Annotated in this window: 107 protein-coding genes, 2 pseudogenes, 1 riboswitch and 1 other annotated feature (2 of these 111 running past the window's edge); of the genes and pseudogenes, 26 read left to right on the top strand and 83 right to left on the bottom strand. The window is 41.5% G+C overall.

The genetic code is table 11. The features are described from left to right. From IGK14_RS05440 to IGK14_RS05355, 18 genes are all read right to left on the bottom strand, one after another. Positions 1-200: the 5' end (the start) of a capsular polysaccharide biosynthesis protein CapF gene (locus tag IGK14_RS05440; protein WP_218212939.1), read on the bottom strand. 910 nt of this gene lie to the left of the window's left edge; only the first 200 of its 1,110 coding nucleotides appear in the window; it begins with the start codon at positions 198-200; its stop codon lies beyond the left edge, outside the window. Further along, the gene (locus IGK14_RS05435; RefSeq protein WP_218212757.1) at positions 197-1,228 is read right to left on the bottom strand and encodes a polysaccharide biosynthesis protein; all 1,032 of its coding nucleotides are present in this window, start codon (positions 1,226-1,228) and stop codon (positions 197-199) included. Before IGK14_RS05435 ends, IGK14_RS05440 begins: the two co-directional genes overlap by 4 nt. Beyond that, complete coding sequence (locus tag IGK14_RS05430; protein ID WP_438711795.1) at positions 1,221-2,525, bottom strand: hypothetical protein; 1,305 nt, start codon at positions 2,523-2,525, stop codon at positions 1,221-1,223. Before IGK14_RS05430 ends, IGK14_RS05435 begins: the two co-directional genes overlap by 8 nt. Positions 2,526-2,559: 34 nt before the next feature. Continuing rightward, complete coding sequence (locus tag IGK14_RS05425; RefSeq protein WP_218212759.1) at positions 2,560-3,396, bottom strand: glycosyltransferase; 837 nt, start codon at positions 3,394-3,396, stop codon at positions 2,560-2,562. Between the two features lie 283 nt (positions 3,397-3,679). Beyond that, a complete protein-coding gene (locus IGK14_RS05420) occupies positions 3,680-4,939 on the bottom strand; it encodes an oligosaccharide repeat unit polymerase (protein ID WP_218212760.1) in 1,260 nt (419 codons plus the stop codon). Further along, positions 4,932-5,984, bottom strand: coding sequence for a glycosyltransferase family 4 protein (locus IGK14_RS05415; protein ID WP_438711793.1), 1,053 nt, complete (start codon positions 5,982-5,984; stop codon positions 4,932-4,934). The genes IGK14_RS05420 and IGK14_RS05415 overlap by 8 nt, the downstream gene beginning before the upstream one ends. 98 nt (positions 5,985-6,082) lie before the next feature. Continuing rightward, positions 6,083-7,273: a glycosyltransferase gene (locus tag IGK14_RS05410; protein ID WP_301969471.1), complete on the bottom strand. Its 1,191-nt coding sequence runs from the start codon at positions 7,271-7,273 to the stop codon at positions 6,083-6,085. Beyond that, on the bottom strand, positions 7,273-8,253 hold the full coding sequence (locus tag IGK14_RS05405; protein WP_301969472.1) for an SDR family oxidoreductase: 981 nt from the start codon (positions 8,251-8,253) through the stop codon (positions 7,273-7,275). Before IGK14_RS05405 ends, IGK14_RS05410 begins: the two co-directional genes overlap by 1 nt. Before the next feature lie 2 nt (positions 8,254-8,255). Further along, complete coding sequence (locus IGK14_RS05400) at positions 8,256-9,566, bottom strand: nucleotide sugar dehydrogenase (RefSeq protein ID WP_218212764.1); 1,311 nt, start codon at positions 9,564-9,566, stop codon at positions 8,256-8,258. Then, positions 9,559-10,653 (bottom strand): glycosyltransferase family 4 protein, encoded by a 1,095-nt coding sequence (locus IGK14_RS05395; RefSeq protein ID WP_301969473.1) that lies wholly within the window; start codon positions 10,651-10,653, stop codon positions 9,559-9,561. Before IGK14_RS05395 ends, IGK14_RS05400 begins: the two co-directional genes overlap by 8 nt. Continuing rightward, positions 10,646-11,530 carry an NAD-dependent epimerase/dehydratase family protein gene (locus IGK14_RS05390; RefSeq protein WP_218212766.1) on the bottom strand — a complete coding sequence of 295 codons (885 nt, stop codon included), beginning with the start codon at positions 11,528-11,530 and terminating at the stop codon, positions 10,646-10,648. Before IGK14_RS05390 ends, IGK14_RS05395 begins: the two co-directional genes overlap by 8 nt. Further along, complete coding sequence (locus IGK14_RS05385) at positions 11,527-12,141, bottom strand: sugar transferase (RefSeq protein WP_218212767.1); 615 nt, start codon at positions 12,139-12,141, stop codon at positions 11,527-11,529. The genes IGK14_RS05390 and IGK14_RS05385 overlap by 4 nt, the downstream gene beginning before the upstream one ends. A gap of 12 nt (positions 12,142-12,153) precedes the next feature. After that, complete coding sequence (locus IGK14_RS05380) at positions 12,154-13,971, bottom strand: polysaccharide biosynthesis protein (RefSeq protein WP_317720046.1); 1,818 nt, start codon at positions 13,969-13,971, stop codon at positions 12,154-12,156. Between the two features lie 12 nt (positions 13,972-13,983). Further along, on the bottom strand, positions 13,984-14,748 hold the full coding sequence (locus IGK14_RS05375) for a tyrosine-protein phosphatase (protein ID WP_317720048.1): 765 nt from the start codon (positions 14,746-14,748) through the stop codon (positions 13,984-13,986). 23 nt (positions 14,749-14,771) lie between these two features. Further along, positions 14,772-15,479 (bottom strand): CpsD/CapB family tyrosine-protein kinase, encoded by a 708-nt coding sequence (locus tag IGK14_RS05370; RefSeq protein ID WP_404850236.1) that lies wholly within the window; start codon positions 15,477-15,479, stop codon positions 14,772-14,774. Positions 15,480-15,488: 9 nt separating this feature from the next. After that, positions 15,489-16,268: a YveK family protein gene (locus IGK14_RS05365; RefSeq protein WP_438711788.1), complete on the bottom strand. Its 780-nt coding sequence runs from the start codon at positions 16,266-16,268 to the stop codon at positions 15,489-15,491. Between the two features lie 15 nt (positions 16,269-16,283). After that, positions 16,284-17,216, bottom strand: a complete 933-nt coding sequence (locus tag IGK14_RS05360) for an LCP family glycopolymer transferase (RefSeq protein WP_404850237.1) — start codon at positions 17,214-17,216, stop codon at positions 16,284-16,286. Between the two features lie 45 nt (positions 17,217-17,261). Then, the gene (locus IGK14_RS05355) at positions 17,262-18,131 is read right to left on the bottom strand and encodes a hypothetical protein (protein WP_438711786.1); all 870 of its coding nucleotides are present in this window, start codon (positions 18,129-18,131) and stop codon (positions 17,262-17,264) included. 855 nt (positions 18,132-18,986) lie between these two features. Here IGK14_RS05355 and IGK14_RS05350 point away from each other — a divergent pair. Then, the gene (locus IGK14_RS05350) at positions 18,987-20,456 is read left to right on the top strand and encodes a helix-turn-helix domain-containing protein (RefSeq protein ID WP_438711785.1); all 1,470 of its coding nucleotides are present in this window, start codon (positions 18,987-18,989) and stop codon (positions 20,454-20,456) included. 222 nt (positions 20,457-20,678) lie between these two features. Here IGK14_RS05350 and IGK14_RS05345 read toward each other — a convergent pair whose 3' ends face one another. The 3 genes from IGK14_RS05345 to IGK14_RS05335 form a co-directional block, all read right to left on the bottom strand. Continuing rightward, positions 20,679-21,878 (bottom strand): 3D domain-containing protein, encoded by a 1,200-nt coding sequence (locus IGK14_RS05345; protein WP_438711783.1) that lies wholly within the window; start codon positions 21,876-21,878, stop codon positions 20,679-20,681. Positions 21,879-22,083: 205 nt separating this feature from the next. Beyond that, positions 22,084-22,851, bottom strand: a complete 768-nt coding sequence (locus IGK14_RS05340) for a putative ABC transporter permease (protein WP_016608128.1) — start codon at positions 22,849-22,851, stop codon at positions 22,084-22,086. 137 nt (positions 22,852-22,988) lie between these two features. Beyond that, positions 22,989-23,366, bottom strand: coding sequence for a DUF7006 family protein (locus IGK14_RS05335; RefSeq protein WP_005234961.1), 378 nt, complete (start codon positions 23,364-23,366; stop codon positions 22,989-22,991). 489 nt (positions 23,367-23,855) lie between these two features. Here IGK14_RS05335 and IGK14_RS05330 point away from each other — a divergent pair, with 489 nt between their 5' ends. Beyond that, positions 23,856-24,479, top strand: a complete 624-nt coding sequence (locus tag IGK14_RS05330) for a hypothetical protein (protein ID WP_128431873.1) — start codon at positions 23,856-23,858, stop codon at positions 24,477-24,479. A 62-nt stretch (positions 24,480-24,541) separates the two neighbouring features. Here IGK14_RS05330 and IGK14_RS05325 read toward each other — a convergent pair whose 3' ends face one another. From IGK14_RS05325 to IGK14_RS05315, 3 genes are all read right to left on the bottom strand, one after another. After that, a complete protein-coding gene (locus IGK14_RS05325; protein ID WP_438711781.1) occupies positions 24,542-26,419 on the bottom strand; it encodes a glucosaminidase domain-containing protein in 1,878 nt (625 codons plus the stop codon). 33 nt (positions 26,420-26,452) lie between these two features. Next, positions 26,453-27,943, bottom strand: coding sequence for a PcsB-like coiled-coil domain-containing protein (locus IGK14_RS05320; RefSeq protein ID WP_223079899.1), 1,491 nt, complete (start codon positions 27,941-27,943; stop codon positions 26,453-26,455). A 366-nt stretch (positions 27,944-28,309) separates the two neighbouring features. After that, entirely contained in the window at positions 28,310-28,930 is a 621-nt protein-coding gene (locus IGK14_RS05315; RefSeq protein ID WP_438711779.1) for a TetR/AcrR family transcriptional regulator, read from the bottom strand. A gap of 109 nt (positions 28,931-29,039) precedes the next feature. Between IGK14_RS05315 and IGK14_RS05310 the strand changes: the two genes are divergently transcribed. Further along, positions 29,040-29,642, top strand: coding sequence for an ECF transporter S component (locus IGK14_RS05310; protein WP_005225613.1), 603 nt, complete (start codon positions 29,040-29,042; stop codon positions 29,640-29,642). Positions 29,643-29,774: 132 nt separating this feature from the next. Here IGK14_RS05310 and IGK14_RS05305 read toward each other — a convergent pair whose 3' ends face one another. The 8 genes from IGK14_RS05305 to IGK14_RS05270 form a co-directional block, all read right to left on the bottom strand. After that, positions 29,775-30,134 carry a DUF1304 domain-containing protein gene (locus IGK14_RS05305; RefSeq protein WP_015509373.1) on the bottom strand — a complete coding sequence of 120 codons (360 nt, stop codon included), beginning with the start codon at positions 30,132-30,134 and terminating at the stop codon, positions 29,775-29,777. 2 nt (positions 30,135-30,136) lie between these two features. After that, the gene (locus IGK14_RS05300; protein WP_010747856.1) at positions 30,137-30,424 is read right to left on the bottom strand and encodes a putative quinol monooxygenase; all 288 of its coding nucleotides are present in this window, start codon (positions 30,422-30,424) and stop codon (positions 30,137-30,139) included. Between the two features lie 14 nt (positions 30,425-30,438). Further along, on the bottom strand, positions 30,439-31,074 hold the full coding sequence (locus tag IGK14_RS05295) for a nitroreductase family protein (protein WP_008378805.1): 636 nt from the start codon (positions 31,072-31,074) through the stop codon (positions 30,439-30,441). A 14-nt stretch (positions 31,075-31,088) separates the two neighbouring features. Beyond that, positions 31,089-31,496 (bottom strand): MarR family winged helix-turn-helix transcriptional regulator, encoded by a 408-nt coding sequence (locus IGK14_RS05290; RefSeq protein WP_223079901.1) that lies wholly within the window; start codon positions 31,494-31,496, stop codon positions 31,089-31,091. A 209-nt stretch (positions 31,497-31,705) separates the two neighbouring features. After that, complete coding sequence (locus IGK14_RS05285; RefSeq protein ID WP_438711776.1) at positions 31,706-34,372, bottom strand: cation-translocating P-type ATPase; 2,667 nt, start codon at positions 34,370-34,372, stop codon at positions 31,706-31,708. 767 nt (positions 34,373-35,139) lie between these two features. After that, positions 35,140-36,054 (bottom strand): cation diffusion facilitator family transporter, encoded by a 915-nt coding sequence (locus IGK14_RS05280; RefSeq protein WP_438711774.1) that lies wholly within the window; start codon positions 36,052-36,054, stop codon positions 35,140-35,142. Between the two features lie 175 nt (positions 36,055-36,229). Beyond that, positions 36,230-37,384, bottom strand: a complete 1,155-nt coding sequence (locus tag IGK14_RS05275) for an LCP family protein (RefSeq protein WP_034868433.1) — start codon at positions 37,382-37,384, stop codon at positions 36,230-36,232. Between the two features lie 193 nt (positions 37,385-37,577). Further along, entirely contained in the window at positions 37,578-38,042 is a 465-nt protein-coding gene (locus tag IGK14_RS05270) for a VOC family protein (RefSeq protein WP_438711772.1), read from the bottom strand. Positions 38,043-38,119: 77 nt separating this feature from the next. Between IGK14_RS05270 and IGK14_RS05265 the strand changes: the two genes are divergently transcribed. The 5 genes from IGK14_RS05265 (at position 38,120) to IGK14_RS05245 (ending at position 43,669) form a co-directional block, all read left to right on the top strand. Further along, positions 38,120-39,052: a helix-turn-helix transcriptional regulator gene (locus IGK14_RS05265; protein ID WP_438711770.1), complete on the top strand. Its 933-nt coding sequence runs from the start codon at positions 38,120-38,122 to the stop codon at positions 39,050-39,052. 70 nt (positions 39,053-39,122) lie between these two features. After that, positions 39,123-39,482, top strand: a complete 360-nt coding sequence (locus IGK14_RS05260) for a hypothetical protein (RefSeq protein ID WP_438711768.1) — start codon at positions 39,123-39,125, stop codon at positions 39,480-39,482. A gap of 150 nt (positions 39,483-39,632) precedes the next feature. Then, positions 39,633-40,172: a GNAT family N-acetyltransferase gene (locus IGK14_RS05255; RefSeq protein ID WP_438711766.1), complete on the top strand. Its 540-nt coding sequence runs from the start codon at positions 39,633-39,635 to the stop codon at positions 40,170-40,172. A 15-nt stretch (positions 40,173-40,187) separates the two neighbouring features. Next, a complete protein-coding gene (locus IGK14_RS05250; protein ID WP_438711764.1) occupies positions 40,188-41,918 on the top strand; it encodes an ABC transporter ATP-binding protein in 1,731 nt (576 codons plus the stop codon). Further along, the gene (locus IGK14_RS05245; protein ID WP_438711762.1) at positions 41,915-43,669 is read left to right on the top strand and encodes an ABC transporter ATP-binding protein; all 1,755 of its coding nucleotides are present in this window, start codon (positions 41,915-41,917) and stop codon (positions 43,667-43,669) included. The genes IGK14_RS05250 and IGK14_RS05245 overlap by 4 nt, the downstream gene beginning before the upstream one ends. 67 nt (positions 43,670-43,736) lie before the next feature. Here IGK14_RS05245 and IGK14_RS05240 read toward each other — a convergent pair whose 3' ends face one another. The 6 genes and pseudogenes from IGK14_RS05240 to IGK14_RS05215 all read right to left on the bottom strand — a co-directional run bounded on the left by IGK14_RS05240 (position 43,737) and on the right by IGK14_RS05215 (position 49,746). Then, the gene (locus tag IGK14_RS05240; RefSeq protein ID WP_010747845.1) at positions 43,737-44,009 is read right to left on the bottom strand and encodes a GNAT family N-acetyltransferase; all 273 of its coding nucleotides are present in this window, start codon (positions 44,007-44,009) and stop codon (positions 43,737-43,739) included. Beyond that, complete coding sequence (locus IGK14_RS05235; protein ID WP_015509363.1) at positions 43,997-44,275, bottom strand: (4Fe-4S)-binding protein; 279 nt, start codon at positions 44,273-44,275, stop codon at positions 43,997-43,999. Before IGK14_RS05235 ends, IGK14_RS05240 begins: the two co-directional genes overlap by 13 nt. Before the next feature lie 193 nt (positions 44,276-44,468). After that, entirely contained in the window at positions 44,469-46,661 is a 2,193-nt protein-coding gene (locus IGK14_RS05230) for an alpha-galactosidase (RefSeq protein ID WP_438711759.1), read from the bottom strand. Positions 46,662-46,701: 40 nt separating this feature from the next. Next, positions 46,702-47,517 (bottom strand): annotated as a pseudogene (locus IGK14_RS05225) (carbohydrate ABC transporter permease); the annotation flags it as partial. A gap of 2 nt (positions 47,518-47,519) precedes the next feature. Next, positions 47,520-48,395: a carbohydrate ABC transporter permease gene (locus IGK14_RS05220; RefSeq protein ID WP_010747841.1), complete on the bottom strand. Its 876-nt coding sequence runs from the start codon at positions 48,393-48,395 to the stop codon at positions 47,520-47,522. A 61-nt stretch (positions 48,396-48,456) separates the two neighbouring features. Beyond that, positions 48,457-49,746, bottom strand: a complete 1,290-nt coding sequence (locus tag IGK14_RS05215; protein WP_438711757.1) for an ABC transporter substrate-binding protein — start codon at positions 49,744-49,746, stop codon at positions 48,457-48,459. A gap of 168 nt (positions 49,747-49,914) precedes the next feature. Here IGK14_RS05215 and IGK14_RS05210 point away from each other — a divergent pair, with 168 nt between their 5' ends. Both IGK14_RS05210 and IGK14_RS05205 read left to right on the top strand, forming a co-directional pair. Beyond that, on the top strand, positions 49,915-51,438 hold the full coding sequence (locus tag IGK14_RS05210; protein ID WP_438711755.1) for a response regulator transcription factor: 1,524 nt from the start codon (positions 49,915-49,917) through the stop codon (positions 51,436-51,438). Beyond that, positions 51,435-53,138, top strand: a complete 1,704-nt coding sequence (locus IGK14_RS05205; RefSeq protein WP_438711753.1) for a sensor histidine kinase — start codon at positions 51,435-51,437, stop codon at positions 53,136-53,138. Before IGK14_RS05210 ends, IGK14_RS05205 begins: the two co-directional genes overlap by 4 nt. A 106-nt stretch (positions 53,139-53,244) precedes the next feature. On the opposite strand, the gene IGK14_RS05200 is transcribed toward IGK14_RS05205, so the two are convergent. The 9 genes from IGK14_RS05200 to IGK14_RS05160 all read right to left on the bottom strand — a co-directional run bounded on the left by IGK14_RS05200 (position 53,245) and on the right by IGK14_RS05160 (position 63,918). Beyond that, positions 53,245-54,672 carry a 6-phospho-beta-glucosidase gene (locus IGK14_RS05200; protein WP_311949818.1) on the bottom strand — a complete coding sequence of 476 codons (1,428 nt, stop codon included), beginning with the start codon at positions 54,670-54,672 and terminating at the stop codon, positions 53,245-53,247. A 16-nt stretch (positions 54,673-54,688) separates the two neighbouring features. Then, on the bottom strand, positions 54,689-56,560 hold the full coding sequence (locus IGK14_RS05195; RefSeq protein WP_438711751.1) for a beta-glucoside-specific PTS transporter subunit IIABC: 1,872 nt from the start codon (positions 56,558-56,560) through the stop codon (positions 54,689-54,691). Positions 56,561-56,676: 116 nt separating this feature from the next. Then, a complete protein-coding gene (gene licT, locus IGK14_RS05190) occupies positions 56,677-57,513 on the bottom strand; it encodes a BglG family transcription antiterminator LicT (RefSeq protein WP_010747835.1) in 837 nt (278 codons plus the stop codon). A 227-nt stretch (positions 57,514-57,740) separates the two neighbouring features. Beyond that, positions 57,741-58,787: a hypothetical protein gene (locus IGK14_RS05185; RefSeq protein WP_438711749.1), complete on the bottom strand. Its 1,047-nt coding sequence runs from the start codon at positions 58,785-58,787 to the stop codon at positions 57,741-57,743. A gap of 241 nt (positions 58,788-59,028) precedes the next feature. Continuing rightward, positions 59,029-59,844, bottom strand: a complete 816-nt coding sequence (locus tag IGK14_RS05180) for a carbohydrate ABC transporter permease (protein ID WP_015509354.1) — start codon at positions 59,842-59,844, stop codon at positions 59,029-59,031. 21 nt (positions 59,845-59,865) lie between these two features. Beyond that, positions 59,866-60,750 carry a carbohydrate ABC transporter permease gene (locus IGK14_RS05175; protein ID WP_438711748.1) on the bottom strand — a complete coding sequence of 295 codons (885 nt, stop codon included), beginning with the start codon at positions 60,748-60,750 and terminating at the stop codon, positions 59,866-59,868. A 30-nt stretch (positions 60,751-60,780) separates the two neighbouring features. Then, positions 60,781-62,091, bottom strand: a complete 1,311-nt coding sequence (locus tag IGK14_RS05170; protein ID WP_438711746.1) for an ABC transporter substrate-binding protein — start codon at positions 62,089-62,091, stop codon at positions 60,781-60,783. 170 nt (positions 62,092-62,261) lie between these two features. Then, positions 62,262-63,374, bottom strand: coding sequence for an NADH-dependent flavin oxidoreductase (locus tag IGK14_RS05165; protein WP_438711745.1), 1,113 nt, complete (start codon positions 63,372-63,374; stop codon positions 62,262-62,264). A 172-nt stretch (positions 63,375-63,546) separates the two neighbouring features. Beyond that, complete coding sequence (locus IGK14_RS05160; RefSeq protein WP_010747832.1) at positions 63,547-63,918, bottom strand: MarR family winged helix-turn-helix transcriptional regulator; 372 nt, start codon at positions 63,916-63,918, stop codon at positions 63,547-63,549. A gap of 308 nt (positions 63,919-64,226) precedes the next feature. Here IGK14_RS05160 and IGK14_RS05155 point away from each other — a divergent pair, with 308 nt between their 5' ends. Next, the gene (locus IGK14_RS05155) at positions 64,227-64,883 is read left to right on the top strand and encodes a hypothetical protein (RefSeq protein ID WP_034868420.1); all 657 of its coding nucleotides are present in this window, start codon (positions 64,227-64,229) and stop codon (positions 64,881-64,883) included. Positions 64,884-64,926: 43 nt separating this feature from the next. On the opposite strand, the gene IGK14_RS05150 is transcribed toward IGK14_RS05155, so the two are convergent. From IGK14_RS05150 to IGK14_RS05105, 10 genes are all read right to left on the bottom strand, one after another. After that, positions 64,927-66,303, bottom strand: a complete 1,377-nt coding sequence (locus tag IGK14_RS05150) for a TrkH family potassium uptake protein (RefSeq protein ID WP_438711742.1) — start codon at positions 66,301-66,303, stop codon at positions 64,927-64,929. Positions 66,304-66,381: 78 nt separating this feature from the next. Further along, positions 66,382-67,011: a V-type ATP synthase subunit D gene (locus tag IGK14_RS05145; protein ID WP_010747829.1), complete on the bottom strand. Its 630-nt coding sequence runs from the start codon at positions 67,009-67,011 to the stop codon at positions 66,382-66,384. Next, positions 66,992-68,389: a V-type ATP synthase subunit B gene (locus IGK14_RS05140; protein WP_010747828.1), complete on the bottom strand. Its 1,398-nt coding sequence runs from the start codon at positions 68,387-68,389 to the stop codon at positions 66,992-66,994. Before IGK14_RS05140 ends, IGK14_RS05145 begins: the two co-directional genes overlap by 20 nt. Continuing rightward, complete coding sequence (locus tag IGK14_RS05135; protein ID WP_016608179.1) at positions 68,373-70,160, bottom strand: V-type ATP synthase subunit A; 1,788 nt, start codon at positions 70,158-70,160, stop codon at positions 68,373-68,375. Before IGK14_RS05135 ends, IGK14_RS05140 begins: the two co-directional genes overlap by 17 nt. 15 nt (positions 70,161-70,175) lie before the next feature. Then, a complete protein-coding gene (locus IGK14_RS05130; protein ID WP_005225570.1) occupies positions 70,176-70,484 on the bottom strand; it encodes a V-type ATP synthase subunit F in 309 nt (102 codons plus the stop codon). Continuing rightward, positions 70,474-71,460 (bottom strand): V-type ATPase subunit, encoded by a 987-nt coding sequence (locus tag IGK14_RS05125; RefSeq protein ID WP_438711739.1) that lies wholly within the window; start codon positions 71,458-71,460, stop codon positions 70,474-70,476. Before IGK14_RS05125 ends, IGK14_RS05130 begins: the two co-directional genes overlap by 11 nt. Before the next feature lie 3 nt (positions 71,461-71,463). Continuing rightward, positions 71,464-72,048, bottom strand: coding sequence for a hypothetical protein (locus tag IGK14_RS05120; protein WP_005225568.1), 585 nt, complete (start codon positions 72,046-72,048; stop codon positions 71,464-71,466). A gap of 13 nt (positions 72,049-72,061) precedes the next feature. Next, positions 72,062-72,532 carry a V-type ATP synthase subunit K gene (locus IGK14_RS05115; RefSeq protein ID WP_005225567.1) on the bottom strand — a complete coding sequence of 157 codons (471 nt, stop codon included), beginning with the start codon at positions 72,530-72,532 and terminating at the stop codon, positions 72,062-72,064. After that, a complete protein-coding gene (locus IGK14_RS05110) occupies positions 72,529-74,490 on the bottom strand; it encodes a V-type ATP synthase subunit I (RefSeq protein ID WP_005225566.1) in 1,962 nt (653 codons plus the stop codon). Before IGK14_RS05110 ends, IGK14_RS05115 begins: the two co-directional genes overlap by 4 nt. Further along, positions 74,468-74,800: a V-type ATPase, subunit F family protein gene (locus tag IGK14_RS05105; protein ID WP_438711736.1), complete on the bottom strand. Its 333-nt coding sequence runs from the start codon at positions 74,798-74,800 to the stop codon at positions 74,468-74,470. Before IGK14_RS05105 ends, IGK14_RS05110 begins: the two co-directional genes overlap by 23 nt. A 110-nt stretch (positions 74,801-74,910) precedes the next feature. Next, positions 74,911-74,964 (bottom strand) — a sequence feature (sodium ion sensor (DUF1646 type); this cis-regulatory element may regulate processes involved in with the transportation of sodium ions). 661 nt (positions 74,965-75,625) lie between these two features. Between IGK14_RS05105 and IGK14_RS05100 the strand changes: the two genes are divergently transcribed. Genes IGK14_RS05100 through IGK14_RS05090 form a run of 3 tightly spaced genes read left to right on the top strand, consistent with a single transcriptional unit; the run spans position 75,626 to position 76,934 of the window. Next, on the top strand, positions 75,626-75,838 hold the full coding sequence (locus IGK14_RS05100) for a hypothetical protein (RefSeq protein ID WP_438711734.1): 213 nt from the start codon (positions 75,626-75,628) through the stop codon (positions 75,836-75,838). A 52-nt stretch (positions 75,839-75,890) separates the two neighbouring features. Then, positions 75,891-76,391, top strand: a complete 501-nt coding sequence (locus tag IGK14_RS05095) for a GNAT family N-acetyltransferase (RefSeq protein WP_438711732.1) — start codon at positions 75,891-75,893, stop codon at positions 76,389-76,391. 57 nt (positions 76,392-76,448) lie between these two features. Continuing rightward, positions 76,449-76,934, top strand: a complete 486-nt coding sequence (locus tag IGK14_RS05090) for a tetratricopeptide repeat protein (RefSeq protein WP_438711730.1) — start codon at positions 76,449-76,451, stop codon at positions 76,932-76,934. 107 nt (positions 76,935-77,041) lie between these two features. Here IGK14_RS05090 and IGK14_RS05085 read toward each other — a convergent pair whose 3' ends face one another. Continuing rightward, positions 77,042-78,343, bottom strand: coding sequence for an ISL3 family transposase (locus tag IGK14_RS05085; protein WP_016249826.1), 1,302 nt, complete (start codon positions 78,341-78,343; stop codon positions 77,042-77,044). A 359-nt stretch (positions 78,344-78,702) separates the two neighbouring features. Here IGK14_RS05085 and IGK14_RS05080 point away from each other — a divergent pair, with 359 nt between their 5' ends. From IGK14_RS05080 to IGK14_RS05060, 5 genes are all read left to right on the top strand, one after another. Next, complete coding sequence (locus IGK14_RS05080; protein ID WP_438711728.1) at positions 78,703-79,074, top strand: hypothetical protein; 372 nt, start codon at positions 78,703-78,705, stop codon at positions 79,072-79,074. Positions 79,075-79,192: 118 nt separating this feature from the next. Continuing rightward, positions 79,193-79,777, top strand: coding sequence for a hypothetical protein (locus tag IGK14_RS05075; RefSeq protein ID WP_438711726.1), 585 nt, complete (start codon positions 79,193-79,195; stop codon positions 79,775-79,777). 103 nt (positions 79,778-79,880) lie between these two features. Next, positions 79,881-80,303: a VOC family protein gene (locus IGK14_RS05070; protein WP_438711725.1), complete on the top strand. Its 423-nt coding sequence runs from the start codon at positions 79,881-79,883 to the stop codon at positions 80,301-80,303. A 223-nt stretch (positions 80,304-80,526) separates the two neighbouring features. Further along, complete coding sequence (locus tag IGK14_RS05065) at positions 80,527-80,715, top strand: hypothetical protein (protein ID WP_200126315.1); 189 nt, start codon at positions 80,527-80,529, stop codon at positions 80,713-80,715. Positions 80,716-81,119: 404 nt separating this feature from the next. Further along, on the top strand, positions 81,120-81,971 hold the full coding sequence (locus IGK14_RS05060; protein ID WP_438711723.1) for an Rgg/GadR/MutR family transcriptional regulator: 852 nt from the start codon (positions 81,120-81,122) through the stop codon (positions 81,969-81,971). 72 nt (positions 81,972-82,043) lie between these two features. Here the strand turns inward: IGK14_RS05060 and IGK14_RS05055 are convergent, their stop codons facing one another. The 4 genes from IGK14_RS05055 to IGK14_RS05040 form a co-directional block, all read right to left on the bottom strand. Further along, entirely contained in the window at positions 82,044-83,270 is a 1,227-nt protein-coding gene (locus tag IGK14_RS05055) for a glycoside hydrolase family 3 protein (RefSeq protein WP_438711722.1), read from the bottom strand. Positions 83,271-83,400: 130 nt separating this feature from the next. Further along, a complete protein-coding gene (locus IGK14_RS05050) occupies positions 83,401-83,931 on the bottom strand; it encodes a folate family ECF transporter S component (RefSeq protein ID WP_438711720.1) in 531 nt (176 codons plus the stop codon). Between the two features lie 26 nt (positions 83,932-83,957). Then, positions 83,958-84,059: riboswitch (THF riboswitch) on the bottom strand. Positions 84,060-84,291: 232 nt separating this feature from the next. Then, a complete protein-coding gene (locus IGK14_RS05045; protein ID WP_005225550.1) occupies positions 84,292-84,474 on the bottom strand; it encodes a hypothetical protein in 183 nt (60 codons plus the stop codon). A gap of 31 nt (positions 84,475-84,505) precedes the next feature. Continuing rightward, positions 84,506-85,771, bottom strand: coding sequence for an MFS transporter (locus tag IGK14_RS05040; protein ID WP_086294894.1), 1,266 nt, complete (start codon positions 85,769-85,771; stop codon positions 84,506-84,508). A gap of 221 nt (positions 85,772-85,992) precedes the next feature. Between IGK14_RS05040 and IGK14_RS05035 the strand changes: the two genes are divergently transcribed. Next, positions 85,993-86,649 (top strand): Crp/Fnr family transcriptional regulator, encoded by a 657-nt coding sequence (locus IGK14_RS05035; RefSeq protein ID WP_008378905.1) that lies wholly within the window; start codon positions 85,993-85,995, stop codon positions 86,647-86,649. Positions 86,650-86,704: 55 nt separating this feature from the next. On the opposite strand, the gene IGK14_RS05030 is transcribed toward IGK14_RS05035, so the two are convergent. The 15 genes and pseudogenes from IGK14_RS05030 to IGK14_RS04960 form a co-directional block, all read right to left on the bottom strand. Further along, positions 86,705-87,097, bottom strand: a complete 393-nt coding sequence (locus IGK14_RS05030; RefSeq protein WP_010747810.1) for an OsmC family protein — start codon at positions 87,095-87,097, stop codon at positions 86,705-86,707. Beyond that, positions 87,094-87,984: an ATP-binding cassette domain-containing protein gene (locus IGK14_RS05025; protein WP_002316738.1), complete on the bottom strand. Its 891-nt coding sequence runs from the start codon at positions 87,982-87,984 to the stop codon at positions 87,094-87,096. The genes IGK14_RS05030 and IGK14_RS05025 overlap by 4 nt, the downstream gene beginning before the upstream one ends. Further along, complete coding sequence (locus IGK14_RS05020; RefSeq protein ID WP_060791841.1) at positions 87,984-88,862, bottom strand: ABC transporter ATP-binding protein; 879 nt, start codon at positions 88,860-88,862, stop codon at positions 87,984-87,986. The genes IGK14_RS05025 and IGK14_RS05020 overlap by 1 nt, the downstream gene beginning before the upstream one ends. A gap of 3 nt (positions 88,863-88,865) precedes the next feature. Beyond that, positions 88,866-89,696, bottom strand: a complete 831-nt coding sequence (locus IGK14_RS05015; protein ID WP_010747808.1) for an ABC transporter permease — start codon at positions 89,694-89,696, stop codon at positions 88,866-88,868. Then, positions 89,696-90,655 (bottom strand): ABC transporter permease, encoded by a 960-nt coding sequence (locus tag IGK14_RS05010; RefSeq protein ID WP_002307597.1) that lies wholly within the window; start codon positions 90,653-90,655, stop codon positions 89,696-89,698. The genes IGK14_RS05015 and IGK14_RS05010 overlap by 1 nt, the downstream gene beginning before the upstream one ends. 72 nt (positions 90,656-90,727) lie before the next feature. Further along, the gene (locus tag IGK14_RS05005; protein WP_416135977.1) at positions 90,728-92,308 is read right to left on the bottom strand and encodes an ABC transporter substrate-binding protein; all 1,581 of its coding nucleotides are present in this window, start codon (positions 92,306-92,308) and stop codon (positions 90,728-90,730) included. A 51-nt stretch (positions 92,309-92,359) separates the two neighbouring features. Continuing rightward, positions 92,360-93,190, bottom strand: coding sequence for a MetQ/NlpA family ABC transporter substrate-binding protein (locus tag IGK14_RS05000; protein ID WP_010747806.1), 831 nt, complete (start codon positions 93,188-93,190; stop codon positions 92,360-92,362). A 255-nt stretch (positions 93,191-93,445) separates the two neighbouring features. Further along, complete coding sequence (locus IGK14_RS04995) at positions 93,446-94,540, bottom strand: aminotransferase class I/II-fold pyridoxal phosphate-dependent enzyme (protein ID WP_016608218.1); 1,095 nt, start codon at positions 94,538-94,540, stop codon at positions 93,446-93,448. Then, positions 94,530-95,729 carry a MalY/PatB family protein gene (locus IGK14_RS04990; protein WP_118214825.1) on the bottom strand — a complete coding sequence of 400 codons (1,200 nt, stop codon included), beginning with the start codon at positions 95,727-95,729 and terminating at the stop codon, positions 94,530-94,532. The genes IGK14_RS04995 and IGK14_RS04990 overlap by 11 nt, the downstream gene beginning before the upstream one ends. Beyond that, a complete protein-coding gene (locus IGK14_RS04985; RefSeq protein ID WP_010747802.1) occupies positions 95,719-96,687 on the bottom strand; it encodes a homoserine O-succinyltransferase in 969 nt (322 codons plus the stop codon). Before IGK14_RS04985 ends, IGK14_RS04990 begins: the two co-directional genes overlap by 11 nt. A gap of 399 nt (positions 96,688-97,086) precedes the next feature. Further along, positions 97,087-97,857: pseudogene (locus IGK14_RS04980) on the bottom strand (C39 family peptidase). A gap of 138 nt (positions 97,858-97,995) precedes the next feature. Continuing rightward, positions 97,996-98,607, bottom strand: coding sequence for a hypothetical protein (locus tag IGK14_RS04975; protein WP_005225537.1), 612 nt, complete (start codon positions 98,605-98,607; stop codon positions 97,996-97,998). A gap of 119 nt (positions 98,608-98,726) precedes the next feature. Beyond that, the gene (gene rsmA, locus IGK14_RS04970) at positions 98,727-99,614 is read right to left on the bottom strand and encodes a 16S rRNA (adenine(1518)-N(6)/adenine(1519)-N(6))-dimethyltransferase RsmA (protein WP_005225536.1); all 888 of its coding nucleotides are present in this window, start codon (positions 99,612-99,614) and stop codon (positions 98,727-98,729) included. Next, positions 99,611-100,183, bottom strand: coding sequence for a ribonuclease M5 (gene rnmV, locus IGK14_RS04965; RefSeq protein WP_034695433.1), 573 nt, complete (start codon positions 100,181-100,183; stop codon positions 99,611-99,613). Before rnmV ends, rsmA begins: the two co-directional genes overlap by 4 nt. Continuing rightward, positions 100,176-100,946 (bottom strand): TatD family hydrolase, encoded by a 771-nt coding sequence (locus IGK14_RS04960; protein WP_010747799.1) that lies wholly within the window; start codon positions 100,944-100,946, stop codon positions 100,176-100,178. Before IGK14_RS04960 ends, rnmV begins: the two co-directional genes overlap by 8 nt. A 185-nt stretch (positions 100,947-101,131) precedes the next feature. Here IGK14_RS04960 and IGK14_RS04955 point away from each other — a divergent pair, with 185 nt between their 5' ends. From IGK14_RS04955 to IGK14_RS04945, 3 genes are all read left to right on the top strand, one after another. Beyond that, a complete protein-coding gene (locus IGK14_RS04955; protein WP_231472417.1) occupies positions 101,132-101,848 on the top strand; it encodes a hypothetical protein in 717 nt (238 codons plus the stop codon). 173 nt (positions 101,849-102,021) lie between these two features. Then, positions 102,022-102,882, top strand: a complete 861-nt coding sequence (locus tag IGK14_RS04950; protein WP_010747797.1) for a metallophosphoesterase — start codon at positions 102,022-102,024, stop codon at positions 102,880-102,882. 134 nt (positions 102,883-103,016) lie between these two features. Continuing rightward, on the top strand, positions 103,017-103,190 hold the full coding sequence (locus IGK14_RS04945) for a hypothetical protein (protein ID WP_010747796.1): 174 nt from the start codon (positions 103,017-103,019) through the stop codon (positions 103,188-103,190). Between the two features lie 28 nt (positions 103,191-103,218). On the opposite strand, the gene IGK14_RS04940 is transcribed toward IGK14_RS04945, so the two are convergent. Continuing rightward, the gene (locus IGK14_RS04940; RefSeq protein ID WP_005225531.1) at positions 103,219-104,976 is read right to left on the bottom strand and encodes a metal ABC transporter permease subunit; all 1,758 of its coding nucleotides are present in this window, start codon (positions 104,974-104,976) and stop codon (positions 103,219-103,221) included. A gap of 321 nt (positions 104,977-105,297) precedes the next feature. On the opposite strand from IGK14_RS04940, the gene IGK14_RS04935 reads away from it, so the two are divergent. Beyond that, entirely contained in the window at positions 105,298-106,485 is a 1,188-nt protein-coding gene (locus tag IGK14_RS04935) for an IS110 family transposase (protein ID WP_069001973.1), read from the top strand. A gap of 118 nt (positions 106,486-106,603) precedes the next feature. On the opposite strand, the gene IGK14_RS04930 is transcribed toward IGK14_RS04935, so the two are convergent. Beyond that, positions 106,604-107,320, bottom strand: coding sequence for a metal ABC transporter ATP-binding protein (locus tag IGK14_RS04930; protein WP_369907753.1), 717 nt, complete (start codon positions 107,318-107,320; stop codon positions 106,604-106,606). Between the two features lie 573 nt (positions 107,321-107,893). Here IGK14_RS04930 and IGK14_RS04925 point away from each other — a divergent pair. Further along, the gene (locus IGK14_RS04925; RefSeq protein ID WP_010747793.1) at positions 107,894-109,408 is read left to right on the top strand and encodes a flavocytochrome c; all 1,515 of its coding nucleotides are present in this window, start codon (positions 107,894-107,896) and stop codon (positions 109,406-109,408) included. Between the two features lie 84 nt (positions 109,409-109,492). On the opposite strand, the gene IGK14_RS04920 is transcribed toward IGK14_RS04925, so the two are convergent. The 4 genes from IGK14_RS04920 to IGK14_RS04905 form a co-directional block, all read right to left on the bottom strand. Next, positions 109,493-111,559, bottom strand: coding sequence for a beta-galactosidase (locus tag IGK14_RS04920; RefSeq protein WP_249850504.1), 2,067 nt, complete (start codon positions 111,557-111,559; stop codon positions 109,493-109,495). 9 nt (positions 111,560-111,568) lie between these two features. Then, complete coding sequence (locus tag IGK14_RS04915; protein ID WP_010747791.1) at positions 111,569-112,423, bottom strand: sugar ABC transporter permease; 855 nt, start codon at positions 112,421-112,423, stop codon at positions 111,569-111,571. A 3-nt stretch (positions 112,424-112,426) separates the two neighbouring features. Further along, positions 112,427-113,662, bottom strand: coding sequence for a carbohydrate ABC transporter permease (locus IGK14_RS04910; RefSeq protein WP_016608233.1), 1,236 nt, complete (start codon positions 113,660-113,662; stop codon positions 112,427-112,429). 138 nt (positions 113,663-113,800) lie between these two features. After that, on the bottom strand, positions 113,801-115,072 hold the full coding sequence (locus IGK14_RS04905) for an extracellular solute-binding protein (protein ID WP_194185461.1): 1,272 nt from the start codon (positions 115,070-115,072) through the stop codon (positions 113,801-113,803). A gap of 254 nt (positions 115,073-115,326) precedes the next feature. Here IGK14_RS04905 and IGK14_RS04900 point away from each other — a divergent pair, with 254 nt between their 5' ends. Beyond that, positions 115,327-115,343, top strand: the beginning of a protein-coding gene (locus tag IGK14_RS04900) for a LacI family DNA-binding transcriptional regulator (RefSeq protein WP_081116594.1). The gene runs 982 nt beyond the window's last position; the window shows 17 of its 999 coding nt (coding positions 1-17); the start codon lies at positions 115,327-115,329; its stop codon lies off the right edge, out of view.

Raw genomic sequence — 115,343 nt, 5'->3', positions numbered from 1 at the left:
TCCATAAACTCTTCTTCTTCCTTGGGACGATTCACGCCCGCTAAATGGAAAACAAAATCTGCTTTTAAGCAATATTCATCTAATAAATGTGGAGGAGTATCTATATCATATTCAAAAATATTTCCATAACCTTCATTTCGAAGCTCTGCAATTAAATTTTTACCTACAAATCCATTGGCTCCTGTAACTAAAATATTCATCGACTTTTCCACTCTTTCAACTCTTCTTGAACATAATCTAATGCTAATAATTTTTCCTTGATTTGTTCTACAGATAGTCGTTCTGTGTTATCAGAATTGTATTCACCTTCGTGTGTCAACTCAGTACTGCCTTCACTAAAATATTTCTCGTAGTTAAGATCTCTAGTATCAGCTGGAACACGATAGAAGCCGCCCATATCTTTCGCAACGAGATATTCTTCTTTTGTAAGAAGCGTTTCATATCTTTTCTCACCATGACGTGTACCTATAATTTGAATCTCATTTTCGACTTTAAAAAGTTCTTTCACTGCTTGTGCTAGATCACCAACCGTTGACGCAGGCGATTTTTGAACCATGATGTCTCCTGCTTTTGCATATTGAAATGCAAAAACAACTAATTCAACTGCTTCTTCTAAACTCATCAAGAATCTAGTCATGCCCGGGTCCGTTACAGTTAACGGTTTTCCTGCTTTTATTTGCTCAATAAATAATGGAATCACAGAACCTCTGGATGCCATGACATTACCATACCGCGTTCCGCAAATCATTGTATTTTCATCTGTCACAGTTTTTGCTTTTGCTACAAAAACCTTCTCCATCATTGCCTTTGAAATCCCCATTGCGTTGATTGGATAAGCTGCTTTATCTGTTGAAAGACAAATAACTTTTTTTACCCCCATCTCAACAGCAGCTGTCACAACATTATCCGTACCCATGACATTTGTTTTAACAGCTTCCATCGGAAAGAATTCGCATGAAGGAACTTGTTTTAATGCAGCAGCATGAAATATGTAATCTACTCCGTACATTGCATTTTTAACACTATTTTTATCGCGTACATCCCCAATATAAAATTTCAATTTTTCATTGTTGTATTTCTTTCTCATATCATCTTGCTTTTTTTCGTCGCGGGAGAAGATACGGATTTCTTTTATATCTGAATCTAAAAATCTTTTCATTACTGCATTACCAAAAGACCCAGTTCCTCCTGTTATTAAAAGTACTCTTCCAGAAAAGTGATTATTCATTTTTTATTCTCCTTTTCATTTTCTTCATTAATATTATTGGCTGAAATATGCTATACGGGATTAAACATAAAATTAAACTTATCGGTATCGAAATCCACCCAATATCTTGGTCTTTTAATAAGTATAAAAATATTATACGCAATAAACAAGCTATACTAAAAAGAATTAATTGACTCCTTATTTCTGACAATCCATTTGCAAAACTTGAAAATACGCTATTAAGAATTAAAATACCTCCATAAATAGCAAAAATAAATGAATATACTCTATTGATATCCACAGTTTGAGAACGCAACCAAACATCCACTATAGATTGCAAAAAGAAAGAAATTATGAGTTGTATTACTATACCTATTATTGATAAAGAAACTATCCGTTTAAATAAAACACTCATCCATTCGTATCTATTTTCAGCAATTGCTTTAGTAACTGCAGACCAAACAGGTGTAAGAATTAAAATAAATATGGTACTTCCCAATGTGAAAATTTTATTATAAATTTGAAATTCTACTACAAAAGATGGGTTGAACAAATATGAGATAAAAAATTCATTAGTATTAATTAGAAGCATATATAGAATTTGCACAAAAAAGAATTTCAATCCCAATTTCATAGTTGACATTGCTAAGTTTTTTTCCCAATATTTAAACCTAGGAAAGAAATTCTTTAGAGGTCCCAAAAATAAATAAAAAGTAGCTAATAAATATGGAAGGTTCATGTTAAGAACAAATACAATTGAAAGAATATACAAACCTTCTACATAATTTGACGATGAATAAAAATAGATAAACAATAAATTAAACAAATTAGTTACAAAAGACATCGCGTTTACAATTGCTGATTTTTGTAAAGCGTAGAGTATTGAACTTGATAATTTTAAAAAGAATTGCAATACTAGGCCTAATAAGATAGTCAATACAATTTTTCTCAATGAGTCGCCGGAAATCAAGTCATAGGAAACATTAAAAAATTTATTCCAGTGAAATGTATAACCAACGATAATTGATGTAATCCCAAGAATACAAGATATTAAGGATGATAGAATATAGCTTGAAGAAATTGTCTGCTGTATCTTATCAGGATCATCTTCTACAAGGTAATATACTAATTTGTTTCTTAATCCATTTCCTATACCTAGATCAAAATTCAATATCCATGACAATACTGATACTAAAGTAAACCATAACCCCATGATCACTTCATTACCAAAAAATTTCATGTACAAAGGAATTGTGAATAACGATATAAGAAGTGAAAAACCTTTAACTATAAAAGCTCCGCCTATATTTAAAACCAAATTTTTACTGTCTTTATCTAATAATTTATTAATATCACTTCACCAACTCATTTATTTGTTGTAATTTTTTTTCGTCTAACTTTTTTAAAAAAGAACTATTTTTTTTCTTTTGCTCCACTACACTAATCGACCTTAATACATCATAAAAATTATTATCCTGATAAAAATGTATCAAAGGCGAAACTTCTGAATTTCTTATCGACTCTTCATCTACAGACAAAACTGCAAGACCATTTCTTAAGTAAGACAATATTTTTGAAGGAAACGATGTAGAAGAATATGAGGCGTGTATATCTTGACATATTAACCCTATATCACAATTTTCACTTAAATATACATCAAATTCTTCTCCTTTTAGCAACCCCAAATACTTTACTTCACATAACGAATATTCATTGATTTTATTAATTAGTGACTTTACCTCAGTCACTTCCTGATTATTTCCGTAACCAAGAATGTGCAGACAGTATTCCGACGGTAATTTTTCTGCTAAATGAATTGCTTCTATTACCCCTTTTGATTTTTCAAATGTACCAGAGTATACCAAATTTATTGTGCTAGATTGTTTTTTTTTCTCATTGAAATTATTATTAAAATAATTTCCGTTTATCACAACTAAATTACTCTTATTTTCTATATATTTTGACAATGATACATTAGATAATATGAATTTTTCATACTTATTGATGTATTTAATTTCAATTTTCTTCATCTTTCTTTCTGATTCCACTAAATCTGAATATAGTTCTTCTAATTCTAGAATAACATCACATTTTAACAACTTAAGAAAAAAAATTACCCACCGCAAACTCATTGAATGATAAATTATTACTGTTCTAAATTTTACACAGCTTCTGATAAGCTCAATCATAAAGAATATCCTGGTAAAAATTCTTGAGAAATAATTAATTATACGTAACTCAGAATGATATGAAGGAAAAAGGAATAAAGTATTATTTTCAAATCTACGTATTTGACGTGATTGAAATCCTTTATATTTTGATTCTGCTGGTGAAAGTATATTAACGATATATCCATTTCTATTCAATAAGCTTATAATGTAGTCGATTTTGTTAGCTGCAGAAACAGCAACATTTCTATTGGAATTGACCATTAAATCATAATAAGCAACGAACAAGATATTATTTTCTTTATTAATTATAGGCACCTTCTTTTGAAGAATATATATACATCGGTAAAATAAAACCTGTAATAACTCCCACACTGGGAGATAAATTATTCAGTATTATAAATAGCAAAAGTACAGCAGCGATTATAAAAATTTTTCCCCTTAAAATTTTTGTAATCGTCAGTTTTGATATTTTCAGTAAGGGATTGAAGAGTAAACTATGAAAAAACAATGTATAGAAAAAACCCATTAGAGCTAGAGTATCTAAAATAAAAGAATGTTGTCCAACTAATAAATCTGAAATTCCAGATCCCTCATTTTTTCCTACTATTCCAAAAAATGGATTATGAGAAAAAGTACTTAAGCTCGTCTGCATCCTTACCCATCTGGTAGTCTCTAAAGAAAGTGAATTGTTTGAAGCTAATGAATTATTTAACTCAAGCAAAGCTTCATTTACTCTACCATCTTCGAAAATTCGTAATAAAAATTCAAAACTTATTTGAATAATACTATCTTTAAAAAGAATAACTAGTAAACCAATAAAAAATAAAAATAGAATTTGAATCCATTTCTTTTTTTCTATCAAAACCACAAAATAGTAAAGTAGTAACCCAACACAAATTAAAATTAGCGCAGTTAGATAATTAGATAACAAAATAGTTATAAAAATAGTTAGCCCTGTGATTAAAATTAATGGATTTTTGAGAGACACATTTTTCTTATTATGACTTGAAAACAAACCGATTACTAAAAGCAAAAATACGGAAAAGTAAATGAAATCATATCCTCCAATCCCTTGAGCTAGTAAACTTGAACTATATATCCCCTCTGATTTAATACTTCTAGAAATATAGGGATTCATTATCAAGTTATAAGAAGTAATTATAGTTGTTAAAATAATAAAGGGTAATATCAAAAAAAAAGCAAATTTATTGATATAATTTTTTCCGATATAATAATTATACTCCGCAATTAGACTAAATGTTAGTATTAATGAAAAACTGAAATATCTATTACCGATAGTTGGATTTGATAAGAAATATGGTATTAAAATTGTGTATAACATAAAGTACATTAGTACCCAGAAATATTTGGATTCAATAAAATATTTTGGACAATAAACAAATGAAAATATAATCCAAATCAAAAATATGATTGAAGATAATATTAAGTTAAGTTCAAAATTGGATCTAAATGGCGGAAAAATAAATAACAATAAATATATAGTTATTACTAAAATATTTATAAAATCCCTTATAGTTATTCCTTTTTTTATATTAGTCATTCATCATAGCCTCGCATATTACTTGATCGATCTTGTTTAAAATATCATCTCTGTTAAATTTAACATTAGCTTTCATCCTACCATTTTTCCCCATGTTAATTCTTAATGACTCATTATCCATTAACTCACAAATTGCATTAGCAAATTCGTCTAAGTTGTTTACGTCAACAAGTTTTCCATTATGGTTGTTAACTACAATTTCTGGTATTCCCCCAACATTAAAAGCAACAATCGGTAATCCAAATTCAGTCGCCTCTAAAATAGACATCCCAAATGTCTCATGCTCGCTTAGAGAAAAATAGATATCCGAATTATTATAGAATCTTTCTATATTTTTTTGGTATCCTAACAATTCTATCTTATCTTCAAGCCCATTAAGGTTTATATCTTTTTGTAAAATTTCTCTATAAACTCCATTACCTAATATTTTAATTTTAACTTTTTTATTCGTGTTCATGCTAACCTTGTTGTATAATTCAACAATCTTATCCATACCTTTTTCTTTTGTTAATCGTCCAGAAGTAATCAAACTCACTTCATCATTTTCATTAAGAAAATTCTTTTTTAAATATCCTTTATTTCCTAAATTATAAATTACACCTAATTTTTTTTTTTCAAAAAATCTTAATACAGACCAATTGTTAACATAGTCGCTTACTGCACAAATATTTGTAGCAAAGGATAAAGTAATAAGCTCTATCATTTGCATTATTACTTTTTTAGGTCTTTTTATTGTAGTAGATTCAGTACTACTCCCATGAATTATTAACAGTGATCGAGTTTTTGTTATTCTACTAGCTAAAGTATAGTAAAATCCTTCTAATTGTAATCCGGTACAGTATATAAGATCTGGTTTATGTTCTTTTATACTTTTTATAATATAGATTAATAATTTTAAATTGAATATACCAATCGACCCATTTGTAATATATATAGGAATAAACTCATATTTATCTTTCAATCTGCTTTCAATTAACCTTTTATGACTATTATAAGGACCCCCATTTTCAGCCCCCTTTCTAAAAGTCACCATAATTTTTTTCATAAATTTGTTGATCCCCCTTAGATTTATACAAAATTATGCTTATATTTAGTATTTCATAAAACGAAATATTAAACATCTTTGAGAAATTAAATTTGAAATCAATTGCTTAAATTTTCTAAAAAGCTTTTTAATTTTGACTCGTAGTTTTTATAATAAAAAATATTGTAATCATTTTTTTCTACATTGGTCATGCTTTTTATACTTCTTAAAAAGTCATTAACATAGTCAACGTGAGTATTTATATTTTCTTTATTTGATAAGATTAAACCGATGTTATTATTTTTTAAGTATCTATCAATATCTCCCACATCGGTGGTAATTACTGGAGTTCCAAGAGAAATACTTTCGACTAATTTAGTTGAAAAACCTGCTCTAGAAACAAGATTATCATCTCTCAATAATATTGAAGCGTCCGATTTAATTATTTCTTTTAAAATAAAATCATTTTCTAATTCCCCGTGAAATTTTATCCATGATAAATTCTTTTCAATTATACTTCTTTGTCTTGGAACACTAAATATATAATCTTCATAAGTTATTCCATAAATATCAAAGAGTAAGTTAGGATTAGATTTTTTTACTAAAAGCAAAATATCTATTGCTTTATCAAGTCTATCTTTCATAGCAAGATGGGAAATGTTTTTTATACCTTTTCTAAATGGAAATCCTGCATAAATAACTTTTATATTTTCAGAAGTTTTGCTTTTGCCTGAGTAAAATAATGAGTCTACCAATGGAGGAATTATTACTGTAGGAATTCCTTTTTCACTATAGAATGTCATCAAGTAATTACTAATTGTGATTATGCCATCAGCTTTTTTATTAACATATTTGATTAAAAAATTTGTATTTAAATTCTTAACGGTTCTAAATATAATGTTACCATCATTTTCAGACCACCACTCGACACAATCAATTAAAACTTTAATATTATTTTTATGACACCAATTTATTAATTTTAAATTCAAGAAACTATTATTTAATTCACCGTACAATATTACAAATTTAACGTTATTTATTCCTATCTCAGATATAATATCTTTAATTTTTTTTAAAATCTTTCTATTTGATAACAAATGCGCCTTTATATTTTGTTTATTATTATAAATTTCGAAACTCCATGGAAAAGATTCTCCCATATTATTGGCGTCTTTATTTTTTCCTCTACCAATATAGTATACCTCGTATCCCTGGGATGATAATAACTTACCATTTGAAGATACTCTTTTACCCGCAGCATTACCATCTGGATATATAAAATTCCCTATATAAACAATTTTATTTGCCATTACTTCAACACTTCTTTATACCATTCGATTGTTTTAGCGATTCCATCACTGAAGCTATAATCTGGATTATAATGCAATTTTTCTTTAATTTTTTCAATTGATGCGTTAGAATGCATAATATCTCCTTTTCTTGATGGTCCATATTTTAGATTTATATCAGACAGATTCAATGATGATTTAAGAAACTCCACAACTTCATTCAAGCTAATTTGATCCCCACAAGCAACATTAAATGAAACCCCAGATACATTACTTGAGCTTGAAGCAGCTTTCAAATTAGCCTCTATAACATTTTCAATATATGTGAAGTCTCTAGATTGATTACCATCTCCATTAATTACTATCTCTTTATTATTCATCAGTAAAGAAATAAATTTAGGTAATACTGCCGCATAGGCACCTTTAGGGTTTTGTCTACGGCCGAAAACATTAAAGTATCTTAAACCAATAGTTTCTAAACCATAAATAGTAGAATAAATTTTTCCATACTCCTCAGCAACTTTTTTTGTTAAAGCATATGGGGAAAGTAGGTTACCTTCATTTCCTTCAATTTTAGGTAGATTAGGACTATCACCATAAACTGAGGAACTTGAAGCATAAACAAATTTTTTTACATTATTTCGGTGCGCTGCATCCATCATATTTACAGTACCCTTGATATTTACCTCTTCATAAAAAACAGGCATCTCAATACTTCTAGGTACACTTCCCCATGCAGCCTGGTGCAAAACATAGTCAACATCTTTACATGCATGATTACATACATCATAATCGGTGATAGTGCCATTAATAAATTCAAAATTCATATTATTGATAAATGGTTTTATATTCTCGTAAAAACCATTTGATAAGTTATCTAAACATCTTACTTTATATCCCATGTTTAATAATACTTCACATAAATTACTTCCGATAAAACCGGCACCGCCCGTAACTAAAAATTGACTATTTTTCGGGAAAACAACTTCGCTATAACTCAATTTTATAACCTCCAATAAGCGACATCTAATGCTTCTACTTCGTCTTTATCCAACATACCTTTTAAATCCATAATAACTTTTTTACTTTTAATTCGGTCTAACCAATAATTTATATTTTGATTAACAAAGCTATCATGATTGACAGCAATAATCATTAAATCTAATTCATTCATCTCTTCTTCTTTTACAAATTTCAATCCATATATTTGATCAGCTTCTTCAGCATCTGCCTCTGAATCAAAAACTAGAGGTTCAATATTAAATTCTTTTAATTCATTTATGATATCGATAACTTTTGTATTTCTAGTATCTGGACAGTTCTCTTTAAATGTAAAACCGAAGATCCCGACTTTGGCATGGGCAACATCTTTTTTATTTTTGATCATTAGTTTTATAGCACTTTCAGCAACGACTCTTCCCATATCATCATTAATTTGTCTTCCTGCTAAGATAATCTGTGAATGATATCCTAATTGCTCTGCTTTATGAGTCAGGTAATATGGATCTACTCCGATGCAATGGCCACCAACAAGTCCAGGATAAAATTTAAGAAAATTCCATTTTGTACCGGCAGCTTCTAAAACTTCTTTTGTATCGATTCCCATCTTATGAAAGATTAGAGAAAGTTCGTTCATAAAAGCGATATTTATGTCTCTTTGCGAGTTTTCAATAACTTTTGCTGCTTCAGCAACTTTAATAGTCGAAGCCTTATATACCCCGGCTTCAACAACAAGTTCATATGTTTTTGCAATAATATCCAAGGAATCCTGGTCTATTCCAGAAACAACTTTTACAATTGTCTCAAGACGATGAACCTTATCTCCTGGATTAATTCTTTCTGGAGAATAACCTACTTTAAAGTCTTTTCCACAAATTAATCTCGACTCTTTTTCTAAAATTGGTATGCATATTTCTTCTGTAACTCCAGGATAAACAGTAGATTCAAAAACAACAATTGAGCCTTTCGTTAAATTCTGTCCAACTATTTTACTTGCTGATTCTACTGGTGTTAAGTCTGGTGTATGATCTTCATTGACAGGAGTAGGAACTGCTACAATATGAAACTTTGCTTTTTTCAAATCCCGTGCTTCAGATGTGAATTCAACCTTTGTATTTTTAATTATATCATCTCCAACTTCTTTTGTTGGATCAATTCCATTTTTATACAGTTCTATTTTTTCTTTATTTAAATCGAAACCAATTACGTGGACTTTATGTGCAAAAGCAACAGCGATAGGCATTCCAACATATCCTAAACCTATCACAGAAATTTTTTCTTTTTTTCTTACTATTGCATCATATAAATTATCCATTACAAATCTCCTCAATTCTTTCAACATATTTATTGACAACAATTTGACGATCAAAATATTGTGAAACTTTTTCTCTTGATGCGAGACCCATTTTTTTACGAATTTCATAATTTAATGTTAAATACTTTTCAACTGCTTTAAATAAACTATCTTCATCTTTTGGTTTACAAAGAAAACCGGTAACGCCATCTTCAATTATTTCTTTACAGCCCGGAATATTGGAAGCAATTGAAACTCTCCCAGACGCGCTAGCTTCTAAAAGTACGTTTGACATCCCTTCATGATAACTAGGTAAAATTACGCAATCTATCTCTTTTAACAATTCTTGAATATTATCAACCATACCATGATAAGTTATAATGCCCTGTGATTCTTTTTCACTAATTATCTTTTGGTAATCACCATCAATAAAACCAGCAACATGGAATTCTACATTTTTGTAGCTTTGCAAAATTTTTTCTGCTACAAGAATAAACTCATTAATACCTTTTTCTTTCATCACTCTCGAAATAAAAACAAACTTGGTTGTATTGTCATGTTTGTATTCCAGATACTTATAATGCTCAAGATTGATTCCTGATCCTGGTAACAAAATACTGTTATTTATTTTTATCTTATTAAGATAGAAAAATTTTTTATTTTCTTCATTTTGAAATACAACTGTATTGATTTTTTTGAAAGTTATACGATACATTCTTATTAGAATTTTTTTTAGTAACCCATCATTTTGAAACGGGGAACCTAACCCCGTAACATTTGCAATGCTTGGGATATTCCTTTTACTTGCTTCAAGACCAGCATAAACATTAGGTTTTATTGTATACAACAAAACAATATCAGGCGTAAAGGAATCCATTACTTTACCGAATTCTTTTTTTAATTTAAGTTCAGTGAGAATATTTTTTCCATGTCTATCTAATTTACTGTTAAAAAATACACATCCTAAACTAATAAAATAATCTACTTCTTTTCCGTAGGGACAACAGATTCCCACAGAAAAATCTTTTTTAATTAGTTCTTCTATCAATTCTCTTCTAAGGTTATATACATATTTTGGATGATTTGCAATAAGCAACACTTTAGTCATAATAATTCTCCTGATTTTCTGTAAGTTTTATGCTAGTATCAAAATTTATATAGGAATAATCCATTTTGATTCCATCAACATACGAACCTGGCGAACCTAAAAGCGAATGATCATAAAATAAATCACCGAAAACTTTAGAGAATAATGTAATATTTTTCGTAAATAATTTTATAAGCGGCGAAAATCCTTTAATAAAAAAAATATTAGACTTATTTATTGCAGCTATTAATGATACCATTTCTGTTGTATTAACATATTTTGAATTTTGAGGATGTAGTATTCCTACTAGCTTATAATCTATAATGGTTTTTAAAAAAAGATTCATATTATTTATAAACAGCATACTTCTTTTATTGTTCACTTTAGGAAATACATTAATTTTTTTCACCACATTTGATAATCTTTGGTAATTTCCAACACATTGCGGACCGTAAATCATAGGAGGTCTGATTATCGCTACTTTGAAAGAATCAGTTGCTAACCTTTCGATCTGTATCTCAGCTTCTCTCTTAGATTTACCATACGGTGTTTTAGGATTTATTTTAGTCTTTGCAGAAATAGCTCCGCTCTCTACTCCGAAAACAGACATCGTGCTAAAAAAAATAAAATGCTTTACGTGTTCTTTCTTTGCTTTTTCTGCTACTTTAATAGCTAAATCACGATTTACTTTGTAATACAATTCTTCATTTGATTCTTTGACGTGAACAATAGCTGCAAGATGAATCAAAACATCATATACAGAAAAATCAACATCTTTCCAAGTACTCTCCCTAACACTAATCGTTTCAATTTGATAATAATCTTTATATTGCTCTATCCATGTTTTAAATGATGTACCAACATAGCTATTTTCTCCTGTGATGAGGATACGCTTCATTGCCCATCCTCCTTCTTAATACTACTTGTTCCGCCTTCTATAACACCCTCACTTTTAAAAACAGAAACAATCGTTCCAAGAAAACACTTCAGATCCATAGATGGCGAAATGCTTTCAGTATAATTCCCATCTAAAAGAGCTTTTTGTTTAATTTCCAACTCATCTCTACCACTTATCTGAGCCAACCCAGTCAATCCTGGTCGAATATTATTTGCCCCATACTTATCACGTTCTTCAATCAAATCATATTGGTTCCATAGCGCTGGACGAGGCCCAATGACAGCCATATCACCTTTGATAATGTTGAACAATTGAGGTAATTCATCTAAACTTGTTTTTCTTAAAAATTTTCCGACCTTGGTGATATAAAAATCAGGGTCTGCTAATAGATGTGTCGGCATTTCTTTTGGTGTATCAATCTTCATTGTTCTGAATTTATAAATATTAAAATAGGTTTTATTCTTTCCAACCCGTTTTTGCTTGAAAATAATTGGTCCCTTAGAATCTAGTTTTATTGCTAAGCATAAAAGTAATAAAACTGGTGATAACACAACGATCCCCGTTAACGATAAAATAAAATCAATGATTCGTTTCAATCCATCCTTATACAACAAAACCCACTCCTATTTGTTTGAAGCATTTGCAAATTTCACAATTTCATTAGCCAAAGTAGCACTTTCTTTAGGAAGTGCTTCTACAAAATAAAGTACCTCTTCCAAGGAATAACCTTTGATATTGCCAACAAAGATTTTCTCGAAGACTGCTTCATCATTCCGTTCTTTATCCAATAATAGTTCTTCGTATAATTTTTCACCAGGTCGAATCCCAGTCTCAATAATCTCAATATCTTCTTCGCTATAACCACTTAGACGAATCATATTCTTCGCAAGATCAACGATTTTCACCGGTTCGCCCATATCTAAAATAAAGATTTCGCCACCTTTAGCAAGTGCGCCTGACTGAATAACTAAGCGGCTAGCTTCTGGAATCGTCATGAAATAACGGGTCATGCGAAAATCAGTCACCGTAATTGGTCCGCCTTTTGCTATTTGCTCACGGAATACTGGAATCACACTGCCTCTTGAACCTAAGACATTACCAAAACGTACAGCAGAAAATTTCGTGCAACCTTTTTCATTTAAGCCAGTAACAATCATCTCGGAGATGCGCTTTGTTGCCCCCATGACGTTTGGCGGATTATTGGCCTTATCTGTAGAGACCATTACAAAGTTTTTCACCTTCGCAGCTTTAGCAGCTTCAGCAGTATTTTTAGTTCCGTAAATATTGTTTTTGACTGCCTCTCTAGGATTGTATTCCATCAACGGCACGTGTTTATGGGCTGCCGCATGATAGACGATATCCGGTTTGACTTCGTTCATGATTTCAAACATCTTTTCACGATCTTGTATATCGGCTATAACGGGAACGATTTTGGTAATATTGTCTTTAAAATTGATGTTCAACTCGCGGTCAATTAAGTAAATCGAGTTTTCTCCGTGTCCTAACAAAACTAGTTTTTTAGGATTGAATTGAATCACTTGGCGACAGATTTCGGAACCAATCGATCCACCAGCGCCAGTCACTAATATCGTCTTTCCAGTAATTTGATCTTTGATGGAGTCGATATCCAATTTGACTTCATCTCTGCCTAGCAAATCAACGACATCGATTTTCTTCAAACGTGAGGTGCTGATTTTCCCAGAGGCGATTTCTTCCATTGAGGGCATCGTATTGACTTTGACATGCAAAGGTTCAATTAAGCTAAAAATATTTCGCAGTTTTTTCCGTGACAAGGATGGAATGGCGATCGTGACCATATTGATCTCATACTTTTGAATCAAATCAGGTAAATCAGTGATACAACCCAAGACTTTTTTTCCAGAAAGATACGTGTTTCGTTTATTCGGATCATCATCGACAAAGCCAATGATATTAATGTCACTTGCCGTTTTCGAACCTACAAAGCTATTGTAAAGAATACGACCGCCTTCACCTGCGCCGACGATCAGGGTATTTTTGACAACCTCATTGGACGTCCCCCTCATGTTTTTTCTTTCAATATAGATCCGCCAAATCAATCGACTAGCAATGATCAAAAAGAGCGAAAGAAAGTACGTAAAGATCACTAACCGCACGCTATAGGTTTCATCACCGAAAAATAAGATCACATTGCAAGTAAAAGCGCTACATGACACCGCTAAGAAGATAGCAATCATTTCTTTCAGATTCGTATAGCGATTGATTCGAGAAAAAACACGGAACACAGAACCATAAAAAAGGTAGAAACCGACAGACAGGCTCACCGACATCAATGTAAATTCTTTTGGAATCACCACAAAGGGTTTCATAAAATAAACTGCTGCTATATTTGCTACTATATTCAATAAACTATCTACAACTATCAAAGTTACAATTTTTCTTCTCCTCGTTAATTCAAACAACCCAGTTGCCCCCTAAAATAACCCGAATTTCTTTTTTTTTACTTCAATATAACTTGGAAAACTGATTTGATCCCCGTTTATTAAATCTTTTGCTACTTGTTTCATCAATGTTACTTTCTGTAAGCCCAAATCTTTTTCAATTTGCTCATAAGCTTCTTTTAAATTAAAGGTGCGTTTTGTGACGCCATGGGCATCCGAAGCGACCATCTGAACAAGATTATGTTCAACCATTGTTTTTGCTGTTTTTTGGATCTCTTTTCCAAATACGCCGACATAACTTGGCGCAGTTAACTGAGCTAAACAGCCCATATCTAAAAATGGGATTAGATTGTTAGGGTCTTTCCTAAAATGAGCATTCCGCTCGGGATGGACAATGACTGGAATTTTTCCCAGCTGTAGTAAATCGAAGAAAATTTGTTCTGTATACGTAGGTACTTCAATCGTAGGAAATTCTATCAAGATATACGTATCATCAAGATCTGTAAAAAGGATGTCATTTTTCTGTATATCCTCAATTAAATCTCCTGTTATTCTCACCTCTTGTCCCTCAAGTACTGTCAAGGACAAGCTCCGTGCGTCCAATTCTTCTTGTAAAGAAGTAACGAGAGAAATGACCTCTGACTTTGGATTGCGGTATTTTCCATTGTTATGATGTGGGGTACAAAGGATATGCGTAATTCCTTGGCTAATCGCTTTTTCAGCCATAGCAATGCTCGCATTGATGTCTTCTGCACCATCATCAATTCCTGGTAAAATGTGGCAATGTAAATCAATCATTTCTCTCGTCTCCTTCAAATTAATTAATTTCCATAATAATAGTAGTAACCTGAATCTTTCGAGTGTTCGGCACCGTTATAGACCACACCAATGATTCTTGCTTGAACCATATTTAAAAGATCTCTCGCTTTTGTTAAGGATTCTTTACGTGCAACATTTTCTCGAACTACTAAGATCGTCCCATCTGCTTTCGATGCCATAATTTGCGCATCAGTGACTGCTACAACAGGTGGCATATCAAAAATAACCACATCGTAAAGATTTTTCGCTTCTTCAATCACTTGGTTCATTCGTGCCGATCCAAGAAGCTCAGATGGATTTGGTGGTTTCGGTCCACTTGTTAAGACAGATAAATTATCGATCACCGTTTTTTGGGCTGCTTCAAGGACGCTCGTTGAGGTACTTAATACGGTACTCAATCCACTCGCATTATTTAAGCTAAACGTCTTGTATACAGTAGGCTTTCGCATATCGGCATCAACTAACAATACCCGTTGTCCTGATTTAGCAAAAACAACCGCTAAATTGGCTGAGGTTGTCGATTTCCCTTCACCTGGACCAGAAGAAGTAACAACAATGGTCTTGATTTGCTTATCTGCGGAAGATGCAAATTGAATATTTGTACGGATCGTACGATATTGCTCTGAGATTGGTGAAGAAGGATCAATTAGCGTGATCAAACTTACTGCATGCGTCTGCGTCCCAGTACGTTCTTGTTTTTTTGCCATCATTGTTCCCTCCTAGACCCGACTACGACTGCGGCGTGATTCTGCCGATTTGTCGCCTTGCGGTTTCTTAATAAATGGTGCACTTGGTTTTTTCTGAATCGTTGCAGCCAATTCTTTTGGTGACATCTGCGGAACGGTACCTAATACGGTGAAGCCTAATGTTTCAGTTACAAATTTATCATCTTTGACAGTTCGATCTAGCAGCTCCAATAAAAAGGCTAAGCCAACACCGACCATGATGCCTAATACTAGACCAATGGCTAAGTTTAGTTTGTTGTTAGGTGAAACTGGTGTAGTACTAGCTACCGCACTTGAAATGATTGAGATTTTATCAACATTCATAACATCTTGAGCATTTTCTTGAAAGACCAATGCGGTCGTGTTGGCAATATTTTGCGCTGACAATGCATTGGTACTAGTTGCCTGAATGGAAAACATTTGTGAGTTTTGCGATTGATTGATTGAAATAGAGTCTTTCAATTGTTGTACAGTCATGTCCAGATTATTTTCAGACTCCAGACGATCCTTTACTTGTGTCATAACTAAATCACTGACGATCATATCCTTATACGTATTGATCATTTGCAAGTTTGTATTTACATCGTTCACGTTTGCTGTTTCTGATTGCGGCAATGTCACAATCAACTGGGCTTGTGAACTGTATTTAGGTGTAATGATAAAGAAGGTGAATATCCCTGCTAAAGCTAAACCAGCAAACATTGAAATAAAAATAGCAGCTAAGTGTTTCCGTAGAATTGCAAATATTTCTTTTAAGCTAATTGTTTCTTCCATCTTTTCTCCACTTTCCTATTCATTCTCTAGATTTAGTTGAGCTTTCAACTCTTTTTGAACTCTTGCTAGTTCTTCGTCACTCACTCGCTGATATGAGATGCCGTCTTGCATGAATCCTTCCCCTTGCAACTGATCTTGTTTGATCGTTTGAAAGGCACTGCGATAATTAAATGCTAAAGTTCGCATGTCATCGAAACTCATATCTGTTTTCATGTTTTGCTCAACAGCATTTAAGATCGTTTGATATTGGGTGATTCCATCAAGACTCAAGACTTTCTTAACGATCCCTTCAACGATTTTCCGTTGGCGTTCTTGACGACCATAATCGCCGTTTGGATCTTCATAACGCATTCTTGAATAGGCAAGGGCTTGTTCGCCATTTAATGACGTACGCCCGATTGCAAAATCAAAGCCATCTTGCGAAAAGGTGATCTCATTGTCAACTTCAATGCCACCAACTGCATCGACTAATTCTTTCAAGCCAGCCATATTGATTGATACATAATGATCGATCGGAATATCTAAGAATTTTTCTACAGTGTTCATTGCCATCGCGGGTCCACCAAAAGCATAGGCATGGTTAATTTTATCTGTCGTCCCGTGTCCAACGATATCAACATAGGAATCTCGTCCAATACTCACTACCGTCGTCTGATTGTCTTGTGGGCTGATGGTCGCCACCATCATGGTATCAGAACGGCCTTGTTCGACTCTGCCTAAATCACCGGTATCGATCCCCATCAGTAAAACCGAGAAGGACTCTTGTTGGGATAGATCGACATCATTTTCACGTAGGCGATCTTCTCGATCACGCTCAACTGATTGATAGGTTTCGTTAATTGAGTTTGACACATCAAAATATAGTTTAGCAGCAACACCGATCAATCCGATGACGAACACTGCAACGATTGAAAAAATAATTAGAAAGATTTTTTTTCCTTTTGACATTTGCTTTCCTCCAGTTATCTCTTTTTTCTTTGATACATGTTTCCATTAGTAGACAACGTCTGAACTTTGATCTGTCCAGGTGCCATCTCCTGCGGATGTATCCTCTGAATAACTTTCTGTTGAAGCAGGGGGTGTATACGTGCTGTATCCTGTGTACCCCATTTGGGTAGCGACTTTGTCTGCTAATTCGGTGTATTTCTCTTTCAATTCTTCATTGCGAACTTTGCTGATACTGTCGACTGCACTCAGGTATTTTTCTAAGGTGACTTCACTGGTCACCTCATCCCCATCAAGCATTTCATCAAAAGTTTCTTGTAATTTTGCAATGCGGTCCAATTGGGTATCCGCATACTCTAAATAGGAAACAACTAACTCTTTCCATTTACTATCTTCAAAAAAGCTCAGATTTTCACGGACATTCCCAACATCCGTTTCTTTTAGATCGGCTCTAATGATGACATCATTCTCAGCACTTTGCCAATTTGAAACGCCTTCAGTAAATAAGGCTTCCGTATCCGCTTGTACTTTTAATTTTGCCTCGATGTCTTTTAGTTGATCATCAAGGGCGGCTTTTTCTTGTTGGATCTCGACTGACTCACTTGGTAATGCATCATCATCGATCCCATAATCGTCTGCAGATACTTTCACTGCAGAAAGTTTTGCGACTGTTTTAAGAACGTCTTCCTCTTTAAGATCTTTTCTTAAAAATGTTTGATCCTCGTTGCTGTATAATTCAGCAATTTCATTAGACAACTCATTGATGCGATCTTTTTCGCTGGCAATCGATATCTGTGCGTATTCGACTCGCTGCTGATATTGCCTTTGGTTATTTTGTCGGTAACCAATGAAACATATTGCAACTGCGCCAATACCCACGGCTAAAACAGTCAAAGTCTTTACTAACGGCTTTCCCATGAACACACTCCCTACTTCAATTGTGCTTGTTTAAGCATGCTGCCTTCGTCTCACATAATAAAGGCAATTCTAGTTTATTTTAAGAGAAATGTATCATTAAATAAAGGAAATTCCTGTTTTTTCTTTTTAAAGGTATATTTTTCATCAACAAAAGACTTATATAATGGCAAACATCAGTTATTTTAAATATACATAAATAACGTGTAGCATACTTGACAGTTTTTTTAAACCCTCATTTTAAATAATAAATAATTCAGTGATAATCGTTGTTCTCATCGTCTTCGAGAGTTGTCACATCATAGAAAAATAACCTCGAGTGATTATATTCATTCATTTTCTCAACATCTTTTCATTATAAATAGAAAACATAAGAATTTCAGAAAGAAAAGTTAAATGCTTTTGTTGTTATTATAAATCGGTTGAATAAAACTGAATATTTTTCTTGGGGCACATAGGGTTTCCTTCGCGGTTACTATTTAATTACACCAATCGTTCCTGTTAAAATTATAAGTTATCTTCAGAAAACCGACTTTCCCCCTCAATTTCACCTCACCAACTTCTATCGGTTTATTTTAAATATAGTTAATCAGTCAATTTTTATTTTATCGTAATAAAATTATCCCCCCCTCTCTTACTATTCAATGCCAATCAATTTCCTTCTTTACACTGAAAAAACGTGTTTCTACCTATATATATGCCGATCATCAGTTGATTTATAGAAAATGCAAAAAATCTGGCACAGGCTCAGGTATAGATTTCACCAACCGATGAAATACGTGATTTGTTTTTTCTTCCCTATCTTCTTTAAGATGAATAAGTAAGATTTGCGATTTTATTCATGAAAGGAGCCACGTCTTGAGGAATTTTCAAATTAATTTTATTACCAACACAGCAACGATTCGATGGCTGAAAATTTTGATGGCATTCGAGAAAAATTATCAATGTTCGACTCAAGGTTTGGCAAAGATTTCAGGAAGTACCACGCGAACGATCGTAACGGACGTGACGGATCTAAAAGAGTATTTTGGCGACTGTTTATCGATCGATTCTTCTCACAAGGGGTATATTTTTTCAATCAAACATTCCGCTGTGTATTTAACGAAAAAACGTGCGCTGATTGCCGATGAGATTTTGTTCCATATCATCGAAAGTATTTTCCACAATGATCTTTATAGCTCATCGGAATGGGCAGAGAAGTACCATATATCAGAAAGCACCGTTCTTCGCTATTTACGGAAAGTACAACCTATTTTTTCTTTCTATCGTTTGGAGATCCAAACCAATCCTATTTGCTTTATTGGTGAGGAGATCAATATTCGCAAGTTTTTCCATGATTTCTATTATGAATCGGAAATTACTGCCCATACGATCTTTCCACCGATCGCCATCCAAAATATCACGGCTAGTGCTTTTTCAAGATGTTATCAACTGGACCAACATGCTTGTTCATTTGGTGAATTCAATTATTACTTGTATATCACCTTTGAGCGCCATTGTGCAGGTCAACGCATCGAGTTGCCTAAGCAAATAAAAAAACTATTTGAACAGTATAATGATTTTCGGCTATTTTCTGAAATCAATGAGGCTGTAAGTGAGCAATATCAAAAAGAACTTCCCCACGAGGAAGTCCTTTATTTGTTCTTATTAGTGAAAACCCGTCGCTCGATCAGCAACTTAGCCATCGAGCAAACCTTTTGTAGAGAGTATAATCATTGGCCTGAAATCAAGCAGCTTGCGGCAGCCTTTGTCAAGGATTGCTTGCCAGATACACAAGATAGCGCTCGCGATCGACTCTTAGTGGAGTCCTTTTTTACGGTAGCAAAAATCAAGCAATTATTATCCCCTTTATTAAACCATATGATTTCTGATACCGTTCAATTTGTCGAAGAGGCGTATACGGATGATTATCATCTATTTAAAAACTATCTGTTGACGCAACCATTAGCTAGAGAAATTTGGGACAGTAACACACTGGAGCACTTAGGAACGAGTCTTACGATGTACGTTACTTCTATTAAATCGTTGTACTGGCAAGCCAAGAAGAATATCGCTTTTTTGTTCGAAGGCCCCTTTTATTTATGCCAATTATTAAAATGCAAATCTGTTCGTTATTTGCGCAGTTCTCGGACCTTTTATTTTCCGGACTCCAATGAATTGTCGGCAGGCTATTTGGAAAAAAATCAGATTGATTTGATCGTTACCAACTACACGGAATACATTACCGAATATGCCCAAGACATTGATTATTTGCTATTCAAAACCTTTCCCGATGAGCACGACTGGGAAGCTTTAGAGGAAACGCTAAATGCCAATTTCAATCCTTGATCAGCGAACACCGTATGCTTGACTCCATCTGACCAAGCTATTCAAAAAATGCCCCTGAGAACGAGTGTAAGAGCTTGTGAGCAGTTTAACAATAAATCCAGAGCGTATCGCTTATTTCGTCACTGACGCAGCGATACGCTCTCTTCTTATGCCTTCCTACATTAAAAGTAAAAAAAGAAGCAGCCACTTCATTCAGTGAGCTGCTTCTTGCTAGTTGATTGATTAATCGAGGATCGTTACTTTTACTTGACGACGGCCCCATTGGATACATTGTGCGACGTTATCAAAGTGAACATCAATGATATTTCCTTTGATCGCGCCACCAGTATCAAGCGCTAATGCTACGCCATAGCCTTCAACATTGACTAAGGTGCCTAACGGAATCACGCTTGGATCAACGGCAACTGCCATTGGATTTTTACGTAAGTCTGTCCCACTTGCTGTAAAGAAACTAGAGCCAGCTTCTTTATACGAGTAAGCAGTTGATTCCATCATCAATGTTCGACCACTACTAGTATTGCTGTTGTTGCTATTGTTATTACTGTTGTTACTTGTATTGCTTGAGCTGTTAGTTGAGCTATTGTTACTGCTTGAAGAGCTGCTCGATGATGAGCTCCTGCTTTCAGTCGTATTGCTGCTCGATGAAGCAGACGTTTGTGATTCAGAAGCGCTTGAACGTTCCGCAGCTTGGGCTGCTTCTTTTTCAGCTTTTTCTTTCGCTGCTTGTTCCGCCGCTTCTTTGGCTGCTCGTTCTTCTGCTGCTTTTTCAGCAGCTAAGCGAGCTGTTTCAGCTTCTTTGCTGGAAGCGATTTGTGCCAAGGTTGCTTCGTTTTCTTTCAATTGGGCTTGTAGATTCGCAATTTTTGAATCCAGTGTTTTGGCTTCTGATTCTAATGCGGTTTGATTTTCTTTCAATGATTGCTGTGTTGACTGTGCTTTTTCTTCTAAAGCTTCCAGCTTTTCTTTTTCTGCTGTCAATGAATCGATCTTTTCTTTTTCCAAGTTTTGTAACATCGTCATCGCATAGGCACGATTGATAAAATCTTGGATGTTGGATGATTCTAATAGTACCGTCCAGTCTCTGGTAGCCCCGCCATTGACTTGGATGTCTTTCATACGTTCCGCAACGACAGCTTCACGCTTTTCAATTGTTTCTTGTGCAGTTTTGATTTCTGCTTTGGTTGTTGCTAATGATTCTTCATTTTCAGCGATTTGAGCTTTTAGCTCTTCTACCTCACTGTATTTCGCATTCACATCAGTCAATGCAATCTGTACTTCCGTACTGATTTCCTGACTTTGCTGCATGACGGCACTTTCTTGCTCTTGCAATGATTCAAGTGACTCAGCCTGCGCAAAGATTGGAGAAACGATTCCTGCCGCAAAGACAGCGACAACGATTGTTCGTAGTTTCTTTGCCTTCAAAAAATTCCCTCACTTCTCACTATGGTTTCCAACATATCCTATTATACAAATTCTTAAGAAGAATTTTATTGCAGGACCTTTACAATTTGTTACAAATTATCGTAAAAGTGGGTGTTTTCATCGTCTTTTTCGACTGAAATTAGTCAGAAGTGGGAAGAATCAGCATTGATAAGGGTTTATTTTTTGTAATCTAACCGTAACAAACCTATTTTTTCTTACGAATGGCTTCAATAAATCGAGACAATTCCTGACTGCTTTTTATCTGATTGATTTCTAACTTTTGAAAGTTTTTTAAGAGTCTTCTTTGATGGAAATTCAATCTCGGTAGATTTTGTTTTAAAACGCGCCATTCTTCTGGAAACGCTGCGAAGCGCCCTTGCCAATCGTTTTTATATTGCTCAATATTTTCAGCCAATTCTTTTTTGTGCTGCTCAAAAGCTTGATTGACTTGTTGCACCGCTTTCTGAAAGGCAACCAAGTTAGCAAGGGTATAGCCCATATCAAAAGAAAGAACCATTAATAAGAAAACGGGCAATAAGAATCCGACCCGAGCACTCAATGTTTGCACGATCTCCAGCATTTGCGGATGAACAAATCGAACAATGAGCACACAACACACGCCCCAAAAAAGAGAAATCGGCAATGCCACCCGTCCATTGATATTCAGTGGTACTTCTTTGTAATCCCACCATGAGGCATGAAAAAACCGCTCAAGTAAATAGCTTGTCACATATTCAAGCACGGTGACCAACAACGCTGCCGCAAAGAACAGTGGAATCACTTGCTCATGCAATGGCCGTAACAAATAGACAACGCCAAGAATTCCAAAGCCGTAGATGGGTGTGATTGGACCAATAAGGAACCCCCGATACACAAAGTGCTTGGCTTTTAGTGAGCAATAAATGGTTTCCCAAAGCCATCCGATAAATGAGTACAAGAAAAACAATAAAATGATCCGTTCAAATTGAACCATACCTCTCCGCTCCTTTTCAAACTGTTGCAATGATCTGTGCAATCGTACTTGTCATCACAATCATACCACAAATCAATCGGTCTTATTTTGAATCAGTGCAGTAGCTTATTCCTCGTTTGAACGGTCTTTTTTGTTGCTTATTGATCACCAAAAATAATTGATGGGTGCACCTGTTCTTTCAAACTATAGCCACACAGTTCTTTGTTAAAGGTAAAATGATCTTGTTCCACATTGGCAATGATCTCATCTTCGGAAAATCCGTGAAAATCGTAGTCATTGATGTAACTGCGAAGTAATACTAATTTTGCATCGATCAAGAGAACTCGTTGGATGTCCATCCAAAAAGCCATGTCTTTGTTTTTCAATATTTTTTTCAATTCTGCTTCCTGTGCTAACCAGTACGCATAGACTGATGGCATTTCACCTTTAATGGTTTCAGCAGATAATCCTTCTCTCATTTTTACTAGATACTCATTCACTGATTGATAAAACAATTTCCTTCCCCCTAGTTCCATTATTTTTAAACGTAGATCCTATGTTCCTTCTATTTCCTCGCCGCTTTGAGCTATCTTCCTCTATCCGACTGTCGCTGATGTCGCCTACTTTTTGTATCGAAAGAAGCCATAGTATTTCGCAACAAAATTCTGACAATTATTCAAAACAAATAGATAAATAAAAAGCACACTATTATTTTATAGATATAACCGACACAATTTTTAACTTCACTATTCTTTTAATGCTTCCTTTCTTTTCTAAAGCATAGCAAAAGTCGCCCCGTATTTATAATCAACTTTTGCATCAATCTAAGAAAAAAGTGAAAATAAGCGGTAACAGTCAGTTATTTCCGCTTCATTTTTTTACATTTACTATTTAACAATCCTTTATTTTTTTCGATTCATGCAATAACTGAGAATATTTTATTGCGTTATTTCCTTTCCTATTATACGATTAACTAAATAATGTTGGTTATTTGAAAATAAAAAACAAAGGGGAACGTGAGAATAATGAGAAAAAGTGTTGTTTTTAGTTTATTGGGGTTCACACTTCTTTTTGCTGGCTGCACGCCAAAAGAGGAGAAACCAGCTTCAGAAAGTACGGAAAATGCAAGCGCTACAAGCTTATCTATGACATCATCATCCGAAGTCGCCCAAGAATCGACGGTCTCTTCCAGTGAAGCGGCTTTACCTAGTTCAGAACAAACCATCACAGGAGTTAGCGGAACAAACTATACCATCGATTTACCTAGCAATTGGCAAGAGGTACCTGATTTCACTTCATTGAATCCTGACAATGATTTCATGTTGTCCGATGCGTTAGAAACGAAATATTTAGCTGCAGTCGTTGAATCGAAACAGGATTTTGCCGATTTAGAAACTTATCTCGGATTGGTTCAAGAAAATTTGGCAACGAGCTTCGATACGACTGCCACCTTTTTACCAATTCCTGACACAAAGGCCTATTTCGTTGATTTTCCTGCGACAGTTGAAGGGCTAAATATCCACTATATTTATTATGTACTTGAAACCGAAAATAATTACGTTCAGTTGTATGGCTGGACGTTAGAAAGCTTATACGACTCTTCAAAAGAGGAATTAACAGCGATCATGAACAGCTTCAAAGAAGAATAAACAAAATATCTGTACCCATTTTGGCAAATAGCCAGAAAAATGGGTACAGATATTTTTTCTTTTTATCTACGGACTACAAGACGTTGCCCTACAAGAATCAATGAGCCAGAAAGGTTATTCCATTGCATCAACTGATTCACAGTCACACCGTAGCGTCGCGAAATCCCCCATAGAGTGTCGCCCGAACGTACAGTATAGGTGGTGCTGTTTGATGAGGAAGCGTTCGTTTCTTGAACGTACGCTGCACTTACCCAGCCACGCCCTTCAATTCGATACCAGACATTGTTGCCATTGACACTGGTTCCGGTCTTTTGCGCAACTGCACGAAAAGAGGAGTTGTTTAACAAAGAACCAACAATTCTGGCACTGGTAGACGCATCAGAGCGAATATTCAATGTTGCGGTAGTGCGAAACTCTTTGTTGATGCTTTGTTCAGAGCTATTACTTCCAGCGGTCACTTCTGTCACGTACGCAGCACTCACCCAGCCGCGTCCTTGGATTCGATACCACACATTGTTGCCGTTGACACTCGTTCCCGTCTTTTGAGCGACTGCTCGAAATGTTGCATTGCTTGCCAAGGAGCCGACAACAGAAGCGCTAGTCGATGCGTCTGAACGGATATTCAAGGCAGCGGTGGTGCGAAACTCTTTGTTGATGCTTTGTTCGGCACTGTTGTTACTGTTATTATTATCGTTGTTATTACCATTATTATTGTTGTTATCATTCCCACCCGTATTCGATGAGATCTCCGTCACATGAGCGGCACTTACCCAGCCACGTCCTTGAATTCGGTACCACGTCGTATTGCCGTTCACACTGGTGCCGCTTTTTTGCGCTACTGCTTCAAATGTTGCATTGGCAGCCAATGAACCCACGATCGAGGTGCTGGTGGAAGCATCCGAACGGATATTGAGTGCTGCATTTGTTCTGAATTGCTTATTGATCGCCTGTTCAGAATTGTTATTGTTGTTATTGTTGTTATCGTTTGAACCGCCACCACTTGATGTATCGTACTGGGTCAAATTGTACGTTTCAATCAAGTTGTTTAGCTTACTTGCATAAGCCGTGTCGGTGGCATAGCGTCCTTGCAGCCATTGTGTCGCGTCACGATAAGAATTCGTATTAGACTTCCATGCCCCATGGTAGAAGAAAACACCCGGCGAAAATGAGGTGGTTCTCAAAACGTGCGCATTGTCTTGAAAAGATTCTTTTAATGAAGGGTATTTACGAAACTTCGCAATAATCGGATAGAGATTGCCATTCCCGTCATCTTCCAAGGTTTGCATCTCTACAAATTGTCCATTGTAAGATCCCTTGATACCAAACATATTATTGGCAAGAGTAGTCAGAGTGGATTGCCCCCAACCTGATTCTAAGATCGCTTGTGCAATCATAACTGAAGCGTAGAGGTCATTTGCCCCCGCCACTTCTTGTGCCATTGGTCCTACTTGCTGAATAAATGCTTGCTGATTATTAGAACGTGCCATTGGATTGTTGTAGTTGGGCATGACCTTCGTTTCAATGGCGATCCGCTCTTCTTCTGACAGAACAGGAATGTCACGATCGATTTCTGCTTCATTCTGTTCAGAAGCATCATCTGCTGGTTCATTTTCGGGTACGTCTTGAATTTCTACTACATCCGAACTTTCAGCTTCTGATGGTTCGGTACTATCTTGCGTTGCTGGTGATCCCTCGTTCACTTCTTGATCTTCTACAATGCTCACGGAATCTTGCGTCGATGTGTCTTGGGTTGACTCTGCTGTTTCAACTACTTGAACACCATTTTGGGTTTCTGCTGACTCAAGTGTATCTGCTAAGACATTCATCGGCAAAATATTCACCGTACTAACAAGTGCAGCGGTTGCCGCCGCACTTTTACGGTAAAGAAGCCCTCTTTTTTGTTTCTTCGCACGATAACGAAGCTGTTTTCTTTCTTCCATTTGTCTCTCCTTAAAACTACAGCTAGCTACTTCTTACATTCTTACTGCAAAGCTAGGTGTAAAATGAGCGGTACTGCCAACAGAAACATTTTGTCCTGGGCGTGGTGCATGAATGTATTGTCCGCCACCTAAAGCAATGGCTACATGATAGGTGCTACCTGATGAACCCCAGAATAACAGATCTCCTGGTTGTGCTTGGCTAACAGAAATCACTGTACCCGCTGTTTCTTGTGGTACCGTCCATCCACCAATATCTCTCCCTGTTACTTGTAAAAAGACATAGCGAGTAAACCCAGAACAGTCAAAGCTGTCCGGTCCTTTGGCACCCCAAACATAGGGTTTTCCGATATGCTTATAGGCTTCTGCCACGATTGCAGCCCCATTTGTTGATGCTGGTGCAGAAGGTGCTGGCGGCGTCACGATCGGTGCTGGTGACGGAGCAGGCGTTGGCGCTGGTGTTGGTGTAACGGGCGTCGGTGCTGGCGTTGGTGCAGGAACCGCAGGTGCACTGTCCGCTGGCGTCTCTGGTGCTGCAGGTGTCACTGGTGTTTCTGGCTCTTGAATTTCAAGTGTATCTACTGGTGCTTCTTCTGGAGCCTCTGGTGTTTCAACTGGTTCAGATTCTTGCGTTTCCTCTGGCTGCGTTTCTGCTGGTGCTGCTGGCTCTTCCACTGGCGCTTGGCTCTCTGTTTCTGCGTCAGCTTCGGTGCCCTCTGCTTGAACAGCCGCTTCATTCAAGGCTGCTGCTTCCGCTGCAGCTTGTTCTGCCTGCTGTTGCGCCGCTTGTTCCGCTTGGGCTTGTAAAGCAGCAACACGGGCAGCTTCTTCACGAATTCTTGCTTGCTCCGCTTCATAGGCTTCTTTTTCCGCACGCAGCTGTTCTTTTTCTTCTTCTTTCGTTGCTTCTTCGTAGGCTAACTGACTAACCAAGACATTTAATTCTGCTTGGCTTGCTTCCAAGACACCTTTTTGTGCTTCCAGATGGCTCTGTGCTGCTTGCAATTCTGCCACTTTTTCTTGTGATTCCGCACGCTTTTGTTCAACTGCTTGTTGGTCGGCTTTTTGCTGTTCGATCACTTCATTATTCGCTCGAATGATCGTCGTCATGGCATGGACCCGACCCACTAGATCACTGACAGAATCAGCTTCTAGTACGGCTGTGAGAAAATTGTCGCCTTTTCCATTGACTTGTGTTTCTCTGGCTTGCTTTTCGATGTTTTCTGAGCGTTTGGCAATCCGCTCTTCTAACTGACTGATTTCCTGATCCAATCCTTCGATCGCTTGCAACAAATCACTTTGCTGCGCTAAAATGATTGCTGCTTCTTGATTTAATGAATCAATTTCTGCAGACAATCCATCAATTTCCCCTTGTACGCTTTGACGTTGCTGTCTCAACTGATCAATCTCGTTATTTTTTTGTTCGATCAATTGATCGTGATTCGTAGCAAAAACGGTCACAGGTCCGCCGAATGATGACAATACAATGCCACACATACACACTGTTGCAAAGATTTTCTTCTTCATATGATCCTCCAAATTCAATTTCAAAACTTTTTTTTCATTTATTTGACCATTTTAATTTTACCATAGTTCAGCAACAAACCCAATCCGTAAGCGATTTACATTTTAGTTACACAAATAAACTCTGTTTTTTTATTGCATGTTCCCCACTCCTATGCGATCGACACGCCACGTGAATGCCTATATATCACCTATTCAAGAAAACTTCATAGAAAAAGTCTTTTTTCTTAAGAAAAAATAAATAATGTTGTAGATTTCACTTTTATTACATTAATTTTCTGCAAAATATGCTTGATTCACAAAAATTTTACAGACGAAAAAAGCTCCTTCCTAGTGTTTACTAGAAAAGAGCGAGTTTTTTTGTCTTAGTTATTCGCGATAAGGGAGTAGTTGTCTCATTACAGCGATTTGGTCATCAATGGTCTGTTCTGTGATGTGACCGGTCAGAGCCAAAATCCCCAATCCTTCAATCACGAACATATAGTTTTCTGCAATCACTGCCAAGTTTTCATCTTTTAACACGCCTTGATGAACGCCGACTTGAAAGATCTCATGGATCGTCCGTTTCGTCTCAGAAAGTTGTGCTTGCTGCAGGGAACTGGAGGCTTCGGTTTTATGCGTATAGTAATACTCGTAGACGGCTCGCAGCATACCGTCAGAAATGCTGTGGAGTAGACGCTTGCGATGGTCGGAAAAATATTTGTTTAAAATCGTTTCAAAGGGCACTTGCTCCATGATCATCTCTCGTACATCATCAAATTTTCGTTTGGAGCGCTGCTCTAAAACTGCCAAAAAAATCTCATCCACCGAACGAAAGTATAAATAAATGCCGCCACGACTAATGCCGCACTCTTCGATAATGTCCTTCATTGTCGCATCAATCAAGCCTTTCTTACTAAAGACGACTTTGGCACTTTCAAGAATTAAATCACGCTTTTGTTGTTTTTTCTTTTCCGCTGTAGTCAATTCGCTCTGTTGCTTATTTGCCATTTTTTTGGCTCCTTTCATCACATTATTAATGACACTCGTGTCATTTTGTTGTATAATCAATCTAACTTAAAAATGACACGAGTGTCATTATAAAAAAGGAGTTTTTACAATGAATACAAAAAGCAAAACCTATCGCCTTGTCATTCGTGCCATTTTGACTGCTATTATTATTTTACAGACGATGGTGCCTTTCCTTGGATTTATTCCGATCGGTATCACTAGTTTAACGATCATCCATATCACGGTGATCGTCGCTGCCATCGTTTTAGGGACAAAAGACGGGATGTTCATCGGCTTAGTCTGGGGTATTTTTACCATGATTCGTGCGTTTACCTCTCCGACAACGCCCTTAGACATTGCCGTTTTCACCAACCCAATCATCTCGGTGGTTCCCCGTGTATTGGTTGGCTTAGTGGCTGGTCTCTTGTTTACGATCATTTACAAAAAGACCAAAAAAGTCGTCGCTGCTTCGATTGTTGCAGCAATCTTTGGGACCATCACCAATACAGTTTTGGTCTTAACGTTAATGGGAACCTTATATACTGGCTTAGTTGCCACTACCTATGGTGTCGATGCTTCGGCTTTATTCGTGACCCTCGGTGGAATCGCTGTAACGAATGGAATTTCTGAGGTGATCACAGCTGCGATCTTAACACCCATTCTAGTAAAAGCCTTATTTGCAGCAACCAGTTTACGTCCCGAAAATCGTTAGTCCCTTCTCTTATCCTATCATTTTTTTCACGTTCTGAGTACTCTTTGCCCAAACATTAAAAGCCCCCGATCGAAGAAAGCTTCTATTGTATAGAAATGCTTTCTTCGATCGGGGGACTTCTTCTTTTATTGGTTAAAAAAAGGTGGATAGCAAGGCAAGGATCGCTAGACCGCCTTGGGTCAAAATAATTTTCTTGTCGCTAGTCACACTGCCATATGCAGCCACTAAGATAATGTAGATCAACAGCAAGCGACTGATTTCCAATGGTGCTGAAGCAAAGGTAATACTGTAAAGTAACCCCAAACCAATCAGCCCATTGTAAACTCCTTGGTTTTTGAACAAGGTCACAACGATCGGTCGTTCAAGCTCTGTTTTCGTCACGTTGAAGACCCGCGCCGTTGCTTTGGACGTAGTGGCAAATGTTTCTAAATAGAGAATATAGAAAAACTCTAAGGCAACCAGTACAATCAAAATCGTCGATAAAATCGTCATCTTTATTCTCCTTGATGAGCGACAACGATCTCGCTCGGTTTGGCTGCAAATTCAGGCATTTGTTGAAATAATTGTTGCAGCAGCGGGTTTTGATTGTGGGCGGTAATTGCTTCTTGATTCGCCCATTTTTCGACCATGACAAACCGATTGTTCTCTTCCAATGATTCATAGAGATGATAGCCGTGGCAGCCTTCCTCAGCTCTCGCCGATGCTAATAATGGCGTAACAGCGGCTAAAAAATCTGCCCGCTTTTCTTCTTTGATGTAAAACGTTGCATTGATGATTTCCATCGTTTTCCCTCCTCTTATAGAAATGTCGTAATTTGTTCTGCGTCTAAACGAACGGATTCATAGCCTAATTCTTTGGCTTTTCCGACTGAAAGGATCATGACAGGAACATAACGCTCTTTGTCTAAGCCAAAAGCTTCGGCTAATTGATCTGCTTCAAAGCCGCCGATTGGGTTGGTTTCATAGCCATGCGCCCGCGCAACTAACATAAATTGCATCGCTGCTAAACTAGCGTCGATCTTCACCACATCATTCATTTGTTCTTTTGTAAGATTTTCGTAATGCGGAATGATCGCTGCTAATTGTTGGTCACGTACTTCTGCTGGCATTTTGCCTTCTGCTACTGCTTTGTTATAAATTTCTTCCCCAAGTTCATGACAAAGCATATCGCCAAAAATCAAGACCATTGCAGAAGAGGTATCATTTTGACGGACGTTGAAACGAATCAACGGTTTCAATTTTGCTTTTTGCTCATCGCTTTCCACAACGACAAAGCGCCAAGGCTGCATATTGACTGAGGAAGGTGCTGTCGTTGACTCTTGGATCATGGTCAACATTTCTTCATGGGGGATTTTGTATGTTTCATCATAGACACGAACCGATTTTCGGCCAAAGGTGATCTCTGAAAAATTGTTATTGCTGTATTCTGTCATGGGTTTGCCTTCTTTCATGGAACTAATTTCATAAGTAATGTTAGAAGCTGTGCTTCTTCTTCTTCGGTCAAATTGATGCCTAACGACTCCTCAGAGCTGGCATGCTTTGAAGCACAACTAGCCAAATCGGCTTGTGCTTTGGGTGTCAAAGAAACAAAAATCTCGCGGTTATTGTTTTTGTTTCGTTCCCGTGTCACAAATTGTTTTTCTTCGAGAATCTTCAAATGCCGCGTGACCGCTGCACTATCGATCTTCAATTCATTCTGTACTTGATTTTGGGTACAGCGTCCTTGCTCATTTAAAAACTGCAGCAACTGATAACGGGTCAGACTAAAGCCAGTCTCTTTTTCAAAGATCGCCGTTAATTCTTGATTCACGATTTTCATCCGATACAGCAATCCGCTTAGCTCACGTAAATTCATTGCATAAACCGCTCCTTTCATCGTTGACTTGTCAACTGTTGACTAGTCAAGTATAAATCATTTTCTTTTGCTTGTAAAGAGTAAGCAAAAAAGACCCGCAGCTAGGCGAACCTCATCAAGAATCGAATCAGAAATTCTTTGATGAAGGTACACCAGCAGGCTGCGGATCTTCGTGACTCCAGTATTGAGAAAATACGGTAGAATTTATTTTATTTTAATTGGAAGAGTTTCTTCAAGCCCATCACGATCAGTGTAGAGATCGCTGCTGCTGCGAAGATAATGCCCCACGTGCCAGCTTGAATCGGCATCGTATCCAATAGCTCATTCATAAACGGTACATAGACCGCTGAAAGCTGTAAGCCGACGGAAAGGAGCAATGCCCCCATCAATGGTTTGTTTTTCAAGAGGGTTTTGTCTAAACCAAAGCCGCTGCTCTTACGAACGTTGAAAATATGCATCAATTGCGCCACTGCCATAAAGGTAAAGGTTGCTGTTTGTGCATAAAGCAACTCGTGATCCGTCAGCATCAGGAAGTTGAAGAAGCCAAACGCCACCAAACCAATCACAACCCCACTTAAAATGATGCGTCCTAAGAAACGCTTGTTAACGAGGCCATCCGCTTTTGTGCGGGGCTGGCGCTTCATAATGTCGTCTTCAGCTGGTTCAAAGGCTAATGCCATGGCTGGAGCAATATCGATGACTAGATTCAAGAAAAGGATATGCAGCGGTTGGATCGGCATGGGCATCAAGAAAATGACACTTAGAAAGATCGTCACGATCTCAACCATATTACAAGAGAACAGGAAGGAAACATATTTTTTGATGTTGTCAAAAATGATGCGTCCTTCTTTGATAGCATCGACGATCGTTCCAAAACGGTCATCCGTCAAAATCATATCGGAAGATTCTTTGGCTACTTCTGTCCCACGAATCCCCATGGCGATCCCGATATCGGCGCCGTTGAGTGCTGGCGCATCGTTGACCCCATCGCCAGTCATTGAAACGATATCGCCTTCTTCACGCAACGCTTCCACAAGCTGTAATTTATTTTTTGGTGAAACTCGAGCAAAGACAGCGACTTCTTCGATTTTTTCGTTAAAGCCTTCTTGCCCTGCCAATTCATCGATCTCACGACCCGTCATGGTTTTTTCATGGTCTTTTAAGCCAATTTCTTTGGCGATCATGGACGCCGTCTTCGGATGGTCCCCCGTGATCATTTTCACTCGGATCCCCGCTTCTTGTGCGACCTTCACTGCTTCTTTGACATCTGTTCGCGGCGGGTCGACGATGCCCGCAAAGCCTTGGATCTTGATTTCCTGCAGTGCTGCTTTCAGCTCTGCTTCGTCCGTTCCACCTTGATAATCCTTGATGCAACCGACAGCGATCACCCGCTGCCCATGACTGGCTAACGTGTCATTGTATTCATGAAGCTGTTCTTTTTCTTTGGCATCAGCATCGGCTAAATCAATCAAGACATCTGGTGCCCCTTTGATGATCAATGTCCGTTGCTTTCCTTCATACACGGTCACCATGTATTTGTTGTCGGAATCAAAGGGCATTTCTGCGATTTTCTTCAGCCCGCTGTCCTGCTCTTTTTGGCGATCGATGCCGATTTTTTGACCTAAAACGACGAACGCCCCATCTGTTGGATCACCGAGGATCTCGTATTGCCCTTCGTTTTCACGTAAAGTGGCGGTGGTACATAAAGCACCGTTTTCGATCATCCCTTGCAGCGCATCATGATTGGCTGCATCGATCTCGGTTTCATCCTCCGAGTCTGCCTTGTAAAATTTCCCGTTGGGTTCATACCCATTTCCTGTTACTTTGAACATTTCTCCTGAACCTAAAATGATCTCAGCAACCGTCATTTGGTTTTCTGTCAGCGTCCCCGTTTTGTCACTGGCAATGATACTGGTGGCGCCCAGGGTCTCAACAGCTGATAACGATTTGACCAGTGCTTTGTGCTCGGCCATCGTCCGCATGCCTCGGGACAATGTGATCGTCGAAACGGCTGGCATTGCCTCAGGTATCGCTGCGACCGCCAAAATAATCGAGATATGGATCATTTCGACAAATGGTTGATTCGTCAAGACCCCAGCGATTAAAACTGCCACCGCAGCAAAAAGCGCGGCAATAATGATTGCTTTTCCTAGCTTGTCCAATTCGATATCTAACGGCGTTTGACGCTTTTTGTCACCCGTCAGCATGTCACTGATTTTTCCGACCTCAGTCTTCATACCGGTTTCTGTCACTACAGCATAGGCATTTCCCCGAGTTGCCGCAGTTCCTGCGAAAACGACATTGCGGCGATCACCTAGTGGAACATCTCCTTCATAGGTTTCTCGTGCATCTTTTTCAACAGCTTCTGACTCACCGGTCAGCGCTGATTCGATGCAGGCAAAGTTGCTCGTTTCAAGTAAGCGGGCATCTGCCGCAATGGCATCTCCTTCTTCCAGAACGAGAATATCGCCTGGAACGATTTTTGCCGACTCGATCTCCATTACTTCTCCATCACGAATCACTTTTGCGGTAGTGTAAATCATGCTTTGAAGAGAATCAATTGATTTTTGTGCTCGTAACTCTGTGATAAAACCTGTCATTACAGCAATCACCACGGCAATCAATACTGCAATTCCTTCAATCGTTTCCCCCATCGCAAAAGAGAGTAACGCAGCTGCTAGCAATAAATAAACAATCAAGTTGTTCAGGTTATGCCACAGCAATTCCCATACAGAAAGGGATTCTTGTTGCTGGATCGTGTTTTCTCCGTATTTTTCTAAGCGTTTGTCGGCTTCTTTCCCGCTTAGGCCTTGCTTGCGGTCACTTTCAAAATGTTTCAAGGTCTCTTCAGTCTTTTGCTGGTAAAATTTTTCCATCAAATTCCTCCTTTAAATTATAAACTTCTTGCCGAGGGTTTCCACGTTTCTGAAGGGATAAATCGGTACAGATACCTTGCACAGTCATTTTTTGATTTGAATCGGTTCAGGCAATTGCTGAGTGAAGGGAATATAACCAATAAGAAAAGCAAGCGCAGGTTGACTGGCTGAGGGAATAGGTATGTGTGTTGAGCATCGATCATTTTGCGAGCAATGAAGCAACTGCTTTTAATCGTCGCAAGTGATCTTTCTATGTACGTACTTTGTGAAAAAACCATCCGGCCTACTTCTAACCTATCATGGATGAAGATGTTCGCAAAGGATTTTGCTTCACAAGTGGTGTAAAAAAACAGTCGTAACAAAATTAGCACCACCGCTTTTGGTGACGATTGGGCAGCATGTCAGTAATGCCAAACAGGTACTCGTTTCGGGTTTTTTTTTAATAATCTAAGCTTTTGCTATGTTGTGATTTACAATGTTACCACTCTAGCAAAAAAATAACTTTAAAAAGAGAACGCTTGCTGTCTTTACTTTATTTTAACAAAAAACAACAAACTTTTGAACAAAAAAAACGTTTATTGCTAAAAAAACAATTAAATTGCGACATCTCGCTGACATTCTCCTTGCTGATCGCCAGAAAAGATTGAAGCAAAACAAGCCATTGATCCATTGTGTTCATATAAAACAAGCACGCCAATACCCCAAAAAAGCATTCCTCGTTTAAATGATAAATCACCAACCGAAGAATGCTTCGTATTAATTCTACTTTATGAGGGAACTTCCTCACTCTCGATGTAGCAATAGACTCGCAGATCAGACAAAGCCTGTTTGATCTGCTGTTCGATGGTATCGATAAAGAGGCTTGGTTCTTCGGGTCCTAGCTTCAAGGTAAGGTCGGCGACGATCAAAAGTTCTTCTGGGCTTAGATGGAGGGTTCGCAAATCTTTGATTTGAATGATGGCAGGGTCGGCTAAAATTTGTTTGATCGCCATTAAATCAGAAGCAGAAGCGCCTTCTCCAATCAAGAGGCTATAAAATTCTTTGGCTAAAAAGACAGCAGCAGCAATCAACAACAATCCACCTAAAATGCCGCCGAGGGAATCAAATATCGGATTATCCGTCAATGCGGTCAATAAGATTCCTGCGATGGCGATCGTCACACTACCTAAGGCAAACAAATTTTCCGTGAAGCCTAAAAGCAGATCAGAATCGCGGCTTTCTTTTAAGAAACGGATGAGGGGCTGGTTTTGCTTGTTTTGTTCTTTGACTTCTTGCCACCCCTCTTGAACAGCTGTCACTTCAATGAACAAACTGACAAATAAGATCGCTACCACCAGCTGGAGCTGTTCCACTTCGTGGGTGGGGTCTAGCAGATCACGGCTGGCTTCAACAACCGCTAAAATTCCACCACCTAAAAAAACTGTCATGGCAACTACAGTACTAAAAAAATAGGTCGCTCGTCCTTCACCAAACTGATGCAGTTCGCTGCGTCCTCGCTGTGCTCGGTTTTCACCAATGGCTAGAAGTCCTTGATTGATGCAATCGATCAGACTATGGATACTTTCATTCATCAAGACTGCACTGCCGCTAAAGAAGTAGCCGATGGCTTTCATGATCAACCCTAAGACATGGGTCAGCAAAACGATTCTACGGGCTTTTTGCTCTTGCTGTTTTTCCATCATACTTCCTCCTTCGGTGTCGGACTCGCTGTAACAAGCTGTCTCTTTTCATAAGCATAGCACTGCACTTCCTAGATGAAAACGAAAGTGGCTCGTGATATAGATTTACCATTTACTCCCCTCTTGAACGCAAAAAAACCAGGATTTCTCCTGGCTTGCTTCTGACAATAATACTTCATTAATAATTTGAATCTGATCCATACTCCGTGCCATAGCCCGTTCCGTTGTCAGTACCGTACTCGCTGCCATAGCCTGTGCCTTGAGACCCATCGTCGTATCCTGTCTGAGCATCTGTATTTTGATTTTGGGTACTCTGTTCTTCTGTCTGCTTGCCTAATGCCTTAAGCATGTCGTTTCGGATTTCATTGTAAGAGTAGTCTTGGATGTACACAATGGACTGACCATCGTAAGACTCCCCATCATACCATTCAAAGGTATGACTATTGATTTCAAATCCTGAAATCATATTTCCAGCAAGGGAAACTAAATCTTCAAATTTAAAGTTTGTATTTACGTCATTACTTACAGAATCTAAAATTTCTTGATATTTCGTCACGTTATTAATTTTTAAAGCCTGATGAATTGCTGCTTCAATGACTTCTTGCTGACGATTTCCCCGATCAACATCGGTATCCATTTTTCGAATACGCGCAAAAATCAAAGCTTGCTCACCGTTCAACAACTGACGACCTTCCGGAATCAATGTTTCCCCAGAGTTATCTGCGGCATAATCTTGATTTATGTCGTAAGGGACATTTACAGTTACACCACCAATTGCATCAATAATTTTTTTAAAACTAATAAAATTCACGTTTACGTAGTAATCGATTGGGAGCTGCAAATAATTTTGAACGGTTTCTATTGTTGCATCCTCTTCACCGACTGTATAGGCACTATTGATTTTTGCTGTCGTATAAATTGTACCCGTTCCAGTTCCATCATAGATATTCGTCCAAATATCCCGCGGGATGCTCACCATATCGATTTTTTTGTTTTCGCCATCATAAACCATGTAAATCAAGCTGTCTGTACGTGCACTGTCTAAATGATCTGTTTGTTCACGTTCCTCATCATTATCGACACCCATCAATAAAACACCGAATTTGGAACTTACATCGGATGTTTTGAGTGATCCATCCTCTTTTTCTTTGTTAGAGGTTATCACAGCGGATTCTTTAAACATTTTATCCACTGAATTTTTTGCTGCATAATACGTATAGCCGGCAAATAAAACGATGCCTGCAATGGCGAAAAGAAAGATTCCTCCAATAATCACGCGTTTGTTGCGCGCTTTGTGGGCTCTTTGCTGTTTATATCTCGTCTTTCTATCCATAGTGCCTCCTTCATTTCTCCTGAATTGCTCTCCCCGATTGTACCAGAATTTTTACGATCCGCCTATTTTTTTAAGAAGTTTTATTCTTTTTCTGTGAAGTCCTTTAAACATTCCTTAAAAATAATTCTGGGATTGAAAGAAACTTGGATAAATAGTCAACTTCTATGGATATTTTATTAAAAAACGAGTTTTTTCATTCACCCTTTTTGGATGGATCAACTTCTTTTTCGACAGTCAGCTGAATAATTACACCAAATGGATCGCGAACACTTGCATAAAAAAACGCAAAAGCATTCTCACTTGGTGCTTGGATCGTCTGACTGCCTTTTTGCATCAATCGTTGATAAAGCTTCTGAGCTATTTGGCTCTCCGCTAGCGTCAAACTCAGTGACAAGTGATTGCCTCGCTGAATCGTCTCTCCTTCAACTAGTGGATTGTCTGCCAACTGCAACTGGAAATCTCCGATCTGTAGGATGGAGTGAGAAAGATACTGTTCTTGTCCCGCAAGAATCTCCAGCGTTGGATCAAGTCTCTCACGATACTCCTGGTTGGTGATGGCAAATAAGAGGGTTGCGTCTAGTGTTTCTTGATAAAATTGAATGGCTTCTTGGGCTTTGCCGTCTAAGGTTAAAAACAAAGCGATTTGGGGTTCGATCATTTGTTGGTTCCTCCTTTTCTTGTTACCATAAGTGTAACTGTGAATATTGCCAAAACTTGGCACCATTGGAGAAAGAAATGAAAAAATCAGAACGCTTAACACAGGAACTATTGTATTTACAAGGAAAAACCACTTTTCATCTAGCAGATTTGATGGAAACCTTCGCAATCTCAAAACGTACAGCCGTCCGTGATGTCCAATCATTGGAAGAGCTGGGCTTGCCTCTCGTGGTAGAAATCGGTCGTTATGGCGGCTATCAGATTTTGAAAAATCAACTGACCCCCTTGTACTTTGACAAAAATGAACGGTATACCCTTTTCTTTGCTTTACAGCTCTTACAAAAATTATCCGATTCTCCTTTTGATCGGAGCTATCAAGGGCTACGGCGAAAATTGTTGCAGTCTTTTTATCAAGGAGACACCGAGTGGTTAGAAAAAATGGAGACGGCGGTTTCGTTTCAAGGGGTGCCTCAATTGACGAGTGCGCCGATCCTCTCAGCGCTTTTTTCAGCGATCGTACAAGAACAAGTCATCCAATTTAGCTATCAGCGTTATCAAAAAACGAACAAGACCGTCCAACCCTATCAGCTGGATTTTCGTGCTGGCTACTGGTACTGTTTGGCCTATGATTGTCAAAAGCAGGCTTTTCGCCGCTATCGCTGTGATGCAATGCAGGGACTTGCTCCGACTGAAAAAACAGGCTATACCTTGCAGCAGTTAGCTGAAAAACAGCTGCAGCAACAAGTGTTGACACAAACACTGGGCTATCACATCCGCTTTGATCTATCGGCAAAGGAACGCTTGTGGCAAGAAAAATATCCTGACATGGCAGTGGTGGAACGTCCTAGTGAGCTTTGCTTAGAGGGGCACATTGCCGACAATGAGCTGGGTTTTCTGGCTGATTTTCTCTTGCAATTTGGTCCAACTATTAAAGAAATCCAACCGTTAGTCCTCAAACAAGCCTATACTGAAAAAGTTCGGCGGATGCTGCAGCCATTTGCAACGGACTGACCGCTTTCCTGCATTGGTTGTTGATTGCTTGCGCCGAAACTGATTCTAATTGATAAGGAGTTTTCTACCTATGTTTCTTTTAAATAAAAAAACCTTCCAAGCATTGGCTGCCCCCTATAGGACAGAAGGGGCTGCGATCGGCTATGCAAAATGGCAGTCCTTCAATGCCATCACCAGCCGTAGCCTGCTCGTCTTGGATGATCAGCATTTGACGATTTTGGCGTTGAATCTTTTCTCGACAAAAGTTGTGCAGCACAAAAGCGTGCCGCTTGCTGAGCTGAAAAAACAGCACAAAGATCCTGTTGTAGGGATGCTCGTCCCGATTCGCTTTACTTATAAAGGGGAAACCTACCGTTTTCAAATGCAACGAGTGATCTTGCCCTTGGGAGATTGGCAAAAAACCTTTCTTGCCCGCTGGCAGTCGTGGTAAATGAGCAGCAACTGGCAAGGTTCGTTTTCCTAGAAAAAGACTTTTCAAGTGATTTACATTTTTTTTGCAAGAAAATGAATAGATTTTTCAGGGGATGTTTTCGGCTATTTCGTTCTATGGTAAGATGTCCCTAAAGAATTGGAGGCTGTTATGGGTTTTATTGCAAGTGAACGTTTACTGCTCCGTCCGTTTCAAGAAAGTGATTTTGCCGATACCTTTGCTATTTATCAGCAAGCGGAAGTCTGCCGTTTCTTACTTCATGAGCCTTGGCAGACAGAAACGGCAGCTGCGGCTTTTGCCAAAAAATGCCAACAGCACGCCTTGACGGACCAAGCAGGTCTTTCTTTGGCAGTACTACACGATCAAACGGTCATCGGCGATTTGTCGGTGTGGTCTACTGGTCAGCCGTCTTCCGTTGAAATCGGCTATGCCTTCCATACGTCATTTGGCGGACAAGGGTTTGCTCAAGAAGCATTGAATGAATTGTTGGGCTGGTTGTTTGCCAGTCAGAAGATCCATCGGGTCCAAGCGACGCTAGACGCCCGCAATCAGGCCTCAGCTAAGCTTTGCCAACGCATTGGATTACGCCAAGAAGCACATTTTATCCAAGACTGGTGGAACAAGGGGGAATGGACCGATAGTTTGGTTTTTGCCTGTTTGGCCAGTGAACATCCTGCTCATCCGAAATAATTTAGGAGGTTTTTTATGATTAGCTTGTTACGCTATGCCAAGGATTATCGCAAACAGATTATTCTTGGTCCGTTTTTCAAATTTTTAGAAGCGGTGTTTGAATTGGTCCTGCCTTTGCAGATGGCCGCTTTAGTCGATGAGGGGCTACGACAAAACAATTGGTCGAAGGTCGTTGAAATGACGATCTGGATGATCGTGATGTCCGTGGTAGGCATGATCTGTGCCGTCATCTGTCAATATTATGCTTCCGTCGCTTCTCAAGGCTTCGGGACGGAATTACGCAATCGCTTGATGAAAAAAATCAACACCCTTTCCCATAGCGAACTGAACTTATTCGGGACGGATACCTTGATCACCCGAATGACCAACGACATCAACCAGATGCAGATTGCTTTGGCAATGCTGATTCGGCTGGTGGTCCGGGCGCCCTTCTTAAGTATCGGTTCGGTGATTATGGCCTTTGTCATTGATTGGCAAGCTGGCTTGATTTTCCTTCTCGTCTTACCGCTCTTTTGTATCGTCTTATTCTGGATCATCGCCAAAACCGTGCCATTATATAAGAAAGTTCAAATTCATCTCGACGAATTAAACGAACTAGTGAGTCAAAATTTAAGCGGGATTCGGGTGATTCGTGCCTTTGCCCGCACAAAAACGGAAACGAAACGCTTTGATAAGGCAACTGATGATTTAAGTGATGTCTATTTACGGGTGACAAACCTGTCTGCTTTATTGACGCCTGCCACCACCTTGATCATGAATGTCGGCATTATCGCGTTGTTTTATATCGGTGGATTCAAAGTCAATATAGGCAATTTGCAGCAAGGACAAGTGCTGGCACTGGTCAATTACATGAATCAAATGCTCTTAGCATTGATCGTGGTTTCCAACTTAGTGATCATCTTTACTCGTGCCGCAGCATCTGGTTCACGGATCAACGAAGTGTTAGCCACTGAGCCGTCGATCGGCGACGAACTTTCAGAAGTCTTTATGGATCAGCCGAAAAACAACGTCGGAGCGATTCGCTTTGAGCACGTTGATTTCCGCTTTTCAAAAGAATACGGATTAGCCTTGAAAAACATTGATTTCCAAGTCGCACCGGGGTCTATTTTAGGTATCACTGGACCAACCGGGAGTGGGAAATCTGCCTTGACCCAATTGATCCCCCGCTTCTACGATGTGGCAGATGGCAAAGTGATCGTTGACGGGCACGATGTGCGGAAATGGCTCTTACAACAATTACGCCAAAAAATCGCAATGGTGCCTCAAACCGCCGTGCTGTTTACGGGAACGATTCGAGAAAACTTGCAATGGGGCAAAAAAGATGCTACCGATGAAGAGTGCTGGCGAGCACTCGAAATCGCTCAAAGCCGCGACTTCGTAGAAGCCTTGCCGCAGCAACTGGATACCCCGATTTTTGAAGGTGGCAAGAACTTTTCTGGGGGACAAAAACAACGGTTAACGATTGCCAGAGCATTGATCGCTAAACCAGATATCTTGATTTTGGATGATTCTCTAAGTGCCCTTGACTATCAAACCGATCTTGATTTGCGGATGGCTTTAAAAGAAAGCATTCGTGGTACGGTCATCATCATCTCCCAACGGGTTCGCTCCATCCAAGATGCGCAGCAGATCTTAGTCTTAGACCAAGGGAATTTGGTAGGCAAAGGGACCCATGAAGAGCTACTGGCAACGTCAAAAGAATACCAAGAAATCGTGGCATCACAGGCAGAGGAGGAAGAAGCATGAAAAAGAAATCATTCGATTGGTCGGCCTTTCGTCGCTACCTCCCTTATTTGACTGCCTACGCGAAGGAAACTTGGGCAGCAGTTGTCCTCGGGATCGCTGCTGGTGTTTCCTCGGTTTATATGACGTATCAGATCGGTCAAGCCGTCGATCAGCTGATAGGTGCCGATCAAGTGCAGTTCAGCACCCTCTATCGTATTTTGCTTTTGTTTGCCGGAGTGGTTTTAGTGACTGTGGTCAGTCAATGGTTGATCCAGCGACTAGGCAACCGCGTGGCGTATTTATCCGTCGCCGACTTACGTAAAAAAGGCTTTGCCCATCTCAATACATTGCCGTTGCGCTATTATGACCAAAACTCCCACGGCAACATCGTCAGTCGCTTTACCAACGACATGGACAATATTTCCATTGCCGTCGCTGCAGTCTTTAACCAATTGTTCTCTGGTATTTCGGTCGTCTTGATCGCCTTAGTCGTCATGCTGCAAATGAGTGTGCCCTTAACGTTGGTCGTATTGGTTTCGACCCCGATCATCTTTTTGGTCAACTGGATCGTGGCACGAACGTCTCAATCGCATTTTGCTCGCCAACAAGAAATCGTCGGCGAAATTTCTGGCTTTGTTACGGAAATGATCGGCAATCAAAAAATCGTCAAAGCCTTTGATCGAGAAACCATCAACCAGAACCGTTTTGAAACGATCAACCAAGAATTGAATGTCCGGGGGCAAAAAGCACAGTTTTCTTCTTCTTTGACCAATCCCCTTTCACGATTCGTCGATCACTTGGCGTATCTGTCAGTCGGCTTTGTCGGCGGTCTGCTTTACTTTTCTGGTTCAGGTGCCGTCACGGTTGGGGTGATCTCCAGCTTTACGATCTACTCCAGTCAGTTTTCGAAACCATTCATTGAATTGTCGGGAATTACCACCCAGATCCAAACGGCATTAGCTGGACTTTCAAGAACCTTTGAGCTATTGGATCAAGAGCCAGAAACAGCCGATGACCAAGAATCTCAATCACTGGGTGAGATCAAAGGCGAGATTGCCTTTGAGGAGGTTTCTTTTGCTTATGATCCTGGTCAAAAATTGATCGAAGATTTCACTTTTACCGCAAAACCTGGAGAAACCGTCGCGATCGTCGGAAAAACTGGTGCTGGTAAATCGACGTTGGTCAATTTACTGATGCGTTTCTATGATGTCGATAAAGGGGCAATCAAGATCGATGTCACCGATATTCGTCAGTTGAAACGAGAAGAATTACGGCAAAGCTTCGGAATGGTCTTGCAGGATACGTGGCTCTTTGATGCCTCTTTACGAGAAAACCTGCAATACGGCAATGACACTGCCACAGATGAAGAAATCTATGATGCCTTAAAGCATGCCTATATGTATGAGTATGTGATGCGCCTACCAGAAACACTAGATACACCGATCGGTCATCAAGGAATCAAGATCTCTGACGGGCAACGGCAGCTCTTGACGATCGCCCGCACGATGATCAGCAACCCACTCATGCTGATTTTGGATGAAGCAACCAGTTCGGTTGATACTCTGACTGAGAAAAAAATCCAAGATGCTTTCTTGAAAATGATGGAAGGCAAAACCAGCTTTGTGATCGCCCATCGCTTATCAACGATTCGAGCAGCAGACAAGATCCTGGTGATGGATGCCGGTCAAATCGTGGAGCAAGGAACCCATGAAGAATTACTGGCAGAACAAGGCTATTACTATCGCCTGTACCATGCTCAATTCCAACATTGATCAGCCATACCACAAACCCCCATCAGCTCAAAGGTACCTGCTTGAGCTGATGGGGGTCTTTTTTTATTTATTGGTTCCAAACATCGGCATATTCTGGTTTGCGTTCAAATTCTTTTTTGGCAAAGGGACACAAAGGAATGATTTTCTTTTGTTCTTTGCGGGCTTTTTCCACCCCTTTTGCCACTAATTTTTCGGCCAGACCTTGGCCCCGATAAGCGGGATCGACAAAGGTATGGTCAATGATCAAGCGTGTTTCGCCCGCTTCCGACCACGTCATTTCACCGATTTCTTTGTCGCCGTCTTTTAACACAAATCGAGTGTTTTCTTCTAAGATTTCCATGGTTCTTCCTCCTTTAATATGTACTTTAATGCACCGCTGGGGCAAGTGTGGATCACTTGTGCCGCTTGCGCTGCTTCCCCGTTATCAGGAATCACCCATGGGCGCCGTCCAACTTCAAAAATAGCGGGATTGCCCCGCACACAATTGCCGCTGTGGGTGCAAATTTCTTTATTGTAATAAATATCGATCGCTTCGCCACGATACTTCCGATATCCTGCAGCGATCAACCCTGCTTCTGTTTCCTTGCCTAGTGGCTGTTCGTCCATGTTGAACACACCCTCCTCTTATTGATTGTCAGAAGCAAACTGCCTGCCTCCTCCTTCATCATACGACTTCTCGAGAAAAAAATAAATCATTTGTTCAAAAATAACCTCTCAGTTGCCGATCTTTAGCCAAAAGCTTGCGGCAGCACAATAAAGCATCCCGTCAAAACATGTTGCTTTGACGGGACGCTGATTTTCATTCGTGAGGCGCTTTTGCAACAAAATGAAACCGCTGCGTGGCGTAATCCCCTGCTAAATGAGGATCGATATATAACCCGAGCTGCATCAATTCATCGCCACCGAAGGTCTCTCCCCCACTTTGATAGGTAAGGTCAGGCTCTAAGCCAGCCAGTTTTAAAGTAACCAATGGTGCAGAGGCTTCGGCTAAGACTCGGAAGTAAAAGACGATCGCTTCTTTTTTATCTGGGGAAACATACAGCCAGGCGGTGTCATTGCCTTCATAAGGGCTGAGCAGTCGAACAAAGCGACCCAACTGCAGCAGGCGCCGATGTTTTTTATAAAAAGCGATTTGTTCTTTGATCTGCGCTTTTTCCTTTTGTGTCAGCTGTGTCAAGTCAAGCTCATAGCCCAGCAAGCCAGACATCGCAGCATTGCCGCGAATCGCTAGATCCGTTGCCCGTTGGGTCTGATGGTTCGGGATCGCTGAGACATGGGCACCCATGGTGGATGGCGGATAGACCAGACTGGTTCCGTATTGGATCTTCAGGCGGGCGATGGCATCGGTGTTGTCGCTGGTCCAAATCTGCGGCATATAATACAAGAAGCCAGCATCAAAGCGCCCACCGCCACCAGAACAACCTTCAAACAGGATCGTCGGATAGGCAGTGGTCAGTTTCTCTAGGAACTCATACAAGCCCAGCAGATAGCGGTGCGCGACCTCCCCTTGCTGGGCAGGATCGAGGAGCAAGGAATAGACATCCGACAGACTGCGGTTCATGTCCCATTTGATATAGTCGATGGCAACCGTATCAAACAGTTGGGTTAACTGGTGATAGAGATGGTCTCTGACATCTTGCCGAGAAAAGTCCAACACATACTGACTGCGGCTAAGCGCTGGCTTGCGATTGGGTACTTTTAACAGCCAATCAGGGTGCTGTCGGTTTAGTTCACTGTCACCAGAAATCATTTCTGGTTCCAGCCAAAGCCCGAATTGCAGCCCTTTGTCATGGACTTTTTGGGCAAATCCTGCCAAGCCAGAAGCCAGCTTGCCTTCGTTTTCAAACCAATCGCCTAATGAGGTTTGGTCATCTTCTCGCTGACCAAACCAGCCGTCATCCAAAACAAACAGTTCGATTCCCAGCTCCTTGGCTTCATCAACAAGGCCATCTAGCTTTTCTTCATTGAAATCAAAGTACGTTGCTTCCCAGTTATTGATCAGGATCGGCCGTTCTTGCTTTTTGTATTTACCCCGAATCAAATGCTCATCATAAAAATCATGATAGGTGGCTGACAGCTGATTCAAGCCCGCATCACTATAAGCAATCACGGCTTCTGGGGCTTGAAAGCTTTCAGTTGGCGGCAATTGCCAGGCAAATTGATGGCTGTTGATCCCCATGATCACACGAGTTTGTTGGTAAGGATCTTTTTCGATGATGGTTTCATGATTGCCGCTATATAGCAAGCTAAAACCAAAACACTCCCCAGCAAACTCCGTAGCATTAGGTTCCAGCAAGACGGCAAAGGGATTTTGCTGATGGCTGCTGGAACCCCGCTTGCTGTCTAAACGCTTGATGCCGCGATGGATGGGTTCTCGGGTCACTTGACGTTCCTTCGCCCACACCCCTGGCAAGTGGATCAAATCAAAGGGACGGTTAGGAAAATCCAGGGATTGACTCGCCAGCTGTTCGATGGTAACAGGCTGGTTTCCGTGGTTGATTATTTTACTTGAGCGGACGATCACTGCCGCCTCCTCAAAAATCGTGTAAAACAGCTGCAGTTCGAGTCCTACCACATCATCTTTTAAGGACAGAATCAGTGTTTCGATGCCGTCGTCGGCCCCATGGGTCTGAGGCAATCCTGCTAAGGCTGGTTTGCCTTGTTGAATCTGGTAATCACTAAAGACAAAATGGCTGACTCGGCTGCCGTCAGACTGGCGAATCGTATAGGCAGCTTCTCGAAAGTCCCCGAAGCCATTACCAGGAAACTCCAGCATCAAGGTGTCTAATGAGAAAAGCCGATCGCTACTGTCTGGGGGATTAGGTGAAAAGGACCGATCAAGGCGTGGGTAGCGATAGCCACCAGAATAATGGGCGATTTTCTTCCCAAAATAAAGGTGCGCCACATTGCCCCCTTCCTCTATCTGTAAGAGATAGCTGATTTGATCGTTGCTTAAATGAAAGACGTTTAATTGTTTGTCAAAAAGAATCATATCGTACCCTCTACTTTGTATTTGTTTGCTGATGTCCCGCTTATTTCACGGATCCCAGCATCCCTTGGACAAATTGTTTTTGTAAAACGAAGAAAATGATGGCCGTCGGCAGTGTGGCGATCACGATGCCGCACATCATCATGCCATAGTCAGGTGTATAAGAAGCACCCATTGCTGAAAGAACCAGTGGAACGGTCCGTTTGTCTGGTGATTGCAGGGCAACTAATGGCCATAAATAATTGTTCCAGCTGCCCATAAACGTAATGATCGCGGCAGCTGCGTAGGTATTTTTAGCCGTAGGCATGTAGACTCTAAAGAAAATACTCAGTTCATTCAAGCCATCGATCCGAGCAGCTTCGACTAATTCTCTAGGGAATGCCTTGATGTTTTGGCGGAAAAAGAAAATCAAAAAGGCGGTACAGACTGAGGGCAAAATCACGACAGCGAAGGTATTGATCCCGATCGGTGTGCCGCTAAGTTTGCTGAACATCCGATAGAGCGGGATCATTAGCGCGGCAAAAGGCACCATCATCGACAGCAGGAGAATATTAAAGATGCGGTCTTTGGTTTTCGTCCGATAGATCTCAAAGCCATACCCTGCCATGGAGGAGAACAACAGCGCAAAGACGGTCGTAATCACGGCAATCACTGCGGAATTGCCTAATGCCCGAGTAAAATTCAAATCAGAAGAAAAGAGATTTTGGAAGTTGATCACCAATTGATCGCCAATCATGATTTTTCCAGCAACGATATCAAAGGTTTGATTGGTCATCCCTAGAATCATCCAAACAAATGGAAAAATAGAGATGAAAGCCAAAATCGCCAGAAAGACGTATTTTAAAGTGAGTGAGATTGTTTTCAATTTTCTTTTCCTCCTATTTTCGTTTGGATGATCGATAAGATCACGATCGCAATCACGATAACAAAGGAGACCGCAGCGGCGTACCCAAAGTTTGGCGTGAATTTGTAACTCAAATTGTAGATATATTGCGACAAGGTCGTCGTGGCATTGGCTGGTCCACCGCCAGTGATATTTTGAACTTCATCGAATAATTGCAGCGTACCGATCGTTGAGGTGATCGTGGTAAATAAGATGATTGGACGCAAGTTGGGAATCGTGATTTTGAAGAATTGATCCCATTTCGTGGCACCATCGATCTCTGCCGCTTCGTAAATACTTGGATCGATATTTTGCATGCCTGAGATGAAAAAGATCATATTGTAGCCAGTCCAACGCCACGTGATGGCAAAAATGATCAGTACTTTTGCCCAGAAGGGATCCGTCAACCATTGGATCGGTGCATCAATCAGGTGTAGTTGCGTCAAAAAGTTATTGACTAACCCATTTGCCGAAAAGAGACTTTTCATGATCAAGGAATAAGAAACCAAGGATGTGATACAGGGTAAAAATAAGGCGGTGCGGAACAGCCCTTTAAATTTCAATTTTTTGTCATTCAATATGTTCGATACGATCAGCGCCAAAAAGAGCATGATCGGAACTTGGACTAATAAGTATAAAAACGTATTGCCAAAGGCTTTTTTAAAGGTTGAGTCGCTCAACATCCGCTGATAGTTGCCAAGACCGTTAAAGGTCATCGCTGTCGGTGGTCCTGATTGGAATGACGTGAACAATGCCGAGACCATCGGAATAAAGACCAGCATCGTGATCAAAATGACGGGTAAGGTAATAAAGGCATTGCCGTTTGCAAACCAATTTTTTGTTTTGTTTTTCATTGTAATTCCCCCTTAACACAGAAACTCGCGATCGCTCACGAGTTTCTGCAAAGTTGTTCGATTAGTTTGCAATTTGTGCTTCCACTTGTGATTGTGCTTCTTCTAATACTTTATCGATGTCTTCGCCGTTGATCACTCGTTGCAAGCTTTCAGTCAAGACAGATTCAATGGCATAGGTGTGATTGCCGTAGTTCACGGCTGGAATTTCTTGTGACCATTGAGAGAAATCTTGGAAGACTTTTTGACCGCCATAGAAATCAAGACCCGACGTATACTCTTCCGTTTCTTCTGCAGCATTCATGGTTGAAACCAAACCGATCTCGGTAGCTAATGTACCCATCAATTCTTTGTTTGAAGCAAAAGTATTGGCTAAAAAGTCTTTGGCATTTTCTTCGCCGTCAACCCCTTTGATCACGTACCAGCCTGCTCCGCCGATGCTGGAAGCATTGACTGAATTGCTGTTGCCAGCGATAGATGGGATTGGAGCGATCGCCCATTTGCCGCTTTGGTCTTCAGCGCCTTGAATCGTGCTGGAATACCACGCACCAGTTGGCGCAGAGGCGACATTGCCTGATTGAACGGCATTGACCCCGCCATCCCAATCAGAAACTTGTTCAACTAAGCCTTCATTCAACAATGTTGCTAAGACAGTTAGACCGGCTTTGAAGGATTCATTGTCTTTGATGGTCACAGTGGAGCCATCTTCACCGGTATACCATTCGCCTGCCGATTGCATAATGATTCGTGCCAAGCCAAGATCGCTTGGGTCTAACGACATCATAGCGTGACCCGTTTTTTCTTTGACATCTTTGGCAATACTGATAAAATCATCCCAAGTAATATCTTCGAGATCAGCTTGCTCATAGCCTGCATCGGTTAAATAGTCTGTGCGGTAAAATAGTCCTGCGACGCCACTGTCAAATGGCACCCCATAAATGACATCGTCGACTTTATTGACCGCAAATTTATAGCTGGAGAAATCCTCCTCATTCACGATATCCGTTAGATCACTAAACGCATCTGGATAAGAAGAAAGGTATCCTTGGATGCGGTAGTCTTCGATCAAAACGATATTTGGTAGTCCGTCCGTATTTCCAGATGCCAGACTCGTATTTAATTTTTGGACGATATCATCTTGCGACATCGTCACGACTTCCACATCGACATCTTGATTTTCATATACTTTTTTGGCTTCATTGACTGCCTTGATGTTGAAGGTCTCATCCCATGCCCAGACCGTGACTTTGTTTGAGGACTCGCCAGAATCCCCAGAGCTTGTGTTGCTGTTTCCGCAAGCCGCCAAAGTCAGAACTGCAGCCGCCGTTACCATCGATGCAAGTAGTTTTTTCATTTTTATCCCTCTTTCCTTTTATTTACATGGCTAACTATACACTGATTTTGTAACCGTATTCAATGATTATGAAAGAGCTTACTAAATTTGTCCAAAAATAGAAAAAAGTTACAATACCTTTCTTTTTTGAAAGCGTTTATAATAAAGAAGAGATATAGGGGGGATACCATGACTATTTTACGCACGGTCTTAGTCGTTGATGATGAGGCAACGATCCGAGATGGATTGAAACATATGATACGTTGGGAGCAAGAAGGGTTCCGTCTCTTAGGCGATGCAGCGAATGGGCAAGAAGCATTGGCGCTGATCCATGAACTGAATCCCGACATCGTGATCACGGATTTGAAAATGCCACAAATGGACGGTCTTCAACTCACAACGATCATTCAACAACAATATCCAGAAGTCCATTTTTTGGTCTTGAGCAGCTACGATGATTTCCAATACGTCAGTCAGTCTTTTAGAAATGGTGCCGTAGATTATCTTTTAAAACCGACACTGACACCGACACTCTTGTTGAAGACGCTGCACAACATCTCACAAAAGCTGTCACATACAAAAGGCTCCGTGACTGAGGAGACGCAGCTGCAAGAATCGTTGAATCGCTATTTAGCAGGGTATGAAGAACCGTTGACTCCTTTGGCGGACTACCTTGCATTAGATCAGTCGCAACAGCAAGCCCAAATTCTGACCACCAATTTTAGTGGCTTTCGTGCCAATGATCAGCTGCTGCACGCATTAACGGAATTTACTCAATCACAACCGCAGGTAAAGACGCTCTTTTTTCAAACCAGTAACAAAGATGCCGGCTTAGTGATCAGTTATCCAGAAGGAACGGATGTTTATTCCTCTTTGAAAGAAACGTTGGAACAATTGCGTTTTACCGAGCCAGACGCCTTCTTTACTCTCAGTGTGCCCTTTCAAAAGATTGAACAGTTGCGGGACCATTTTGTGACGCTTAAAGCCAAAAGCCAAGGACAATCGTTTTTTTATAAACGACAACGGTTGGTGCCAGAACAAGAACTCTTTTTGTACATCGAAAGTGATCGCTTTGATACGAAGAAGTTCTTGCGGGCTTTGTTAGACAACAACTTTTTGTTAGGAATCACCAGAATCGAGGAATATTTTAATGACATGATTTTATCCAATGTCGATCCGACATTCTTAAAACAACAGGCCAGCAGTATTTTTTACACGTTACTGTCCCGCTTGGAAGAAGAGTTTCCCACTGCTCCACGCTTTAGCCGCTTAAAAGCCGAATTTTTGCATGCCATCGGTCACGTGCAGTATTTGGAAGATTTTTCTGATTTGTTGTTGGCGACCATTGATGATATTCGTCAACAGCTGACGACCTTATCACCGCTGGATGAAGATGATCTACTCGTTGCCATTCAGCGCTTCATTCAAGACAACTACACTAAAAGTCTGTCTTTGTCTGAACTGGCTGAAACCTTTCATTTTAGTTACACCTATCTTTCGGCTTTTCTTTCTGCGAAACTGAAAATGAGTTTTTCAGAGTACGTAAAGAAAACACGCTTGGATAAAGCCAAAGAACTACTGACACAATCTGATCTGAATCTATCTGAAATCAGTGAAGCGGTCGGGTATTCGGATATCAGCTATTTTTCTCGCATCTTTAAGAAAGAATGCCAAGTCACCCCATCGAAGTATCGGCGGTTGAATCAATTATGAAAATCAACCAATGGATTCAGAAAAATGAATTATTCAGTCGGATCTTCCTCTTTGTTGTCGTCGGGGTCATTAGTGTTTGTCTGCTAACCGTCGTCGTGATCTATGGTCGCTCGAAAGATGCCTATGTTGCTTCGTACCAGAGTTCCAATCAGCTGCTACTGGAAAAAATCCAAGAAGATTATGAGCGTCTGAACGAGAATATCCATCGGATTTTTGACATCGTCGATGAAAGCAAAGCCGTTGAAACATACTTAGAAGGCGACATGAATCAAGGCCGTACGATTTTAGAATTAAACGAGCAATTAAAAGACACCCGCTCTTTGTTTCAAGACATCCCCTCGAATTTAGTGTTGATTGGGGTCAACGGGGGCACTTTCTTTCAAAACGATGCGGTTCGCAATCAATCAGTAGATGATTTTCTCGCCAGTGCCTTTATCCAGCAGATCAATGACAATGACGCCATCAGTCAATATTATTTCTTGGACCAAGGCTTAAGTACCTCCACCAGCGACTCCCCTGGCTTGATGTACGTGCGCAAATTAATGAAAGAAGAAACGATTTTCGGCTATGCCCTGATTTTCTTAAAAGAATCCGATTTTTCTTCGATCTATCGTCAACTCTTAGATACCAGTCTCCACTCGATCTATATCGTCAATGAACAAAATCAAATTCTTTCTACTTCTGATCCGAGCCTTTTAGGCAAGCCGTTTGAAGATCGTCTCGTCACGGTCAAAAGAGATACTAGCATCAATCAGCTGCCCCTTTATTCGTATCATTTTACTTTTTACGATGTTTTGGATGAATCGCATCTAGTACGCAATATGAATCTGATCAAGCCAGCTCTTTTGATTTCTGTCGTCAGTATTTTACTCTTTAGTCTGCTGGCATTTTGGATCATCCGCAATATCACCCAACCGATTTATCAGCTGATTGCCAAGCTGCCGGCGGTCACACAAGGCGATTTCAGCGACAAGGTCACCATCAACGGGACGTACGAAACGCGAGAATTGGGGCGTGCGTATAACTTGATGCTAGAGGACTTAGAATCTTATGTCGATCATTTAATGGTTACAGAAGCCGAAAAACGCAAGTTCGAGATCCGCTCGTTGCAAATGCAGATCCAACCGCATTTTGTCTACAACACATTGACTGCCATTAAGTTTTTGATCTGGCAAAACGAACAAGAAGCCGCAACCCAAGCGATTGAAAGCTTTGTCCAATTGTTGCGGCACACCTTTAACCGCAAAGAGATCGTCCCCTTAAAAGATGAGCTAGCGATCGTGGAAGAATACCTCGTGTTAATGAACGTACGTTACGGCAATCGCATCCAATCGACGATTTTTTCAGAAGATGGCTGTGAAGATATTCTCGTACCGAAAATGATTTTGCAACCGATTATCGAAAATGCCTACCTGCATGCCTTTCCCGAAGAGGATTCAGGATTGATCCAGATTTTTTCTCGCGTCAGTAAGGAAGGCCTGAAAATTGAGATCATCGATACGGGCATCGGGTTCAATGAAGAGCACCCAACCAGCACCGCCAACCACTTTGAACACTATTCGGGTATTGGTTTAGACAATATTGATCAGCGTATCAAGCTGCTCTATGGGGAAAAATACGGATTGACTGTAGAATCACGCCTCAACGAAGGAACCACCGTTCGCTTGCTGCTGCCGATCCAGCGGGAGGAATCAGAGTAATTTCTTTCATTAAATAAGAAAAGCGCCAACAGAACCAGACAGCTTCCAAGAGCAGTTCTGTTCCGTTGGCGTTTCTTTCCTTAAAAATAATCGTTGGTTAACTGGCTTAAGCCAAATCTTCTCCATTTGAGGCAATCACTTTTTTGTACCAATAAAAAGATTGCTTCTTGCTGCGGGCTAATGTGCCATTGCCTTCATTGTCGCGATCGACATAGATATAGCCATAGCGTTTCTTCATTTCTCCGGTTCCTGCTGAAACCAAATCGATACAGCCCCATGAAGTATACCCCAGCAGTTCCACACCGTCTTTATCAATGGCTTCTTTCATCGCTGCAATATGCGCACGTAGATAGTCGATGCGATACACATCATTGATTTTTCCATCTTCGTTTGGTGTATCCACCGCTCCTAGACCGTTTTCGACGATGAAAAGTGGTTTTTGGTAACGATCATAAAGATCATTCATCGTGATCCGCAAACCAAGCGGATCAATCTGCCAGCCCCATTCCGACGCTTCTAAATACGGATTTTTAATGGTCGGGAACAAGTTGCCTTCCGTTTTTTCAACACCGGAATCTTCTGAAGCAGCGACCCGAGAGGCATAGTAAGAAAAGGAAATAAAATCGACGGTATGGGCTTTTAATAAAGCCGTATCTTCGGCGGTTCGTTCCAAAGTGATTCCTTTTTCCGCTAGCATCTTCAAACCATAATTTGGATATTCTCCTCGCGATTGCACATCGATAAAGAAATAATTGCCGCGATCGCTTTTTTTGCTTTCCCAGACATCTTTCGGATTGCAGCTGTAAGGATAATAACTAGCCGCTGCCAGCATACAGCCTACTTTGTTTTCTGGATCGATCTCGTGGGCGATTTTTGTTGCCAACGCACTAGCGACTAACTCATGATGAGCAGCTTGGTATTTGATTTGTTCTTCATTTTCGCCCTCAGCAAAGGTCAGCCCTGCACCGAGAAACGGGGCATGCAAGATCATATTGATTTCATTAAAGGTCAGCCAGTACTTCACCAATCCTTTGTATCGAGTGAAGATCGCTCGACAAAGGTTTTCATAAAAGGTGATCATCTTACGGTTGCGCCAACCGCCATATTCTTTGATCAAATGGATCGGACAGTCAAAATGCGTGATCGTCACCAAAGGTTCGATTTGGTATTTACGGCACTCCAAAAACAGTTCTTCATAAAAGCGCAAGCCTTCTTCATTAGGGGTTTCTTCGTCGCCCTTCGGAAAAATTCTTGACCAAGCAATCGATAATCGATAGGTTTTAAAGCCCATCTCCGCAAACAGTGCAATATCTTCTTTGAAATGATGATACATATCGATCGCTTCTTTGGCTGGATAGAAATACCCTTCTTCAAAGGCAAGCATCTCACGCTTGCCGGTAATAACTGCTCGGCGGTCCTTGCCAGTCGGAATCACATCGACATTGGCAAGCCCACGCCCGCCTTGATCAAACCCGCCTTCACATTGATTGGCGGCTGTTGCACCGCCCCATAAAAAGTTTTCTGGAAATCCCATGTCTTATTCTCCTTTTTTAGCCGATCACTTTGATGATTTGATCGCCAAATGTGATCGGACCACTGTTAGCCGTCAAAATGTCGCCCACTTCTGCACTGTTGGTGATAACGATCGGCGTGATCACTGGATAGCCTTTTTCTTTGATAAATTCAATATCAAACGTAATCAATGGATCTCCGACTGTCACTTTTTGCCCTTTTTCTACTTGATAGGCATAGCCTTCGCCATTCAATTGCACTGTATCGATCCCGACATGAATCAACAGCTCAATGCCTTCCTCACTGGTCAAGCCAATGGCATGCTTGGAATCAAAGACTGCTGTGATAGTCCCGTTGACTGGTGCTAGCACTTCTCCAACGGTTGGCTCGATCGCTACCCCTTGTCCAAGAATTTCTTCTGAAAACATGCCGTCATTGACTGCTTGCAAGCTTTTTAGTTCCCCTTTTAAAGGTGCTTTGATCTCCGCACCGCTGATTTGATGGGTTGGTTCTTGTTCTTTGTCAGCTGGTGTTGCTTCAGGTGCTTCTTCTGTGACAGGGTCTTTGTATAAGAATAATGTCGCAATAAATGTGACCACGATACTGATTGCCGCACCGATACAGGCATTGGTCAAATGACGTAAGGTGTCATCGCCGATATAGCTTGGCAAAGTCAATAGGCCTGGTGAGCCGCCTGAGAAATTACGGACACGCATGATTCCCATGAACAGACCCCCAAATCCGCCACCGATCATTGCTGCATACAAAGGTGTTTTAAACCGTAAGTTGACCCCATACAACGCTGGTTCAGTGATGCCGAATAGACCTGTCAGACCTGCAGAAAATGCCAATTGTTTGATCGTTGAATCTTTTGATTTGAAACCAACGCCGATTGCTGCAGCCCCTTGACTGACGTTTGAAGCCAGCATGCCAGGATAGATCACTGTATCATAACCTGTGGTCATTCGGTTGTTGATACCGATAGGAACCAATCCATAGTGGGTACCCGTTGCCACTAACAATGGGGTGAAGGCACCAATCAATAACGGAACGATCCATGGGCTGACCGTTTCTAAGGCTTGGATCCCTGCGGAAATCGCTTCACTGATCATATAGCCTAGAGGACCTAAAGCAACTAAGGCTACCGTCCCTACGACGAAGATCGTCAGCAACGGTTTGCTAAAGAATTTGATTGCTTTTGGTGAGACCTTATCAGCAATCGGTTCAACGTAAGACATGAACCAGACACTTAAGATGATGGGGATCACCGATGATGAATAGGTCACTGGTGAAATCGGCAAACCGAACAAATGGATGCCGCCACCTGACTCATTGGCTGCTGTCACCATACCGATGAAGTTGGGATGCAGTAAAATTCCACCCACCATCATCGCCAGATACATGTTGGCTTTGAACTTTTGCGCAGAAGAAGCAGCCAGTAGAATCGGTAAGAAGTAGAACGCAGCATCTGCCATAAAGTTTAGGATTTGGTAACTTTGACTTTCTGCCGTCAAGACATTGAAGACCACCAGCAACGAAAGGACCGCTTTTAACATCCCAGCTGCCGTGATGGCTGGCAAGATCGGGGTGAAGATCCCAGTGATCGTATCGATAATTTTCGCTACACGTCCCCGATCGTCTTCTTCTGTTTCTTGATCACTAGTCAAATTGGTTTGGGCAGTGATTTCGTTGTAGACATTGCCAACATCACTGCCGATGATCACTTGGTACTGTCCGCCTTTGTTGACCACACCCATGATGCCTGGTGTATGTTTTAAGGTACTTTCTTGTGGTTTGCTGTCATCTTTCAAGTTGAAGCGCAAGCGGGTCGCACAATGGGTCAAGCTTTGGATATTTTCTTCCCCACCAACATTGGTGATGATCGTTTTTGCTAACTCTTTGTAATTCATGTCGTTCCTCCTATTTTGGTCCTTCGTTTGCTTTTCGTGTGTCAAAACATAAAAAAATACCTAAACGAACCCCTTGGGAGTTCATTTAGGTATAGCCTGCCAATCCAGTAACAATCCTAAGCACTTGTTATTCGTTTGATGTGTATAGTTAAATAGATCAATTCGTCTTCTTCTAACGGTCTACCGAATTCTTTGTTGATGTAGTCGCTGATTTTCAGCGCACACGCATATTCCTTCATATAGCGGTCTTTCAACATAAAAATAAAACTGCCGGTTCCTGCATCATCGAGCTTTGTTCCGCTGAATAAGCGCTGGACAAAAAATTTCAAATGGGTCACAAAGCGTTCGTAGTTCAATGAATACTCATCAAGCTCCATTGAAAAATGATATTTAACGATGTTTAGGATATGCTGAATGATCTTCGCCATTTCCGATACTTGACTGACCTGCGCCATATCCAACTCCGCATTGACGATGTGTAGCGCAATGAAGCCGGCTTCATCTTCTGGCAGCTCGATCGCCAAGCGATTTTTGATGATCGATAACGCTTCTTTGCCAATAAGGTATTCATGGTTATAAAACCGCTTGATTTCCCATAGCAAGGCATTTTTGATTTCCATGCCGTTTTGATAACGCTCGATAGCATAATTGATATGATCGGTCAGTGTCAGAAATAATTTTTCGCTCAATTTTTTCCCAAGGGAAACTTTTGCAAAACTGATGATCTCATTCGCTGCTTGAATATGTTCGATAGGGATAGAAGAAAGTAATTGGGTTAGTTTTGTGACATTCCACTCTTGTGTACTGAGATAGACTTTTTCAATCTTGGTATCGTCGATCACATCGCCTGGCTTTTTCTTAAAGCCTAAGCCTTTGCCCATGACGACCAATTCTTGTTTTTCCTCATTCTCAGAAATCACAATGTTGTTATTGATCACTTTTGTTACGTTCATTTTAACGACCCTATTCTTCTTTAGATTTCTTCACACAAAAAAATAGGTATAGCCCGCCTAAAGCGGTAACAATCCTCAGAGCCAGTGTAGCATGAGAAAAATCACTCGTCAATGGGGATTTTTAACCGCTTGTTTAAAAGCAGAAAACAGCGCTGCTGCCATTTAAGTCTTTGGCAGAACGCTGTTCACTGGTTTATGGCTCACTAACTCTCTTTGTGAGAGCTGAATTAGATACGATTTTCGTGGTCAGCAGTTTTGACTAAGTTTGCTCCCACCATACCACCGATTGACGTAAGAACGAGTCCTAAGACCATTGCCACAAAGCCCCAAATGGACGCTTTGGCTGTTGCATCACTTGCTTCTTCAGCTTTTTGACGAGCGTCTTCCACTGCTTGGTCAATGTCTTGTTTGGCTTGTTCAAGGTTTTGTTGCGCATTTTCGATTTGTTTTTGCGCTTCATCAGAAGCATCTTGTAAGCCGTTCACGATATTGTTCGTTGCTTCTTCTGCTTCTTGTTGGCTTAGATCTGTGTTTTGAGCCACTGCATTTGAGATTGCTTCTTTATCGACTGAATCACCGATCGTTGTAGCACGATCTTGTAATTTGCTTGCTAAATCATCAATGATTTTATCAGCATCATTTGGATTGGTTGCAATGTCTTTGCCAGCATCTTTGATATCATTTGTCGCGTCAGACAATTGGTTTTGCAAGTAGTCTGGTTGCAATTCAGGAACATCGGTATCTTGTAAAACATCATTGACGTTCGCTTGTAATTCATCTGTATTGACGTCTTCCATGTTTCCTGTTATTTCATCGAAGGCTTTTGAAGCGACATCGCCAGCACCAGAGGCCACTGTTTCAACACCACTACCGACAGCAGAAGCAACGTTTCCTAAAAGTGACCCGACTACAGAAAAAGCACCGATCGTTAAGTAAGAAAGCATAACCATCATCACGATCATACTTGTTGCCCATGTTAAGAAACCATGAACCAATCCGACACGTCGAGCAGCAACACCAGAAACAAAACCAGCACCGAATATTGCCAAGACGAAGGTAATCACTGTCCAAATCAATAATCCTGTCCCAACACCATCTAATGGGTTATTAGAGGTTGGTTCCACCATACCAAAACCGATTGCTGAGCCAATCATTGACAGTGTCATGAACAATGCGATAAATGTTACGACCCCTGCAAAGATAGACCCCCAAGACAAATTATAGCCTGCCTCCCGCTCATCTGAACCTAAATAATTTCTAAATCCTCTTTTCATCATTACATCCCCTTTTTGTTTTTTTAACCTGAATTAAGTCTAACAATTGATTGTTTTTTTATCAATCAACTCGACTTGCGCTATCTTTTTGTAAGAAAAATGAATGAATCTGAATTGTTTGACTATTTATTAAAATAATGCCTCTCAAGGCAATTGTTTTTTATCTGAGGAAAGCTATTTCACCCCCTGCGTCAAGCCTTCCCCAACCTTATGGAAAAGTAGCCAAGCTGGTTATTGCTACTTATAGTTTCAAAGAACCGGTCATGCCTTTCACAAAGCCTTTTTGCATAAACAAAAACAATACCAACGTTGGGATCGTTGCAATCACGATCGCCAGCATTTGAACGCCATAATTTGGTACGTAACTGGCTGACGATAAATTGGAAATCAGCAATGTCATGGTTTGACGACTTTCCGTTTGCAAAAAGACCAGTGGTAGCAAATAGCTGTTCCATGCGTTCATAAAGGCATAGATGGCAGCGGCAGCATAGGTCGAGCGCATCATAGGGAAAACGATCCGGAAAAATATCGTGTACTCTGTTGCCCCCTCGATGCGACTCGCATCTAAAATACCGTCAGGAAAAGACTTGAAGTTCTGGCGAAAAAAGAAAATCAGAAACAGGTTATTGACCAATGGCAAAATGACCGCCACGTGCTGATTGACTAGCTGCATTCCTGCCATCATTTTAAACAACGGGATCACCAAAGTTGCCAGTGGCACCATCATACATAGCAGAAAAACCGCATAAATCCCTTCACTCGCCCGCGTTCGAAACTTCTCAAATCCAAAGGCAGCCAAAGAAGTGACCAGTAGACTGACAAGGACGGTGATCAATGAAATCTTGATGGAATTCCACATGATCAATGGGATGTCGTAATTGCTGAACAGCACCTGAAAATTGCTTGCTAGCTGATTCCCAAAAGTCAGCTTCCCTTCGGCAACTTGATTGGCGGTATTGGTAGAGCCCACCATCATCCAGTAAAACGGAAAAATCGAAAAAAACGAGACAATCAGTAAAAAACCATATTTTATGCATCCACTTAAAGTAACTTTCATAGCTGCTCCTTTCTATCGCTTTTATTGATTCGTTTTCGAGAGTTTCAACTGGATCACAGATAAAAGAGCGATGATGATCACTAAGACCCACGACAGCGTAGCCGAATACCCAAAATTTGACGTATAGACAAAGGAGTGATTATAGATCAGTTGGGCGACAGTCAACGTCTCATTGGATGGGCCACCACCTGTTAGATTCACCACTTCATCAAAGAGCTGGATCGTCCCAATGGTGGAGGTGATGGTTGTAAAAACGATCACCGGCTTCAGCTGCGGGATCACTACGAAAAAGAACTTTTGAAACCCATTCGCCCCATCGATCGCAGCAGCTTCTAAAGTGTCATCCGAGATATTTTGCAATCCTGCCAAATAAAAAATCATGTTATAGCCTGTCCAACGCCAGCACAGGGCAATAATAACGGTCAGTTTTGCTAAAAACGGATTATTTAGCCAATCTAGCGGTTGCGTGATCAAGCCAATGTTCAGCAGCCCTTGATTAACGATCCCGCCAATTTGAAACATCATTTTAAATAAAACTGCATAGGAAACCAGCGAGGTGACACAGGGTAGAAACAACGCCAATTTAAAGAAGGTGCGTCCTACAAGCTTCGGCGTGTTCAAAACAAACGCCAGCAGAAGACCCAATAACACCATGATTGGTACTTGAAAGATCAGAAAGATAAAATTATTGAGTAAAGCTTTTTGAAAAATCGTATCCTGCAGCATACGCAGGTAATTGCCGAAGCCGACAAAAACCGATTGCAGTCCCTGCATACGATGCAGGGAAAGGTATAAGGAATAGACGATGGGATACAGCAAAAAGACACTACTGAATACTAAAGAAAGGCCAATAAATCCCCAGACTTGTTGGTTTTTGGGGCGCTTTTTTCTGATCGTATTTTGCATATTCATCACTCCTTAAGCAACACAAGTCGGCTATTCGCCGACTTGCATCTTGTAGGTGTTTTCTGCTTCCGTCAACATATCATCTAAGGACATGGCACCATCAAAATAGCTTTGCATTCCCCCACGCAAGGCATCCACTGCCGCTTGGGTATTTACCCCGTAATCAACGGCGGGGATGTCCGCCATCCAACTGGAGAAATCTTTATAGATTGGGGCGTCATTAAAGAAAGGATCTTCATATTGATAAGCTTCTCCTTCTTGTGAGGGTAGGTAAGTCCCCACTGCCCCATTTTCTACTAAAATCTCTTGATAGAATTCATCATTCCCAGCAAATTCTTGTTTGAGAAAATCAATGGCCAACGCTTTATTTGGTGAGTCATTAAGCACCAACCAGCTAGAGCCACCCAAGTTCGAGTAAGGTGTCGCTCCAGACACTGTCTCTAATTGGGGAAGATTCGTATAGCCCCATTTTCCTTTTTGATCTTCTGCGGATCGGATCGTCGCTGAAAACCAGACGGCTGAATTGACTGCCGCCACTTCTCCACTCGTCACTGCACCGATCCCTTCTGGCGCAAAATAATCTACTGGTTTTGCCAACTCTTTTTCTTCGATCTTCTTCAGGATTGGCAGCATTTCACGAATAGCAGGATTGTCTTTCAAGAATATGTTTCCGTCTTCATCAAAATACCATAATCCGGCTGACTGCATTGCCATCTGGATATAATGAGTGCCGCGATTTGGAATAAACGCGACGAACCATTTCCCCGTTTTTTCTTTGACTGTCTCACCAATCTCCACAAATTTAGACCAGGTTAGATTGGTGAGTTCCCTTTCATCGATCCCCGCTTCACTTAAATACTCTTTGCGGTAGTAGAGTCCAGCAGAACCTGAATCAAAGGGAACCGCATAAACGCCTTCTTGATAGGTCGCATTCGTTACTTTGTAAGGAGCAAATTGGTCAAAGTCAATGTCTTCCGATAATTCTGCAAATTTTCCTTCGTAGTTTAGCAAATAGTTCTGCACATCATAGTCATCCATCAAAACGATGTCTGGCAAACCTTCGGAGACCCCTGAAGTAAAGGATGAAACCATTTTTTGCTTGGTATCCTCGTTGGACATCTCGACGACATTAAGGTCGATTGCATCATTGTCCGCATTGTAATATTCCCCGGCTTTTTCCATAATTGGAATATTAAAATTTGTGTCCCAAGCCCAAACAGTCAGCGTATTCTCATCTGTACTGGCAAAATCTTGTGAATCTGCTGTTTCTTGATTTCCTCCACAACCAGCAAACAACAACCCTGTGAAAAATACTAGCAAGAACAAGCCACTTTTTTTCATTTTTCTCCCTCCAATATGATTCTCTCCTCATCCCCATCAGCATAAAAATAAAGTAAGCGCTTTCCGTTACACCAATTATAAAGAATGATGGTCATAATTGAAAATAATCGGATCGTTCCTCTCGTTTTACCAAAAAACCACCTTCGCCCAAGGCAAAGGTGGTTGTCTGCTTATTTTTCTTCATTTAGGCGATCTGGCATCATGTTTTCCATAAAACCCCAAACGCCATTTTGTAATACGAGTTCCTCACGTTCGTAAGGAGAAACCGTGGTGCGGATCAACTCATCTTGACCGTCTAAGACTTTTTGTCCCCAATGAGGATCGATCAATAATGCCCGCCCCACTGCAACAAAATCTGCATGTTCTAGCAAGCCCGCGGCATCTTTCGACGTTCGGACATCCCCTACACCAATCAAAGGAACCCGCTGAGCGATTTTTTCATAGACATACATCAACATCGATTTTTCTTGATACGCTTTTGAAATCGATTTACGGGTATAATCCGCAAGAGAAATGTGCAGATAGTCTAATCCTTTTTCTGCCAGTTGGTCCACTAAGAACAACGTATCTTCAAAGCGAATCCCTGGTTCTTCGAATTCTTCCGGTGAAAACCGATAACCGACGATAAACTCCTTCACACCTGATTGGTCTACTGTTTCCAATACTTCATCGACGAGCTTCTCAATAAAACGATAACGGTTCTCTAGTGAGCCACCCCATTCATCGGATCGACGATTTGAGTGAGGAGAAAAGAATTGTTGAATCAAATACGTATTGGCTCCGTGGAGTTCTACGCCATCAAACCCCGCCTTGATCGCCCGTTCGGTAGCTTTTTTAAAGTTTTCAATAATCGCTAATATCTCATCCACCGTAACTTCTCGGGGAACTTGGGCATTTGGTCGTTCAGCTGCAACCGCGCTGGCGGATATGGGTTGTGTGCCTCGTAGAACTGAGTCATCCGTCATCCGACCGGCATGAAAAATCTGTAAAATGGCTTTGGTCCCATTTGTTTTGATGGTGCTGGCTAATTTGCTTAATCCAGGTAAAAAGGCATCGTCATAAGCGCCTAATTCCCCTTCCCAGCCCTTGCCATCTTCTTGGACATTGGCTGCCGCTGTGATGACTGCTCCGACTTCCCCAGAGCGTAAGCCATAGTAAGCCAACTCATCTTTCGTAATCACCCCATCAAAGAAGGACATCTTGGTCGTCATTGGTGCCATAATGATTCGATTTTTCAACTGTAATCCGCGCTTAAATGTTGCTTTGTCTGTTACATTTCGCATGGGTTTCCCACCTTTTCCATTGGATTCATTTCGCTTTGTGGATCTGACTGGCTTAGTTGCCCAAGGAGATCCTTAAAGCAAATCGGTGCATCTTTTTTCCCTTTATCAAAATATACATGCACATGCATCTATATTACAAAAGAATCAAGGAGAAAACAAGTGAAAAACATCATTAGTCTAGCATTTCCTCCAAGACTTTTTCAAAAACGACTTTTGAACGCTGCAGTTTCTTTTCCCCTGATTGGGTCAAATCAATATAGATCCCCCGCTTATCATCTTGACAAGAATGCCGTTCGATCACACCGCACAGCTTGTCTTCCATGCGCATGATCATACGTGACATCGCACTTTGACTCAGATCAAAATGGGCGATCAAATCATTGAGGCGCATGCTATGATTGGGGGTCTTTTCTAAGTAATAAAGCACGTAATACTCATTCAAAGACAGATTGCTTTCTGCTTTGAGGGCTTGCTCCAAACGAGCTTCGATCGCTTGATGCTGATTCGTAAAGGCTAACCATTGCCCCATCCGTTCTTTTTCCATCCTCTTCACCATCCATTCTTCTATACCAAGGTATTTTAATCTAGATCCCTGCGTTACGCAAGTCGCCAGAAAAGGCTAACACTTTATTATACAAAATTAGCCAGCTACTGCGGGCGTTCATGAATGTTTTATGATAGAATTGACGAAAAATTCAGCAAAAACTACCTGTTCTTTCTCAATATTCTATACTACAATAGCTTTAACACCAAAGAATATTTAAGCACTATATCAGCAAAATTGTGCATTCCGACACAATAATTTGCTTGTTTTAGATGTTCTAATATTCTAAGGAAAGGATGAAGCAAACGATGAAAAAAACATTTTCTTTGATTGGGGCACTAACACTCGTCAGTTTGGGGCTTTTGACAGGTTGTAACAACGAAAAAGATACCGCGCAGTCAACCAGCGAGCTAAGCCAGAGTCGTGTGTCTACTGAAAGCAAACAAAGTACGTCGACGCAAACGACTGAAAGCAGCTCCTTAGCGTCAACCTCTACTTCAAAAACTTCGACCACAAGCCAGCAATCGACGGACCACTCTGACACAATGCAAACGACAGCAAGCTCAGCTTCCAACGAGTTTCCATATGCCGTTGATCTTTCCCAATATGGCCCTACACTGACTTTTCACTTCAACGGTTTCAATGTACCAGATACTGTCACGATTCAAAATACGACTCCAATGATCATTTCGATTCCCGACAGAATTAGTTATGAAGCACAAGTCGATACGATCGCAACAAAGGAGATTCGCATCTTTTCAGCAAATGACAATGGGATTCGTACAGTAAAAGTGAATACCCAGTTGACCTTTGCAAAAGAGATCACACCCAATAGCAATCCTGATTTTAACCAAAACCTGTACCTATTTACAAATAAGGAGGGTGGTCTATCTTTGATCACGCCGAACTATGCGGGAAATGTCAGCGATGACCAACGAGATGTGATGTTAGAAGTACTTCAATAAACGAAAAACAGGGAAACGAAGCACGCTTCGTTTCCCTGTTTCGTTACCCGATCATCACGGTTTCATCAGGATATTTGTAGCCAGCTTCTTGTTTGTTGGCTTTTTTCATCAATGAAAAAGCAACGGTCATGATGCCGACTCGACCAATGAACATCAAAAAAATGATCAAAAGTTTGCCAAAAACCGACAAGTAAGGCGTCAACCCCATGGTCAATCCCACCGTTCCAAAAGCGGAAAAAACTTCAAAGGCAATGGTTGGCAACCCAAAGTTTGGGGTTTGCGGCATACTCTCAGTGATCGACAATAAGAAAATCGCTACGAAGCATAACGTCAAGGTAAGAAAGAACAACGTAAAGGCACGCGATACAGCAGATTCTTTGATCGTGCGACCAAAAACTTCCGCTCGACTGCGCCCTTTCAATAAGCTGCGGATCTTGATGATCAAAACCGCAAATGTCGTTGTCTTCAATCCCCCAGCAGTTGATCCAGAGGTGCCGCCGATATACATTAAAATCATCGTCAGCATCAGGCCTGCTTGACTCATTTGTCCGTAATCAATACTAAAAAATCCAGCGGTTCTTGGGGTGACCGCTAAGAAGAGGTATTGGAAAAAACGTTCGATGACCGAGTCACCCGTGATCAACTGTGAATTGGCTTCGGTCAAAAAGAACCCTGCCGTTCCAAAAACCACCAAAACGATCATAGCGATCCATGCCAAGCGGCTATGCAGGGACCTTTTTTTGGACGCCGTATGCAGGAGATCGAACCAAACGAGAAACCCCAGACCACCTGCGATGATCAAGAAACTGACGACCCCCAGCACAAATGGGTCGTTTTGAAACCCTACCATGCTGTTGCCGAACAAATCAAACCCAGCATTACAAAAGGCCGAGATCGCATGAAAAACACTGTACCAAAGGCCTTGCTCCCAACCAAAACGGGGCACGAATGCAAAAGCCAGCAAGATGATCCCACTGACTTGGATCAAAAAGGCGATCCGAATCAGGTACCATGCCAAATGGATTTCTCCAGACATTCGGTCCAGATTCAATGATTCCCGCAAAATCATCCGAGTACTAAGATGGACTCTTTTTCTCGCCAAGATGTAAAAGAAGACGGGAATCGACATGAAGCCGATCCCACCGATCTCAATCAGCATCAGCAAGATCCCTTGGCCCCACAGGTTGTAATGATCGGCTACGGTCAAGGTCGAAAGACCCGTCACGCAAACAGCCGATGTGGCAGTAAACAGCGCATCTAAAAATTTGGTGCCTTCACCACTTTGGGTGACAGCCGGCAGCATCAGCAAGCCAGTTCCTGCCAATATCAGCAAAACGAAGACCAGTGTGACGATCTGCGGAATCAAAAAGCGTTGCGATGCCAGCTTTTTTTTCAAACGATTTCTTTTTTTCATTTTCATTTCCTTTGACCTTTTGCAAAAACCAATGTCTTAGTAATCCAAGTTTATTGCATTTGTTTTTTCTCTTATCATACCATTTTATTTTGATTTATTCTTCACTTTGATCATTCTTGTTACGTTTGCTCGTTCATTTTCTTCCAGCCGCATTTTGATTCCATAAATGGCTTCTTCCAGCTCGGGAATCGTCAAATATTCTAGGGCATTGACGCGTCGGCGCGTCCGTTCGATTTCCCCTGCCATCAATTGACAGGTCTTTTCGATTTCCGTTAGCTCCAACAGCTTCGGCATGACGTCAGTAAAACGGGCGACAGCATTATCTAACGGAACATTGGAATTCAAAAAGCCGTACTCGATCGGCGCTTGCATCACCGTATCGTCGTAATCAAAATGCATCACTGGCACTTCCACACTCATGATGTTTTTCGTGGACAATTCAAGGGAGACTTCAGTTGCTGGTAAAATAAACATTTCTTCAATGTATTTTTCATTGATCGTGGCATTGGCTAAGCGAAATGCCTTCATGGCACGCTGCAATTGTTCTTCGACTTCTTTACGCAAGCGGTCATTCTTTTTGATCAATTCAATAAATTGACGCATGAGTTCGTCTTGTTTGTCTTTTAATAATTTGTGTCCGCGTTTGGCTGTCGCCAATTGTTTGCTGAGGCGCGACAGCTCCATGCGGGTTGGATTAACGGTTTTTTGCGCCATTGTTCTCCTCTCCCGGTAAGTATTCCGCCAGTAGGGCATCGCTGATCCGCTTCAGCTCGACTTTTGGCAGCATCGCCAATAATTCCCACCCTAATTCCAAGGTTTCGATAATCGAACGGTTGGTGCGATACCCTTGGTTCAAGTATTCATTTTCGAAGCGTTCCGCAAATTTGGCATAGGTTTTATCTACTTCCGACAATGCCGATTCTCCTAAAACGACTGCCAATTCCTTGGCTTGCTTTCCTTGAGCATAGGCAGAAAACAACTGGTTCATCGTTGCGGCATGGTCTTTACGGGTTTTTCCTTCACCGGTCCCTTTATCTTTTAACCGTGACAATGACGGCAAGACATCGATGGGTGGCTGGATGCCGTTTTTATACAAATCACGAGACAAGATGATTTGTCCTTCGGTGATATAGCCGGTCAAATCGGGAATCGGATGGGTTTTGTCATCTTCTGGCATGGTCAAAATCGGTAGCTGGGTCACTGAACCTTTCAAGCCGCGAATCCGTCCCGCACGTTCATATAACGTGGATAGATTGGTATAAAGATACCCAGGATAGCCCCGACGTCCTGGCACTTCACGACGAGCAGAGGAGATCTCCCGCAAAGCTTCACAGTAGTTGGTCATATCCGTCATGATCACCAAGACATGCATGCCCTTTTCATAAGCCAAGTATTCGGCTGCCGTCAGTGCCATTCGGGGAGTAGCGATCCGCTCGATCGCTGGGTCATTGGCTAGATTCATAAAGACGACAGAATGGTCGATGGCGCCAGTTTGACGAAAATCTTCCATGAAATATTCTGCTTCTTCAAAGGTGATCCCGATGCCAGCAAACACAACAGCGAAATCGTCTTCCGAGTTCAACACTTGTGCTTGACGCGCAATTTGCGAAGCCAATTCTTTATGAGGCAGACCAGAACCAGAAAAAATCGGCAGCTTTTGTCCCCGAACGAGCGTATTCAAGTGGTCGATCGATGAGATCCCCGTTTGAATAAACTCATCAGGATAATCCCGCGCTGCTGGATTGATCACTTCGCCGTTGATGTCCATAAATTTTTCTGGGACGATCTCTACTCCGCCATCTTTGACCCGACCTAAACCGTCAAAAACTCGCCCGATCATTTGCTCGGAAACGCCTAATTCCAAAGGATGTCCTAAGAAACGCACCGCAGATTCCCGCAAATTGATCCCGCCGGTTCCTTCAAAAATTTGGACCAACGCTTTGTCTTCTTGGATCTCCAGTACTTGTCCTTGCCGCGTTTCGCCGTTTTGCATGCGGACTTCGATCAACTCTTCGTATTTGACACCGGAGACGCGATCGACGGCCATCAATGGTCCGACGACTTCTCCAATCGTTTTATATTCCTTGATCATCGGTGCGGTCTCCCTTCTGTAAAATTTCTTTCATCGTTGCTTTGATCTCTTGATGCAAAGCAGGAATTTTTGCTAATTCCGTTTCAGGCAAGTACTTCATACGTGCCACTTTGTCTCGCAATTCTTCGGTTCCTGCATAGATTTCTGAAAGGTACGCACCTAGTGTCAACGCATCTTCCGCTTCTTTGTGGAGCAGCAAGATCGTTTCCAGCATTTTGAACTGCTTTTCACGAGAGGTAAACGTATCGACGTCGTCAAAAGCGTTTTGCTGCAAGAAATCTTCTCTCAATGATTTGGTGGTTTCCAGCAATAACTGATCTTTTTCGGACAAAGCGTCGATGCCGACAAGTCGAACGATCTCTGACAACTCAGATTCTTTTTGCAGCATCCGCATGGCTTCTGTTACTTGTTTGGACCAATCTACTTGCATTTGTTGGTCCAAAAAGGCACCCAATTCGTTTTCGTATAATGAATAGCTCTTCAACCAATCGATCGATGGAAAATGACGCTTTTGCGCTAAAGTGGCATCTAAGCCCCAAAAGACTTTTACGACCCGCAACGTATTTTGGGTAACTGGTTCTGAAATATCGCCGCCTGATGGTGAAACGGCGCTGATGGCAGTGATACTGCCTTCTTGATCAGAACCTAAGCAAATCGCTTTTCCAGAACGCTCATAATACTCTGCCAAGCGGCTGCCTAAGTAAGCTGGATACCCTTCATCCCCAGGCATTTCTTCCAGACGACCAGACATTTCTCGCAGTGCTTCTGCCCAACGTGAGGTGGAATCCGCCATGATCGCCACTGAATACCCCATGTCTCGGAAGTATTCCGCAATCGTGATCCCAGTATAAATCGACGCTTCCCGAGCGGCTACCGGCATATTGGAGGTGTTAGCGATCAACACGGTTCTCGCCATTAAAGATTCACCACTACGAGGGTCGATCAACTCTGGAAACTCGTTCATTACATCGGTCATTTCATTGCCGCGTTCGCCGCAACCGACATAGACGACCAGATCGACATCCGCCCATTTGGCGATTTGGTGCTGAACGACAGTTTTCCCTGCACCAAAAGGTCCTGGAACGGCTGACGCCCCGCCCTTAGCGATTGGAAAGAAGGTGTCGATCACTCGCTGGCCAGTAATCATTGGTTCGACTGGATTCAGTTTTTGCTTTACTGGACGGCTATGACGAACGGGCCATTTTTGCAGCATCGTGAAAGACCGTTCTCCTTTGGGTGTATCTAAAACATAAATCGTTTCATCGATGGTAAATTCCCCCGCATAAACAGCCTTGACTGTTCCTGAAACGCCATGAGGAACCATGATCTTGTGATTGATCAACGGTGTTTCTTGCACGGTGCCGATGACCATCCCGGTACTGACTACTGCGCCGACTTCGACTGTCGGTACAAAGGGCCACTTTTTCTCATGATCCAACGCAGGCAATTGCACCCCACGCGTCAAGAAGTTGCTTTGGGTGACAGACATGAAGGTTTCTAAGGGACGTTGGATGCCATCAAACATTTGTGACATGATCCCAGGCGCCAATTCGACGGATAGCGGTTCACCGGTGGTTTCGACTGGTTCACCAGGTCCGATCCCAGACGTTTCTTCATAGACTTGGATCGAAGCGACGTCGCCGCGCATTTCGATGATCTCACCGACCACGCCTAAATCTCCTACATAACAGATATCTTCTAAACTTGCATGGCCCATATTTTTGGCTAGCACCAATGGACCAGATACTTTAATAATTGTTCCTTTTTCCACAACATCGGCTCCTCTCTATAGTATGTTTTGTCCAACTGCTTTTTCGACATTTTCTTGAATCATTCGCTTGCCGATTCCTCGGGAACCATCATAATCAGGAATCAAGATGACTGCAGGTGTCATTTTTTGTTGGACTTTTGCTAATTCATCGGGAATCAGCTCGGCACATTTTTCAGTCAGGTAGATGATCGTACTGTTCTTCATTAATTTTGCCAGCGCCTGCTTCACTTCTTTTTCTTCCGAGGCATAGCAGACCTGAAAGCCAAATAGTTGAAAAGGAATGACGGATTCTTTCTCGCCGATTACGCCGATTTTATGAGTCATAGTGCCGCATCCTTTCTCTGAGTTGTTCTTCCGTAAAGCCACTGCGTTTGCCTACTAGCAAGATACGCAGATTTTGCAGTTCCAAAACCTTAGCATTCAAAAATGCGAGTAAAGGCAGTGGTCCTAAAGCATCTGTTTGGGCTTGGCCATAGCTTTCTGTGATCAAATTGTCTTGTAAAAGTGCCAAGCCAGCAAAGTCGATCACCTGTTCATGAATCAAAGGCCGCAACACTTCCTGATAATCACTTTCTAATAAGAAGGCTAAAAAGTCACTATAGGACGCATCCGCAAACGCTAAAAATTCTTCTTTCGGGATACTGCCGACACTCACTAAGACTGCCTCCATAAAACTACGCGATCGTTTTTGAAGTACACAACGAGCGGCAATCGTTATATTGGTCAGATCGATCATCTTGATGACAGCTTCTTGTAGCTCAGGGATCTTGATTTCATCTGCCAGTCGCCGTTGTTCATGTAAATACCGGCGATCGTAAATGATATCGATGCCTTGCAGCACGGCGCCGCCTTCTAAGTACTCCCGCACTTCTTGGATCGTAGTCACGATTTTCTCAGGCAATACCTCTGAGCTTCCCGTTTTGATGGCGGTCCGACACTCATCGATCGTGTAAAAACCATCTTCGATCAGTAGATGATCATAATCTTTTCCAGTGACTGACTCTTTGGTCAAGACTTTTAGATTATGGAAAGTAAAAGGCATCATATACAGTCGGAGGATCTCTTGATCAGGAACCAGCTCGGCCAATTCTTTGATCGTCTTTAACAATTCTTCATCGAGATAGGTTTCGAATCGTTCATGAAAATCTGGCTTCAAATAGCGTTGATAATGGGTCTGCTGCAAGACAGCTTCGACTTCAGCAAACCCTTTTGCCGCAATCATTTGTTCGACTTCTTGCGGCTTTAGCAACGTCATCTCTTTCAGCCGAATGATTGGATTCAATTGATGATAGTTCCTCATGGATCAACCTCCTTGTTGTATGATCTGCAACCACCGTTCCCGGGTTTCTTTCTTGTATTCATCAAGCAAAACCTGATAGGTAAAATTGTATTGAATGCCGTTGTCATCCACCAAAAAGCCTGCTTCTGTCAATGGTGCGCCTGCTTTGATTTGATACGGTAGTTTTGATTGACAAGACGTAAGCCAAGCGGCATCTAGATGGGCTGCTTGCTCAGGACCAGCGTGGAAGGTCACCGTCCCGCTGATCGGCAGCTGTTGCAGCACATTTTCAGCAAATGACTGCAGCTCTTCTGGCGTCCAGGCAACCATTTGTTGATACGCTTGCTCAAAAAGTTGTGTCAGGTATTCGTTTTGTTTCACCATTTGCTGCTGCTTAGCGGCACTTGCTTGGCGATTCAGCGCTTGCTGATAATTTTTTTCGGCTTGCTTTTTTGCTTGCTGGGCACGAAGCTGCAAGTCCGACTCTTTTTTCGCCCAGTCACGTGCCATCGTTTCACTGATCCTAGCACGTTCAGCGGCAGCCAAACGTTCCCGTTTTGTCTGCGCTTCTTGGTCTAGTTCAGCAATCATTTTGTCGATTGCATCCATACCTTCGCCCCCTTTAAATCGTTCCTAAAAGTAAGAAAGAAATAACAAAGCCTAAGATGGCATACATCTCAACCATTACTGAGAACATAACCCCTTTAAAGAAATGCTCTGGTTTCTTCGCTAAAATTTGAATCCCAGCTGCAGCAACCTTCCCTTGGGCCATTCCTGAGAATAAGCCAGTAAAGGCAACTGGCAGTGATGCCATCAAGTACGCCATACCAGTCACTGTCGACATTTCACCACTTAAGCTACCATAGATCATAAACGCAATAACGAATCCGTATAGTCCTTGCGTTCCGGGAAGCAATTGTAAAATCAAGGCTTGTCCAAACTTCTCCGGCTGATTCGTCGTTAAGGCTGCCGCTGCTTCACCAGTTTGCCCCACCCCTTTGGCTGAACCGATCCCAGAAAAGATTGTAGCGATCCCCATTCCGATAATTGCAAACACCATACCACCATTATTATTAATTAAGTAATCAATCATTTATTGTCTCCTCCATTTTCTTTATCAAAATCAACGTATTTCTCACTTGGCTTAAAGGTTTCAAATTGGCGCCCCCCACCAGTGAAAAATTTTCCGAAAAACTCTACATATTGTAAACGAGCGGCATGCACATACGCACTCAGTAACGATAAAAAGATGTTTAAAGCTTGTAGGACAACCAATAAGAGAATGCCTACAGAAAAACGAGCGGCTGGCGGCAAATAGCCCACCAATAAGTTGAAGGCTGCTGCGATACTCCCACCAGAGATCCCTAATGCCATCAAGCGGCTATAGCTGACAAAGTCGCCGATGTAACTGGTCACACCGTATAAGTCATACAAGCCTAAAAAGAAGCCGCCCACTTTGGTTTTCCCTTTCAGAATCGGTACCACGATGATCAATAAGGCACTAAAGCCTGCTAAAATCAAGCCGACGGTTGTTAGTGCTGGGACATCGATCAAAAGATTGCCTGCGGCTGCCACTAAAAGACCACTCAAAAGTCCTAGCCACGCAAAGCCTTCGTTGACTGCACCTAAAAGATCCTTTTTGCGGATATTTTCTTTGGCTGCTAAATAAAGGCCTGTAAACAGTTGGATCCCACCAAAAATCATGGATAGACCAAAGATCGCCATAAAATCTTCGGAGGGCGATAAAAGTTGGAAGGGCAATGTAGCACCAAAGAAGGAGCCGTAGATTGCGCCCCAAATCATAGTTGGCACAGACAAAATCTGGAACAATTTCAGAAACCGTTTGGTCCCTTTGGGCAAACGCAAGGCGTGTAGCCCAATCGTGGTCGCGACAGCCATTAATGCACCATAACCTAAGTCAGCCACCATCATACCAAAGAAAACATAGTAAAAAGGCGTCATCCATGGGGTTGGATCGATCTCATCGTATTTTGGCAAGCTGTACATTTCCGTCAACATTTCAAAGGGTTGAATAAACGAGGCGTTTTTTAGTTTCGTTGGCACTTGATTGGCAGCGATCTCCTCTGCAGTGGGTTCTTCAAATGAATAGTAAATCTCGTTGGCAAAGGATTCTTGGACCATTTCCGCCACTAACGGCTGATCCTTTTCTTCGATCCAGCCGCGCAAGAGGGCAAAGGTCTGACCAGCTGCTAAGCGCTGTTGCATCATTGCCCGATTCTCACGAGTCAAAAACAGTTCTTCCGCTTGCTGCAGCAGGATCAGCCGTTGTTTGTGCTGACTGATTTCTGTAATCAGTTCTTTGCGCTGCTGCGTCAAGGAAGTCAAGGCTTGTTTCGTATTTTGCAAAACCACTTTTGGTGATTCGGATGTCAGGCCAGTTTCTTTCTTCACCCCATATCGGTGAAACAATTGGAACACTTGCTCTTCGATCGCTGTTAAAAACAGGCAGCTGAAATTGACTTTTTTGGGTTCAGAATAGATCACTTCGATATGAACCTCTTCCAATTGACGCAAGGCTTCAGCTAGATCTTCCCAGCGTGGACCTTCGACACTCCCAGCAAAAAAACTTGTATGTGCAGGCGCTTCGATCTCCAAGGGTACGTCAAGATTTTGCCATTGTGTCGCCCATTCTTCCGACTGCGTCGCTGCTTCGATCGCTTCGATCGTCTCTACCCAGCGCTCCTGCAAATTCTCGACTTCAACCAGCTCCGTTAATGCTGCGGCTTCATCGAAGCTTGTTTCAAAGTCCGACAGCCGCAAGGCATCTCGTTGCCATTCCGTGCCTTTTTTCGCATCACCATTTTGACGAATAAAGCGGATCGCTTCTTGCAGTCGACGAATCATCGGTTGATGAGAAGCACCTTCTGGGGTGGCTCCTGCAAAAAATTCCCGCAGCCAAGTTTCGTTCGCTTCCTGCTCAAATACGTTCTCGATTTCAACAAACTGCATCGTTTGCAGCTTCGTCAATAACCTTTCTTGGTAGTGCTTCGGGGTGATCAACGTTAGTTTATTTAGTTTGGTTACTGCCATAAGTCCCGATCACTCCTTCAACGATCTGTTGAACCGCTTGCTCTTGGAAGCTTTGCATATTTTTTTGGTAACGATCTAACACTTGCTGGTTCTCTTTTACCAGCTGCTGCTTTTGTGTTTCTAGTGACTGTTGCAACTGGTCTTCGACTGATGCTTGTTCTTGAGCAAGTGCCTCTTCCAAAGCGGCAGCCCGCTCTTGCAATGCTTGTTGCTGCTGCGCTTCTTCCGACTGCAGTTCTTCTTTCAAAGCGCGCAATTGCTGTTCATTGGCTTCTTCTGCTTCTCGTAAACGAGTCAAAGCTTCTCTCATCGATTCCCCTCCTATAATGATTTGTATTCTCAACTGAAAAATAAACAAAAAAAGCATACCTCACGAAGAAGTATGCTGATATGAAAAAAGGCCAGCATTCCTCCAAGAATGTTTGCCTCACCCCTTGGCAAACCTGATCCTTGAAGCATAAAAAATGCTCAACCTTTGTCTATTTTATTTTTCAATTCCTGAACTATTATAGCAAAAAAAAGTGTTCTATTCAAGTGAAATCATCTTTTGTGAGAAAAAAGCGTTTTTCATCTGTTACTGATTCTCCTGCTAAATCCATATCTTTTCACCTAACATTTGCCAGGGATCGGATTGTTTTTAATAAATTGAAATCGGTTAAAATCAATTTATAACGTTAGATTGGTATGAACGAAGAACGTTAAGATTTTTGAAAATGCTGGACATCATTTGATTGGTACCCAAAAGGAGATAATAGTTCCAACAACTTATTCGATCCCTGACAAATCTTAAGTGAGAAGTTCGCTTATTTTACTTCTTTTTTATTGATAGCAGTGGTTGACCCTTTTCTTCACAAATAAAATAACCACCTCGATAAAGGCATGTATAAATTTTCCCGGGTTCCAGGGTCAATGGAAGTCCATTTTTTAAATACATTGGCATTCTCTCCATTCTCACCCCTTGCCTTTCTGGGAAAAATAAGTCAAAATATACAATAACGTCTTTTATATCTTGCTTTCTATCAAATATTACCAAAATATTCAGATAATTTCTAGTGACTTTTCGCAAAATATCACATTTTTTTCAATTTTTATTATCTAAAATGATCGATTAAAAAATAGTAGGAGGAAACAATAGATGTCAGATGAACGTTGGTTTCAAATTAGAAGAAAGCGAAACATCGAATTGGGAATTTGTTTGCTCGTCGTCCTACCGATGGTCTATGGCTTGTGGTTTCAGCTCGCTTTTTTGATCCACTACATGTCTTTTTTGTTTCTGGTTGCTGTCATCACTGCAATCTACGAAGGAATTCGCATCATTTGGGAAGTTATGAGAAACAAGCAACACTGACAAAGTGACCTTCTGCTAAATTAAGCCAAAACAACGAGAGAGGAGTCCTCTAATGAAACGAATCATTATGTCGTGTGACTTACAGCATGCCTCCAGTCGTCAAGCTGAAGCCAGCTTTTCTTTTAACGCCTTTCCCACAGATTCACCAAGAGTTGCAGAACTTTTCTATTCCGCTTACCATGAAACCATCGATGATGAAGGAGAATCGATCGCTGATTGGCAAAAGGAACTTAGAGAAACTGCTGAAGGCAAATACGGCCCTTTGATTCCAGAACTCTCTTTTCAATTACTGAAGGAAGACTATCCGATTGGCGCCATAGTGACAAGCACTTTTCAAAAAATTCCACTGTTATTATTTGTCGTTATGGACGCAGCCTTTAAAGGCAACGGCTTATCCAAGCTGCTGATGAATGAAGTGATCCAACGAGCAAAAAACATGGGACTCACTCACCTTTATCTGGTAGTGACGGTTGAAAACCAGCCAGCTTACAAACTGTATGAAGCATGCGGTTTTTCTTTTGCGGGTGAAAGCTGGGCTGATCTTTCCTCTTAGCTATGCTCGCAAGTTATCCGAGTCATTTTCTACTATTTGAAAAGGAGCTTCGAACCAATGAATGAACGACTAGCTGCTGCGATCCAACTGCGGGCTGAAAAAAAGCTGCAACAATCAAATGAACAATTGATTCAATTAGCTGCCGAAAATCCCCAAGATGCCTTTGCGCAGTACCAAACGGCTTGGAGTTATGATCTTTTAGGGGAAGAACAACAGGCAATTCCTTATTATGAACAAGCAATCGCGTTAGGTTTATCAGAAAACGACTTGCCAGATGCCTACCTAGGTCTAGGCAGCACCTATCGTGCCCTCGGCAATTATCGAAAAGCCGAAGAAGTGTTTTTACACGCGATGCAGCTGTTTCCAAAAAATCATGCTTTGCAAACCTTTTATGCCATGACACTGTTTAACCTCGCCGAGTATGAGCAAGCCGCTAAACGATTATTGACCCTACTTGCTGAAACTTCTAGCGATCCAGACATCCAATCTTACCAACAGGCACTTTTGTTCTATGCCGATAAACTCAATGAAACATGGGACTAGATGTTTCCGTTAGATCACTCCCTCTACTCCCTTCTCCATTAAGAAAAGGCTCTTCGACATTTAGTGTTGGTAGAGAAAGATACAACTGAAAATTTAGTCATAACCAGTTAGGCAGATTGCTTAACTGGTTTTTGTTTTACTTGGAAGATTAAGCCTTGAATGAGATAAATTCTTGCTCGAAAGTTGTGGAAATTTCGATAGCCGTAGGCTACTCGTTTTATCACTTTTATCTTGTTGTTTCTTCCTTCTAATGCCCCATTACTATACCTGGTTTTTAAAGCATATTGAATCCCTAATTTGTATTTATTTAAAAACGTCAGCTTCTTACAAAACCATTGTGGGAGGCGTTGATCTAAGCTGTTGATCGTATCGAAAAAGCTTTGGCTGTCCTTGTGTTTAAAGTGATAGAGGAGGAGCTGACAAGTCTCGTAAGCCCTTGTTAATTGTTCGTCATAACTCAAAAGTTCATCGACGATCGCTTTTTGCGTCATTGGTCTACGAAAGGATCGATCATATTGATAATTGGAACTATCCAGATCATAAGCATGCTTAAGGAGCAATTTCCAGAATCGCTTCAATCGTCGATACTTTGTCGGTTCCGTTTTTTGAAAGCTGTTCATTGTTTTAATTCGCAACTGGTTTAACGCACGAGTGATTTGTTGGACAATGTGAAAGCGATCGGTCACGATTTTTGCGTTTGGGAAGACCGCCTTTACAAGTTCAAAATAAGGGGCATTCATATCCATCACGACGTATTTCACGTTCGCTCGTGCTTTTCGGGTGAATTTAAGGAAATATGGTTTTAAGAATGCAAGGCGACGATTCTCCAATACGCCGATCAATTGTTGGGTCTGCCCATTCATAAAGACAAAACTCATTTTTCCGCTGCAGGACTTCATTGATTTGAACTCATCAAAACAAAGGACCGAAGGTAACGTATCAAAACGAGGATGATACGTTTTTAAACAGGTGTGTAGGACACGCAGAACGGTTACGTCAGAGACAAAATAGCGATCGGCAATTTCTTTTCTTGTTGTATTCTTGGCCAGCTCCAAGGCGATTTGAACCTTTAATTCTTTTGAAAGATAGCAGTTTTCATCCACCAAGTTTGTCTGAGCATTGAATGTCGACTGACATTCTTTACAGTAAAAGCGCGTACGTACCAAGCGTAATTCTGTTTTGGTGTCTCGATAAGGCAAAAGTTGAACTTTTGTTTTGTGTGAGCCATTCTTGATGATTTGTCCTTCATTTTTGATGCCACATTTACGGCAATGGCTTGGTATATAGCTAAGTTTGGCATGGATAAGATTGATGCGAAACCCCTCTTCTTCTACTGTCTCTAACCATTCTTCTTCGAAGAATAAATTTTCATCTGTTAAACCTAACAATTTTCTAGTACAATGATCCATGGAGATATCCTTTCTTGGTTTGGTTTTGTTTTAGACGACTAAATTCTACCAGTTAGGCTATCTCTTTTTCTATCTTTTTTTACAAAAAAAGTGTCAATAGAAAATCCGTAGATTTTCCACCAACACTAAATATTGTAGAACCTAAGAAAAGGGAGTATTTCTTTTTCCTTCCCCCTAAATCATCCTTCACTATCAGCGATTTGTTGAATCAATGGTCGCCGACTTTCCATGCCCCACTTTCCTTCAATCAATGCCAAACATCCATTATCGAAATATTCGATAATGAAATCAATTGACGTGCACGGTCAAATTTGCTAATTTATCTATGTTTTTTCTATTACTATCTTGGAGGAATGCCTATGCCCTTTGTTGTCTATTTTTTTCTATCCCTATTGATCATTTATATTCCCACGCCCACACTTTTGCTGTTTTTTCAAAAACTCGCCTCCCAGCATGACAATCTAACATTTACCAGCAAACTTTTTCTACTACTGATGGTCTTGTTGGATTATTACTTAAGCTATTATTGGTTAAAAAACTGCAAAGTAAAAAAAGCTCACTACCTTTATTTAGTCTTTGTCAATGTATTTGAATGGCTGATCCACTTTTATCTTTATTCACGATTTGAAACGATCAATCTGTTGGTCATTTTGTTGTTCCAGACCATGCTGCTATGTTGCATGATCTTTTTCCCTCTATCGGAGAAATTTCGCTCATTCCTTTTTACCTAAAAAAAGACATCTTGGATTTCCACATAAGAAAAACTCCAGCTTCTCAATCGTTTCTTTCTAAGAACCGATTTACACGCTAGCCCACCTTTGTTACGATTGATAAAAAGGATGTGTTGTGATGTCATTGATTGTCTTGATTGGCGCGCAAGCAGTAGGGAAAATGACTGTGGGAAAAGAACTGGAAAAACGATTGGATGCAAAACTTTTATTCAATCACCAGACCATTGATCTTTTTGCGAACTTTCTTGGCTATAGCCCCGCAGCATTCGCTTTGTCTAATCAAACGCGGATCGAACTCTTCAAAGCCTTTGTTCAAAATGAAGCCAACAATACGACAAAATCAATCATCTTTACGGTCTTGATTGGTTTCGATCAACCGGCAGATTTAGCTTTTTTACAAGAGATCGCCCAACTATTTACCGATGCCCAGCAAAAGGTTTATTTTATTGAACTGGTGGCTGATATTGAAGAACGCTTAAAGCGCAATTGCCATGAGGACCGTTTAGCCGCAAAGCCGTCAAAAAGAGCGCTGGCTTTTTCTAGAAACGAGCTTTTGTCTTCGTTTGAAAACTATCGCTTAGAAAGCCTGCCACAGGAATTAACTACCCTTTTTCCAACGATTCCTTCGCTGAAAATCAACAATACCCACTTGTCACCTGATGAAGTGAGTCAAACAATTATTGCCCATTTTTCCTTGACTTAAGTCCAAAAGAAACGCCATTCTCAAGCTTTGCTTCAATACGAAATTGTCTATTGACTTTGACGCTGCGTCAAGCGGTATCCTCTAATCAAGAGGAGGTGTCAAAATGAAGGTTTATGTTATGCCAATGTTTTATCAATTGAAGACAAACGATATTGAACAATCATCAAAATGGTTTGCAGAAATCTTGGGTTTCCAGTCATTGTATCAGTTTCGCAATCAAGAAAATCAAGTGACGATGGACCATCTACGTCTTGCTGACTACCAAGATTTGATGCTGATTGCCGCAGACTCGTTCACTGTTGGCGATGGGGCAATTTTGAATGTAGCGATGAATGATCTTCAGAATATCGCTCAAAAAATTCCCGAAAAGTGGATCGTGGAACCTTTGATGGAAAAGCCTTGGAATGCCCTTGAAATGACCATCAAAGACCCCAACGGTTATTTGTTTACCCTAACAGAGGCAAAAGACAAAATGGAATCAGACTTTCAAATCTTGATGGACCAAACCAAGGATTATTTTCAATAAAAGGAACCGAGTAAAAAAGATGGCTTTCTTACTCGGTTCCTTTTTTATAAAAACTTGATTCTGGCAACAATGACAAAAACGAACGCTCCCTAAATTTTACTAGGAAGCCTTTTCCCCATCAGATATACCTATATACCACTTTAGTATATTTTTAAATATTGAAGGTAATTATTAACACACTCAACTCAGAACATGCTACACTATTTAAAAAGGAGGATTTCCTATGGAAAAGAAATCGCAGCTTCCGTGGTACAAGCGCAAAAAATTCTACCTTCCAGTTGCCGTCGCCCTCGGCGTGATTGGGGTTCTTCCCAGTCTCGTCTCTCTTTTCGGGGTATCGATCGATGATGAATTCAATCCTGATTACTATTCTGATCCGAATGAACCAATGTTCAAGAAAAAACAAAACTGACTGTTGGGATGCCGTATGCAGGTTTTTTGACCAACAAAAAAAGAGCAATCACTCGCTGTTGTGTTTGCTCCTTTTTTAAAAGGGATTCGGCAGACCTACGCACCTTGACAGGGTAAGCTGTTTGGGGAGAGGGCGTTTGAATGCGCGAATGAACAGTAACTTATTACGTGAAACCACTTATACTTTTTTCCTGTTAAAAAATCAATTGCTAACCAATCACAAAGGATCGATTATTTGAAGAAAGAAAAAACGTTAGCCATTAGTTCTACAACTTCCCAGGGAAAACTAAAAAAATCAAACATCCATTTCTCCTCCTTTAATTGACTTTCTTCAAGTTTACCCGCAAAATAAAGCTGTAACATATTTGGACTATTTTTCCGTCCACTTTTTTTAGGAGGGATTTTTTGAAGGCCAATGACTTGTTAAAAGAGTTACGAACGGAACGAAATATCTCACAGCGAAAATTGGTTGAGAACATTTCAGAACGCAGTACACTGGCAACCTTTGAACAAAAAGGGCATCGCATCGCCTTTGATATTTTGCACCAATATTTGGACCGCTTAAATGTCACCTTAGAGGAATTTGAGTATCGCTTGGATGACAATCAAGTCAGCGAAAAAAAACAGCTATCCAAACAGTTGACCACCGCTTACTATGAAAGCAAGTATTCTGAAGTCCTCTCTTTGATCAACAAAGCCCAAGCGCTGTATAAAACCACGAAGGATTTCTTCTATTATGTCCTGTATAGTCAATTCTTTTTGATTTTAGAGAAAAAAGGCGTGGTTACTGACGAGGAAGAACGGCGCATCATCGAAGCGACCATCAAGAAATACTTGGAACGCATCGACACGTGGGGAAAATTTGAAATCTCCTTATTTACCAATCTGCTCTTCCTCTTTTCTGACGAGTACATCTTGTATCAAATGAAACACCTGAATAAAAAAATTTTTTACAGCAATGCGTTAAGTATCAATTATCAAATCTACACAAAATTGCTGACGAATGCGGCTTTCTTGTTTATCGATCGCAAAAAACCTAACGAGTTGGCGCATGTGCTGACGTATCTAGCCGATCACCTGCCGCCGGACAATGATCGTATCCGCTTGATGATTCGTTATTTCGAAGGCATTTACGCCTTGTTTCAAGGAGATCGTACGCTGGGAATGGCCACGATTGAAAAAGCATTGGATTATCTGCGTTTTATTGGGCAAGAAGCCTTTGCCAAAGAATTAGAGGCACTGGCTCAGAGTATCTAAAAAAACCTGCTGCTTCCTCTCAGTAAGAGAACGACTCTCTTACACGGAGGAAACAGCAGGTTTATTTTTTTCTTAAAGTACATGCAATGCTTCTTTCCAGAGCAAGACCCGTTTGACAGAAGCATTCAAATCAGCTTCTAAATAGCGGCCATCTTCAACCGCTTGTACGACAAAAGGAATCTGTTCTTGGTAGGTAGATGAGATCACTAGATCATTTCCCGCCTGCAACGCCTGTAATGCGGCTTCTTTTTGCGGAATGAACTCAGAAAGTCCTGCCATATCCAAGTCATCCGTCATGATGACCCCTTCAAAATGCAATTCATTTCGCAGCAGCTCGTGCACGGGTTTTGAAATAGAGGCGGGTACGGTCTTATCGATACTATTGACGATCGTATGGGCCACCAAAATACTATCGGCACCAGCTTTGATCCCTGCGGCAAAAGGCAGAAAATCCGTTTCCCGCAGTGCAGATAGCGGGCGGTCATCGGTGACGATTTCGACATGCGAGTCACGATTGTTGCCATAGCCAGGAAAATGCTTCAAGGTTGACCCAACGTGGTGTTTCTGTAAAACATGAACCACACGTTCTACAAACGTACTCGTGCCCTGCGCATCCATGCCAATGGTTCGGTCGTAGATAAAGGACTGCGGATCAGTGGAAACATCGGCAACGGGAAACAGCCCAGCATTGATGCCGTAAGCTTTTAAAATTTCCGCTTTCTTTGCTGTATCTTCTTCGATCGCCGACCATCCACCTTGGGCATACAGCTGTTGTGGTGAGAGAAAACGCTGATCCGTAAGGTTCGGATTGCGGCTGATGCGAGTCACTGTGCCCCCTTCTTCATCCATACCGATCAACAGCGGAATGGCGCTGGCTGCTTGGTAATCTGAAATTTTCTGTTTCAAGCTCTCCGCCGTCTCATTTTCGGTATCACGGCCGAATAACAGATAGCCACCGAAATGATACTTTTGAAGCTCTTCGATTTGATTGCTTTCTGGCACACGCACAAAAAACAATTGCCCGACCTTTTCCTCCAAACTCATCGTGGCGATTTTTTCTGCTATTGCCTCTTCTGGCTGTTCTTGCGTGGAAGTTGAAACAGAAGTTGACGTGGAAACTGAGGTGGTTTCCTGACTTTCCCTGCTTTCTTCCTGAGTTTCGTCCCTCAAGCTGCTTTGCTGGATCATGGCTGGCTCTTCAGTTTGCTGTTTTTGCTGTTCTATCATCCACTTCATCCCTCCCATTGCTGCTAAGACCAAGAAAAGAAACAGTCCCATAGCGAGTCCTTTTTTATTCATAGGTTCCCCTTCCCCTCTAAACAAGTTATTGAGAATGATTAAGCCAATCCTTAGAAAGAAAAAAGTGAACCACTGACGAAATATTCGCAGATGATTCACTTCAATGGATGTTATCGTTCTTTTTTACTCGTTAAACGAACCGTCGGATCAGCCGTTTGTATGGTACCGCACGCCCTACGATGTAAATCAACGCAGTTTGTATCGGAAACATGATGACTGCTTTTAGCAAGCGGACAGACCAGATCGCCCAGCTTGTCAAAGGAATATTCAGCATCATAGCTAACCAGATCGGTGTTAAGATCAAGGTTATTAAAAGTGTATTTAACAAGACGACCATCGCCGCTCGTTTTAATGTGACTTCTTTCCGATAAAAGAAGTAGCCATAAATCAGTCCACCAACGAAGGCATTGATGGTAAAGCCGAAAAAGTAGGCTGATTTTGGAAAAATCACCATTCCTGCGATATCGGCTAATGAGGAGCCAACTGCTGTCCAAAACGGACCAAACAGCATACCCATGATCAGCTGTGGTACAAAGGAAAATGTGATTTTGATATAGGAGGTTTCAAACCCCAAGATTTGCGACAAGACCACCATTAAGGCAATCAAAAGTCCCATGATTGCAATCATGTGTGCATCGACTTTTCTTTTCATAGCGAGCATCTCCTTTTAGAGTTGCTACAAATTCATGCAGCGAATGCGAAAATAGAACCGCGAACGAATGATCGTTCTTCGTCCGAAAGGCAACATCCCATCCTTTCAGCACTTAACGCTTTATTTCCTACTCTGATTTTTTTTAGGTATTGCTACCCAGACACACTATAGCATACAAGCGCGGACTGCTACAATTTTTCTTGCTTATTTTCTTGTACAAAATCTGCCAATGTTCGCTTTTCTTTTTTTGTGCATCAAAAAAACGCTTTTCTCATGTGAATCTTTCTACCACCAGTAGGTGAGCAGGAAACATTCTCAAAAAAAAGCGTTCATTCCTGTTTCTTGTTTCCTTTCAAGCCTTATGACAATTTACCCAATCAGATTGTCATTGATCAATACCGATTTGATGTCGCGTAATTGATGATCGATAGCAAGCTGTTCATGGGTCATTGTTGCGGTGACCTCTTTCATGGCATGCATTTCTTCATTCAATTCGTTGATATTCGTTACTAATTTGTTCAATGCTTCAATAATCAATTGATTGTTATCCATGGTGAAACACTCCTTTTTGTAATGGTTGAGGTTAGTCTTCTTCGTTGATTGGCTGCTTCATCGTACCAACGGCGGCAACTGCGCGTTTCGTTTTATAAAACAATTTGTATAAAACAAGAACGACGACTGGGATCAGTCCGCATAAGATGTAGATTTGCGAATAATCAAACAGACCGTGTAAGCTTCCTAGTGCATAGGGACCTACGCCTAAGCCGAGATCCAGCCCGATGAAATAAGTGGAGAGCGCTACGCCGACACGGTGAGGATCGACTTCTTTCAGACAGACGGCTTGTCCATTGGACATGAAGGTGCCATAGCCCAAGCCGACAAAGCAACCCGCAAGCAACAACATCCAGCTGTTGCCAGTAATACTCAATAAGAAAAGACCAAGGGTCAAGAATAGAAAGCTGGGATACATGACCGCATCTGCGCCATGGCGGTCAAACAGTTTGCCCGTCATTGGCCGTGTGAAGGTCACAGAAAGTGCATAGACGATGAAGAAAAAGGCACCGGCCGTTTCCAACCCAAGGTCACTGGCGTAGATCGACAAGAAGCCGAGAACGCTGGAATAAGCCAACCCGATCAAAAAGGCAATCCCAGAAATGAAAAAAACTTTTGGTTCGACAAAACTTTTGATGGACCATTTTTGCAGCTGCGCTTTGTGTTCTTCCGTCAATGGGATGTTTTTGACTGGGAACCAGAAACAAGCGATGGCTGTTGCGATCGATAAAATAGTTGCTAACCAAATAATGAAATCAAAGCCGACCGTCGGTAGTAATAGCATACCAATAAAAGGTCCGACCGCCGCTGCTAAACTAGTACTTAATCCATAGTAATTGATCCCTTCGCCATGTTTGGAAGCTGGGATATAAGCGGTGACGATCGCATTAGCCGCAGTCGAGACGGCACCATAAGCAAAGCCATTGAAAAAGCGCACTGCATCTAAAATATAAATGTTGACTGAGACCAAATAAGCAGCGGTGGTAATGACATAAAACACTATCCCCCAGCGCAAAACGGCTTTACGACCAACTAATTCTAAAATTTTCCCAACATACAAGCGAGCGATCAAGGTCCCGATAATGTAGATCCCCGCTGCCAAGCCAGCTTGTGCAGTGGATGCCCCTAACTCCTGCGTGGCAAATTTCGCGGTGATGACGACAAAACAATAATACACGAGAAAGACGATAAAATTGATCAAGGTAATCGTGATAAACCCTTTGTTCCATAGTTTTTCATTTTTAGTTGACGGCAACGAGCTGACGACTCCTTCTTGATTGGTTTCCCTATCTGACATGTTTCTTCCATTCCTCCTGTTTGTGCTGTGATGCGTTTTACTATACCGAAACTTCCTCTGCTTGAAATGCGCTTTTGCTGTTAAAAAAGAGCATTAACAAGAAACATTAACATTTGTTATTGCTTTTTCACCAGAAATGTCTTTTAATGAAGCATGAATAGAGGAAATTTCAGATTTTTTTCAGAAAATGTTGGGTTGCATGAAGTGAAGGAGTAACGTGGGTGGAGAAACAGATATTACGTGATTATTTAGAAAAACAAGCAATACCGGTCGTTATCCGTAAGAAAAAGAGTTACTTGACATATGAAGGCATCCCGGATCGCTACGTCTATATTTTAAAAAAAGGCATCATCAAAACTAGCGTAGTGACCCATGAAGGGCGCGAATTCAACTTGCGCTATTTGACGGATTTTGAGATCGTCTCTTTGTTTAAAGACGAATCCTCTCAAGAAGTCGAAGCCCCTTTTAATGTGCGGGTTGAATCAGAAGAAGCCGAATTATACAAAATCGTGCGGGATCAATTTTGGGCAGATGTCAATCGTGATCGCCTGCTGCAGGATTATGTCAAAGAGTATTATCGAAGAAACTTGATGGATACGATGAAAAAGATGCAGCAAATGCTGATGAACGGCAAATTTGGTGCTGTCTGTACCCAAATCAATGAGCTGTATGAAACGTTCGGAATCCAGACAACAGATGGTGTCTTGATTGACTTTGAAGTCACCAATGAGGAGATCGCTCGCTTTTGCGGCATTACCTCTGCCAGCAGTGTCAATCGAATGATGCAAAAATTACGAGAATCTGGCGCCCTAAAAAGTGTCGATCGCAAACTATTAGTGACAGATATCGACTTTATTCGGGAGAATATTATTTATTGATCAAAAAAAAGACTTTGTACGCCTATTGGTTTCAGGCACACAAAGTCTTTTTCGATTAAATAAACGTCACTGTTTCCGTCACTTCGATAGCTGGATCTAATGATTGGATCACGGGGCAATTTGGTGAAACGAGTTTTAGGCAACGGGTCGCTTTGTCATGGTCGGCTTCAGCGATTTTCGCATAAAACTGAATGTGGATGGCACTGACTGGTTGGGCTTTTTTGTTGTCGTCCCGGTCATAGCTGACTTCGATCTTTTCGATTTCTGCTGTGATTTTTGAATTCTCTAGGACGGATGCGTATACATAGCCGCCGCAAGCAGCGACCGCACTCACCAGCATTTGGACTGGCGAATAGCCTTTTTCCCGTGCTAACACCCAATTGCCAGTTGGGGTCGTCATTTCAAATTTGTCGCTTCCTTGATGGATCGTCAATGTTTCTACTGTCATCGTTTTTCTCTCCTCACAAAATGATCTGGTTCAACTTCGACCCATTCATACAATGGTGTCAAAGTAATCGTGCTTTGAATCTCCGTTTGTTCCATCGCACCTCTTGCTAACACAGGATCAGCGATCGGCGCTGCTGCTAATAATTTCTTCGTGTAAGGATGCAGCGGATTGTCAAACAAACGGTCGGTGGGTGCCAATTCAACTAGTTTCCCTTGATACATGACGGCTGTTCGGTCACTGATATGACGAATCACGGACAAGTCATGGGAAATGAACAAATAAGACAATGAAAACTCTTTTTGCAGACGCAGCAGCAATTGGATGATCTGAGCCTGAATGGAGACATCTAATGCCGAAGTCGGTTCATCACACAAGACGAACGCCGGGCGATTAACCACCGCACGAGCGATGCCGATCCGTTGCCGTTGTCCGCCGCTGAAACTGCGGGGCAGTTTATGGACATCATCACCCGTGATCCCGACGATCGCTAAGATTTCTTTGGCTTTCGCTCGGGCAGCATCTTTCGTTTCATGATACAACGGCTCCATCACCAGTTCAAGTGCCGTCATGCGGGGATTCAATGATGAATACGGATCTTGGAAAATGATCTGCATTTGCTGATACGCTGCTTTGCGATCTTCTGCCGTCAATGCTGTTAGCTCTTTGCCTTCGAAGAAAATCTCCCCGCTTGTTAAGGTCTCTAAATTTAAAATACTGCGTCCTAAAGTGGTTTTCCCACTCCCAGATTCCCCTACTAGCCCCAATGTCTCGCCCCGATGGATCGTTAGGCTGACATCTTCGACCGCTCGGACTTCACTGACAGTGCCGCGCCAGTTTTTGCTGCGAAAGGTTTTCGTCGCATGTTCTACGCGAATCAGTTCTTCCATTATTCTGTCACCTCCTGATTGCGCCAAACGCGATGGGTCTTAGATAACTGCGTTTCTTGCAACTCATCTGCCAATGTCTCATGATAGTCAAAGACTTTTAATTCGGCATGCTTGTCGCCTAAATGGGCCGCCTGCAATAATTGTTTCGTATAAGGATGCGCAGGTTGATAAAAGATTTCTTCTGTGGTGCCTTCTTCCACGACTCGACCTTGATACATCACTTTAATAAAGTCGCACATTCCTGCAACGACCCCAAAGTCATGGGTCACAAGGACGACGGAAAGCTGGTTCTCTCTTTGCAGATTTTTGATCAAGGCCAAAATCTGTGCTTGGATCGTCACATCTAAAGCCGTCGTCGGTTCATCTGCGATCAGCAATTTCGGTTGCGCCAATAAAGCCATGGCGATCATCACCCGCTGACGCATCCCCCCTGATAGCTCGTGGGGATATTGTTTCATGCGTTGCGCTGGAAAAGGTATGCCGACCTTCTCTAACTCTTTGACGGCGATTTCTTGAGCTGCTTTTTTCGATACGTTTTGTGAGCGGCGAATCACTTCGATCAAATGATAGCCAATCGTACGCAAAGGATTCAACGAAGTCATCGGGTCTTGAAAAATCATGGCGATCGGTAATGTTCGACGATCGGTCACTGCTGCTCCTTCAAATGTATAACTGGCATAGTGATCGGTCACCTTATCAGGCAAAAGATCCATGACACTTTTCATGGTCATACTTTTGCCACTACCAGATTCGCCGACGATCCCAACCACTTTGCCTTTTGGAATCACTAGATCCAGCTTTTTGACTAACGGTTTCGGACCGGTTTTGCTGTGAAACGTCACATTCAACGCTTCGATCGCTAATAATTCTGTCTTCATCGGTCACACCTCCCTTTGCAAGACATGTTTGATCATGTCGCCGATGTTGTTGAAGGAATAGATGGTGAAAATAACAAAGAGCCCTGGAAGGATCGCCATGTATGGTGCCCGCTGCAAGCTGTTTTGCGCATTTTGCAACAGACTGCCCCACGAAGCCATCGGCTGCTGAATGCCTAATCCGAGGAAGCTCAACGCTGATTCGGTCATGATCGCTCCAGAAATACTTGCGGATGCCGCAACGATCAAGGTTGGCAGTACTGCTGGGAAAACATGCTTCACGATAATACTGAATGAAGAACGACCGATAAATTTCCCGTAAGCAACATACTCCCGTTCTTTCGCTGCTAACGTTTCACCACGAATCAAACGAGCGATGTTCATCCATGAAAACCCGCCGATCACAATAATGATCGTGGTTAGTCCAGGACGTAAAAAGACGCTCAAAACGATCACTAACACCAGCCAAGGAATTGATGACAACACATCGACGAGCCGCATCAGCAAGTTATCGATCCATCCGCCAAAGTAGCCAGAAACAAGACCGACAAGGGTCCCGATAAACGTCGCAGTGATCATTGCCAACACACCTACAAACAAGGACACCCGACCGCCGTAGACGACCCGAATAAAGTAATCCCGCCCCACTTCATCAGTCCCAAACAAATGAGCCCAGCTCGGTGGCTGTGACATGTTGCTGACATCCGTTGCATTGGGATCGATCGGGATCAAAGGCGCAACGAGCGATAACACGATCAATAACGTCAAGAAAACGACAGAAAAAGTATAGATGGGCGAAGCAAGCATGACTTCACTGATTTTTTTGAAACGTTTCATTACTTGCTCCCTCCTTTACGGATACGTGGATCAACCACGGAATATAATACATCCGCTAACAAATTTCCTAAGATGACCAGTGTTGCTGACAGCAGCATGATCGCCATGATCACAGGATAATCGAGGCTTTTCGTTGCACTCATCAAGTAAGGTCCGACGCCCGGCCAACCGTAGATCGTTTCTGTAATGATCGCACCGGTAACTAACATCGGTAACGCCAAGCCGATTTGTGTGACAACGGGAATCAAAATATTGCGACTAATGTGACGACTGAAGATCTGCCATTTGCTGGCGTGGAATGCCCGTTGCACCATCACGTAGTCTTCTGATACTTGCTGAGTCGCTGATGCCCGAATATACCTTGTCAAATCTGGGAAGAAGGCGACAGTCAATGTGATATAAGGCAAAATAAAGTGCTGCAGAAAATCGCCAAAATCCCCTTCTTTGCCGACTGTATACATGCCAATGATCGGGAACATATTCAATAAGTAACCAAATACATAAATCAAGATCATCGCAAACCAGAAGGTCGGCACGGCGATCCCTAGAGATGCTACAGCGTCAATGATCCGATCCCAAATCTTTCCTTTGTTGGCAGCGGCTAACAGACCTAAAATGATCGCCAGCAATAAAGCCGTCAAATATGCAGGGATCACTAGCCGCATCGTATTCGGGATCCGAGTCGCAAGTTCTTGTGAAATGCTGCTTTGAGAAACCAACGAAAAGCCAAGATTACCAGTAAGAACATTTCTGATCCAAAGAAAATATTGAACCAAAAAGGGTTGATCCAAGCCATAGCGCTGCCGCAACAGATCGATTTGCTCTTGTGACATATTCGGTGTCGTGATGGAATCGATCACATCATACGGGGCGATATGTATTAGTGAAAATACGATAAAAGAGATCACAAATAGCAAAGGGATTGCTTGCAATACTCGTTTTGCAATATATCGAAACATAATTGACCTTCTTTCTTTTTCATAGAAAAAAGCTGTGATAAAAAAGATTCCTCTTTATCACAGCCAATGGATTTACTTGATTGTCAATTTAGACATATCTTCGAATGTATAGATTGGGATCAAGCCTGCATCTTCTACATTACCAATTCGGTTATTGACCGCTAAGATTTTCTTGTTGTCAACGATTGGGTAAATGATCGCTTCGTCAGCAATGGCTTTTTGCAGATCATCGTACAATGCTTCACGCTTGTCTGTGTCCAATTCAACTGCTGCTTGCGCAAACAAATTGTCAATGGTTTCGCTATTGCTTTGGAAGTAGTTGGCACTGCCGCCAGTTTCGAATAAACTGCCGTATAAGTCAGGGTCATTCCCCATGATATACCCGCCAAGGAACAGGTTGTATTTCGTTGAATCAGGTTTTTTCAACTCAGTGAAGATCGCAGTACCATCGCCCCCTTCAAGGGTAACTGTGATGCCTGCTTGTTGCAATTGTTGTTGGATCAACGTAGCTTGGATCGTTTGAGCTGGATCAGTTGAGTTGAACGCCAAGTTCAATGAAAAATCAGTGACACCTGCTTCTTGTAAAAGCTCTTTTGCTTTTTCAGCATTTGTTTCATATTTCTCGACATCTTCGGTAACGTATGGATTGTTCGGTGGTAAGAATGAATACGGTGTTGCATAATAGTCTTCATCTAAATACGCTGCTTGATTTAATTCATCTTTGTTCAAAGCATATAAGACTGCTTGACGGACCTTCACATCTTGTAATGCATCTGAATGAGTATTTAAGCCTAAGTATCCAATGCGGTTTTCTGTATAGGGATAAACAGAAATTTGCGTATCATCTAAGTCTTCGATATCTGAAGGCAAAACAACGGCTGCGTCAACTTCCCCTTTTTGCAAAGCAACTTTGGCCGTATCAGTACTTTCAATGATCCGCAAGGTCACGTTTTGAATCGAAGGCTTGCCGCCATAATAGTTTTCGTTGGCTTCAAAAGTAAAGTACTCACCACGTTTGTATTCTTTCAATTGATATGGACCCGTACCAACTGGTTTTTCAGGCAGTTCACTGACCGAAAAGTCGCTAACATCTTTAAAGATGTGCTCTGGAATGATGTATGTTTCGGTTGCGATATTGCTGATTGCTGCTGCACTCGGTGTTGGCAACACAAATTTCACGGTGTATTCATCCACTTTTTCGATCGCGATCGGCTGGTCGTCGACCCAAAGCGAATCGGCATTGCCGTTTTCTTTTTTGACTTTTTGTTCATACGTGAAAACAACGTCATCGGCGGTAAAATCTTCGCCATCTGACCATTTGACATCTTGTTTCAAATGCACGGTCAATGAAAGGCCGTCTTCCGCCGGTTCCACTGATTCCGCTAACGCATTTTTCGTCGTTCCATCTGCTTCCACTGTAACGAGTGGAGAATAGATCATGTTTGTCACTGTCAAGCCCCAGCGATCACTGGTGTTGATCGGGTTGGTGGACGATGGGTCCCCGCTGATGGCATAAGTGAATGTTGCATCATCGCCAGCACCAGCTGCACTGCTGGTTGCCGTTTCCTCTGTATTTGATCCACCGCAAGCTGCTAGAACGAATCCTAGTCCGACGACGGCAACACTTGCTAAACCTTTTTTCCAATTGATCATTTTCCCATCCTACTTCCTGTTCCTATATAATTATAGTAGATTTTTTGCTTTTTATTCCCAAACAGGGATACTTGATTTCTTGGTAACTTCGTCAATAATTGCTTTTACTTCATCGGTCTGATAATACGCTACGACCGTTTGGTACACATCATTTTCTGCTTCGTCTGCTCGCGCAGCAATGACATTATAATAGGGCGTGGAGGAGTCAGCCACAGGTTCTAAGAAAATCGCATCTTCTGTAGGAACCAAGCCAGCATCGACTGCCATGCCGTTGTTGATCAAAGAGATGTCGACATCGGTCATTGCCCGAGCCGTTTGATTGGAATCAAGCAGCTCAAATTTCAAGGCTTTGGGATTCTCAGTGACATCACTGGTTGTTGGCAGTAACCCTTTTGATTCATCCAAAGTGATCAAACCGGCCGTTTGTAAGAGTAATAGTGCGCGGCTTTCATTTGACACATCATTGGGTAAAGCCACCGTAGCACCATCTGCCAATTCGCTGACATCAGTGATTTTATCGGAATAAATACCAAGTGGGTTTAATGTCGTATACGCAATCGTCGTGTTGGAATAACCACTTTCTTCGTTGACATTATCCATAAAAATTTCCGTCAATGCTGCGTGAAGATCGATTGACCCATCCTCTAATGCGACGATTGGTTGGCGATAATCGATGAACTTCACCAGTTGCAAGTCGATATTTTCGTTTTCCTTCAATTCTTCCTGCACATGTTCCCAGGCTTCATTTTGTTCGCCAACGACACCTAATTTGACGACGGTCGTTTCTTCATCCGCTTGGTTGGTGCCACAAGCAGCCAAGCTAAACAAGGCAAACAGCCCAATCACTCCTGTCGTCAACACATTTACTACATTTCTTTTCATCCCTTTTTTCCCCTTTTGTTCCCTCCTCAGATCAATCGTCCTATTTCCTTGTCGAATGGCCAACTAGACCAATTTCCCCTCTGTTTCTCAAAACAACCTACTTTTTCAAAGGAGAAATGGTTAATCCCTGTTGCCGTCAACCGAAAACATCGGACTCACTATTCATATGTAGTGTAACTTTATCCTATACAACTAAAACTGTCAATAAAATTACTCTACAAAAGTAAGTTTTTCACTAGCTGATCTGTGGTTGGGTTATTTGAATATCTTCAGTGCATTTTCTAAGTCATCAATCAAATCTTTACTACTTTCGATCCCAATGGAGATCCGTAAAAGATCCGGCGTCAATCCATAAGATTCTCGTACCTCTTGAGGAATATCTGCGTGGGTCTGTGTCGTTGGATACGTGATGAGACTTTCCACACCACCCAGGCTTTCCGCAAAGGTAAAGACCTTTAATGCCGCTAAGAAGCCGCTGATTTTGGTTTCATCAAGCACCCGAATACTGATCATCGCCCCTGCATTTGGGTACAGCACCTCTTTGACCGCCGGATGGGCTCGTAAAAAGCGGCCAACTTCCTTGGCGTTGGCTTCCTGTCGTTCAAAGCGCAACGGCAGCGTCTTTAAACTTCGGATAAATAACCACGTATCAAAGCTGCTCAAGGTCGGGCCTGAAGTATTGGCTAAATAATTCAAGCGCTCCCCTACTTGCGCATCTTTGGCGATCACGACGCCAGCCAAAATATCATTGTGACCTGATAAGAACTTGGTGCCTGAATGGATCACTAGATCCGCGCCTTCTTCTAAGGGCAGCTGTCGTAATGGCGTCAAAAAGGTATTATCTACGATCAGCAGCGCCCCATGGTCGTGAGCAAGCTTGGCGGTTTCAGCAATATCCGTCACGGTCATCAAAGGATTCGTTGGGGTCTCTAAAAAGACAGCCGTTACCTCGTCAGTTAATTTTTCACTTAATTCTGTTACAGTGCTGAAGGTATCGAAGAATGCCCGTTGGCTTTTTTCCAATTCTGCAAAATAGCGAAAGCTGCCGCCATACAAATCACGAGAAACCAAAAAGCGACTCCCGCTGGTAAATAAGTCAAAAATCAAAGCGATCGCACTCATGCCAGAGCTGGTCACTACTGCCCGAGCTCCTTTTTCTAATTCAGCAAGACCTGCTTCTAAGATATCACGGGTCGGGTTTTTGGTACGGGTATAATCATAGCCAGTACTTTGCCCTAACTCGGGATGAGCAAAGGTCGTGGAAAGATAGATCGGTGGGCTGATCGCCCCAGTTTGCTGATCCGAATGATTGCCTAATTGTGCCAGAAAAGTTGCTGTATCAATCGTCATGTCGTTCCTCCTTTTTGATTGCCTCGATCATGCGATCAAGGGCTTCTTGAATGATCGTCGGTGTTGTCGCAAGATTCAGACGAATCAAGCCCTGACCGTCTTGTGAAAACCATTCCCCATAGTCGACTGCCAGACCGGCAGTATCTTGGATCACGTGCTTGGTTCGTTCTTTGGCAATGACTTGCCGCAGATCCACCCAGAGAAGATAGGTTCCTTCTAATGGCAGGACCTCAATTTTGGGAAATGCTTCTTGCAGTTGCTGGCGGACCATTTGTTCGTTGGCAGCAATCACCAAAAGCAGGTCCGCTAGCCATTGATCCCCCGATTCATACGCGGCTTTCGCAGCCACCAATCCCAAACGATTGACTTCCGTCTGCTTGTATTGTCGGCACCACTCCTCATAGGCTCTACGCATCTCTAAATCAGGAATCCAAACATGAGAGAGCAATAATCCTGCTAAGTTGAAAGTTTTTGAGGGCGAATCCAGAACGATCAGCTTCTCAAAGCCGAACCCCTGTGCCACTGTCACGGCTGAAACAAATTGCTGCTCACCGAGTATCAGCTCACGATGGATCTCATCGGCGATCACGACAACCTCATGTTTTTGGCAAATGGCCAATAACTGATGCAATTCTTTCTCTTGCCAGACCCGCCCTACTGGATTGTGGGGGGAGCAGAGAATAAATAGTTTCACTTTTTCTTCAATGATTTTGGCTTCAAAAGCAACAAAATCGATTTGATAAGAATTCCCCACCTTTTGCAAGGGTGCTTCTATCAAGCGCCTTTTCGTCTCTTTGATGCTGTCAAAAAAGGGATAATAGACGGGTGGCTGGATCAAGATGCCATCGTCTGGTTCTGTGAAACAATGAAGCAAATCAACCAAAGATTGGACGACCCCTGTGGAAAACGAGAGCCATTTTTCTTCGAATTTCGTCCCCCAGTGGCGATCTTGCCAAGCTTGATAGGCTAAAAAATAGCCTGAGGGGGGAATCGCATAGCCAAAGGTTCCTTGAGCAACCAGTTGCTGCAAGGCTTCTTCCACTGCCTTTGGCGCAGCAAAATCCATATCAGCTACCCATAAAGGCAAAAGCTTTTCTCCTTGGAACCGTTGATCCACAAGATCCCATTTTAAAGAATCAGTGCCTTTTCGCTGTCTAGCATAGTGGGAGAGAAAATGCTCAATCGTCATTGATACTCACCCGACCTTCTGGCTCACTGCCAATTCGGTATCCTTCTTTCGTCGGCGTGACGGACAGGTCATACGGCGTTCGCAAATAGGTTTCATTGATCCAATTGCTGAAAAACAAAGAGGCATGTCCCCGCCAACGGTTGGTAATCTTTCCGCCTAAACGGTCATAGGCAAAGTAATTTTTGGGCAATGCGGTAGCTAAGCCCCGTTCCATGTCTCGCAAGTACTCTTCATTCAAGGTCGTTGTGTGGTATTCAAAATGCCCTAGCAAGAAGGCATTTTTATGATCTTCTGATACGAAGATGGAAGGCCCTGTTTCAACACCCGCTGCCAATATTTCTAAAGGCGCTTGGGCGAGCTGGCCTTCATCGATGCCAGTATAGCGCGAATGGGGCGTATAAAAGACGTCGTCAAAACCGCGAACGAGCGGATGAAAATGCGTGACTGCTTGTTCGAAGACGCCGAACAACTTGCTTGGGTACAACACTTTGTCGATACCATAATGGTAATAAAGACCAGCTTGTGCCCCCCAACAAATATGCAGGACTGAAGTGCAATTCGTCTGGCTCCAATCCATGATCTCTTGCAGTTCTTGCCAATAATCAATGGCTTCAAAGGCCATTTTTTCAACAGGGGCACCAGTGATGATCAAGCCGTCGAATCGTTGGGACTGGATCACTGAGAATTCTTGATAGAACTTTTCCATGTGATCGACAGACGTGTTTTTACTTTCGTGGTACTTCATTTTCAGTAAAGTTACTTCAATTTGCAGCGGACTTTGGGAAAGCAGGCGCAGCAATTGATTTTCTGTGGCGATCTTTTTCGGCATTAGATTGACGATTGCGATCTTCAAGGGACGAATCTCTTGTTTCGCCGCTTTATGCTGCAGTAAGGCAAAGACATTTTCTTTTTGCAGGACCGCTGCAGCGGGTAGTTCTTTGGGAATAATGATCGGCATTGCTTCAACTCCTTACAGATAAATTTCTTGTTGAAAAGAAGGCGAATAGTTTCGGCTGTGAGAAACAAAAAAAGCCGCCCTTTTATCCTTACGGATAAAAGGGACGACTTGATGCGCGTTACCACCCTAATTCGTGCTATTCTCACAAATAACACCTCAACAGTACACTATGATACTTGGCGCTGTAACGGGCGCATGCCGTTTTGCTGGCGTGAACCAACAAAAAAACTCAGAGCTCATCTTCACTGATCACCGCATGTCTCCTTTTTCACCAACCGGAGTCTCTGTACCTTTGTTGATCTGCTACTCTTCTCTTCAACGTTATCGATTTCTTTGTTTAATTTTAAAAAATTATAATTGTTTTTTCATTTACTGTCAACGGCAAGTTAGGGGTTTTTCTTAGATTTCTTCTAAATATAAGTATTGCTGACCCATTTTTTCATAGATCGCTGCTAAGTCTTCTTTGCTGACTTCACGATCCTTATGTCCATAAGGGTCGTTGACATACATCGTCTCCCCATCGATGCCTGTGATCACCACCGAATGGATCAATGCCGTCACAAGGATTTCGCCATTTTGGGTATTCTATTGAAAGAAATCCGCATCGGTAGGTACTTGTAATTCTAACGTCGCAATCATCCAAACTGGTTTCCCAGATTGAAGTACTTTGACGATCTCATCAAAGCTTTTGTCTCGTCCACTAACAACTTCGTATTGCTCTTTTACAATCCTTTCGGCGACATCGGTGATCGGTTCTACGTCAACCCCCATCGCGCTATCACCGTCATAGATGTTTCCAACAAAGCCTTCTCGCGGATCTCCATGGTGATAATAATCCTCATAAAGCGGGACATACGCTAATTCTTCCGCCAATTGATTTTTATTGGTATCAAATCCGTAAAAATTCAAGAGCATCGATAAAGCCGTTACCTCACAGCCATTCCCTAACGCCACTTCATCGAATTGATTTTCTAACGGAACATCCAATTGAATAACCTCACTGTATTCAGGCTCTGGTGTTTGTTCTTCATCCGAAAGTGCTAGTGTCAATTCATCCTCTATCTTTTCAAAGGGGGACTGCCCGTTCTTACTGTCATAAAAAATCAGCAGAAAGAAGAGCATCAAGACGAACATACCTAAAAGTAACCGTTTTAACTTTTTCTTCTTCATCTACTTCCTCCTCTTGTATATTATAACTTATTTCTGTTTATTATTTCACTATAATAAACTTTTTAGGAAGGAGTATTTTCTTAATCTAAACACAAAAAAATAGACCCGTTTAGGCAGCGGGTCTATTCAAACTGGCGCTTATGCCGCTTTCTTCTGTTTCTGAATAAAGCGTCCTTTTGCTTTTGAAAACGAACGAATATCAAATTGTTTGCTTAAGGCACCTGCAACAAAATAAGCCAAATTGAAATCGATCAAGCTATGGATCAAACCGCCGATCCCCATCAAAACGAACAAGAAATAGTAGAAATTACCATCGAATGCGGTCCCTGGTACATTTCCTGTGAAGTAAAAGGCGGCAACGACTGCCATTTCTACGGCAGAATGGATCAATCCGATAATCAAGTTAAAGCTCTGAAATTTGATATTCAATAAAGAGGGTTTGCCATTTTTCAGTAAAATATCTGGGTGCTTCTGTAAATAAAAGGCACCGATGACGGCAAAAACAACATGGGACAATGCCCGTAAAGCAATGATTGGTGGCAGTGTTAAGAAAAAGCCAAAGGTCGTTCCTAAAGCTACCGCGATCGCCATCGCAGGTGAAAAGAACATCGCCACAAAGACGGGCACATGGCTAGCTAAGGTAAAAGATGCTGGTCCGATGACGATTTTGGGCATTACCATGGGAATGACGATCCCCATGCCGATCAACAATGCAGCGATCGTTAAATGGCGAATGGAATGATTTTTCATTTATACTCTCTCCTTCAATGTGTCATGACAGTTCTGTCTTGCTTATTCTACTGGTATTTCCACGAGGTGTCAAGACACAAAAAAAACGAATGTTTATTCAACATCCGTTTTTATTGAAGTTATCCTTTACGCGCTTGCATTTCATTGCTTAATTTGGCAAATTCCGCTAACGACAGCGTTTCTCCACGTCGTTTCGGATCGATCCCACTTGCTTCTAAGCTGTCTGCCAACCACTGTTTGGTTGTTTCATCTTTTCCATAGCTATTTTGCAAATTGTTCCAAAGGGTTTTACGACGCAGCTGAAAGGCTGCTTTCGTTAATTTGAAAAACTCTTTTTCATCGGTGACTGCGACTGCTGGTTGTGATCGACGCGTCAATTTCAAAATAGCCGAATCAACATTCGGTTGGGGCACAAAAACGGTTTTCGGGACGATGAATGCCAGTTTTGCTTCCATGTAGTATTGCACAGCGATCGACAACGAGCCATAGGCTTTAGTCCCGGGAACTGCTGAGATTCGATCTGCCACTTCTTTTTGCATCATCACGACCATTTCATCTACTTTTACCTGAGACTCTAAAAAGTGCATCATAATTGGCGTAGTGATGTAGTAGGGCAAATTTGCGACAACTTTTAATGAAGCAGCCGTATCGCTGAATGCTGACTGAATGGTCGTTGCCAGATCTGCTTGCAAGACATCTTGATGAATGATTTTCACATTTTGATATGGCTGCATTGTGTCGGCTAACACTGGGATCAACCGATCATCAATTTCAAACGCCAACACTTGCTTGGCATGTTTTGCCAACTGTTCGGTCAGCGCACCGATTCCAGGACCAACCTCAATGACGTTTGTCGTCTCGTCGATGCCTGCAGTTTCTACGATTTTCCGTAAAATATTCGGTTCTGTTAAGAAGTTTTGCCCTAAACTTTTTTTAAAGGTAAAGCCATGTTTCGCTAAAATCTCTTTGGTTCTTGAGGGGGTTGCTATATCCCGTTCTTCCTTCACAATTCTTCCTCCACTATTTTCATTGCTTCTGCCAATTCTGCATCGGTGATACGAAACATTGCCAGCCGCTTCTCTAATTGTTTGCCGTTCGTATAGCCGATGCGTAAAAGATCCCCCAACCGCTCTCGTTTCTCTTTCGCTCCAGCCCCTGCGATCAAGCCATACGCTAACAACTGTTGCCGATCAATGGTCCCCTCATTGACTTCATTTGAAGCAATCGGGGTTACGACTTTTCGCAAGGCTTCTTTCAACGCTTCATGGCTGGCGTGTTCCACGCCTAAACTGCCCTTGCTTTTCGGTGCTGCCTGACTGCGCGGTAAAAAGGCATGCTTGGCATCAGGAACGACTTCCATAATGATTTTGCGGATCTTTTCTCCCGAAAAATCGGGATCGGTAAACACGATGACCCCTCGTGTCTCTTGGGCGTGCTCGATTTGATCAAGGATCGTGTCATCGATCGCCGAACCGATCGTCTCGATGGTATCTACATCGAACACTTCTTGCAATCGGCGGGTGTCGTCTTTGCCTTCGACGACAATGATTTCTTCGATTTTCGGTTTACTAGTCATTGATCCTAAACAAGCGATGGGCATTTTTTGTCGTGTAGGCCGCAACATCAGCCACCGCTTCTTGCCGCAGCTCCGCGATTTTATCCACTACATAATGAGTATAGCCCGGTTCATTGCGCTTGCCACGATAAGGAACAGGGGCTAAATACGGCGCGTCAGTCTCAACGAGCAGCCGATCTTGTGGCACGACTTGCGCAGCTTCTTGTACCTCCTTCGCCTTTTTGAAGGTCACGACACCACTAAAGGAAATATACATTCCTAGGTCCAAGAACTTTTTCGCCCATTCGCCGTCCCCACTAAAGCTGTGCATGATGCCGCCGATCGTTTGGACTTTTTCATCCTTTAAAATCGCATAGGTATCTTCTAAGGCTTCACGGGTATGAATACTGATGGGCAGCTGATGTTCACGGGCGATCGCCATTTGCCGACGAAAGACCTTTTCTTGAACTTCCTTCGGATCCTCCATCCAGTGATAGTCTAAACCGATTTCACCTAGGGCAACGACTTTTGGTTGTTCCAAGCGCTCTTGCAAATAGGTTTCCACTTGTGGGGTATAAGAACCAGCTTCGGTTGGGTGCCAACCGATAATACTGTAAATGCCAGGATATTCTTTGCTTAATGCTAACGATTTTTCAATCGTTGGCTGATCGAAACCGACGACCGCCATCTCCGTTACTCCTAGTTCTTGCGCACGGGCGACCGTTTCGGGAATGTCTTCGTTAAACTGTTCTGCATTCAAATGTGTATGAGAATCAAAAATCATGAAATCTCCTCCTTAGTCCTTCTATACTCTAGCATATTTTGACGGTTTAAGAAACGAATCCTCTTCGCTTTTTTCAGCAGTTTAAGAAAACTTTCAGCAAGCAAAAAAAATCCGCCCAAAGTTGGAGGACGCCGAAGCTGATTTTCTCTATACTGAGGGTAACGAAATCGTATGGAGGTGGAAATATGGAACGATCAAAAATTGATCCCGGCCGCTTTTTTTCTGGCCAAAAAGCAGCCACGAAAGGCACGTTAAAACATCAATATCATTACTATCGGCAGCAAAATGCCCATCAAGCATTCAACAGCGATTTTCAGCGAAATTTCCAGCATGATTTCCCGAATTTTGCTACCTGGCTAAAATTGCAGCAGCAGACACCACAAAAGAATCAAACAGCGACTTTTTCTCACTGGTTATCGGTTGGTTTCTTCGGACTTTTGACAGCAGCAAGTTTTTCGCAACAGCTCTTATTCCTACTTTTTGTCTTTGTCTTAGCCGCTCTCGTCAAAGGACCTGGCATGATCGTATGGGGCATCGTGTATTCCTTCTTAGTTAGTCTGTTCCCGCCATTGGGTATCGTTCTTTCTGGCTTATTTTTCTTACTGACCCTGCGTCAATTAACCAAAAACGTCACTTTCGTTTTGACTGCATTGTACTTTTACGGCTATCCCTTTATCATCACAGCCCTCCAACACTTTACGAATTGGGACCCTCAATGGCTGTGGGTCGGCAGTATCGGTTTTGCCTTGATCAGTGGCCATTTTGTCTTAAAGCAAAACTATCCCTTTGCTTCAAGTAAAAGTCTCGCATGGGCGATCATCTCCGTCCCTTATGATTGTGTCATGGCTTTGATTCCCGTCAAACACAAAGCACGCTTTAAACGTTTGGTGAAAATCAAATAATTACGATCTAGGATACAAAAGTCGGCTATTATAGCCTCTTTTGTATCTTTTTTTCATGGAAGAAACAAACGAAATACGATGGATATTTTTTGTTATTTTTGCTTTCGCATGATTGCTTTTTTTGTAAGAATCTACTATGCTAGAAACTAGCAAATCAAAAAAGGAGCCACGCCATGTACACCCTCATTCTTATTGCATTCCTCCTTACGGGCTTGCTAGTTTACTCCTTTATTATTGAACCGCATCTTCTCAAACAACGGCACTACCTCATAAAAAAAGACAAGCGCACCGTCTTAGATATTTCAAAGGCTTACGATCTTTATCAAGCAGAAAGCAATCTCGTGATCGCCCATATCAGCGACCTTCATTTTTCTCGTTGGTACAAACCACGGCGAATGAATCGCATCATTCGATCAACGATCCAAAACAAGCCGGATCTGATCATCATCACGGGGGATCTGATCGATAATTATAAAAAATGGCCGCATCGTTCAACCAAGCGACTGATCGAAAAGCTGAAAAAATTGCAAGCGCCTCTGGGTAAGATCGCAGTTATGGGGAACCATGACCATTTGAATGACGGGCATTACTTTGTTAAGGAAATATACCAACATGCAGGGTTTACCTTACTTGATAATGAGTCGGTTTTTGGTTCTGATGACAAGACGTCGATGAATATTGTCGGTATCGATATAGAAAGTCCGAAAGTCAGTTTTACCTATGAAGCAACCTTAGCAGAATGGCAGCTGCTTTTGCTCCATGAACCCGATTATGTTTCTCGGATCACCAATCTGCCAAACTTCGACTTGATTCTTTCTGGCCATAGCCATGGCGGGCAGATTCGCTTGCCTTTTTATTATGCGAAAACCAAGGGCGCGTTGAAATATACCGATGGGCTCTACCTTTTAGGCAATGAGACCTTATTAAGTGTTTCCAGCGGGGTTGGTATGACCAAGATTCCCGCCCGACTCGGTGTCCCACCTGAGATCCTTTATTACCATTTAGAACCGCAACAGCAATTGAACGTTTCTTAACTGTTCATCGGTGCAATTGGGAAAAAATCAGCGACTCGTTTCAGCAAACGTTCGATTCGCTGATTTTCTTTTTTCGCCTACCGTGTTAAAATATACTAAATAAACACTTTTCAACAATTAGGAGGAACCAAAAAATGCTCATCTCGGGAACGCTTTGGTTTTTGATCGCCTTCTTCGCTTATACAGCCTATGTATACGGTCAGGGGTTGTACTTTCCTGTCATCGCTTTTCTTGCTGCTTTGATGGGCTGCGGATTTTATCTCTTTGCCTTTCTCCAGCACAAAAATACGACGAAAAAACATCCTTAGCCAGAACGAGCTAAGGATGTTTTTTGCATTATTGATTCAAGCCTTGATAAATCGTATCGAGATTCCACTTCATCATGTTATAGTAGCTGTCGCCTTCTTCTCCCGGCTCTGCAATCGAATCGGTAAAGACGGTTCCGAATATCGGAATACCTGCATCACGAGAAACACTTTGCATCGGACGAGTATTGACGCTGCTTTCGACAAACAAGGAAGCGACGGCTGAATTTTGCAGCTGATCCACTAAGTTCTTGATTTGCGCAGGGGTTCCTTCTTCTTCGGTATTGATTTCCCAGATATAGGCAGACGGTACACCGTAGGCTTTGGAGAAGTATTTGAAGGCTCCCTCACTGGTGACGATCAATTTCTTCTCTTCGGGAATCGATTGGAAGTTTTCCTTCGCTTGCTGATCCAGTTCTTCTAATGAAGCCAAGTAGCGTTCAAGGTTTTCTTCATAGAAAGAGCGATTGTCAGGGTCCTTTTCGCTCAAGCGTTGAGCAATGTTGCGGGCATAGATCATACCGTTTTCTAGATTTAACCAGGCATGAGGATCGGCTTTGCTGTGGTCTTCATCGTCAGAAAGATAAAGCACATCCACGCCATCACTGACGGCAAAGTAATCTTCATTTTCTACCTTATTGGCATTGTTCATCAATTTGGTAAACCAGCCATTGCCGCCAGTTTCTAGATTCAAGCCGTTGTAAAGGATAAGATCGGCATCGGTCGCTTTTCGAACATCTTCCACTAAAGGTTCATATTCATGGGGATCACGCCCCACTGGTACGATACTGTGAAGATCGATTCGATCACCGGCAATGTTTTCCGTAATATCAGCAATGATCGAATTGGTCGCTACTACTGAAAGTTTCCCTTCTGTTTGGGCCATCTGTCCGTTTTGCTGTGCCAAAAAGAAGCCACCAGCTACAGCTGCCGTTGCTAAAACCGCTGTCGCTGACCAGCGTTTGACTGGACTGGTCTTTTGTTTTGGTGAGAACAAAAAACCGATCACGAAAAAGGCTCCTGCGGTCAAAACGATACTTGATCCTGCGGCAATATTAAAGCTGTACCCGATAAACAAGCCAATAAATGAGGCGAAACCACCTAAAACCCCTGCGATGACCATCATATGCTTCAATTGTTTTGTATAAAGATAAGCTGTTGCTGCTGGAGTGACTAACAGAGCCACGATCAAGATCGTTCCGACGCTTTGCATCGCTGTCACTGAAACCAAAGTCAACAAGAACATCAATAAATAGTGATAGGCTTGCACTTTCATCCCAAAGGCCTTTGCCATCATCGGATCAAAAGACGTGATCAACAGTGGACGGAAGAAGAGGATGATCACTGCCAGCACAAGGATAGCGATAGCGATCGTCAGCCATTTGTCGCTGTCTTGCACCGCTAGCACATTCCCAAACAAAATGTGAAACAAATCAGTCGAACTATTTGCTACTCCAATCAAGATAACCCCTAAAGCTAGAAACGAACTAAAGGTGATACCGATCGCCGTATCGCTTTTGATCAAGCTGTTATTGGCGATATAGGTAATGATCATGGAAGCCAAGATCCCAAAGAAGATCGCCCCGACAAAAAAATGAACGCCGAAGATATAAGACAAGGCTACCCCTGGTAAGACCGCATGAGAGATTGCATCCCCCATCAAGGACATCCCTCGTAAGATAATAAAACAACCGATCACCCCTGCGACGATCCCGATCGCGACTGCCGTGATCAAGGCATTTTGCAAGAAATGATAGTTACTTAAACTCGTAAAAAAGCTTGTCAACATGTTAAACGCCTCCTTGTATATTAGAGTTAGGGTTTTAACCTTCCGGTTTTGATTGGATAACCTTATGAACCATCGTTATTTTAATTTGGTATTAACTCATTCATTTTGAGATAATATATTTATTGGATTGAGAGGCTATGCCGTTGCCTCCTTGAGTTTTGAAGCTCGTAATCGAAAGACTGGCACCTCTCTCTGATAAGTGGATTACGTATGAGTTAGATGTTGAAAGTTTTTGCTTTACTCCGTATCTCGTACAAGGTAGTGACGCTTTTCAGTTGAGCGGGTTTCAATCCAAAATATTTTTTTAGAAAGGTCAAATGTATGTACTTCTTAGGAATTGATATCGGCAAGCGAACTCACGTGGCTTCTTTAATGAGTGAAGAAGGTAAAGTGATCCTAAAAGGTTTTTCTTTCCCTAACACTACTGAAGGAGCTGATTCCCTGATTGAGCGGCTTTCAAAATATTCAGAGACTCCCGCTGACTTTATTGTCGGAATGGAAGCTACGGGTCATTATTGGCTCTCCATCTTTTCATACCTCCACGAATCAGACTTTTTGATTCACGTTGTGAATCCTCTTCAAACCGATGGCTGGCGCAAAGGAACAGAAATCAGAAAACGAAAAAATGATATTATTGATTCTGTTTTGATTGCTGACTTGATGCGTTATGGTTCCTTTGTAGAAACAGTATTGTCTGATGAAAATGTTTTTTCGTTAAAACAACTTTCACGTTACCGAACCTATTTAGTAGGTACCGCAAGCGACTTCAAACGAAAAATCATAGCTGTACTAGATCAAGTGTTTCCTGAATATGCATCAATTTTTTCTAAACAAGGTATTTTCGGAAAAGCGTCTAAAGAGTTATTGCTTGAGTTTAGTTCTCCTATAGAGCTAGAAGAAATTTCGGCAGAAACGTTGGCTCAATACTTAGCTGAGTTAAGCAGGAACCGAATAAAGCCAGAGAAAGCAGATCAATTGAAGCAAGCAGCTTCTAACTCCTTTGGAGTGAAATTTGCTCAAGAAGCTTTTACATTTCAATTACGCTCCATGATTGAACAATTGAAATTCATCGAAAGCCAAGTAAAAGAAACTGAAAAAGAAATTAAGCGCATAATGAGTAATTTAGACTCTGTTATTCTCACAATCCCTGGAATCGGCCCTATAAATGGCGCGACAATTCTTGGTGAAATTGGAGACATTCGCAAATTTTCTAATCCGAAAAAACTGGTTGCTTATGCTGGCATAGACGCGTCTGTGTCCCAATCTGGGCAATACGAAGCAACACATAATGTTATGAGCAAGCGTGGATCTCCATACTTACGAAAAGCCTTGTTTTCAGCTGCTCTAGTTGCTTCTCGATGTGATCCTGTTTTTCGCGCGTTTTATCAGAAAAAAATTTCTGAGGGAAAGCATCATCTGACGGCCTTAGGTGCTGTTTCTCGTAAGCTTTGTTATGTGATTCATGCTATTTTAACTAAAAATGAACCTTATAAGATTGTTTCCGATTAGCTATTGAACAATCAAAAAAATCTAATAGTGAAAGGTCTATTTGTTGTACTCATTTTTTGGACTTAACTGTTATAAAATATTTTTTTGATTTAGCTAATTTTCACTTGACTCTATATAGTTAGTCTTTCACGATGATCGCATCGCCAAATGTTTGCTTCAAATTGCTCTCGGTAAAGACTTCACTGACTGGTCCCGCAGCGATCAGGGTTTGATTGAGCAGAACCAAGTAATCAAAGTATTCGGTGATTTTCCCCAGATCATGGTGAACGATAAAAATCGTCTTGCCAGCATCTCGCAAGTTACGCAACAGGCCGACGATGATCGCTTCACTGGTGGCATCGATCCCTACAAAGGGCTCATCGAGGAAAATATAGTTGGCATCTTGCACCAACGTTCGAGCAATCAAGACCCGCTGAAACTGCCCGCCGGACAATTCCCCAATCTGACGTTCCGCAAAGGATTCCATTTCTACCGCTGCCAGAGCGGCTGTCACTTTCTGCCAATCGTTTGCCGACATCCTTTGGAACATGCCCATCTTAGGATACAACCCTAAAGATACGACTTCTTTGACTGTGATCGGAAACGTGTAATCAACCGCGGTCTTTTGTTCGACATAGGCAATTTCCTTTTGAAAGTCTTTTAACGCTTTTTTGTCGACACTCATGTTCCCACTGGAAGGGATCAATTTCAACGCCGCTTTAATCAGCGTCGACTTCCCCGCCCCATTTGGACCAATGATCCCTACGATCGACGGTTTTTCTACTTGAAACGACAAATCCGAGATCACTTGATGATCGCCATCATAGGCTGCGGATATTTCTGAAAAAGTAATCATTATTTTCACTCCATTTCCATAGTTAAGGATAGTTTATTTATTTTTTAGGTAGACCTAACTTATTTTTATTATACAAGAAAGGATTTGTTTTGCAAGACAGTTCTCTTGATTTTTTTAAGAAACACCGCAGTTTCTTGGCAATGACTCTTGAAAACTAAGATTCTATCTTTATTTATTGAGTAAAAGTTGGTGCCCACAAACACGGATGCCATCAATTTCTCTCTATCTTTTGAGCGCAAAGCATTCGATTTATTCTTAATAAAAGAGATCATTCCTCGGCACCTCAGTGACGTACGTTTTTTCAATAACAGAAGAGAGGCGAATCAAAGCCTCTTCGCTTTCTCCCTTCATGATGAATACCAAACAAATCAAAGAATCAATAATTCTTCTATTTCCATAAATTCACGAATTCACTCTTTTTTATGATGACCAAGAAACCCTTTCATCTCGACTAAAACGCTTTATAAATTAAACTTTTCTAATTATTATGTGATTTTTCGAACAAAAGCTAAAAATAACATGACAACTATGTTAGTCTTTGATTTGGAAAAAGTTTTAGGAGGAATAAAAACAATGAAGAAAATTTTCCAAACACTATTAGTCCTAACCTCGTTAGCAACTTTGAGTGCTTGTGGCGCTGATTCACAAACAAGCAGCAGCTCAAGTACTGGTTCATCTGCTAATGAAGAAACAGATGCAACTTCTGCTGCATCTGGTCAAGAATACACAGACCCTAGCGAACTTGCAGACAGCTACGATGTCGTGATCGTCGGTGCAGGTGGCGCTGGAATGGCCGCTGCGATCCAAGCAAAAGAAGCTGGCGCAAACCCAGTTATTTTAGAAAAAATGCCAATTTCTGGTGGGAATACATTGAAATCTTCTGCAGGAATGAACGCTTCAGAAACCAAATTCCAAGAAGCAGAAGGCATCGAAGATTCAAACGATTTATTTTATGAAGAAACATTAGCTGGTGGTCACAACACCAATGATGAAGAATTGTTGCGCTACTTTGTGGATCATTCAGCAGAAGCAATCGATTGGTTAGATTCCATGGGTATCACTTTAGACAACTTAACAACGACTGGCGGGATGAGTGAAAAAAGGACGCACCGTCCATCGGATGGTTCTGCTGTTGGGGAATACTTAGTTGATGGCTTGATGCGCAACATCCATGAATTGGAAATCCCAATTTTTGTGAATGCCGATGTCAAAGAAATCAATGAAGAAGATGGTCAAGTCAACGGGGTGACCGTTGAAGTAGAAGGAACCGAACAAACCATTGATGCCAAAGCAGTTGTCGTTACAACAGGCGGTTTCGGTGCCAATTTCGACATGATCACCGAATACAAACCAGAATTGGCAGACTACGTGACAACGAACCAAGAGGGTTCGACTGGTGATGGGATCAAAATGATCGAAGCATTAGGTGGACAAACGGTTGATTTAGAGCAAATCCAAATCCACCCAACAGTGGATCAGTCTAAATCACTGTTGATCACTGAAGCTGTCCGTGGAGAAGGCGCGATCTTGGTCAATCAAGAAGGCGAACGGTTCTTCAATGAAATGGAAACACGAGACAAAGTCTCTGAAGCGATCATTGCCCTACCTGAAAAATCAGCAACGTTAGTTTTTGATGCAGGTGTCAAAGAACGCGTGACAGCCATTGATTTTTACGAGCAACAAGGGTTAGTCAAATCCGCTGACACGATCGAAGAATTAGCAAAAGAATTGGACATGCCAGAAGCAGCGCTTGCTGAAACGATCGCTACGTGGAACAGCAGTGTAGCTGCTGGTGAAGACGAAGCCTTTGGACGCAGCACAGCAATGGACAACGATTTGTCAACAGGACCTTACTATGCCATTGCCATCGCACCTGGTATCCACCACACGATGGGCGGCGTGAAGATCAACACCAACACAGAAGTGATCGCTACGGATAACGAGATCATTCCAGGTCTTTTTGCAGCCGGTGAAGTAACTGGTGGGTTGCATGGTGAAAACCGAATTGGCGGTAATGCCGTTGCCGATATCATCATCTTCGGACGCCAAGCAGGAACAAAAGCTGCCGAATTTGCGCAAGAAAATTAAAACACTCTCTATAAAAAAGAAGTACTTACGTTTTTTTTCATCAACGTAAGTACTTCTTTTTTCATATAATTGACACAATAGTCTTTATTGATCTGGTGCTGTCACTTTGATAATCTGCACCTCATAAGGCGCCAACTGAAGCTTTTGGTTTGTCGTTTTTCCAGTAAGCAAATCGATTCCTGAAGTTGCTACCTCTACTTCTTGATTTTCTTCGGAAAAATTCATCACAAAATAATAGGTAGTCGGAGTAAGCTGCTCTTGCTGACTTTCTCTACTTTGGATCGACACGTTCGTTGAACCTTGACGGACCCACTCATTTTGTATGCGAAGCTGTTGTGTTACTTCTTGATAGAAGTCTTCCAAAAAGGCTTGATCCGTCCGTCCCCCAAGATAGTAGGCACTTCCTTCACCATAAACATTTACGGTCACTGCAGCTTGACCTTGATAAAAATCAGCACCGTAGACCCCTAACGTTTGGGCAGTGTTTGTTTGAACAACACTACAATAATCATGAATTTGGTACTGCTGCTCCTTCATTAAAAGCAGATTTTTTTGTTTCGGATATAACGTATCGATTTCTTTCACAGACACACCAAACAGTTCTTCTAACTCTTGGGGCCAGCCCCCTAAATAGGTCAAGTCCGTTTCATTCACGATCCCCGTCAAATAAGTGGAAACCAGCGTCCCGCCATTGTTCGTATACTGTTGAAACTTTTTCATAGTTTCTTTTGGTAAAAGGTAAAGCATCGGAGCGATGATCAATTGGTAAGAGTTAAAGTCATGGTCTTTCGTGATGACATCAACCGCGATGTCATGATCCCAAAAATAGCGATAATGCTCTTGCAACGTTTGTGGGTAGCGTTTGCTCTCCAAACCAAAACCTTGCGCATCATTGAGCGCCCAATTGTTATCCCAATCATAGATGATCGCCACTTTGGCTTTTTTGTGCAATCCTTTGACTTCTTTGATTTCTTCTAAGGCTTTTCCCACTTCTGCTACATCTTGAAAAACACGATTCTGTTCGTCGTTGTCATGGTCCACGACGGCCCCATGGAACTTCTCAGATGAGCCTCGAGATTTTCGCCATTGGAAATAAAGATTACTATCTGAACCGTGAGCAATAAATTGCATAGAAGACAACAGATGCATCCCGGGGCGTTTCGTGCGATTGACTGGATGCCAATTCACACCACTAGGGGTTGATTCCATGATCAAAAAAGGTTGCTTTTTCAAGCTACGGTACTGATCATTGATAAACCCAACCTTACTTGCCAAATCAGCGGTCGTTCCCCAATCATTATGCCAAGCAGGATAACAATCCCAACTAATGACATCTACATGCTGGGCAAATTTTCCATAATCAAGGCTATAAAAGGGAATCAAATCTCGGGTATCTGCCATGAAATTCGTTGTGATCGGTACATCTGGAGACAAACGACGAATGTCTTTGATCTCATGTTCATAGAAATCAATGGTCTGATCGGTCACAAAACGATGCCAGTCTAGATTTAGTCCATGAACTTGCATTTCGCCGATCGGTGAAGGAGATTCGATTTGCGACCAATCGGTGATCGTATGGCTCCAGAAAGGTCCCCACCAGGCCTCATTCAAGGCTGCTAATGTTTGGTACTTCTGCTTGACCCACTGACGAAAGTTTTCTTGGCAAATGGGACAATGACAATCTCCAGAATACTCATTGGAAATATGCCACATCAATAGTGCTGGGTGATCGTGGTAGCGTTCAGCTAATTTCCGATTGATGATCGCCACTTTCTCACGATAGATTGGTGAAGAAAAGCAGTGATTGTGACGCCCGCCGTGTAACATTTTTTCCCGTTTTTCATTGGTTCGTAGAACTTCAGGGTATGCTTTAGACAACCAGGCAGGACGCGCGCCGCTTGGCGTCGCTAAAATGACGTTGCTGTTTCGTTCGGCTAGCTCATCCATGATTTTGTCTAACCATTCAAATTGAAACACCCCTTCTGCTGGCTCTAAGGCACTCCAAGCAAAAATACCAAGGGAAAATGTATTAGCATGAGCTTTTTCCATTAGTTCTAAATCTTTAGCTAAGATCTCGGGATAATTTAGCCACTGGTCAGGATTATAATCCCCACCATGTAAAAAGCGTTCTTCTAAGTTATATCTTGTCATCTTCTCTTCCTATCCTTTTGTGCCACCAGCGGTCAAACCGGAGACAAAATGTTTTTGTAATGCAATAAAGACGAGCGCGATCGGAATACTGATCAAAATAGCCCCTGCCGCAAAAGTTGTATAGCTGGCTCCCATTTTATCCGTGACTAATTTGTATAACCCGATGGGTAATGTATAGTACTCAGGATTACGTAAAATCACAGAAGACAGGGCAAAGTCTCCAAGTGGTCCAGTAAAGCCATTCATGGCAACGACTGCCAGCATGGGTCGTGATAAAGGAATCAAAATTTGCCAGAATATTCGCGTATTGCTTGCGCCATCTATCTTGGCACTCTCGTCTAAATCTAACGGGATCGAGTCAAAATACCCTTTCAATAAGTACGTGTTCATGGGAATCTGGCCCCCAACGTAAATCAAGATCAGCAACCAATGGCTATTGATCAAGCCGAGCATTTGCGCCAATACAAAAATTGCGATCAAGGCAGAGAACTGCGGGATCATTTGTAGTAGTAAGAACAGCATCAACCCATTTTTACGGCCTGTAAAACGAAATCGTGAAAAGGAATACGCCGTCATGGAGACAAAAATCAGTGACAAGAACATGGTGCATACACTGATTTTTAATGAATTCAAATACCATTGACTATAATAAAGCGAGTTGTCACCAGCAAACAATTTCGTGTAGTGACTTAATGTCGGACTCGTCGGAATCAAACTCGTACTTACTAAACTGTTCCCAGGATTAAAACTAGCACCGATCGTCCAAAGTAAAGGGTAGACGATCACTACTACCGTAAAAATCAGTACGAGATACGTCAAGGATAGGCGGACAAATTTTTGTTTCTTCATACTTGCTGCCTTCATATCTTATCCAACCTCCTTGAATGAATTTGTTCGGCGGAATTGCCATAAAGCAATCGCGATCACGACGATCGATAAGAGAATCGTCAACGCTGCTGCCAGTGCATATTGACTATTTTGCATCGTTAGCTTATAGATCCACGAAACCAAAATATCGGTACCACCAGCGGTCGAACCAGGAACTGCTGGTCCACCAGAATTAAACAGATAAATGATATTGAAATTGTTGAAGTTAAACGTATATTGCGTAATCAAAATCGGTGCCATTGCATAAAGCAATAATGGCAATGTGATTCGGCGGAATTTTTGTAAAGCTGAAGCACCATCGATGGTCGCCGCCTCATACAAATCATCAGGAATGGATTGCAGCGTTCCTGTAGTCACGATAAAAATATACGGAAAGCCTAGCCAGCCTTGAATCAGTAGCAAAGCTAAGCGGGTCCAATTCGCACTCGTTAGCCAAGGAATCGGTGAAATCTGGAAGAAATTCAAAATCGAATGATTGATCGCACCAAAGGAATCATTGAACATTCCTGAAAACACCAAAATCGTAACAAATCCCGGAACTGCCCATGGGAGGATCAAAATCGTTCGAAAGAACTTTTTGAGTCGTAATTCTTTTTGATGCACCAGCACCGCTAAAAATATTCCGATAGAAACTTGTAACGTTGAGGCGATCAAGGTCCAGATAACTGTCCAGCCCAGAACATTGAAGAAGGTACTACGCCAAATATCGACAGTAAAAATCTTCTTAAAGGTCTCTAATCCCACCCAATCTGCTAAATTGGCAGGTGCAGAATGATACAGATCATAGTTCGTAAAAGCTAACGCGATACTAAAGAGAATCGGAAAAATAACAGAAAACACGAGTAAGAAAAATGCTGGGCTACTCATTAAATAAGGATAGCCTTCTCTTAATAGTGCCTGGTAGCTTTCACGGATAGAGTTGACTGGTAGCTCATTGTCTCTTAATTCACCGTTTTTATAGGCATCACGGATGTTTAAATAATAGAACAACAGACCAAAACCGATGACGATCAAGGCAACTAATCCTTCTGCTAATAAAAAGATGGAATTGTCTCTCGGCACTTCCACGCCTAATGTCACGATGCCCCAAAGTCCCATATTAAATAAATCTTTAAAGACGACAAGATACATAGCAAAAAAGAAGAAAAATAAAGCGCCTTTGATTTTTTGCCGATTATAAAATTGACCGAATCCTGGTATGATCGAGAATAGCATTGCTCGTTTTGCATACGACTGCGTGTTTTTCACATTTTCGCCCCCTGTAAGAAAAAGCCGCTGACAAACGTTTCGTTCGGCCTTACTTGATTCCTAGTGATGAATGACCTCCGAAACGTTTGTCCTTGAGACGACTTTCTAGTTTTGAATTGCCGCAATGGCTGATTTGATCTGTTCGACTGCTTGTGATAAAGCTGTTTTCGGTTCAGCCTTTCCAGTAGCAATGGTTTGCAATGCGGCATCCATTGGTTCCCATACTGAATTCATTTCAGTGATCCCAGGCGTTAGTTCTGCGTGTTGGGACTGAGCGGCAATGGCTGCAGCACTTTCACTTTCTTGAACTGCTGGATCATCTGCCAATGAAGCAACCGCTGGTACTTCCTGTGTTTTTTCATAACGAACTTTTGAATTTTCCTCATTGCTGATAAATTTGACGAACGCTTCAGCTAATTCAGGGTTTTGGGAATAGCTACTTACGTTGTAGCTTTTGACACCGATAAAGGAACCCATATGTTCACCATTGCCTAATAATGGCAATTCTTTCACACCATAGTCGATGCCCGCTTCTTTATAAGGAGACAAGTTCCATGGTCCCGAGATGACAGCGGCAGCTTTTCCTTCCGTAAATAAAGAGTCCAACACATTGATTCCTTGTTCACCGACCAATCCCGATGGAAAAACACCTGCATCATAAAACTGTTGGATATAGTCTGCCCCTTCGATCGCGCCTTCATTAGCTAATCCAATATCTTCAGGGTCATAGGATCCATCGGCATTCTCGCCAAAAACATAACCGCCATAACCGCTCAATACACCTTGTGCGTAATAAATTTGATCCCATAATGCCAGTAACCCATAACTGTCAGCACCTAAAACAGACTTGGAATACTCCAGCCACTCATCCGTTGTCTGTGGCAAGTCATCTTCGGAAATTAGTTCTTTGTTATAATACAAAATTTGTGTTTCAACCGCTTTTGGTAAGCCGTAGACTTTGCCGTCAACGATTTGCGATTGCATTGCTGATTCTGTATACAGCTCTTGTAGCGTTTGATCGACTGTTAATTCTTTCAACAAACCTTCGGTAACGGCTGTACCGATTTGATCGCCAGGAATCGTGATGACATCCGCACCTGTACCAGCGGGTCCATCCAATCGTAAATCTTCGATCTGTCCACCATAGGCTTTTTCGACCACTTTGATCGTCACATCGTGTTCTTCTTCAAATTGTTTGACTGCCTCTTCAATCCCAACTGATTTTGCTTGGTCTTCCCAGACCAATAGATCATAGTCCTTATTGCTGCCACTATTTGCTGCAGTACTATCTGTCCCTTCACTTTGTGGACCGCAAGCACCTAATCCTAAAGCTGCTACACTTAAAAAAAGAACTCGAGACATTTTTTTCATCATCATTTCTCCACCTTTTCTTTATTTTGCAAACGCTATCTTCTTGTTTATAATAAATTATTTTACTTAATATGTAAATAGTTTTACTAAATTAATTTCTTCAACGGAGTAAATAAACGGATAAAATCAAGGTTTATCTCAAAAATAATTTTTCAAAATACCACCACGCTCTAAACTTTCACTATTGAGTAAATATATTTAGTAAATTCATTTACTTGGTAAAGTTGTTAGCGTATACTAGAAGAAAGAGGTGAAGAAGATTGGTTACAATAAAAAA

Origin of the sequence: Enterococcus sp. DIV0970a, assembly GCF_051711265.1 — a bacterium.
Lineage (GTDB): Bacteria > Bacillota > Bacilli > Lactobacillales > Enterococcaceae > Enterococcus_D > Enterococcus_D casseliflavus.
The sequence above is the reverse complement of the archived record's forward strand: the minus strand, read 5'-3'. Positions and strand labels throughout refer to the sequence as shown.

Excerpts from the sequence above, each read along its gene's own strand:
- IGK14_RS05435 (WP_218212757.1), bottom strand. The coding sequence starts at position 1,228 with ATGAATAATCACTTTTCTGGAAGAGTACTTTTAATAACAGGAGGAACT.
- IGK14_RS05425 (WP_218212759.1), bottom strand. The coding sequence starts at position 3,396 with ATGATTGAGCTTATCAGAAGCTGTGTAAAATTTAGAACAGTAATAATT.
- IGK14_RS05420 (WP_218212760.1), bottom strand. The coding sequence starts at position 4,939 with ATGACTAATATAAAAAAAGGAATAACTATAAGGGATTTTATAAATATT.
- IGK14_RS05415 (WP_438711793.1), bottom strand. The coding sequence starts at position 5,984 with ATGAAAAAAATTATGGTGACTTTTAGAAAGGGGGCTGAAAATGGGGGT.
- IGK14_RS05410 (WP_301969471.1), bottom strand. The coding sequence starts at position 7,273 with ATGGCAAATAAAATTGTTTATATAGGGAATTTTATATATCCAGATGGT.
- IGK14_RS05400 (WP_218212764.1), bottom strand. The coding sequence starts at position 9,566 with ATGGATAATTTATATGATGCAATAGTAAGAAAAAAAGAAAAAATTTCT.
- IGK14_RS05395 (WP_301969473.1), bottom strand. The coding sequence starts at position 10,653 with ATGACTAAAGTGTTGCTTATTGCAAATCATCCAAAATATGTATATAAC.
- IGK14_RS05390 (WP_218212766.1), bottom strand. The coding sequence starts at position 11,530 with ATGAAGCGTATCCTCATCACAGGAGAAAATAGCTATGTTGGTACATCA.
- IGK14_RS05375 (WP_317720048.1), bottom strand. The coding sequence starts at position 14,748 with ATGATTGATTTACATTGCCACATTTTACCAGGAATTGATGATGGTGCA.
- IGK14_RS05370 (WP_404850236.1), bottom strand. The coding sequence starts at position 15,479 with ATGATGGCAAAAAAACAAGAACGTACTGGGACGCAGACGCATGCAGTA.
- IGK14_RS05365 (WP_438711788.1), bottom strand. The coding sequence starts at position 16,268 with ATGGAAGAAACAATTAGCTTAAAAGAAATATTTGCAATTCTACGGAAA.
- IGK14_RS05360 (WP_404850237.1), bottom strand. The coding sequence starts at position 17,216 with ATGTCAAAAGGAAAAAAAATCTTTCTAATTATTTTTTCAATCGTTGCA.
- IGK14_RS05355 (WP_438711786.1), bottom strand. The coding sequence starts at position 18,131 with ATGGGAAAGCCGTTAGTAAAGACTTTGACTGTTTTAGCCGTGGGTATT.
- IGK14_RS05340 (WP_016608128.1), bottom strand. The coding sequence starts at position 22,851 with ATGGTTCAATTTGAACGGATCATTTTATTGTTTTTCTTGTACTCATTT.
- IGK14_RS05335 (WP_005234961.1), bottom strand. The coding sequence starts at position 23,366 with ATGGAACTAGGGGGAAGGAAATTGTTTTATCAATCAGTGAATGAGTAT.
- IGK14_RS05330 (WP_128431873.1), top strand. The coding sequence starts at position 23,856 with ATGAGAAAAAGTGTTGTTTTTAGTTTATTGGGGTTCACACTTCTTTTT.
- IGK14_RS05325 (WP_438711781.1), bottom strand. The coding sequence starts at position 26,419 with ATGGAAGAAAGAAAACAGCTTCGTTATCGTGCGAAGAAACAAAAAAGA.
- IGK14_RS05320 (WP_223079899.1), bottom strand. The coding sequence starts at position 27,943 with ATGAAGAAGAAAATCTTTGCAACAGTGTGTATGTGTGGCATTGTATTG.
- IGK14_RS05315 (WP_438711779.1), bottom strand. The coding sequence starts at position 28,930 with ATGGCAAATAAGCAACAGAGCGAATTGACTACAGCGGAAAAGAAAAAA.
- IGK14_RS05310 (WP_005225613.1), top strand. The coding sequence starts at position 29,040 with ATGAATACAAAAAGCAAAACCTATCGCCTTGTCATTCGTGCCATTTTG.
- IGK14_RS05305 (WP_015509373.1), bottom strand. The coding sequence starts at position 30,134 with ATGACGATTTTATCGACGATTTTGATTGTACTGGTTGCCTTAGAGTTT.
- IGK14_RS05300 (WP_010747856.1), bottom strand. The coding sequence starts at position 30,424 with ATGGAAATCATCAATGCAACGTTTTACATCAAAGAAGAAAAGCGGGCA.
- IGK14_RS05295 (WP_008378805.1), bottom strand. The coding sequence starts at position 31,074 with ATGACAGAATACAGCAATAACAATTTTTCAGAGATCACCTTTGGCCGA.
- IGK14_RS05290 (WP_223079901.1), bottom strand. The coding sequence starts at position 31,496 with ATGAATTTACGTGAGCTAAGCGGATTGCTGTATCGGATGAAAATCGTG.
- IGK14_RS05285 (WP_438711776.1), bottom strand. The coding sequence starts at position 34,372 with ATGGAAAAATTTTACCAGCAAAAGACTGAAGAGACCTTGAAACATTTT.
- IGK14_RS05280 (WP_438711774.1), bottom strand. The coding sequence starts at position 36,054 with ATGATGGAAAAACAGCAAGAGCAAAAAGCCCGTAGAATCGTTTTGCTG.
- IGK14_RS05275 (WP_034868433.1), bottom strand. The coding sequence starts at position 37,384 with ATGGATAGAAAGACGAGATATAAACAGCAAAGAGCCCACAAAGCGCGC.
- IGK14_RS05270 (WP_438711772.1), bottom strand. The coding sequence starts at position 38,042 with ATGATCGAACCCCAAATCGCTTTGTTTTTAACCTTAGACGGCAAAGCC.
- IGK14_RS05265 (WP_438711770.1), top strand. The coding sequence starts at position 38,120 with ATGAAAAAATCAGAACGCTTAACACAGGAACTATTGTATTTACAAGGA.
- IGK14_RS05260 (WP_438711768.1), top strand. The coding sequence starts at position 39,123 with ATGTTTCTTTTAAATAAAAAAACCTTCCAAGCATTGGCTGCCCCCTAT.
- IGK14_RS05255 (WP_438711766.1), top strand. The coding sequence starts at position 39,633 with ATGGGTTTTATTGCAAGTGAACGTTTACTGCTCCGTCCGTTTCAAGAA.
- IGK14_RS05250 (WP_438711764.1), top strand. The coding sequence starts at position 40,188 with ATGATTAGCTTGTTACGCTATGCCAAGGATTATCGCAAACAGATTATT.
- IGK14_RS05245 (WP_438711762.1), top strand. The coding sequence starts at position 41,915 with ATGAAAAAGAAATCATTCGATTGGTCGGCCTTTCGTCGCTACCTCCCT.
- IGK14_RS05240 (WP_010747845.1), bottom strand. The coding sequence starts at position 44,009 with ATGGAAATCTTAGAAGAAAACACTCGATTTGTGTTAAAAGACGGCGAC.
- IGK14_RS05235 (WP_015509363.1), bottom strand. The coding sequence starts at position 44,275 with ATGGACGAACAGCCACTAGGCAAGGAAACAGAAGCAGGGTTGATCGCT.
- IGK14_RS05230 (WP_438711759.1), bottom strand. The coding sequence starts at position 46,661 with ATGATTCTTTTTGACAAACAATTAAACGTCTTTCATTTAAGCAACGAT.
- IGK14_RS05220 (WP_010747841.1), bottom strand. The coding sequence starts at position 48,395 with ATGAAAAACAAAACAAAAAATTGGTTTGCAAACGGCAATGCCTTTATT.
- IGK14_RS05215 (WP_438711757.1), bottom strand. The coding sequence starts at position 49,746 with ATGAAAAAACTACTTGCATCGATGGTAACGGCGGCTGCAGTTCTGACT.
- IGK14_RS05210 (WP_438711755.1), top strand. The coding sequence starts at position 49,915 with ATGACTATTTTACGCACGGTCTTAGTCGTTGATGATGAGGCAACGATC.
- IGK14_RS05205 (WP_438711753.1), top strand. The coding sequence starts at position 51,435 with ATGAAAATCAACCAATGGATTCAGAAAAATGAATTATTCAGTCGGATC.
- IGK14_RS05200 (WP_311949818.1), bottom strand. The coding sequence starts at position 54,672 with ATGGGATTTCCAGAAAACTTTTTATGGGGCGGTGCAACAGCCGCCAAT.
- IGK14_RS05195 (WP_438711751.1), bottom strand. The coding sequence starts at position 56,560 with ATGAATTACAAAGAGTTAGCAAAAACGATCATCACCAATGTTGGTGGG.
- licT (WP_010747835.1), bottom strand. The coding sequence starts at position 57,513 with ATGAACGTAACAAAAGTGATCAATAACAACATTGTGATTTCTGAGAAT.
- IGK14_RS05185 (WP_438711749.1), bottom strand. The coding sequence starts at position 58,787 with ATGAAAAGAGGATTTAGAAATTATTTAGGTTCAGATGAGCGGGAGGCA.
- IGK14_RS05180 (WP_015509354.1), bottom strand. The coding sequence starts at position 59,844 with ATGAAAGTTACTTTAAGTGGATGCATAAAATATGGTTTTTTACTGATT.
- IGK14_RS05175 (WP_438711748.1), bottom strand. The coding sequence starts at position 60,750 with ATGCAAAATACGATCAGAAAAAAGCGCCCCAAAAACCAACAAGTCTGG.
- IGK14_RS05170 (WP_438711746.1), bottom strand. The coding sequence starts at position 62,091 with ATGAAAAAAAGTGGCTTGTTCTTGCTAGTATTTTTCACAGGGTTGTTG.
- IGK14_RS05165 (WP_438711745.1), bottom strand. The coding sequence starts at position 63,374 with ATGCGAAATGTAACAGACAAAGCAACATTTAAGCGCGGATTACAGTTG.
- IGK14_RS05160 (WP_010747832.1), bottom strand. The coding sequence starts at position 63,918 with ATGGAAAAAGAACGGATGGGGCAATGGTTAGCCTTTACGAATCAGCAT.
- IGK14_RS05155 (WP_034868420.1), top strand. The coding sequence starts at position 64,227 with ATGAAAAAAACATTTTCTTTGATTGGGGCACTAACACTCGTCAGTTTG.
- IGK14_RS05150 (WP_438711742.1), bottom strand. The coding sequence starts at position 66,303 with ATGAAAATGAAAAAAAGAAATCGTTTGAAAAAAAAGCTGGCATCGCAA.
- IGK14_RS05145 (WP_010747829.1), bottom strand. The coding sequence starts at position 67,011 with ATGGCGCAAAAAACCGTTAATCCAACCCGCATGGAGCTGTCGCGCCTC.
- IGK14_RS05140 (WP_010747828.1), bottom strand. The coding sequence starts at position 68,389 with ATGATCAAGGAATATAAAACGATTGGAGAAGTCGTCGGACCATTGATG.
- IGK14_RS05130 (WP_005225570.1), bottom strand. The coding sequence starts at position 70,484 with ATGACTCATAAAATCGGCGTAATCGGCGAGAAAGAATCCGTCATTCCT.
- IGK14_RS05125 (WP_438711739.1), bottom strand. The coding sequence starts at position 71,460 with ATGAGGAACTATCATCAATTGAATCCAATCATTCGGCTGAAAGAGATG.
- IGK14_RS05120 (WP_005225568.1), bottom strand. The coding sequence starts at position 72,048 with ATGGATGCAATCGACAAAATGATTGCTGAACTAGACCAAGAAGCGCAG.
- IGK14_RS05115 (WP_005225567.1), bottom strand. The coding sequence starts at position 72,532 with ATGATTGATTACTTAATTAATAATAATGGTGGTATGGTGTTTGCAATT.
- IGK14_RS05110 (WP_005225566.1), bottom strand. The coding sequence starts at position 74,490 with ATGGCAGTAACCAAACTAAATAAACTAACGTTGATCACCCCGAAGCAC.
- IGK14_RS05105 (WP_438711736.1), bottom strand. The coding sequence starts at position 74,800 with ATGAGAGAAGCTTTGACTCGTTTACGAGAAGCAGAAGAAGCCAATGAA.
- IGK14_RS05100 (WP_438711734.1), top strand. The coding sequence starts at position 75,626 with ATGTCAGATGAACGTTGGTTTCAAATTAGAAGAAAGCGAAACATCGAA.
- IGK14_RS05095 (WP_438711732.1), top strand. The coding sequence starts at position 75,891 with ATGAAACGAATCATTATGTCGTGTGACTTACAGCATGCCTCCAGTCGT.
- IGK14_RS05090 (WP_438711730.1), top strand. The coding sequence starts at position 76,449 with ATGAATGAACGACTAGCTGCTGCGATCCAACTGCGGGCTGAAAAAAAG.
- IGK14_RS05085 (WP_016249826.1), bottom strand. The coding sequence starts at position 78,343 with ATGGATCATTGTACTAGAAAATTGTTAGGTTTAACAGATGAAAATTTA.
- IGK14_RS05080 (WP_438711728.1), top strand. The coding sequence starts at position 78,703 with ATGCCCTTTGTTGTCTATTTTTTTCTATCCCTATTGATCATTTATATT.
- IGK14_RS05075 (WP_438711726.1), top strand. The coding sequence starts at position 79,193 with ATGTCATTGATTGTCTTGATTGGCGCGCAAGCAGTAGGGAAAATGACT.
- IGK14_RS05070 (WP_438711725.1), top strand. The coding sequence starts at position 79,881 with ATGAAGGTTTATGTTATGCCAATGTTTTATCAATTGAAGACAAACGAT.
- IGK14_RS05065 (WP_200126315.1), top strand. The coding sequence starts at position 80,527 with ATGGAAAAGAAATCGCAGCTTCCGTGGTACAAGCGCAAAAAATTCTAC.
- IGK14_RS05055 (WP_438711722.1), bottom strand. The coding sequence starts at position 83,270 with ATGAATAAAAAAGGACTCGCTATGGGACTGTTTCTTTTCTTGGTCTTA.
- IGK14_RS05050 (WP_438711720.1), bottom strand. The coding sequence starts at position 83,931 with ATGCTCGCTATGAAAAGAAAAGTCGATGCACACATGATTGCAATCATG.
- IGK14_RS05045 (WP_005225550.1), bottom strand. The coding sequence starts at position 84,474 with ATGGATAACAATCAATTGATTATTGAAGCATTGAACAAATTAGTAACG.
- IGK14_RS05040 (WP_086294894.1), bottom strand. The coding sequence starts at position 85,771 with ATGTCAGATAGGGAAACCAATCAAGAAGGAGTCGTCAGCTCGTTGCCG.
- IGK14_RS05030 (WP_010747810.1), bottom strand. The coding sequence starts at position 87,097 with ATGACAGTAGAAACATTGACGATCCATCAAGGAAGCGACAAATTTGAA.
- IGK14_RS05025 (WP_002316738.1), bottom strand. The coding sequence starts at position 87,984 with ATGGAAGAACTGATTCGCGTAGAACATGCGACGAAAACCTTTCGCAGC.
- IGK14_RS05020 (WP_060791841.1), bottom strand. The coding sequence starts at position 88,862 with ATGAAGACAGAATTATTAGCGATCGAAGCGTTGAATGTGACGTTTCAC.
- IGK14_RS05015 (WP_010747808.1), bottom strand. The coding sequence starts at position 89,696 with ATGAAACGTTTCAAAAAAATCAGTGAAGTCATGCTTGCTTCGCCCATC.
- IGK14_RS05010 (WP_002307597.1), bottom strand. The coding sequence starts at position 90,655 with ATGTTTCGATATATTGCAAAACGAGTATTGCAAGCAATCCCTTTGCTA.
- IGK14_RS05005 (WP_416135977.1), bottom strand. The coding sequence starts at position 92,308 with ATGATCAATTGGAAAAAAGGTTTAGCAAGTGTTGCCGTCGTCGGACTA.
- IGK14_RS05000 (WP_010747806.1), bottom strand. The coding sequence starts at position 93,190 with ATGAAAAGAAATGTAGTAAATGTGTTGACGACAGGAGTGATTGGGCTG.
- IGK14_RS04995 (WP_016608218.1), bottom strand. The coding sequence starts at position 94,540 with ATGACGATTGATACAGCAACTTTTCTGGCACAATTAGGCAATCATTCG.
- IGK14_RS04990 (WP_118214825.1), bottom strand. The coding sequence starts at position 95,729 with ATGACGATTGAGCATTTTCTCTCCCACTATGCTAGACAGCGAAAAGGC.
- IGK14_RS04985 (WP_010747802.1), bottom strand. The coding sequence starts at position 96,687 with ATGCCGATCATTATTCCCAAAGAACTACCCGCTGCAGCGGTCCTGCAA.
- IGK14_RS04975 (WP_005225537.1), bottom strand. The coding sequence starts at position 98,607 with ATGAAAAATCATTCCATTCGCCATTTAACGATCGCTGCATTGTTGATC.
- rnmV (WP_034695433.1), bottom strand. The coding sequence starts at position 100,183 with ATGACTAGTAAACCGAAAATCGAAGAAATCATTGTCGTCGAAGGCAAA.
- IGK14_RS04960 (WP_010747799.1), bottom strand. The coding sequence starts at position 100,946 with ATGATTTTTGATTCTCATACACATTTGAATGCAGAACAGTTTAACGAA.
- IGK14_RS04955 (WP_231472417.1), top strand. The coding sequence starts at position 101,132 with ATGGAACGATCAAAAATTGATCCCGGCCGCTTTTTTTCTGGCCAAAAA.
- IGK14_RS04950 (WP_010747797.1), top strand. The coding sequence starts at position 102,022 with ATGTACACCCTCATTCTTATTGCATTCCTCCTTACGGGCTTGCTAGTT.
- IGK14_RS04945 (WP_010747796.1), top strand. The coding sequence starts at position 103,017 with ATGCTCATCTCGGGAACGCTTTGGTTTTTGATCGCCTTCTTCGCTTAT.
- IGK14_RS04940 (WP_005225531.1), bottom strand. The coding sequence starts at position 104,976 with ATGTTGACAAGCTTTTTTACGAGTTTAAGTAACTATCATTTCTTGCAA.
- IGK14_RS04935 (WP_069001973.1), top strand. The coding sequence starts at position 105,298 with ATGTACTTCTTAGGAATTGATATCGGCAAGCGAACTCACGTGGCTTCT.
- IGK14_RS04930 (WP_369907753.1), bottom strand. The coding sequence starts at position 107,320 with ATGATTACTTTTTCAGAAATATCCGCAGCCTATGATGGCGATCATCAA.
- IGK14_RS04925 (WP_010747793.1), top strand. The coding sequence starts at position 107,894 with ATGAAGAAAATTTTCCAAACACTATTAGTCCTAACCTCGTTAGCAACT.
- IGK14_RS04920 (WP_249850504.1), bottom strand. The coding sequence starts at position 111,559 with ATGACAAGATATAACTTAGAAGAACGCTTTTTACATGGTGGGGATTAT.
- IGK14_RS04915 (WP_010747791.1), bottom strand. The coding sequence starts at position 112,423 with ATGAAGGCAGCAAGTATGAAGAAACAAAAATTTGTCCGCCTATCCTTG.
- IGK14_RS04910 (WP_016608233.1), bottom strand. The coding sequence starts at position 113,662 with ATGCTATTCTCGATCATACCAGGATTCGGTCAATTTTATAATCGGCAA.
- IGK14_RS04905 (WP_194185461.1), bottom strand. The coding sequence starts at position 115,072 with ATGATGATGAAAAAAATGTCTCGAGTTCTTTTTTTAAGTGTAGCAGCT.